Below are 111735 nucleotides of genomic sequence, written 5' to 3' on the forward strand. Positions count from 1 at the left end.
GGCGACAAATAGGTCTTTCCGAAAGGAGCAGCTACGCGACCGCCTGCAAACCCTTGCGCTGGATGATCGACAGAAGGCGCAGGGCAGGTCCACCGGGCCGCTTCACACCGCGTTCCCAATCCGAAACAAGATTACGCGAGACGTTGAGATAGGCGGCGAACACCGGCTGCGAGACATGCTCACGCTCGCGGATCGCCCGGATTTCGTCGCCTGCCAGTGCAGGGGCGGGGGCAAGGCACGTTTCATCGAATGTACGCAGCGTCGCGCGCGACACCACGCCCGCGTCGTGGGCGTCGCTCATCATTTCATGGATCGCGCCCGCAATCTCGCTGCGATAGCCCTTATCCTTCATCACGGTTCCCATCGTCTATCTCCACCAGCGTTCCCAACGTTACCAAACGGTCCAGTTCCCCAGCGCTCCATTCCAGTGCCTCGCTCGCCGCGTCGCGGAGCAAGGCCAGGTCCGCCTTTGATATGTTCGCCTGCGCACTCTTGGCGAACCCGAAAGCGAATATCGCCTTGTCACCCTGCCGGAACAGGATCAACGTGCGATAGCCGCCCGACTTACCTTGCCCAGTGCGCGCGACCCGCTGCTTGATGACGCCGCCGCCAAGATCGGCATCCATCAGACCGCTTTCTGCGCGCTCCACGGCTTCACGAAGCGAGGCGTCGGCAATCCGCTCTTTTCGCGCGAAGCGCTCGAACCAACCATTTTTGAAGATGCGCGCGATGGCGGTTCTCCTGCTCTCTGAGGTTGCATATAACACTTAGCGTTATATTTCAACCTGGATGGGAAGGAACGACACGGTATCGGCCTTCTTGACAGCGCATAGGGTGCGGGAGAACATGAGTTTGCTTCATGACGCTTTCGACGGTGGTCCTTTCAAAGGAGCCTCCCATGAACGACTCGACCTAACGCCTGCTGGCTGTCCCCTGAGACGGGGCGGATGAGAAGGCTTGGCGTGAAACTTTGGTACAGGCTGGGAAAAAATCTTCGCTGATCGCTATCAGTGAGAAGCCTACGCCAAATTCCGCTGTCTTCCGCCGCTGACCGCCAATTTCCGCCAGCGTTCTCCGACCCATGAAAGCGTAGCTGCCTGCGCGCCCGGAACACTCTTGTCCGGGACGGCAAGGCATCCAATGCTCGTGGCCGGGGGCGCGTGCAACATCCCGATTTGAAGAGACTGCCCCATGAACAACCCTGATCGTATCATTCGCCTGAAAACCGTCCTCGCCCGCACAGGGCTTTCCCGCACGACGCTTTATCGCAAAATGGGCGAAGGCACTTTCCCGCGCCAAGTGAAGATCAGCGTCCACGGCGCTGGCTGGCGCGAGTCCGCCATCAACCGCTGGATTGCCGATCCGGTAAGCTATCGGGAGGAGTTGGGCGTTTGATCATGTTGCCGTGCCCAACCTGTTGCAGGCGTGGGCACGGCAACATCTACGGCTTGCGATCAGGCGGCTTGGCTCTTCGCCTTACCGAACTTGCCGGTTAAGACCTTATGCCCGTCGCGCAGCAAGTCGAGATGGTCGGACCAGTGCTGCATCATGCGGACCCGCTCGTCCCAATATTCGCCCCGCGTGTATGCGCGACGCACGGCGTTGTTGTCGCAATGGGCAAGCTGCCGCTCGATCGCGTCGGGATGCCATAGTCCCATTTCGTTGAGCAGTGTCGCCGCCATCGCCCGGAAGCCGTGGCCGGTCATTTCATCCTGTGCGAAGCCCATGCGCCGCAACGCGGCGTTGATGGTGTTCTCTGACATGGGCCGGTCCACCGAGCGGAGCGACGGGAACAGGTAGCGGCTATAGTCGGCATCATGTTCGATGGTGCCAAGGATCGCCAATGCCTGCCGGGAGAGTGGGATAGGATGGGCGCGGCGCATTTTGGTCTTGTGCGCCGGGATGGTCCACAGCGCCTTGTCGAAATCGAAGTCGGCCCATTCGGCATGGCGTAGCTCGCCTGGGCGCACGAACACGTGCGGAAGCAGTTGCAGCGCTGCTTTGGTGTTTGCAAAACCCTCGAACGCCTCAATGGCGCGCAACAGTCCGCCCGCATTGTCCGCGCTGGTGATGGCGGCCCTGTGGACGGGCTTGGGCGCGATGAGAGCGCCGCGCAGGTCGGCTGCCACGTCACGCTCCGCGCGCGCCGTGGCGATGGCGTAGCGGAATATCTGGCTGCACGTGCTGCGCAGGCGCTTAGCCGTCTCGTAGCGGCCCTTGCCCTCCATTTTACGCAGCATGGTCAAGACCTCCTGCGCGGTGATGGCGGTGACAGGGCGCTTGCCAAGCGACGCATTGATTAAGGTCAGTAGCCAGCGCAGCTTCTTCATTGTTACGGCGGAACGGCCTTCGCGTTCGACTTTCACCAGCCATTCGTCGGCAACCGCCTCGAAGCTGTTGGACGCGGCCACGGTCGCGGCAATCCGATCCAGCCTGATCTTCTCGGCAGGATCATTCCCCTTCGCCAGCATTTTGCGGGCGGCGTCGCGCTGCTCGCGGGCATCGGCAAGGCCGATGTCGGGATAAATCCCGAAGGCCAACGTCTTTTGTTTGCCAAGGTGGCGATAATTCATCCGCCAGTAGCGCCCACCATTGGGTGCCACATAGAGGAAAAGGCCATCGCTATCGGTGAGTTTATAGGGCTTGTCTTTGCCCTTGGCGTTTTTGATCGCAGCGGCGGTGAGCGCCATGATGGTATCTCCTTTTCGAGGAGGGCCGCGCTACCATCAGACATACCATCAAGTTGCTGGTATCCGGTGGTCCGAGACCGCTCCGTATGGGATACCTATACCATGAAAAACCGCAGAAATCCGCCGTTCCCGGCACATTCTGATACTCTCTGGGAGAGTATTTTGGTGACCCCTACGGGAATCGAACCCGTGTTTCAGCCGTGAGAGGGCCGCGTCCTAACCGCTAGACGAAGGGGCCATGGACCGCGTTAGGCGGTCGGCAGGGGGTGGCCTTTAGGCATGGCTGCCGGCTGCGTCAAGCGAAACTGGCGTGTCTGCGCCGGGGCCTGTAAAAACCATTTCATGCAGAACATGCGCCGGTTTCCCACATAAAAAACCACCCCATGCGATGCATGGGGTGGCCAAGGTTCAGGGAGGAGACGCCTCCAAAGGGGGAGGCGCCCATACGACACACCCGAAAGGGGGGCAGGTGCATCGCATGATTGATAGATAGGGCAGGTCGCATCGCCTTACAAGGGGGATGCGATGCCCTTTCCATCAATTTTTCAAACCCTTTCGGGTTAATTTCTCGTTCAGGCGCCGGCCACTTCCGATGCCGGCTCGGCCGCGGCGGCGGGAAGGGCTATCGGACCTTTGCCCTGGCCGACCTGCGCCTCGAAGATGTCGCGCATCAACTGCAGCGAGAAAAGATGCGCGTGGATCAAAGGCAGCATACCGTTCTGGTTGATCTTGCGCAGTTGGTCGCCGCGCAGGTCGCGCAGCTTTTCCTCGTTGATCATGCGGAAGCCGCGATAGACGAAGGGCTGTTCGGCGACCGGGGTCTGGATCGCGACTTCACCGTCCATCAGCAGGTCCATGTCCTGCAGGTCGCGGACGAACTGGCCGGTGCGCGCCGCGGCCTGCTCGAAATCCTCGCAGAACTTCATCACCCCCTGCGTCAGTTCGCTGGGCTTGCCATCGTCGAACAGCGGCTGGCCGTCGTCGAACGCGCCGATCGCCGGGCTGGTGGGGTCGAAGCAGAGCGACAGATCCTCGCTGTCGGGGCGCAGCTTGGCCAGCATCCAAGGATAGCGGCGGACATAGGCCGGGACATAGGCCGGGCCGCGCAGCTTGCCTTCGTCATCGACGAACGTGTTGACGCCTTCGTTGAGGCCCATCAGCAGCAGCGGCACGGGATCGCCACCGGCCGAAAAAATGATCGGGGCGAAGCGCTGGGCCGGGACGAATTCGTCGATCGTCAGCGGAATGGCGTGCTGCGTCGTCAGGAACGGCGCCGATTCGACCTGACGGGTGCGATAATCGACATGGTCCACGCTGCTCAGCGGAAGGAGATCATTGTAGAAGATCGGCAGGTTGTTGGCGGGCGCGCTGGCCATGGTCCGGGTCCATTCTGTCAATTTGCGGCCGCCTTTACCTGCGCGCCGCGGGCTGAATATTGGGGCAGGGCGATAATGGCCTTGTCGGTCGGAGGCAATCGGTTTGTCGGCGGGCGGTCTTCAGCCTGAAGTCCTCAACCTTCGTCGGGCAGCGGAATGAGCTTGTCCGGATTGAAAAGCCCGCGGGGATCGAACGCCGCCTTGATCGCGCGCAACGCGCCGATCCGCGCCGGGCTGGCGAGGCGCCCCAGTTCAGCGCGCTTCATCTGGCCGATGCCATGTTCGGCGGAGATGGAGCCGCCCGCAGCGACCACCGCATCATGGACGAAGCCGTTGATCGCCTGGCCCTGCGCGGCAATCCAGGCCGGCCCGTCGCTGGTCCCCTTGGGCGCGCGCACGTGGAAATGGACGTTGCCATCGCCCAGATGGCCGAAGGAAGAGGCGGTGGTGCCGGGGAAGCGCGCTTCGGCCGCCGCCGCCGCGTCGATCATGAAGGCGGGCATCTTCGCCACCGGCACGCTGATGTCATATTGCAGCGCCGGACCCTGCGCCTTTTCCGATTCCGACAGCGACTCGCGGATGCGCCAGAAGGCGTCGGCCTGTGCTTCGTTGGTGGCGAGCGCCGCGTCGATCGCAATGCCCCGCTCGAACGCCTCGGCCAGCGCAGCCTCAAGCCGCTCGGACGGTCCCGGTTCGGACAGGTCGGCATGATCGACCTCGATCAGCACATGCCAGGGCGTGCGCGTCTCGATCGGCGATCGGGTGCCGGGGATATGCCCCAGCACGAAGCCCAGCGTCTCGTCGGCGATCACCTCGAACCCCTCCACGCTGTCGCCCAGCATGGTTTCGGCCAGCCGCAGCAGCGCCAGCGCGTCCGCGGGCGTCTGCACCCCGACCCAGCCCACCGCCCGCGCGGCGATGGCGGGCGCCAGCCGCAGCGCTGCGGCGGTGACGACGCCCAGCGTCCCTTCCGCGCCGATCAGCAACTGTTTGATGTCGTAGCCGCGATTGTCCTTCTTGAGCGCGTCGAGTCCCTCGAATATGCTGCCGTCGGGCAGCACCGCCTCGATCCCTTCGACCAGCGCGCGCATCGTCCCATGGCGCAAGACCTGCGTGCCGCCGGCATTGGTGGACACCAGCCCGCCTATCGTCGCGGACCCCTTCGCGCCCAAACTCAGCGGAAAACGCCTGCCCTGTTCCTCGGCTGCATCGTGCAGCACGCTCAGGATAACGCCTGCCTCGCATACTGCCAGATTATCGTCCGGCGACAGGCTGCGGATTCGGTTCATCCGCCGCAGCGACAGGATCAGCGCCGACCCGTCCGCCGGCGGGGTCGCGCCGCCCACCATCGACGTATTGCCGCCCTGTGGCACCAGCGCCACGCCCAGTTCCGCGGCCAGCGCTACGGTCGCGGCGACCTCCTGCGTGGAGGCGGGCGACAGGATGGCGGCGGCCGCGCCATGATAACGGCCGCGCCAGTCGCTCACCCAGGGAGTGATATCGTCGGGATCGGTGACGACCCCCTTGGGGCCGAGCAGGGCGATGAAGCGGTCGATGCCATCTTGTCCAATCATGGGACGGGCTTATGCCCCGGAATTCATCGACGGTTCAACCATCGCTCGATAGCATCCGCATCCCATAAAGGGGTCCGTCTTGGTTCATTCCATTTTGCTGCTGCTTTCCGCATCGACCGGCGATCCGGTCCAATGGGCGCAATTGTCTATCCAGCAGCGCGTCATCATTCGCGTGCCGATGGTGCGCAAGGGGCGCGCGCCCGCCCGGATCGCGCCCGATGGGCGCGATGCCTGGCAGGAAAAGAAGGGGCCGCGCTGTGTCGCCTTGCGCTCGATACGCGGTGCCAACATCGTTGTGGACAATGGCGTTGACCTGATTCTCGCCGACAATCATCGCTATCGGGCGCGGCTGGAAAAGGGCTGCGACTCAATCGGCTTCTATTCCGGTTTCTATGTCGAACCGGACGAGGATGGATCGCTATGTTCGGGCCGCGACGAATTGCAGGCGCGCAGCGGCCTGAGCTGCGCAATCGACAGTTTTCGTCGCCTGATCCCGGTCGAAGAAGAAGATTGATCGGTCGCCACAGCCCGGCAACCGCGCGATTTTCTTGACAAGAGGCCGATATTTCCGCAATGCGCGGCCGATTTCCGTCTCGCATCCGCGCAGGACGGATAAGCCTCCTGTTCCCGGACCATTGAATGACTTTTGCCGATCTCGGCCTTTCCGACGAATTGCTCAGGGCCGTAACCGAATCCGGTTACGACACGCCCACCCCCATTCAGGCGCAGGCGATTCCCTCCGTCCTGATGATGCGCGACATTATCGGTATCGCCCAGACGGGGACGGGAAAGACCGCCAGCTTCGTGCTGCCGATGATCGACATCCTCGCCCATGGCCGCAGCCGCGCGCGGATGCCGCGTTCGCTGATCCTGGAGCCAACGCGCGAACTTGCCGCGCAGGTCGCGGAAAATTTCGAGAAATACGGCAAATATCACAAGCTCTCGATGGCGCTGCTGATCGGCGGCGTGTCGATGGGGGACCAGTTGGCCGCGCTCGAAAAGGGCGTCGACGTGTTGATCGCGACGCCGGGCCGCCTGATGGACCTGTTCGGTCGCGGCAAGATCATGCTCAACGGCTGTTCGCTACTGGTGATCGACGAGGCCGACCGGATGCTCGACATGGGCTTCATCCCGGATATCGAGGAAATCTGCACCAAGCTGCCCGCGCAGCGCCAGACTTTGCTCTTTTCCGCAACCATGCCGCCGGTCATCAAGAAGCTGGCCGACAAATTCCTGTCCAACCCCAAGTCGATCGAAGTGGCGCGCCCAGCCACCGCATCGACCAACATCACCCAGCGGCTGGTGAAGGTCGATTCGCGCAAGAAGCGCGATGCGCTGCGCGACATGCTGGAAGCCGAGGACGTGACCAGCGCGGTCATCTTCTGCAATCGCAAGACGACCGTGCGCGACCTGAACAAGAGCCTGCAGCGTGCGGGCTTCAAGTCGGGCGAGATTCATGGCGATATCGACCAGGGCTCGCGCATCGCTGAACTGGAGCGGTTCCGCGACGGCACCGTGAACATCCTCGTCGCGTCGGATGTCGCTGCGCGCGGACTGGACATCAAGGGCGTCAGTCACGTCTTCAACTATGACGCCCCCTGGCACCCGGACGATTATGTGCATCGCATCGGCCGCACCGGCCGTGCGGGCGCGACCGGCACCGCCTATACCTTCGTCACGGCGGAGGATGCCGAGGCGATCGACAATATCCAGAAGCTGATCGGCACGAAGATCGAATATATCAACGCGCCGACCGTCGAAGAGCGCCCCGAACCTGCGCGCGAAGAGAAGCGCAGCGAAGGTCGCGGCGCCCGTTCGGAGCGCAAACCGCGCGAAGACAGGCAGCGCGAAGATAGGCCAAACGAAAAGAGGCCCCTGCAGGATCGCGCCGGCGAAGAGCGCCCCCGCGACGAAGCGCCGCGGGAGGAAAGGCCTCGTGATGATCGTTCGCGAGGTGCGCGGCCCGATCGCACCGCATCCGCCCCGCCGCCGCGCCGCCGCAACGAACAGGCCGATGACGGCCCGGACGACGGCTGGAACGGCCCGGTTCCGGAATTCCTCAATTTTGGCTTCGACGGCTGAGGGCGTCTGGAATGGGACGGACATCAAAGTCTGTCCTATTCTCCTGCGTCATGGCATGATGTGCCTGTCATTCGCTGGGCGCATGGCTTTCCGATAGGATCGCGATCGCGCAACGAAATGACAAGATGAGCGGGAAATGTGCGAAGTTAAGCAGCGGAAATCCTATTTCCGCTGCTGCCTGCTTGGTTGAGCCGCTTGGCTAAATACGCGCTCTATAACAAGCCTTGCGCCCGCAGGCTGGCATGCCCGTTCGCCGCCATGATGATATGATCATGCACCGCAATGCCCAGCCGCTTGCCCGCCTCCACGATCTGCCGGGTGATGTCGATATCCTGTCGGCTGGGCGACGGATCGCCCGACGGGTGGTTATGCACCAGGATCAGCGCCGCCGATCCCAGTTCCATCGCCCGCTTGATGACTTCGCGCACATAAATGGCCGCCTGGTCGATCGATCCGTCGCCCATATGATCGTCGCGGATCAGCATGTTGCGGCTGTTGAGGTGCAATACCCGCACCCGCTCGACACGCAGATGCGCCATGTCGGCGCGCAGATAGTCGAGCAGCGCCTGCCAGCTTGCCAGTACCGGCCGCGCCGCCACGTCGTTGCGCAGCATCCGCAGCGCGCTCGCCTGCACGATCTTGATTGCGGCGACGCTGGTGTCGCCCATGCCGGGCACGCGGGCGATCGCCTGCCAATCGGCGCTCATCAGCCCGCTGATCCCGCCAAATTCGCGCAACAGCGCCTTGGCCAACGGTTTGGTGTCGCGCCGGGGAATCGCCAGCGCCAGCAGATATTCGATCAGCTCGTGATCGTGCAGCGCGTCGCCGCCGCTCTCCGCCAGCTTCTGCCGCAACCGGGCGCGATGGCCGGCGCCGTCATGCGGGGCTTTTTCGTCCTGTTCCGACAAACATTCGTCCCCTTCACCGGCTTTGCGACGCTATGCGTTGCGGAATCGTGGAGCAAGGATATTTAAGAGGCTGAAGACGTTATGGTCCCGTTACGGACCATCAGTGTCGCAGCAAGCCGGGGTTGGCCATAAGCATGGAAGAACAGAACGGCGAAGAGACGGTTCGCCGGGCATGGCTGCGCTGGCTCGGCGTCGGCACCGGGTCGCTGGCGCTGGTGCTGGTGGCGCTGTGGACGCAGCGCGCGCCGATTGCGGAGAATTTCGTCAGTCGCGAACTCAACCGGCGCGGGGTGCAGGCCAATTATGATCTGGTCGACGTGGGCCTGCGCACCCAGCGGATCGAAAATATCGTGCTGGGCAATCCGGCCAAGCCGGATCTGACGGCACGCTGGGTGGAGGTCGACATCGCCTTTGTCGGCCTGACGCCGCAGGTCGCGGCGGTGCGGGCAGGGGGCGTGCGGATGCGCGGCTCCCTGCATGACGGCGTCCTGCGTCTGGGCGAACTCGACAAGTTCCGCGACCCCGATTCGACTGCGCCCTTCAGTCTGCCCGACATCATCGTGGCGCTCGCCGACGCGCGACTGACGCTGGATACCGACGCTGGGCGCGTGGGTATGCAGATTGACGGCAACGGCAATCTCCAGTCGGGCTTCCGCGGGAAGCTGGCCGCGGCGATGCCCCGCGCGTCGCTGGCGGGCTGTGGCCTGACGCAGGCGACGGCCATGCTCGATGTCGCGATGCGGCAGGGGCAGCCCCGTCTGTCCGGTCCGCTGCGCGCCGACGCCGTTGCGTGTCGCGACGCGGGGGCGGCGATCGCCCGGCCCGTCGCGGCCATCGACCTCAGCCTTGGGCAGGCGCTCGACCGCTGGAGCGGTCATGTCGACCTTTCGGGCGAAGCGTTCAAGGGCAATGGCCTCGTCCTGGCGTCGCCCGATGGCTGCATCGATTTCAACGGCACCGCCGCACGCACGGGCGGCAAGGTTCGTCTGGGCGCGAAGGCGGTCACGGGACGCGGGACATTGCTGCGCGACGCGTTGTTGACCGGCGATTGGGTCGTCGGCGCGGAAGGAACGAGCCTGAAGGGCGCGCTGTCGGGGCAGGATATCCATCTCGCCGGGCGCGATCCCCTGGCCGGTTTGCGCGCCGCTGCCGTCGGAACGCCGTTGGGTCCGCTCGCTGCGCGTCTGGCTGACGCGGTCGAACAGGCCGGCGTCGCCAATCGCCTCCACACCCGTTTTGCGCTGGTGCAGAAACAGGGCAGGGGCAGCGTCGTCATTACCGATGCCGGTTTCGACGCGCGTAGCGGCGCACGCGTCGGCCTCGCATCGGGGGCACTCGCCACTTTGGCCTGGCCGGGCAAGATGGGCGGGCTCGACTGGTCGCTGGACGGCGCGCTGACCACGGATGGCGGCGGCCTGCCCAGGGGTGCGCTGCGCCTGAAGCGGCGACCGGGCGGCGGGTTCGGCGGCGAATTGTTCGTCGATCCCTATGCAGCGGGCGACGCGCGCCTGGCGCTCGACCGGGTGCGCTTCACCGCAGACGCCAGTGGCGCGACCCGCTTTTCCACCGCAATCCGGCTCGACGGTCCCTTGCCCGACGGACGCCTGCGCGGCCTCAGCCTGCCGGTCGAAGGGCGCATGGCCGCTAATGGCGCGCTGACCGTCAACTCCGCTTGCGTCCCTGTTTCGCTGGTCGAGGCGCGTTACGGCAATTTCGCGCTGGGCCAGACCCGCCAGACCCTCTGTCCGGTCGGCGGCGGCGCGATGTTCGCGACTGGGTCGGGCGGCGCCAGTGGCGGCGCGGAAATCCGCAACCTCGACTTGAACGGCCGCAGCGGGGACAGCCCGATGCGCCTGACCGCCGATCAGGCGCGGGTCGTGCTGGGCCGCACCGGATTCGCGCTCGCCAATCCGGCCCTCACGATCGGACCGCAGGACGCGCCGGTGCGCCTGTCCGCCGCGGCTCTGGACGGCGCGCTGACCAAAGACGGTTTCGGCGGCAAGGTGACGGGCGCGGGCGGCCAGATCGGCAGCGTGCCGTTGATCCTCGAACAGGGTGCGGGCGACTGGAGTTTTGCCAAGGGCGTGCTGGCTTTCAGCGCCGCCATGACCGTGCGCGATTCGCAGGCGCCTGCGCGCTTCACCCCGCTCTCGGTCCCCGACTTCACGCTCAGCCTCAAGGACGGCCGCATCGCCGCCAACGGCACGCTCCATGCGCCGCGCAATGACGCGACAGTCGCCCGCGCCGATATCGCGCACGACCTGTCGAGCGGGAAGGGCCATGCCGACCTGATCGTCTCCAACCTTGTCTTCGGTCCCGGCTTACAGCCAGAGGATGTGACCCCACTCGCGCTCGGCGTCGTCGCCAATGTGAACGCGACCGTGGCGGGGCAGGGGCGTATCGACTGGACCGGGTCGGCCGTGACATCGACCGGCACCTTCCGCACCGACAATGCCAATCTCGCCGCCGCCTTCGGCCCGGTGGAGGGGTTGTCGGGCGAAATCCATTTCACCGACCTGATCGGCCTGGTCACTGCGCCGGGGCAGGAAGTGCGGATCAAGTCGGTCAATCCGGGCGTCGAAGTGCGCGACGGCGTCGTGCGCTATCGGCTGGAGGCCGGGCAGAAGGTGCGGATAGAGGGCGGCGGCTGGCCCTTCTCCGGCGGCGAACTCACGCTGCTGCCCACCACCATGGATTTCAGCGCCAATGTCGACCGCTACCTGACTTTCCGGGTGGTCGGGCTGGACGCGGGCGCCTTCATCCAGGCGATGGAGTTGGATAATATCTCCGCCACCGGCACGTTCGACGGCATCATGCCGCTGATCTTCAACGCGCAGGGCGGGCGCGTGGCCGGCGGCGTGCTGGTCGCCCGGCAACAGGGTATGCCGCCGCTCATCATGCCCGAAGGCGTGCTGCCGACCATCCCCTGCGACCCCACGCGCCAGTCCGGCGTGCTGTCCTATGTCGGCCCGGTGTCCAACGAACAGCTTGGCGTCATGGGCAAGATGGCGTTCGACGCGCTCAAGGATCTCCAGTATAAATGCCTGACGATCCTGATGGACGGCGCATTGGACGGCGAAATGGTCACCAACGTCGTATTCAACGGCGTCAATCGCGGCAAGTTGGGCGATGCGCCGTCGGGCATCAGCCGCAGCTTCATCGGCCTGCCCTTCATCTTCAACGTTCGCGTGTCGGCGCCCTTCCGCGGCTTGCTCGGCACCGCCCAATCCTTCATCGACCCGTCGCAGCTCATTCAGAACAGCATCGGCGACAAGGTGCAGCAGGAGATGAAGGCGAACAGCAACAACGGCCTTGCGGTTCAGCCTGCGGAAAGCGAAACTGTGCCAAACGGGGAGCAGAAATGAAGATACAGGCAATCATGACAGCGGCTTTGACCGCTTCCGCGCTGGGGGGCTGCATTCAGGTGAAGGCGCCCGACAAGCCGATCGAAATCAACCTGAACGTCAAGGTGCAGCAGGAGGTCGTGGTCAAGCTGCAACGCGACGCGCAGGATCTTATCCAGAATAATCCGGAGTTGTTCCCGCAATGACACGCAAGCTACTGATCTTGGCCGCCGGCGCCGCAGTTGCGCTGGCCAGCGGTTTCATCATGACCGCCCCCGCACGCGCCCAGTCCGGCGCCGTGGCCGCCGCCATGTCGGCCGGCACGGTCGGTGAGCAGGCCGACGGCTATCTCGGCATTGCCGGGACGGTCGGCGCCGATGTCCGTTCCGAAGTGGAAGCGATCAACATCAAGCGCCGCGCCGCCTACACCCAACTGGCCGGCCAGCGCGGCGTGACGGTACAGGATGTCGCCGCCGCCACCGGCTGCCAGACGCTCAGCAGCCGGGTGAAGCAGGGCCAGGTCTACCGCATCGGCGCCGGCGCCTGGCAGACCAAGGGCGCGGGTGCGATCGCTCTGCCGCCTTATTGCGCGACGGCTGGCTGATCGCAGCGGGATAGAGAAGGCAGAAAAGGCGCGGTGGTTCGGCTACCGCGCCTTTTTCCTTACTAAATTCCTCCCCTGAAAGGGGAGGTGGGGCGCGAAGCGCCTCGGAGGGGTAGGGTGCCCCCACGCCGGCCATCTCATACCGCGAACTACTCCTCCGTCAGGCCTTCGGCCTGCCACCTCCCCTTTCAGGGGAGGAGTGATCGTTGTTGTTGACGACCGCTTGTGAACGTTCTGACGTCCGTGCATGACCCTTAATTATGTGGGAGCTTTCAATTGAAAGACGAAAAACTCAGCCGAGTGATCGCAATGACGTTGGGCGCTTTGGAGCGTGATGGCGAACTTGTCGTTACATGCCCAAGCATTGAACCCATCGCCGATCGCATCGCTGAGGCTGCACTCGACGTTGTACCGAACACATCGCTGTCATTTCTTGAACTCGTTGGCGTGCGTGGCCTCATTTTGCACGCGATCTCAGACAAGCGATTCTTCGATTGGGAAATGCCTACTCTGACTGGATTCTCGGCATCAGAATTTGAACGTATCGCAGAGAAACTGCCTCGCGGCTGACGCTTAGAGCGCTACATACCTAACGCCGCCGCCTAACCTAACGTCATCCCGGCCTTAAGCCGGGATCCCGCTTTTTCTTCCGCGTATAAACAGCGGGATGCCGGTCTGCCCCTGCATAACGAAAAGACACGTTCCTCTTCCCATCAATCTCGCCCACGCCGCTTCGGCCTAGCCTCCAAAATCCTTTGCGCATCCCCGCAATAAGGCGCCAGAAACCCGTACAACTGCCCCGTCAGCGCCTCGACCACCAGTGTATAGAGCACATATTGCCCGCGCTTCTGTTCGCGCACCACGCCAGCCTCTTTCAGCACCGCCAGATGCCGCGAAATGGACGGCATCGCCATCTCGAAATTGTCGGCGATCTCGCCCACGGTCATCGGCTCGACCGCCAGATATTCCAGGATGCGGCGGCGCGGTTCGGACGCCAGGGCCTTGAAGATCTTGTCCATTCTTATTTAGCTAAATAGGAAAATGACTAAATGCAAGGCTGTCGCCCGTCATAGTCCGAAAGGCTGATTTCCCGGCTTTTGCGCGGGGTTGACACTCCTGCCAACCCTTTCTAGAGGGGCCTCGCCTTGACGGGTGCAGCCGCAATCGCCATGCCGAACGCCACGGGCTGACAATGCCTGATGGAGACGATGCATGGCTGCGGAAACACCCGGACAGGACCCGGCGGGCGAGGACTCGCGGATCGCTTCCCTGGAGGAGCGGATCGCGCAGGCCGAGCAGGTCGAAAAGGTCAGGCAAGGAGCCACTGTGCAGGCGGCGGACGATGGTTCGCGGCTGGGCAACAGGGTTCTGGCGGAACTGATCGGCGGTCTTGTCGGTGGTGCGTTGATCGGCTGGGTTCTCGACCGGCTGCTTGGCACGACACCCTGGCTCCTGCTCATCTTCCTCGGTCTCGGGATCGTGGCGGCGTTCAGGAACATCATCAGATTGACGACGACGAAGCCGCCCAAAGAATAAGGCAGTTTCGTCCTGGTCCGAAGACATTAGGCGTTACAGGGGTCAACGTGGCAGAATCCGGCAAGATCGATCCGATGCACCAATTCGCTATCGAACCCCTGTTCGGTACGGATCATTGGTCGCTGGGCGGCTACAACATCGCCTTCACCAACAGCGCGCTCTATATGGTGCTCGCCGCTGTGGTGCTGTGGATCTTCGTGATCGGCGGGATGAAGCGCGAACTGGTCCCCGGTCGCTGGCAGATGGCGGTCGAATATATGACCGGCTTCATCAAGAACCTGCTGATCTCCAACGTGGGTGAAGGCGGCAAGAAATATATCCCCTACGTCTTCTCGCTGTTCATGTTCATCCTGCTGGCGAACCTGCTGGGCCTGCTGCCGCTGGGCCTGATCGGGATGCATCCCTTCACCTTCACCAGCCACTTCACAGCGACCGGCGTGCTCGCGATCATGAGCTTCTCGATCGTGCTGATTGTCGGCTTCTGGAAGCATGGCTTCCACTTCTTCTCGCTGTTCGTGCCGCACGGCACGCCGATCGCGATGGTGGTGCCGCTCTTCTTCATCGAACTCGTCTCCTTCATGGTGCGTCCCTTCAGCCTGGGCCTGCGACTGTTCGTCGCGATGACCGCTGGCCACGTGCTGCTGAAGGTGCTGGCGGGTTTCGTCATCAACAGCGCCAACGCCTCGCCGGCTTTGGGTCTGACCGTCGGCACCGCCAGCTTCATCCTGATGATCGGCATCAGCGCGCTGGAAATGCTCGTCGCGGTCATCCAGGCCTATGTGTTCGCGCTGCTGACCTCGGTCTATCTCAATGACGCCGAGAATCTGCACTAAGTTTCACCTGGAATTTTCCTCAACTTTTTAGTGATTTAACAAGGGAGTTTACGATATGGACGCAGAAGCCGCAAAGCTGCTCGGTGCTGGCCTGGCCGCAATCGGTGCGGGCATCGCCGCCCTCGGTGTGGGCAACGTGTTCAGCGCATTCCTGGAAGGCGCGCTGCGCAATCCGGGCGCTGCTGATGGCCAGCAGGGTCGTCTGTTCATCGGTTTCGCCGCGGCGGAACTTCTGGGTCTGCTGGCGTTCGTTATCGCCATGATCCTGGTGTTCGTGGCCTGACACACGAAATTAGGAGCGGGCAGGGCGGCTTCGTGCCATATCCTGCCCGCTTCCCTTATTGACCGCCCTCTGATCGGACGGACCGTAAAAATGCCTCAAATCGCGCAAATTGCCGATACCTACTCCAGCCAGATTTTCTGGTTGCTGCTGACCTTCGGCCTCGTCTTCTTCGTCATTGGCCTCGGCATGGTGCCCAAGGTGCAGGGTACGGCGGACGCGCGCGACGCGAAGATCAGTGGCGACCTGGATGCCGCCAAGGCCGCCTTCGCGCGCGCCGACGAAGCGGAAGCGGACTATCGCGTTCGTGACGCCGGCAACCGCACCGCGGCCCAGGCGACTCTGGCCAAGGCCAAGAGCGAAGCCGCCAAGGCTTCGGAAGTCCGTCTCGCCGCCGCCGATGCGGACGTCGCGACGAAGATCGCCGCCGCCGAAGCCCGGATCAAGGGCGCCAGCGAAGCCGCGATGGCAGAAATCGAAACCGTCGCGGCCGATGCGGCGCGCGACATGGTGGCGCGTATTTCCGGCGTGGAAGCGTCGGACGAAGCGGCCCGCAACGCAGTAAAGGCGGCACTGGCCCATGGCTGAGGCAGCATCCCATAGCGCATCGGAGGTTCCGCACTTGAACCAGGCGATCCACAGCGAAGGCATGGAACCGGTCGGCACCGTCGCCCATGAAGGCGTCGCACCCCATACCGATCCCAAGGCGGTCGGCATGGATGCCACGGCCTGGGTCAGCCTGGCGATGGCGGCCTTCATCGTCATCCTGCTGGTCAAGAAGGTGCCCGCCCTGATCGGCGGCGCGCTGGACGGTCGGATCGCCCAGATCAAGGAACAACTGGCGGAAGCCTCGCGCCTGCGCGCTGAAGCCGAAGCGCTCAAGGGCGAATATGAAGCCAAGCTGGCCGCCGCGGCTGGCGAAGCCGACGCCATGCGCAAGGCGGCCGAGCATGAGGCCGAAGGGCTGATCGCCGACGCGAAGGTCAGCGCGGAGGATCTGGTCGCCCGTCGTCAGAAGATGGCGGAAGACAAGATCGGCGCAGCCGAACGCGCCGCGATCACCGCCATCCGCGCCAAGGCCGTGAACGCGGCAACCGCCGCCGCCGCGGTGCTGATCGCCCAGGGCCATGACGCCAAGGCGGACAAGGCGCTGGTGGATAGCGCCATCGGCGGGCTCGGCACGATCAACTGATCGGTTCGAACGGACTGAACGAAAAGGGCCGGTGCGGTAACGCGCCGGCCCTTTTCGTTTCCAACTATCCCGTCTTGCGATGTGAATCGCCGACTGGGTGGATTGTTGGGACATGGCGACCGTACCTCGGATGTTGCCAAAGTCCGTCTAAGGTCACCAGGCCTTGAGCAGGCGGCTCAGTCGGAACCGCCTGCTGCCCGTCACCTCGCCAGCGTGGCGTTGTCGATCACGAAGCGATATTTGACGTCGCTCTTCTGCATCCGCGCATAAGCCGCTTCGATATCCTGGATCGCGATCATCTCGATCTCGGACGTGATGCCCTTCTCCGCGCAGAAGTCGAGCATCTCCTGCGTTTCGGCGATGCCGCCGATCAGCGATCCCGCGATCGCCCGTCGCCTGAAGATCAGCGCCGCGACATTGGGCGAGGGGTGGGCATGTTCGGGGACGCCGACCAGCGTCAGCGTGCCGTCCCGCTTCAACAGCGCGGTGAAGGCATCCAGATCGTGGCTGGCCGCCACCGTATTCAGGATGAAGTCGAAGCTGCCTGCATGCGCTGCCATCTCGTCCGCGTTGCGCGAGACGATCACTTCGTGCGCGCCCAGCGCCAACGCGTCCTGCCGTTTGCTCTCTGATGTCGTGAAGGCGACGACATGCGCGCCCAGCGCATGGGCCAGCTTCACGCCCATATGGCCCAGGCCGCCTATCCCGACGATGCCGACCTTCTTGCCGGGGCCGGCCTTCCAGTGGCGCAGCGGCGACCAGGTGGTGATGCCCGCGCACAGCAGCGGCGCGACCGCCGCCAGTTGCTCCGGCGCATGGCTGATCTTCAGGACGAAATCGTCTTTTACCGTGATGCTCTGCGAATAGCCGCCCAGCGTATGGCCGGGGGCATCGGCGGTCGGGCCGTTATAGGTGCCGGTGAAGCCGGTCTCGCAATATTGCTCCAGCCCTTCGTCGCAGGCGGCGCAACTCTGGCAACTGTCGACCATGCAGCCGACGCCGACCGCGTCGCCGACCTTGAACGTGGAGACATGGTCGCCGACCGCGGTTACATGGCCGACGATTTCATGCCCGGGAACGCAGGGGTACAGCGTGCCGTCCCATTCGGACCGAACCTGATGCAGGTCGGAATGGCACACGCCGCAATAGGCGATGGCGATCTGCACGTCATGCGCGCCGACCGGGCGGCGCTCGATATCGATGGCTTCCAACGGCTTGTCGGCCGCATAAGCGCCATAGGCTTTTACGCTCATTGGGTGGTCCCTCTGATGCTGGTGGTTGTTGATCTGTGGATAGGCCGCAGTCTTTTGTACGGTGCGGTATAGATAGAACGCCTTCGCCTCCTATCAACCCTGCCATTGCGAAAGACGCGGGGGGCGCTATCTCTGCCCGCATGTCCGGCCCACAATCTCCCGACCGTTTCAACGAAGACAAGGCAAGCTTCACCGTCACCGGCAGCCAGCCGGACATCGACACGGGGGTGGAGGCGATCCGCACCACGCTCAAGACGCTGCCGATCCGGCCAGGCGTCTACCGGATGCATGATGCGCGCGGCGACGTCCTCTATGTGGGCAAGGCCCGCGCGCTCAAGAACCGCGTCGCCAATTACACCCAGGTCGATCGCCTGCCGCGCCGGCTCCAGCGCATGGTCGCTCAGACGCGCAGCATGACCATCGTCACCACCAACAGCGAAGCCGAAGCGCTGCTGCTGGAAGCGCAACTCATCAAGCGCTACCGCCCGCCCTACAACGTCCTGCTGCGCGACGACAAAAGCTTCCCTTTCATCCTGCTGCGCGAGGACCACGCCTTCCCCCGCGTCCAGAAGCATCGCGGCGCACGCAAATATAAGGGTCGCTATTATGGCCCCTTCGCCAGCGCCGGATCGGTCACGCGCACCATCAACGCGCTGCAAAAGCTGTTCCTGCTCCGCTCCTGCACCGACAGCTTCTTCGCCAACCGCTCGCGCCCCTGCCTCCTCTATCAAATTAAGCGCTGCTCCGCGCCTTGCGTCGATCGGATCGACGCGGCGGGCTATGCCGAACTCGTCAACGACGCGCAGGACTTCCTCGGCGGCAAATCGACCGCGGTGCAGAAGAAGCTCGGCGTCGCGATGGAGCAGGCGGCGGAATCGCTCGATTTCGAGCAGGCGGCGGTCATCCGTGACCGGCTGAAGGCGCTGACCTTCATTCAAGGGTCGCAGGCGATCAATGCCGAAGGGCTGGGCGATGCCGACATCTTCGCGCTGGCGGCAAAGGGCGGGGCGATGTGCATCCAGGCTTTCTTCATCCGAGGCGGCCAGAATTGGGGCCATCGCAGCTTCTTCCCCGTCCACACCGCGGACGTGGCGGAGGATGAGGTGTTGGAAAGCTTCATGGCGCAATTTTACGAGGAAGTACCGCCACCGCGCCTGATACTGGCCGATCGTCAGCCCGCCGAATGCGAACTGATGGCGCTGGCGCTCAGCGAACGAGCCGGGGGCAAGGTTCGCATCGAAGTGCCACAGCGCGGCGACCGCACCCGCCTCATCAAACAGGCGCAGCGCAACGCCGTGGAGGCGCTCGACCGCCGCCTTGCCGAAACGACCAGCCAGGGCAAGATCCTGGACGAACTGGTCGAGGCGTTCGGGCTGGAGGGCGTGCCCGACCGCATCGAAATCTACGATAACAGCCATATTCAGGGCGCACATGCGCTGGGCGCGATGGTCGTCGCGGGGCCAGAGGGGTTCCGCAAGAACGCCTATCGCAAGTTCAACATGAAGAACCCCGAAACCAGCAACGACGATTTCGCGATGATGCGCGAGATGTTCGAACGGCGTTTCGGCCGCGCGCAAAAGGAAGACCCGGATCGCGACAGCGGCGAATGGCCCGACCTCGTCCTGATCGACGGCGGCAAGGGCCAGCTATCGGCCGCCCGCAATATGCTGGAGGAAATGGGCATCGAGGATGTCTGCATGATCGGCGTCGCCAAGGGGCCGCATCATGGCCGCGACGGGCGCGAAATCTTCCACATGCTCGACGGCCGGGAAATCAATTTCCCCGTCAACCATCCCGTCCTCTTCTACCTGCAAAGGCTCCGCGACGAAGCGCATCGCTTCGCCATCGGCGCGCACCGGGCCAAGCGCAGCAAGGCGATCACCGTGTCGTCGCTGGACGAGGTGCCCGGCATCGGTCCCGCGCGCAAGAAGGCCCTGCTGATGCATTTCGGCACCGCCCGCGCCGTCCGCGACGCCGCGCTGGACGACCTCGCCAAGGCGCCCGGCGTATCGAAGGCGGTGGCGCAGCAGGTCTATGACTATTTTCATGGGTGATGGGGGCGGGCGGAGTGGTCGGGAGTGGCTAAAAGGGGTAGGTTCCAGACGCGCCATTCTCATATCGTCATCCCCGCGTAGGCGGGGATCCATCTCCGGCGGTTGCACCGTGTCGAAAGGTTGGGAGATGGGTTCCCGCCTACGCGGGAATGACGGAAAGGGTGGATTGCGGACATAAGAAATCCGTTCGGGCTGAGCGAAGTCGAAGCCCTCTGCCGAGCGGAGCGAGGTCAAATGCTTCGCCTCCGCTCAGCAATGCCCTTCGACTTCGCTCAGGGCCAACGGATTGCCAGGGTCGGCCAATGTCCACCTCTGGTCGATTGCAGTTGCTCCCCTTTCGTCATGCCGGGCTTGACCCGGCATCCCGCTGTCTTCCCCGTGCGCGCTCAAACATACCCTCTACCAATGTAGGATTTTCTCTGATCTATCCTGTCGGATGATCCGTACGCTCCTCTCGCTCTGCCCCTTGACTACCGCCGCCTGCATCGAAAATAGTTGTGACCCACCCGGCGCGTCGGGGGCGCGTGACCATGACCTACATGGCGCGTAGGCGGCGCGCGCCAGTCGCGCGGCGATTGCGTCGCCGTTACAATTCGCCCCATTTTCTCGCGTTTTCCATATCCAGAACGGTGTGAACTTCGGCACCATGACCGCGTTGTGACCCTGCAAAGGCGGCCCGCATCGCCTTCCCCCACCCGAATCACCCCGGAGCCGATCATGAAAAGCATCAACCCCGCCACCGGAGAAGAGATCGCCACTCACGAACAATTCACCGAAGCGCAGATCGACGCCGCGCTCGACCAAGCGACCGCGACCTTCGCGACATGGCGGACCACCCCCATCGCAGACCGCGTCGCGCTTCTCACCGCATTGGCCGACGCCTATCACGATAACCGTGATCGCCTCGCCCGCATGGCGACTCTGGAAATGGGCAAGACGCTGAAATCCGCGCTGGCGGAGGTCGACAAATGCGTCGCCGCCTTCCGCCATTATGCGCAGGCCGGCCCGGCCATGCTGGACGGCGGCAGCATCCCGCTCGCCGCCGGGGGGAAAGCCGATTATGTCTGGCTGCCGATCGGCCCGGTGCTTGCGGTGATGCCGTGGAATTTCCCCTATTGGCAGGTCGTCCGCTTCCTCGCGCCCTGCATTCTTGCGGGCAATGTCGGCCTGCTCAAGCACGCCAGCAACGTGCAGGGCGTCGCCGCGCTGATGCAGGAGATGATGGGCGTGGCTGGCGCGCCGGAAGGCCTGTTCCAGAACCTGCCGATCCGATCGGACGCGGTGGCGGCGATCATCGCCGACGATCGCGTCGCCGCCGTCACCCTGACCGGCAGCGAAGGCGCGGGCCGCGCCGTGGCGGAACAGGCGGGCAGGGCGCTCAAGAAGGTGGTGCTGGAACTGGGCGGCGCGGACCCGTTCATTGTCATGCCCTCGGCCGATCTCGACGCGGCCGTCAAGCAGGCGGTAACGGCGCGGGTCCAGAATAGCGGCCAGTCCTGCATCTGCGGCAAGCGGATGATCGTCCATACCGATATCTATGACGCATTTCTGGACCGCTTCTCGGCCGCGATGGCGGCGGTGAAGGCCGGCGATCCTTTCGACCCGGACAGCGACATGGGTCCACTGTCCAGCGAAGAACAGCGCCGCACCGTGCAGGAGCAGGTCTGGAAGATGCAGGCCGCCGGCGCGACCCTGATCGGTGGCGAAACGCTGCCTGGTCCCGGCGCCTACATGACCGCCGGCATATTGACCGACATGCCCACCGACCCCGCCTTGATGGGGGAAGAGATTTTCGGCCCCATCGCCATGCTCTTCAGGGCAGCCGACATCGACGACGCGATCGCCATCGCCAATGGTATCCCCTTCGGCCTCGGTTCGTCGGTCTGGACCACGGACGCGACGGAAGAGGCGCGCTTCATCCGCGACATCCAGGCCGGCATGACGGCGGTGAACCAGATGCTTGCCTCCGCCCCCGAAGCCCCTTTCGGCGGCGTCAAACGCTCGGGCCATGGCCGCGAACTCGGCCCGTTCGGGCTGCACGAATTCATGAATTTGAAGAGCGTCTATCGGAGCGGATGATCGGCGAACCGCTTTCCTATCGGGATGCTAGAACGTACAGACAGGCGCCATGCCCAGCCTCAGCACCACCGCGATCGTTTGCGCCGTGCGCCATCATGGCGAACATGGTGCGATCGTGCGGTTGCTGACGCCCGATCATGGCCTGCTGCCGGGCTATGTCCGTGGCGGTCGGTCGCGGGCTTTGCGCCCGGTGCTGCTTCCCGGCAATATCGTGAAGGCCGATTTCCGCGCCCGCACCGAGGATCAACTGGCTGGCCTGACTGTCGAACTGGCGCAGAGCCGCGCGCCGCTGCTGGCTGAACCGCTGCCGGCGGTGGCGATCGACTGGAGCTGCGCCCTGACTGCCGCGGCGCTGCCGGAAGGTACGCCCTATCCGGCGTTGCATCAGGCGCTCGACGGCGTGCTGGGCGCGGTGGAGGCGGCCCCGGCGGCGCGCGGCTGGGCGGTGGCGCTGGTGCGCTACGAATTGCTGCTGCTGGCCGAACTGGGCTTCGGACTCGACCTGACGCGCTGCGCTGTCGGGGGCGACGTGCACGACCTGGCCTATGTCAGCCCGCGCAGCGCCGCAGCGGTCAGCCGCGCGGCGGCGGTCGGCTATGAAGCCCGGTTGCTGCCGCTGCCCCCCTTCCTGATCGAAGGCGGGATGGGCGACTGGACGCAGATATTGGACGGACTGCGCCTCACCGGCTTCTTCCTCGAACGCTCCATCCTGATCGATCGGCGAGCCGACATCCTCGCTGCGCGCGAAAGACTGGTCGACCGGCTGAAAAGGGCGGTTGCGTGAAACCTCCTGTCTCCATAAGGGGCAGCCACGCAATATAAGGAGTCTCGCCATGTTGATCGCCCTGTTCCCCGGAGACGGCATCGGTCCCGAAATCGTCGCACAGGCGACCCGCGTGCTCGATGCGCTGGCGATCGATGGCCTGACCTATGAGGACGGACTGGTCGGTGGCGCGGCCTATAAGGCGGTCGGCCATCCGCTACCCCCCGAAACGCTGGAGATCGCCAGGCGCGCAGACGCCATATTGTTCGGCGCGGTCGGCGATCCCGACTGCGATTCGCTGGAGCGCCACCTGCGCCCCGAACAGGCGATATTGGGCTTGCGCAAGGAATTGGGCCTCTTCTCCAACCTGCGCCCGGCCAAGGTCTTCCCCGAACTGGCCGACGAATCCGCGCTACGCCCCGAAGTCGCCAGCGCCATCGACCTGCTGATCGTCCGCGAAACCAATGGCGACGTCTATTTCGGCGAAAAGGGCTTCCGCACCACCGCCGATGGCCTGCGCGAGGGCTATGACGTCATGTCGTACAACGAAGCCGAAGTGCGCCGCATCGCCATTGCGGGCTTCGAAGCGGCCCGCGCCCGTCGCGGCAAGCTCTGCTCGGTGGACAAGGCCAATGTACTGGAAACCAGCCAGCTCTGGCGCGACGTGGTGATCGCCGTGTCGGCCGACTATCCCGACGTGGCGCTGAGCCACATGTATGTGGACAATGCCGCGATGCAGCTGGTCCGCAACCCCGGCCAGTTCGACGTCATCGTCACCGGCAATCTGTTCGGCGATATCCTCTCCGACCAGGCCAGCATGTGCGTCGGCTCCATCGGGATGCTGGCCTCGGCCACGCTGAACGGCGGCGGCCAGGGCCTTTACGAGCCGATCCATGGCTCCGCCCCCGATATCGCCGGCACCGGCAAGGCCAATCCGCTCGCGACGATCCTGTCGGCGGCGATGATGCTGCGCTATTCGCTGAACCTGCCCGAACAGGCCGACCGGATCGAAACCGCTGTGGCCAAGGCGCTGGCCGACGGCGCGCGCTCGCCCGATCTGGGCGGGACCATGTCGACCGTGGAGATGGGCGACGCGGTTCTGGCTGTGCTCTGACCGCTCGGTTCGTCGCATAAGTCTCGGATGGACTTAATCTTTGCGTCCCCGGTCCGATCTAATCGGAAAATGGGGACGCATAATGCCGACGGAATTGAGACAGGATCATGATGCCTTGCGGGGCATGATGCGGGAATTTGCGCATGTCATGCGCACGCAGGGGCCCGAGGCGCTGCCGGACATCACCCGCAGACGCATCGCCTTTTCCCAGCTGTTCCGCGATCATATGGGCCGCGAGGACGCCTTGGTCGTCGCCTTGCGCACCGGGCGGACGGCGGTGCAGTCCGATCCGGTCGCGCGCGACCATAGCCGCGCCATGGTCGCGCTGTTCCTGCGCTACAGCGACCATATCAAGAACTGGACACCCGCCCGGATCGAACGGGACTGGTCGGGCTATCGTGACTCCGTGCTGGAATTGCAGCAGGGCCTGCTCGACAGGATGGCGTGGGAAGAGCAGCATCTGCACCCGCTGATGGCCGAGGCGCCGCGCCGGGCCGCTTAACAGGACTGGTCAGGAAGGGCCAGTTACAGGGCCAATTGCGCAGCATCGGTCCTGTCGTCGCGCCTGCGCGATCGATAGGGCGTTGCGATGACCGATTTTCCCCTGTCCAGCCTCCGCGCCGCCGCCCAGATGGTACATGCGCAAGTGCCGCCCACCCCTCAATACGCCTGGCCGCTGCTGGGCCAGCGATCCGGCTGCGACCTGTGGGTCAAACATGAGAATCACACCCCCACCGGCGCGTTCAAGGCGCGGGGTGCTATAACCTATATCGACTGGCTGCGGCGTACCCATCCAGAGGTGAAGGGCATCATCACCGCGACCCGCGGCAATCACGGACAGGCGCAGGTGCGAGCCGCCACCGCCGCCGGCATCTCGGCCACCATCGTCGTGCCGCACGGCAATGCGCTTGAAAAGAACGCGGCGATGCGCGCATTCGGCGCGACATTGATCGAACATGGCCATGATTTCGACAGCGCCAAGGCCGAGGCGATCCGTCTGTCGGCTCAGCAGGGCCTGTTCATGGTCCCGGCCTATCATGACGAACTGGTGCGCGGCGTCGCCAGCTACGGGCTGGAACTGTTCGACGCGGTGCCCGACCTCGACACCGTCTATGTCCCGGTCGGTTGCGGATCGGGCCTGTGCGGCACGATCGCTGCGCGCGACGCATTGGGCCTCAAGACTAGGGTCGTCGGCGTGGTGTCCGCCCATGTCGATGCGGCCAAGCGTAGCTTCGAAGCCGGACGGCTGATCTCCAGCCCAACCGCCTATACCTTTGCCGACGGCGTCGCGGTCTGCACCCCCGTCCAGGCGGCGCTTGACTATTTCGGGTCGCGCGCCGACCGTTTCGTGGGCGTCACCGACGATGAGGTGGCGCAGGCGATCCGTATCTACTGGCAGGATACGCATAACCTCGCCGAAGGGGCGGGTGCTGTCGCTTTGGCCGCGCTTTTGCAGGAAAAGGACCGAATGCGCGGCAAGAAGGTTGCGGTTATCCTCTCGGGCGGTAATGGCGACATGAGCCAGATGGCCGAGATATTGGGCGGCGCCACGCCGCAAGTGAATCAGGACATGCGGAAAGCGATATGAAGCGCAAGAGCGGACAAAATCCCGACATCACCAGGAACTGGAAGCCCGCGACGCTGGCGATCCGCGGCGGCACGGCGCGCAGCGAATATGGCGAAACGTCCGAAGCCCTGTTCCTGACCAGCGGCTACAGCTACGACCGGGCGGAAGACGCCGCCGCGCGGTTCGCCGGCGAACAGGTCGGCATGACCTATAGCCGCCTCCAGAACCCGACCGTGGAGATGCTGGAACAGCGTATCGCCCTGCTCGAAGGGGCAGAAGCCTGCCGCGCCACCGCCACCGGCATGGCAGCGATGACCGCGGCTTTGCTGTGCCAATTGTCCGCGGGGGACCATGTCGTCGGCGCCAAGGCCGCTTTCGGCTCGTGTCGCTGGCTGACCGATACGCTGCTGCCCAAGTTCGGGATTGAAACGACGACGATTGATGGCAGCGACACCGCGGCCTGGGAAGCGGCGATCCGACCCAATACCAAGGTCTTCTTCTTCGAAACCCCGGCCAATCCGACGATGGACGTGGTCGATCTGGCGGCGGTCTGCGCCATCGCCAAGGCGCATGGCATCACCAGTGTTGTGGACAATGCCTTCGCCACGCCCGCGTTGCAGCGGCCGATGGAATTCGGCGCTGACGTCGTCGCCTATAGCGCGACCAAGATGATGGACGGTCAGGGCCGCGTCCTCGCCGGCGCCATTTGCGGCACGCGGGACTGGATCGACAATGTGCTGTTGCCCTTCCACCGCAACACCGGCCCCACGCTGGCCGCGTTCAACGCCTGGGTGGTGCTCAAGGGGTTGGAAACGCTCGACCTGCGCATCCGTCGCCAGAGCGAAAACGCGCTCAAGGTCGCCGCCTTCCTGGAAGGGCGCGTCGCCAAGGTTCTATATCCCGGCCTGCAAAGCCATCCCCAGCACGCGCTCGCGATGAGTCAGATGGCCATGGCCGGCCCGATCTTCTCGCTTTATGTCGGCGGTGGCCGGGCGGAGGCGCATGGCCTGCTCAATGGCCTGGAACTGGTCGATATCAGCAACAATATCGGCGATTCGCGTTCGCTGATGACTCATCCGGCATCGACCACCCATTTCGGCATGGCCGAAGCGGCGCGGCTGGAAGTCGGCATCACCGAAGACATGCTGCGCCTTAATGTCGGGCTGGAGGATGCAGACGACGTCATCGCCGACCTCGATCAGGCGCTGCGGTCGATAGGGCGTTGACGAATGAGGGGGTTAGGGCGCATTTCTGAGACGTGAACGCGCTCTTCCCCTTCCACGCCACCACGCGGGACATCATCGTCCATGTCGCGGTCACCTTCCTGCCCGAACAGTCGGAGCCGGACCGGGGCCGCTGGTTCTGGGCCTATCATATCCGTATCGAAAATCAGGGTGACCAGCCGGTACAGCTCCTGACCCGCCACTGGATCATCACCGACGGGCGCGGCGCGCAGCATATGGTCGATGGCGATGGTGTGGTCGGTGAACAGCCGGTGGTGCAGCCGGGGAAAAGTTATGACTATGTATCGGGTTGCCCTCTCAATACGCCGACCGGGTCGATGAAGGGCAGCTATCGGATGATCGGCGTGGGTGGCGAGACGTTTGATGTCGCGATCCCCCATTTCGCCCTCATTGCGCCGGCGGTGGCCGAATGAAGCGGACCCATTTGCCGCTCAACGGCCTGCGCGTGCTGGATGCCGCCGCGCGGCACCTGTCCTTCACCCGCGCCGCGGACGAACTGGCGGTAACGCCGGCAGCGGTGGGGCAGCAGATTCGCGCGCTGGAGGACATGCTGGGCGTCGTTCTGTTCCGGCGCACACCTAAGGGACTGGAACTGACGCCGGAGACGGAAGCGGGCCTCGACGCGCTGCGCGCGGGCTTTCTGGAGTTTGAGGAAGCGGTGCGGGCGATGCAGGCGGGCCAGTCCAGCCATGCGCTGACCATCGCCGCGCCGCGCGACATCACCGGAAAATGGCTCCAGCCGCGGCTGGCCGCCTATGCCGCAGGCCAGTCCGACCTGACTTTCCAATTGATCGCGGCGGACGAGGCGCTCGATTTTACCGAGGCCAATCTGGACATCGCGATACGGCTGGCCGACGGTGCAGGCGAGCATGAAGGCGTCAAGATCGGCGAAGCTGCCTATGTCACGGTCGAGGCGGCGGCCGGTGGCCCCGACCATCGCATCGACTGGCCCGGTTGCCCGGCGGGCGACAAGCCCGCGATCATCCGCGTTGCCGACGGCGGCCTGGCGATCGAGGCGGCGGTCAGCGGCTTTGGCCGGGCGCGGGTGCCGCTGTTGCTGGCGCAGGCGGACCTGGCGGCCGGCCGGGTGCGGCAGGTGGGCGATACGACGCCGACCTTGCTCGCTTACTGGCTGATCGCGCCGCTGCCGCAGTGGCGGCAGAAGAAGGTCAGGGCGCTGGTCGAGGCGCTGACGAGCTAAGTCGCTCCATTGGGCGATGATGATTGGCAATGTCCGTGAAAAGCGGCCATGGACCAATATGTTACGGCTTTTAAGATCGTACCTGGCCACAGACCGAGGCGCCGATGTTTCATGTAGAATATGACCCCCGCGCCAATTGCCTGATGATGAAGGTCGAAGGCTTCTGGACGCCGGACAATGTCGTCGCTCTTGCAAAGGAAGTGGGATCGAAGGCCAATCACGCCAAGGCGATCCGTGACGATTTCAACGTTATCGTCGAATCCTTCGACTTCCCGGTGCAGGCGAACGACGTCGTCGATCTGCTCGCCGGCATCATGCGCAGCGGCATGACGCTTACCAGCGGACGGACGGCGGTGGTCGTCGGCAGCCAGTTGAACAGGGCGCAAGCGGAACGCACCCTAGTCCATCCCAGGGTGCGTGTGTTCCTGACCATGGAGGAGGCGCAGGGCTGGTTGGCGAATGGCGCCGGTCCCGCGCCGAGCGACCAGCCAAACCCTATTCCGCCAGCAGGTTAAGCGCCCTCGTCATCAACGCCACCAGCTTTGGTTCGTCCAGCCGCGCGGCGGGGTTGTTCCAACTGGCGCTGACCGCATACCAGCGGCCATTGCGCGCCTGCGCCAGCATGTTCATCGCCATCACGCCGGGTTCGCTGCCGCCCTTATAGCCCAGATAACGCCAGCGTTTCGCATCGGCGGGCGCGATGCCGGGGTTGACGGCCAGGACCGGCAGCGCGTCACCGCCATGCAGGCGCAGCCAGTCGAGCAGGCCGATCATGTCCTTTGACGAGGCGAACCATTCGATGCTGTCGATCGCCGTGGGAATTTCGGCGACGCTGCCCACATCCACTTTGGCGGCGGACAGGCGTGGGGCTGCGTCCTGCAACAGCGCGCGACGTTCGGCGACCGAGCCCGTTGCGTAGCGGCGGCGCAGATCGGCATTGGCCGGCATTTTGAGCGCGAAGGCTTCGGCGGTGCTCAGGATCGGCAGCACCTTGGCCGCATCGGCATGGCCGGTCGTGGCCAGCATGGCGTCTACCCGATCCCGCCCCAGCGCGCGCAGCAGCGTATCGCTCGCGCTATTGTCGCTTTCGGCGATCATCGCTGTGGCGAGGCTGTGCAGCGTCATCGGCGCGCGGTCGGGCCAGTTCATCAGCCGCCCGGAGAAGCTTTTCGGGCCGAGCGGAATGACGTCGCTCCAGCGCCGCTCGCCTGCCGCCGCGCGCGCCAGTTCGGCGAGAATATAGAGTTTGAAGCTGGAGCCTGTCGCCATCTGCGCGTCGGCGCGATGGGTGCGCAGCCACTGCGGACCCATATCGGTCAGTTGCGCGATCGCGAAGCCGGTGGTGCCGGGCAGGGCGGCGATGTCCGCCATCACCTTGTCCGGGCTGTCATTGGCGGTACGGGCGCCGACGATATGCAGGCCGACGACCAGATTGGGCGCTTGCGGCGCGACGACCAGGGTGAAGCCCACGGTCGCGCGCTCAAAACGGATTTCGACCTGACCCGCGGTGGCACTGTCGGTCCGCACCGCGCCCAGCGCCAGCGGCTTGCCATGCTGGGCGCGCAGATCGGCGGCGATGGCGCGCCAGCGGTCGACCGGCACGGCTTCCAGAAAGAGCGTGGAGAAATAGGCCTCCTCGCCGCCCGGGGCGCCGAGGATGGCGAGCAACTGTTCCGCGCGAGCCTGATAGGCCGGGGAGGGGGCCGCCTGTGCAGGGGACACGAACATGGCGATCAGCATCCATAAGCCAGCGATAAGGCGATGCAGCATGGCCAGGCGCACCGACTTCAGGGCAGAGGTGCGCCCGTCCTTCAAGCGTCGATCGCTTCCTCGTCCACCGCCGCGGCATTTTCCTGGATGAAGGCGAAGCGATGCGCGGGGTTGGTGCCCATCAGCCGGTCGACCAGATCGCGCACCTGCTGCCGATCCTCGATATCGTCGGGCAGGGTGATGCGGATCAGCATTCGGGTCTTGGGGTCCATGGTGGTTTCGCGCAACTGCATCGGGTTCATTTCGCCCAGCCCCTTGAAGCGGCTGACCTCCACCTTCTTGCCCTTGAACTCCTTGGCCATGAGCTGTTCGCGATGGGCGTCGTCCTTGGCGTAGAGGCTCTTGCCGCCCGCCACCAGCCGATAGAGCGGCGGCTGGGCGAGATAGAGATGGCCGCGCCGTACCAGTTCAGGCATTTCCTGGAAGAAGAAGGTCATCAGGAGCGTCGCGATATGCGCGCCGTCCACGTCAGCGTCGGTCATGATGACGATGCGCTCGTAGCGCAGATTGTCCGGGTTGCAGTCCTTGCGCGTGCCGCAGCCCAGCGCCAGGATCATGTCGGCGATTTCCTGATTGGCCAAGATCTTGGCGTTATTGGCGGACGCGACGTTCAATATCTTGCCGCGCAGGGGCAGGATCGCCTGGGTCTTGCGATCGCGCGCCTGCTTGGCGGAACCGCCGGCGCTATCGCCTTCGACCAAAAAGATTTCAGCGCCTTCCGGGTCATCGTTCGAACAATCCGTCAGCTTGCCGGGTAGGCGGAGCTTGCGGCTATTGGTCGCGGTCTTGCGCTTGACCTCTTTCTCCTGCTTGCGCTTGAGGCGCTCGTCCATGCGGTCGAGCACATAGGCGAGCAGCGCCTTGCCCCGATCCATATGGTCGGTCAGATAATGGTCGAAATGGTCGCGCACCGCATTTTCTACCAGTCGCGCGGCGTCGGGGCTGGTCAGCCGATCCTTGGTCTGACTCTGAAACTGCGGATCGCGGATGAAGACGGACAGCATGATTTCCGATGACGTCATGATGTCGTCGGCGGTGATGTCCTTGCCCTTCTTCTGTCCGATCAGTTCGGCAAAGGCGCGGATGCCCTTGACCAGCGCGGCGCGCAGTCCCGCTTCGTGGGTGCCGCCGTCGGGTGTCGGAATGGTGTTGCAATACCAGCTATAGCTGCCGTCCGACCAGAGCGGCCAGGCGACCGCCCATTCGACCCGGCCCGCGGTGCCGGGGAAATCCTGATTGCCCGAAAAGAAGACACTGGTCGCGCAATCGCGGTCGCCCACCTGTTCCTTCAGATGATCGGCCAGGCCGCCGGGAAACTGGAACACCGCTTCGGCCGGCGTATCGTCGCTGATCAGCGACGGATCGCATTTCCAGCGGATTTCGACGCCCGCGAACAGATAGGCCTTGGACCGGGCAAGCCGATGCAGCCGGGCCGGCTTGAACTTCTGTTCGCCGAAAATCTCGGTGTCCGGCACGAAACTGACCAGCGTGCCGCGCCGGTTGGGCGCCGCGCCGACCTTTTCCAGCGTTGTGACGGGCAAGCCTCGCGCAAATTTCTGGCGGAACAATTCCTTGTTGCGCGCCACTTCGACTACCGTATCGGTCGACAGCGCATTGACCACGGAAATGCCCACGCCATGCAGGCCGCCTGAGGTGGCATAGGCCTTGCCCTCGAATTTGCCGCCCGAATGGAGCGTGGTCAGGATCACCTCCAGCGCCGATTTGCCGGGAAATTTGGGATGCGCGTCCACCGGGATGCCGCGGCCATTGTCGGTGATGGTCAGCTTGTTGCCGGCCTCCAGCGTCACCTCGATCCGCGTGGCGTGACCGGCCACCGCTTCGTCCATGCTGTTGTCCAGCACTTCGGACGCCAGATGGTGCAGCGCACGCTCGTCGGTGCCGCCGATATACATGCCGGGGCGGCGACGCACCGGCTCCAGCCCCTCCAGCACCTCGATGGTGGAAGCGTCATATTGCGGCGTGGCGGGAGTGTTGGCGGCGAACAGGTCTTCTGACATGCGACAAGCTATAAGCGGGCGCGCGGCGGGCGCAAGCGTCGAGCCATGCCGGGCAGAAACGATATGTCACAAAGGGAATTGAAACAAAAGGGATGGCGGGTTCGTTAGCGGGGGGAAGACGGGCAGAAAACGGCCGGTCCGGCGAGGAGACTAATATATGAAGATCAACTTTATTGCGCCGCTTGGCGCCACCCTGGCGCTCGTCCTGGCGATGCCTGCGGTTGCCCAGGACAGCGCACCGGTGGACTGGACGGGGCCGTATGTCGGTGGCTCTTTCGGTTATAACTGGCAGAAGAAGGATGGCGCCGAACATCTGCGCTTCGATTCCGATGCTGACGGCGATTATGACGACGTCATCAGAACCGGCACGGGCGCCAACGCCTTCTCGCCCGGCACATGCGGCGGCGCGGCGCGGGGGTCGACTCCGGCCAGCGGTTGCTCCAGCGACAAGGACGCAATCGGCTGGATGGGCCATGTCGGTTATGACCGACAGTTCGGCAGCATCGTTGCGGGCGTCGTTGCCGAAGCCGGCAAGGCTTATATCAGCGACAGCGTGACCGAATATTCGACCACGCCGGCCTTCTACACCATGACCCGCCGGATCGACTATAACGCCAATCTGCGCGCCCGTCTGGGTTACACGACTCCCGGCGGCATCATGCCCTATATCACCGGCGGTCTTGCCTATGCGAAGGTGAAGAACAGCTTCAGCACCAGCAACGGCGCCAACAGCTTCACTGAAGTCGATCGCAAGGAAGATGGCTGGGGCTACACCATGGGTGGTGGTATCGAGGCCAAGGTGTCGAACAACTTCTCCATCGGCGCGCGTTATCTGTGGACCCGCTACAATGTCGGCGACTATCGCGTAGATGTCGGCGCGGGCACGGCCCCAGCTACCAATCCGTTCCGCATCACCCCGTCGGGCGGCGCCAGCATCAATCGTGGCGACAAGTTCGACACGCAGAGCGTGATGGTGACCACCAGCTTCCGCTTCTGAACATAGTCAATAAAGAAAGGCCCGGTTTCCAGATGGAAGCCGGGCCTTTCTTGTGTCTGGCGTGAAAGATCAGCGCACCCGCGGACCGCCGAAGGGCAGGGGTGGAGGCGGGCGGCGCGTGCCGCGCGGCAGTTGCGCCTGATAGGCGCGGCCGCAATGTTCGACGCAATAGGGAAATCCGGGATTCACCTGCTCGCCGCAGAAATGGAAATCGGGTTCACCCGGATGCCCCATCGGCCATTTGCAGATCCGTTCGGTCAGGTCGAGCAGCGTCGTCTTGTCCGCAATCTCGGCGCTCGGCTTGGCCGGCACCAGCCGGCGCGGCGGCGCGGGCGGAATCGGCGCCTGCTGGTCGCCCGGACCCTGACGCAGGAAGCCGCCGGGCCCGACCGAAATGATGCGGGGCTGCGGCGGCGGGGGCGGCGCGTCCGTGGCGGCGGCCGCCGCGGGGGCCGGTGTCGCAGGCGCTGGCGGCGGGGCGACCGGCGCACGCACGGGAGACGGGGGCGAGGCGACCGGCGCCGCGGCGCGGGGCGCTTCCACGTCCGGGGCGGCGGCGGGCTTGCGCTGGGCAGGGGCGGCCGCTTTCTTGGGCGTCTCGTTCGCCTTCACCGGCGAAGGACGGGATTGCAGGCCCAGGCGATGCGCCTTGCCGATCACCGCATTGCGGCTGACCCCGCCGAGTTCATCGGCGATCTGGCTGGCGGTCAGGCCGCGCTCCCACATCCCCTTGAGCTGGTCGATACGCTCGTCGGTCCAGGACAATGAAAAAACTCCTCACAAATCTTCTATGGCACCCTATATGGGAAGCCACGCCGCAGGTTCAAATCCTTGGACCTTCCCCCTTGCGGCATAACGGACCAGCCGATAGTCGATCCCACCATGAACGACCAGCCCAAAATTCACGCCGCGCCTGCGGCCCAGCCGCCTTTCCCCGAGCCTGGCGTCCCGCAGATCCGCAACATCAACTGGGCGGGCACCTGGGCGCTCTACGCCAAGGAAGTGCGCCGCTTCCTGAAGGTGCAACTCCAGACCGTCTGGGCGCCGGCGATCACGACGCTGATGTTCCTGGTGATCTTCATCGTGGCTTTGGGCGGCAGCGGGCGAACCGTGCTGCTGCGCGGCGAAGCGGTGCCCTTCGCCGATTTCATCGCGCCGGGCCTCATCATCATGGGTATGATCAACGCCTGTTTCGCCAATGCCAGCTTCGCGCTGATGGTGGGCAAGGTGCAGGGCACGCTGGTCGATTATCTGATGCCGCCGATCGCGGTGGGTGAATTGCTGTTCGCGCTGGTCGCATCCTCGGTGACGCGCGCGATGTTCGTCGGCTTCGCCCTGTGGCTGGCCATGGCCTTGTGGCCCGGCGTCCATGTCACGCCCGCGCATCTGTGGGCGGTCGCCTGGTTTGGCCTGCTCGGCACCAGCTTCATTGCCTTTCTGGGCGTACTGACATCGATCTGGGCGGAAAAATTCGATCATGGCGCGGCGATCACCAATTTCGTGATCGGCCCGCTCGCCCTGTTGTCGGGCACCTTCTATTCAATCGACCGGTTGCCGCCCGTCTTCCAGGCGATCAGCCACGCCAATCCGTTCTTCTATATCATTTCCGGCTTCCGCTACGGCTTCGTAGCGGCGGCGGACACCAATGTCGTGGTCGGCAGCAGCGTGTTGCTGGCGCTCAATCTGGTGCTGGGCGGACTATGCTACGCGCTGCTCAAGCGCGGCTGGAAGATCAAGGCCTGACCCACCAGCGCCGCTTCAGATGAAGGCGGCGAAGAGTGGTACGGCGATGCCCATCGCGAACAGCATCGCCGTCGCGATCAGCCAGTGATGCAGGCGGGGCCATGGGTGCAGAGAAGGCGGGGCGTCACCGGGACGCCCCGCCTTCTGCTTATCCACCGACGCGGGAGAGCGCGAGTCCGGCAGCGGCGATCTCGTTGGCGGGATAGATGTTGCGCAGGTCGATGAGCGCCTTGCCGGTCATGGTGTCGGCGAGGCGCTTCAAATCGAGTGCGCGGAAAATGTCCCATTCGGTGACGAGCACGACGGCGTCGGCGCCATCGGCTGCTTCATAGGCGTCCTTGGCCATGGTCACGGTGGGCATCATCGGCGCGGCGACATCCATGCCTTCGGGATCATAGGCGACGATCTTCGCACCGGCATCCTCCAGAGCCTGGACGATGGCGAGGCTGGGCGCGTCGCGCATGTCGTCGGTATTGGGCTTGAAGGTCAGGCCCAGCAGCGCGACCGTCTTGCCGCGGGCGTCGCCGCCCATCGCCTTGACGATCTTGCGGCCCATCGCCCGCTTGCGCAGGTCGTTGACCTGCACCACCGTTTCGACGATGCGGATCGGGGCGTCATGATCCTGCCCCGTCTTGACCAGCGCCAGTGTGTCCTTGGGGAAGCAGGAGCCGCCATAGCCCGGCCCGGCGTGCAGGAATTTGGAGCCGATACGGTTGTCCAGCCCGATGCCGCGCGACACGTCCTGCACCTCGGCGCCGACCGCTTCGCACAGATCGGCCATTTCGTTGATGAAGGTGATCTTGGTCGCCAGGAAGGCGTTAGCGGCATATTTGATGAGTTCGGCGGTGCGGCGACCGGTGAACATCAAAGGCGCCTGGTTGAGGTTGAGCGGGCGATAGACCTGGCTCATCACCGCGATTGCACGCTCCGATCCGGTGGTGCCCACGACGACGCGGTCGGGCCGCTTGAAGTCGCCGATAGCCGCGCCTTCGCGCAGGAATTCGGGGTTGGACACGACCTGAATATCAAGGTCGGGCTTGAGTTCGCGGGCGATCCGCTCGACTTCATCGCCGGTGCCGACCGGTACGGTTGACTTGGTCACGATCACCGCGGGCGCATCGAGCGCCGCCACGATTTCCCGCGCCGCAGCATAGACATAGCTGAGATCCGCATGGCCATCGCCCCGGCGCGACGGCGTGCCCACCGCGATGAAGATCGCGTCCGCGCCCTTGACGCCGGCGGCCAGGTCGGTGGTGAAGGTCAGCCGGCCCGATGCGGCGTTGTCCCCCACGAGCTTGTCCAGCCCCGGTTCGAAAATCGGCATCCGGCCGGACTCGATCGCCGCGATCTTTCCCGCGTCCTTGTCCACGCACACCACGTCATGACCGAAATCCGCAAAACAGGCTCCTGACACAAGTCCAACATAACCCGTGCCGATCATCGTGATTTTCATGGACTATTCAGCTCCGTATGACGTGGTGACTAGGCGCGGCTCTATCATAGTCCGCGTATATTTCAATTCGCTGCGTTGCAGCGGTGAATTTGGCGATGGCGTTCAGCCGCTGGTTACCAATTTCTGCGACAGGCTGAACGGAGCGGCAGGCAAAGGAGTTGATGTGAAGGTAGCGCTGGTGTTCGGGACGCGACCCGAAGCGATCAAGATGTTCCCGGTGATCCATGCGCTGCGCGCGCAGCCGGGCGTGACGACACGCGTTATCGTGACCGCGCAGCATCGCGGCCTGCTGGACCAGGTGCTGGAGATTGCCGGGATCGTACCCGATATCGATCTGGACGTCATGGTGCCAAACCAGACGCTGGACGGCCTGACCGCAAAGCTGATCGTCGAACTGGGCAGGGCCTTCGATGCGGAAAAGCCCGACCGCGTCGTCGTCCATGGCGACACGCTCACTACGATGGTCGCAAGTCTGGCCGCCTATTATCGCAAGATTCCGGTCGCCCATGTGGAGGCCGGGCTGCGCAGTGGCGACATCCACCATCCCTGGCCGGAAGAAGTGAATCGCCGGGTCGTAGCCTGTATCGCCGACATGAATTTCGCGCCGACCCAAGCGGCGGCCGATGCGCTGCTGCGTGAAAGCCGCGACGCTGCCAGCATCCACATTACCGGCAACACCGTGATCGACGCGCTGCTCGCGACCCGCGATCGCCTCTTGGAGGAACCGGCGCTGGCCAGTGGCCTGGATGGTCTGGCGGCACGCTTCGCGGGCAAGCGGATCGTCGCCGTCACCAGCCATCGGCGCGAGAATTTCGGCGGCGGCATGGAAGCGATCGCTCGCTCTATCGCGGACATCGCTGCGCGACCCGATGTGGCGGTGATCTTTCCTGTCCACCCCAATCCCAATGTCCGGCCGGTGATGGATGCGGTGCTGGGTGACCTGCCCAATGTCGCGATGATCGAGCCGCTCGACTATCCGCATTTCGTGCGATTGCTCGACCTGTGCCATCTCGTGCTGACCGACAGCGGCGGCGTGCAGGAGGAGGCGCCGTCGCTCGGCAAGCCGGTGCTGGTGATGCGCGAGACGACCGAGCGGCCCGAAGGCGTCGATGCAGGGACGGCCAAGCTGGTCGGCGCGGATCGCGCCCGCATCGTGCGCGAGGTGCTGGCGCTGCTGGATGATGAGGACGCCTATCAGGCGATGGCACGGGCGCACAATCCCTTCGGCGACGGTCGGGCGGCGGCGCGAATCGCTGCGCTGATCGGCGCGGATGCCGCAGCGCCGGAATAAAAGCGGCGACGCTGCGGGCGCTATCTGCTACCGGACGGCATCGCCGCGAAACCTGCCCGCAAGCATTCGCCACGACCGAGAGACAGATCGCGCTCCCGCTTGCCACGCAAGGAGCCTGCCTCATGATCTTATCGATTCATCTCAACCCGACCGTCGGTACGATGGATATGTCCGCATGAGCCGCGCCATCAATCTCAACGCGCCGCTGGACGATGTCACGGCGCTGTGCGCTCGCCATGCCATCGCCATCTCGACCATCGAGCCGCTGACGTCGGGCGGCACGCGCGTGGTCCTGCTCAATCCCGACGGCGCGGATCGTATCCGCACGCTGATGAAGACCAAGATCATCACCACGCCGGTCGTTCGCTCGCCCATGCATATGGCGCGCCAGCCTCTGCCGCGTTATCGCTGAAAGCTGACCAGTACGTGAGCTGACGAATCGCCAGCGTTACCGAAATCTTCAGCATTTTCGGGCAGAAAAGCAGGCAAATTCACCGTTTGAAGGATTGTCCGCCTCATGCCCGTCGACGCAAAACAGAAGGTTTCCGTCATTGGCCTTGGCTATATCGGCCTGCCGACCGCCGCGTTGATCGCGCGTGGCGGCGCGCAGGTGGTGGGTGTCGACGTCAGCGCCCATGTGGTCGAAACGGTCAATAGCGGCCGCGTCCATATCGAAGAAGTCGACCTGGACGGCCTGGTGCAGGGCGTCGTCGCACGCGGCAAGCTCCGTGCAAGCCTGGAGGTGGAAGAAAGCGACGTCTTCATCATCGCCGTGCCGACCCCGGTGTCGGAAGATCGGGCGCCGGACATCTCCTATGTCCTGAACGCCGCGCGCACGATCGCTCCGGTACTCAAGGCCGGCGACACCGTGATCCTCGAATCCACATCTCCCGTCGGCACGACCGAATCGATGCGCGACGTGATCGGCACCATCCGTCCCGACCTCAAGATGCCCGGCACCGGCGTGGCCGGCGACATCGCCATCGCCTATTGCCCGGAACGCGTGCTGCCTGGCCGCATTCTGGTCGAACTGATCGACAACGACCGCTGTATCGGCGGCATCACGCCGCGTTGCGCGCGCAAGGCGCTGGGCTTCTATCGCCAGTTCGTCCGCGGCGCCTGCATCACCACCACCGCCCGCGCGGCCGAAATGGTCAAACTGGTCGAAAACAGCTTCCGCGACGTCAATATCGCCTTCGCCAATGAATTGTCGGTGATCGCGGAGAATATGGACATCGACGTGTGGGAAGTGATCCGCCTCGCCAACCGCCATCCGCGCGTCAATATCCTCTCGCCCGGTCCTGGCGTCGGCGGTCATTGCATCGCCGTCGATCCCTGGTTCATCGTCCATGGCGACCCGGAAAATGCCCGCATCATCCGTACTGCGCGCGAAGTGAATGACGGCAAGACCGACTATGTTGTGGCGAAGGCGTCCGACATGATCGACGTCTTCGCGTGCGAAGACGTCGCCTGCCTCGGCCTCGCCTTCAAGGCGAATATCGACGATTTCCGCGAAAGCCCCGCGGTGAAGGTCGCGGCGCGGCTGGCGCGTCGCTATGGTCGCCGCGTCAAGCTGGTCGAACCCTATGCGCAGGCGCTGCCGATGGAATTTGCCGGGACGGGGGCCGAACTGATCGATCTCGATACGGCACTGGAACAATGTGGCGTTTTCGTCATTCTTGTCGATCATGACATGTTCAAATCTGTCCCCGTCGATGAACGCGCCGGCAAGGCTGTTTATGACACCAGAGGAATCTGGCCCGATCAGCCGCGCCGCCTGGCGGAACCGGCGCCCGACCGTCTCGCCGTCTGACGGTCATCGGGTTCGTTCGACCCGTCCCGTCCGTGGTTGCCATCGCGGTGCCGCGCCGTTAACCCCCGGCCTCATCTGGGTTAAGACGGGGCGGGAGCGCGGATGAAGCGCGGAAACAGCATCAACCGATCGATTGCAGCGCTGATCGCGTGCGGGTTGCTGGGTGCGTGTGCGACCGTAGAGGGTGCGCCGCGCGGGGAGGCCGCCTATGCCGCAATTCCACCGCCGCCGGCGATCGGTATGGATTATCGCATTGCGCCGGACGATGTGCTGCGCATTCAGGTCTATCACGAGCCGGGTCTGTCATTGGAAGACGCGCAGGTTACGGCGGGGGGCATGATCCGCATGCCGCTGATCGGCGACGTGTCGGTCGCGGGACTGACCGCCGGCGAAGCGGGCGACGTCATCGCCGGGCGGCTGGGCGAACGCTATCTGGTCTCGCCGCAGGTCACTTTGTTCGTGAAGAAGGCCGTGGGTCGCCGCATCACGCTGGATGGCGAGGTGCGCGAACCCGGCCTCTATCCGGTCGAAGGGCGGCTGACCCTGTTGCAGGCCGTCGCCCTGGCGAAGGGGCCGACCCGGCTGGCGGGGCTCAACCAGGTCGTCGTCGTGCGCCAGCTGGACGGCCAGCGGCAGGCCGCTCTGTTCGATCTGGCCGCCATTCGCAAGGGGCGTGCGCCCGATCCTGAAATCCTGCCGGGCGACATGGTCATCGTCGGCCTGTCGCGCGCCAAGGCGATAGTGGGCGGCGCACTGCTGGCCGTGCCCGCGCTCGCCACCGGCTTCATCGCGCTGGACGGAAATCGCTGATGGGTCTTCCTGCTTTCCCGACGCGTGACGATGCGGATGGCCGCGGCGAGGGTTTCAATGCCCGCCTGTCGGTCGCCGCCGCGCGCTGCTGGCTGGTCTTGCGCCGGCACCGCATCATCCTGTTCGTCACCATGGCGCTCTGCCTGCTGGCCGGCGCGATCTTCATCCTGACATCGACGCCCGACTATCGCGCGACCGCCTCGGTCGAGGTGGAGGATGTGCCGGCCGGCGCGGCCGGTTCCGCCGCCGCCCAGCGCGCCGGCACGGCCAACGACACCGAAACGCTGATGCAGACCGAATTGGAAGTCTTGCGCAGCCGGGCGCTTGCTGAGGAGGTGGCGCGCGATCTGGCGCTGGTCGGCACGCCGACCTTCTTCAAGGGCATGGACGAGGTCCGGCCGGCCGAGGGCGTCGGGACGTTGTCGCAGCGCCAGGTGGAGCAGGACATGGTCGTACGGCTGCTGCGCGACAATCTGGAGGTCGAACTGCCCGGCAAGTCGCGGGTGCTGCGGATCAGCTTCGTCAGCGCCGATCCGGTGCTGTCGGCGCGCGTGGCCAACAGCTATGCCGACAGCCTGATCCGCGCCGACCTGAAGCGCGGCTTCGAATCCGGCGTGCAGGCGCGCCGCTTCCTGCTGGGAGAACTGGACGGTGCGCGCAACGATCTGGCGCGGGCGGAGCGCGACATGGCTGTCTATGCCGCGCGCACGGGTACGCCGGTCCAGCCGGGCGAGGAGAGCAAGCCGGTCAAACCTGCCGCGCCCGACGGATCGGTCGCGACGCGCCTGGCCCAACTTAACGCCTTTCGTGCTCAGGCCGCGGCCGATCGCATCGCGGCGCAGAAACGCTGGGAAAGTGCGCGGCGCGCCAGCGCCGATACGCTGCCTGAAGTGTTGGGCAACGGGGCGATGCAGCAGATCATGGCCGATCGCGCCCAGGCCCGCGCGGCGGTCGCCGAAGAACGGCAGTTCCGCAAGGACGCGCACCCCGAAATGCGGGAAGCGCGGGCGAAGCTGGCGGCGCTGGACGAGCAGGCCGATTCCATGGCCAACACCATCCGCGCGTCGCTGCGCGAACAATATGACGTGGCGGTGCGCGGCGAGGATCAGATCGCCAGGGAAATCGCGCAGCTCGAACAACAGGCGCAGGTTGAGCAGGGCCGCGATGTCCAGATGGGCATCATGGAACGCTCGGTCGATACCTATCGTATGCTGCACGACAGCCTGCTCCAGCGCTATCGCGACATGGCGTCGCAGGCGGGCTTCCAGGCTGGTCGCATCCAGCCGCTCGATCGCGCGGCGGTGCCGGCGCGGCCCTTTTCGCCGCGCATTGGCGTGATCCTTCTGTTGGCATCGCTCGGCGGGCTGGCGCTCGGGCTGCTGCTGGTGGCGGCGCGCCACATGTTCGACGACGCCGTGACCTCCGCCGACACGCTGGCGGAACGGGTCGGCCTGCCCTTGCTGGGCGCGGTGCCGGTGACCGGCGACAATCCCCAGCCGGCGGAGATATTCACCCCGATCGCGGCGTCTTTGCTGCTCGCGTCGGCCGATGGCCTGCCGCGATCGATCCTCGTCACCAGCGCGCAGGAGGGGGAGGGCAAGTCGCTGACCCTCCATGCGCTGGCGCTGGCGCTGGCGGGCCTCGGTAAGTCGGTGCTGGTAATCGACGGCGACATGCGCCGTCCGGTGCAGCATCGCCTGTTCCGCCTGTCCCCCGCGCGCGGCATCAGCGAAGTGCTGACCGGTCAGGCCATGGCGCAGGATGTGATCGTGGACACCGGCGTCGTGGGCGTGGCGCTGCTGCCTTGCGGCACCCTGCCGCCCAATCCGTCGGAACTGCTGTCGACCCCGGCGCTGGACGGCCTGCTCACGGCGGTGCGCGACCGTTATGATACGGTGCTGATCGATGCCCCGCCGATCCTCGGTATCGGTGATGCTCCCTTGCTGGCGGCCAAGGCGCAAGCCAGCCTGCTGGTGGTCGAATGGGGCCGCAACCATCATGGCGGCTTGCGCGCAGCGGTGGAGCGTTTGCGGCGCAGCGGCGGCGCGATCGTCGGCGCCATCCTGACCAAGCAGCAGGGCCGCGCCATGGATTACGACTATCACCGCGGGGGGTGACGGCCATTCTCACCATCCGTTCGGCCTGATCCTGTCGAAGGCTCTTAAAAACAGCGCCATCCCCGAGGAAGGCGCTGTTTCATATCGTCAACAGGGAGGAAGCGCTCAGGCCCGCGCCATCAGCCCTTCGACCAGCCCCTGGAACAGGCGCTTGCCGTCGGTCGCGCCATGCGCCGGTTCGATCACGCGTTCGGGATGCGGCATCATGCCCAGCACATTGCCGGCATCGTTCAGGATACCGGCGATGTTGCGGGCCGACCCGTTCACGCTCTCCGCATAGCGCAGCGCCACGCGGCCTTCGCCTTCCAGCCGGTCGAGCGTCGCATCGTCGGCGAAATAATTGCCGTCATGATGCGCCACCGGATAGCGGATCGCTTCGCCCGCCGCATAGCGGCTGGTGAAGGCGCTCTGTGCATTCTCGACCGTCAGGGCTACGTCGCGGCACACGAAATGGCCGCCGGCGTTGCGCAGCAGCGCGCCGGGCAGCAGACCGCTTTCGGTCAGCACCTGGAAGCCATTGCAGATGCCCAGCACGAAAGCGCCACGCTCTGCGGCCTTCGCCACCGCCTGCATCACCGGCGAACGGGCCGCCATCGCGCCGGACCGCAGATAATCGCCATAGGAAAAGCCGCCCGGCACGCCGATCAGGTCGATGTCGTCGGGCAGGTCCGTGTCGCGGTGCCACACCATGGCGGGCTTGCTGCCGGTCGCAGCCTCGAACGCCACCGCCAGGTCGCGGTCGCAATTGCTGCCCGGAAAGACGATGACGGCGCTTTTCATACTTCAGGCCACCTTTTCGATGCGATAATTTTCGATCACCGTATTGGCCAGCAGCTTGCGGCACATGGCGTCGATATCCTCGTCGCTGGTGTCGTCGGCCAGGTCCAGTTCGATCAGCTTGCCCGCGCGGACGTCGTTGACGCCGCCAAAGCCCAGTCCGTCGAGCGCATGATGGATGGCCCGGCCCTGGGGATCGAGGACGCCGCCCTTGAGAGTGACGAAGATGCGGGCTTTCATGGGACGCGGACTCCTTGGAATCGACTGGCGCCGCGCGATTCCGCACGGCCGAACTTTGCCGCACCCCCTAGGCGCGGCGGCGCGCAGAGGCAAGCCATTATGACTTTGTTAGCGACCATTGCGCTAGTGTGACTATGGGATTTTGGGGGACGTGCGGGGCGATGTCCGGACTGGCGCTGGCGATGTTTGTCGGGCTGTTCGCATGGGGACAGCAGATCGTGGGATATGACGATCCGCACGGCAAGGTCCAACTCGCCCTGCTGGCGACCTTCAGCTTCGGCCTGCTGATCGGCTATCGCGCCAATCGGTGAGGCGTGCGGGCTGGTTCCCTTCTCATGCGCGGTCATGTCGACGCGACAGTCCGAAGTTCACACCGTTGTCGGCTTTTTTCGAGCATTGCGCCTCCAAAGCGCTCGCAACGCGCTCGCGAAGCGTCACGCACGCGCCACCCGCCTGACCGGGGCGCGTCATCATGGTCACGCCCACGCGCCGCCAACGCGTCAGGGACATCGGCTTTACCCTGCGCGTCGAGCGGTCGACCGGGTGGATTGTCGGAAAAAGGCTTCATCCCCGAGGATAAGCCAGAGAAAATCCTACATTGGAAGGATCGAATGTCGTGGGCGGCGATGGTTGGGGGCGAGCATTTGTTGCCGTTCGTGACAATGTTCACGCTGCCTGTTTGCGGACGTTCCAGTAGCGGCCATCGCCAGGGGCCGCTATGCTGCAAAAATGGGAAACGACAGACTGGCGATCTTAGAAGGGCCGACGGGCGCCTTACGTCTTGACGTGGAGGGCTACCAATTTCCAGATATCCCGAATGACGAGTGGGATTCTAACTGGCTTATAATCACTGGGGATGCCGTTCTCGATGGCAGATCGTGGCGCTTCCGCGACCCATGCCTTACTACATTCGAAATGCAACGTCTGGCTGATTGGCTCGATCTGGTTGCGGCGGGAACCGCAGAACAAAATTTCTGCGGTTTTACTGAACTGAACCTAGACTTTGAGCGGGTGTCAGACGTGTCAATCCGAATTGGGCTTTCATTGGAAGTATTGCCCCCTTGGGCGAACCGAGACAGTGACTTAGGCGATGTTGGGTTCGAAGTTTCGATTGGAAGCCAGCTTAACGCTGCCGCTACCAGACTTCGTCGGTTCCTATCGCAATTTCCTGTGCGAGCGACTGGCGGCTGCTAACGACCATAATTTGCCGTTCTTGAACCTCTTGTCTGGTCTCCATAGCGGACATCGCAAATCATGCTAGGTAACGAGCATGGCCCGTTTCTCAGATGCTTTATCCCGCGCTCCGGCACACATGATCGCAGCACGCCTAGGCGGCTGGGCGGTTGTCGCTGCCACCGCGCTACTGGCGGCGTGTTCCTATGTTTACACAGTTGAGGCCCTGTTTATCGATGGTAAGCTATCTTTTGTCAGCGAGGACGTTAATGAAACAGGTTCGCCATACTGCCTAATCTCGTTCAAAGTGAGCGACGCTGCTGGCTCGGCAGTCTGGGAATTCGACGCATACGATCGTTATAAGAACGTCAGCAAATGCGGTCCGAACTTCCCCCTTCGATACGGTCAGGCACCAAAGGGTGCAGTTACCGTGACGCCAGCTAAGCCGCTCAAAGCTGGCGAACTCTATACTATCGAAGGCAATGCCGGGAATGCCCTTCAAGGTAGCTTTCGCTATCAAGTGAAGCGGATCACTACTGTTGAAAATCTCGACATGAAATTGCCAGAGGTAAAGGCTGCTCAGCAGCGCGGCTGGGATCGGCAAAGGTCTGATCGTTAACCATCCGATCTCACGTTTTTGAGCCGGTAAGCTGACAGTCCGCTGACCACCCCTGCAAGCCATTCCCACTGGCCCATCTATCCCCTAAGCGGGCGGCATGAACCCGGATACGCTCTATTATATATGCGCCATCATCGCCGTCATCCTCGCGGGCCTCGCCAAGGGCGGCTTTGCCGGGATCGGCGCACTGGCCATGCCGGTGATGGCGCTGGCCGTCGATCCGGTGCGCGGCGCGGCGATCCTGTTGCCGATCCTGATCCTGCAGGACGTCGTCAGCGTCTGGGTCTATCGCCATAGTTGGGACGGGTCGATCCTCAAGGTCATGCTGCCGGGCGCTGCGGTCGGCATCGGACTTGGCTATCTGTTCGCGGCGCAGGTGTCGGAAACCGCGGTGCTGGGCGTGCTCGGCGCCATTTCGGTACTGTTCGGGCTGCAACGTTTGTGGATCGAACGCGGCAAGGCCGTCGTGCTGCCGTCGGATTCGCCCGGCTGGGTGGGCTTCCTGTTCGGCATCGGCAGCGGCTTCACCAGCCATATCGCCCATGCCGGGTCGCCGCCCTTCCAGATGTGGGTGCTGCCCAAGCGGTTGCCTCGCGACATGCTGGTGGGGACTACCGCACTCGCCTTCGCCGCGATGAACTGGATGAAGCTGCCCGCCTATGCCGCGCTGGGTCAGTTCACCCACGCCAATCTGATGGCGACGGCGATGCTGGCGCCGGTGGCGATCCTATCGACCTTCGCCGGCGTGGCGTTGGTACGACGGGTCGATCCGGCGCGTTTCTACACGCTCATCTACGCGCTGATGGTGCTGCTGGGCATCAAGCTGATGGCCGACGCACTGATCTGACTCTGCGCGTACGAAAAAGCCGGCGAAAACAGTATGTTTCCGCCGGCTTTTACAATGTCATGCGATGGACTGTCAGTCCTTTTCGCGCTTCTTGCGATGGGTGTCGAGGTCGAGGACGGTTGTGTCCAGCCCTTCGGGCAGCAGGCCAAGACGGCGCGCAACCTCCTGATAAGCCTCGACTTCGCCGCCCAGGTCGCGGCGGAAGCGATCCTTGTCCAGTTTCTCGTTGGTCGCCATGTCCCACAGGCGGCAGCCGTCCGGGCTGATCTCGTCGGCCAGGATGACGCGGCTATATTCGCCGTCATAGAGGCGACCGAATTCCAGTTTGAAATCGACCAGGCGGATGCCGATGCCCGCGAACAGGCCGCACATGAAGTCGTTGATACGGATCGCCATGTCGGCGATGTCGTGCATCTCGTCCTGCGTCGCCCAGCCGAAGCAGGCGATATGCTCTTCGGAGATCAGCGGGTCGCCCAGCGCATCGTCCTTGTAGCAATATTCGATCAGCGTGCGGGGGAGTTGCGTGCCTTCCTCAATGCCCAGCTTCTTGCTGAGCGACCCGGCGGCGACGTTGCGCACCACGACCTCGATCGGCACGATCTCGACCTGACGGACCAGTTGTTCGCGCATGTTGAGGCGGCGGATGAAATGGGTCGGCACGCCGATCTGGCCGAGCAGGGTGAAGATATGCTCGGAAATCCGGTTGTTCAGCACGCCCTTGCCCGAAATCGTGCCCTTTTTCTGGGCATTGAAGGCAGTGGCGTCATCCTTGAAATATTGGATGATCGTGCCGGGCTCGGGGCCTTCGTAAAGGATCTTTGCCTTGCCTTCGTAAATCTGGCGGCGACGGGCCATGCGCGTTCCTGACTTATCTTAGAGCGATTTCTAATCAGATGGACTCATCTGATGGCTCGGAAATCGCATAAAACCAACACCCCAGATCGGCCGATCCGATGCCATCGGATCGAAAACCGATCTAGAAAAGATTGCGCCCCGGCAAACGCGAATCGGAAAGGATCAGCGGGTGCCGGGGCTGCTAGGCCGGCCCATAGAGCAAAGTGGATGGGCGTGCAATTGGTGCGCCCCTTACAGCACATCCCCGAACATGAACCAGATCATCGCGCACCAGCCGACCAGGCCGATTACGCCCAAGATCAGGCCGGATCGGGCTCGAATGGCGGGCCAGAAGCCGCGGGGTTCGTCTTCATCGTCGCTGTGCATGACACGGGCCTTAGCGAGGGAAGCCGCTCCGCTCAACCGGCAGGCGCCGCTTCCAGCAAGGCTTTGAGCGTGCGCAGGTCCGCCGTCACGGCCTGCGCATCGGCCTCGAACGCCGCATCGTCCATGTCCGGCTGGCGGAGCAAGGTGAAGATTACCTCGGTCCCGGCGCCATGTTCGATCATCCGCAGCGGGATATAGATGTCCGGCCTGCCCGCCAGCCGCACGCGATGGTCGAGGATACCGAAATCATTGGCCGGTGTGAACAGCACCAGCGCTTCGCCCGCGGGCGTATCCGCGACCCAGCCATCATCGCTTTCATGCAGGGGTCGCGGACAGGCCGGCGGCCCAGCGCGGAAAATTTTCCGGTCGCCGTGCGAAGGCATAGGCCCGCGCCAGAGGCACGGCGATGCCGATGCTCAGGTGGCGGACCTGTGCCGTCATCCCGCCATGTCTTCCGTCAGCGGCGGCGCTTCGGCGCGTTCAACCGCCATCAGCCGGCCGGTGAAACATTGCCGCCACCAGCTGATATCCTGTTGCTCCACGCTGTCCATCATCGCGCGCCAGCGCCGCTTGCGCTCGTCCAGCGGCATGGCCAGCGCCCGCAGGATCGCGTCGGACATCTCCTCCGGGCTGTAGGGATTTATCAACAATGCATCCTTGAGCTGCATCGCCGCCCCGGCGAAGCGGGACAGGATCAGCACGCCCGGATCTTCGGGGTCCTGGGCCGCGACATATTCCTTCGCGACCAGGTTCATGCCGTCGCGCAGCGGTGTCACCAGCCCGATCTTTGCGGCGCGATAGATGCCGGCCAGCTTGTCGCGCGGATAACCCTGGTTGACGTAGCGGATCGGGGTCCAGTCGACGTCGCTATATTCGCCGTTGATCCGTCCTGCGAGGGAATCGAGCGTCGCACGGATCTGCTGGTAGCTTTCCACTTCCCCGCGCGAGGGCGGGGCGATCTGGGTCAGCAGCAGCTTGCGGTGGTGTTCGGGATGATCCTTCAGGAAACGGGCATAGCCGTTGAATCGCTCCTCCAGCCCCTTGCTGTAATCCAGCCGATCGACCCCGACGATCATCGACCGGTCCTGCAACGACGCGCGAACCAGGCTCAACATATCCTGCGCCTCGTCGCTCTCGGCGGCCTCGGCAAATTCCTTTGCGTTGATTCCGATCGGACAGGCGACCGCCTGGATCGTGCGATCGCCGACGGTGACGAAGTCGCCATTGACGCTGCCGCCCATCTCGCGCTCGACATAATGGCGGAAGGATTCGAGCCATTCCTCGGTATGGAAACCGATGACGTCATAGGCGAACAGCGTGCTGACCAGCTTGCTGTGATGGGGCAGCGACACCAGCAGCCGGGTCGGGGGCCAGGGAATGTGGAGGAAGAAGCCCATGCGGTTCTTCAGCCCCTTGTCGCGCAGCATCTGGCCCAGCGGGATCATATGATAGTCATGGACCCAGATGACGTCTTCGGGTTCGATCAGCGGGCTGGCTGTCTCCGCGAAGCGCTTGTTGACGCGATTATAGCCACCCTCGAAATCGCGGGCATATTCGGCCAGGTCGATGCGGAAATGGAACAGCGGCCACAGCGTCTTGTTGGCGTAGCCATTATAATATTCGTCGACATCCTGTTCTTCCAGGTCGATCGTCGCGGTCTTGACCCCCTCATCCTCTGCAAAGCCGATATGGCCGGTGAAATTGTCGGTGACGTCGCCCGACCAGCCGACCCAGATGCCCCGGCTTTCCCGCAAGGCTTGCGACAGGGCGACGGCCAGCCCGCCCTGGTTGCCCGACTTGCTGGGCCGACTGACCCGGTTCGATATGACGATAAGGCGGCTCATCGCATCGCGCTCCACGGTTTGCTCAGCAAGACGGCGCAATTGATGATGCCGACCAATGAGTAGGTCTGGGGATAATTGCCCCACAATTCCCCGCTAATGGGGTCGATATCTTCGGACAGCAGCCCTGCGGCGGTGCGGCGGGACAGCATCTCCTCGAACAGGGCGCGGGCCTCGTCGGTCCGGCCGGTGCGATGCAGCGCCTCGATCAGCCAGAATGTGCAGACGTTGAACGCCGTCACCGGCTCGCCGAAATCGTCGGGCGCGCTGTAGCGCAGCATGTCGTTGCCGCGCCGCAGGTCGGTTTCCAGCGCCGCCAGCGTGCCGATGAACATCGGATCGTCGGCAGTCAGGAAGCGCAGGTCGAGCAGTTGCAGCAGCGACGCATCGCGCGAATCATCCTCGAAATTGGCGGAGATCGCCTTGCTGTCGGTGCGCCAGGCGGCCTCCAGGATGCGCGCCTTCATCGTGTCGGCGCGGTTCTGCCAATGACCGGCGCGCACCGGTAGGTCGAGCGCGGTGGCGGCATGGGCCAGCCGATCGCACGCCGCCCAGCACATGACCGCGCTATAGCTGTGGACATGGGCGCGGGTGCGGAGTTCCCACAGGCCGGCGTCGGGCTGGTCGTACACCGCCCAGGCGCGTTCGCCGACTGCCTCCAGCGCCTCGAAATCGGCATGGCCCGCCATGCGCAGCAGCCGCTGGTCGATGAAGCCCTGCACCGAAGACAGCACGATCTGGCCATAGGCGTCATGCTGTATCTGTTCATAGGCGGCGTTGCCCACGCGCACCGGCCCCATGCCGCGATAGCCGGGCAGTTGCTCTGCCTCCCATTCCGTCAGCGTGGCGTTGCCGCGCACGTCATAGAGCGGCTGAATATGCCCGCCCTTGGCGCCATCGACGATGTTGCGCAGGTAGACGAGATAGGATTCCAGCACGTCGAGCGCGCCCAGCCGGTTCAACGCCTCGACCGTATAATAGGCGTCGCGCACCCAGCAGTAGCGATAGTCCCAGTTACGCCCGCTGTTCGCATGTTCGGGGATGGAGGTGGTGAGCGCGGCGACGATCGCGCCGGTTTCCTCATGCTGACAGAGCTTGAGCGTAATGGCGGACCGGATCACCGCCTCCTGCCATTCGGCCGGGATGGCGAGGCCGCGGACCCAGAGCTGCCATTCATGGATGGTGTCGTCCAGCATCCGTTCGATCGCCGGGCGCAGCGCATCGGAAAAGCCCTCGTCCGGCCCCATGAAGAAATGCGCGTCCTGCTCCAGCCGGAACCAGCTTTCCTGTGCGATCAGCCCGATAGGCGCATTGGTCGATATCCGCATCGCCATGTAGGACAGGACCATGCGGATATGGTTGGAGCCATAGCTGACCGGCACCTTTTCCGCGTTCCAGGCGGTAGTGGGGCGCAGCTTGACGCATATGCGGGGGGAACCGGCGACCGGCCGCACGATCCGGATGAAGGCGACCGGGCGGTAGATACGGCCCTTATGCTTGTGCCGCGGGCAAAAATCGATGATCTCGATCGCATTGCCCTGCGCGTCGCTCTGGCGGGTCACCAATATCGGGGTGTTGCGGATATAATGCTGCTCGACCGCGACGCAATTTTCCAGTTCGATCGCCCAAAAGCCGCGCGCCTGCGCATCATCCCATGCCTCATCGTCCAGCAGGGCGGAAAAAACCGGGTCGCCATCGACGCGCGGCACACAGGCCCAAACCATGCGGCCCATGCGGTCGATCAGCGCGGAGGCCTGGCAATTGCCGATGGGCCAGAGGTCGAGCGTTCGCTCGCTGCCAGCCAGGATGGAATCATTCGGTGCTTGGATCGGTCTGCCCCTTTCGTTGCTCACGACAAGGGACGCCGAAAATATTATCCGGCGACCCCCTCGGCCAGATAATGCCTGACGGCGGCAACCTGTTCCAAAGAGAATGCGGCCAATGTCGCGCGCGGCGCCCCGACCAATATTCCTGCGCCGCCCAATTCGGCGGCGGCGGCGAAGCCTTCTTCATCGGTGACGTCGTCGCCGATGAAGACCGGTACGCCGCCCGCCATCGGCGCGCTCTGCATCAGGGCCAGGAGGGCGCTGCCCTTGTCCGCGCCGCCGGGACGCAATTCATACAGCATCTTGCCATGTTGCAACGCCAGGCCATGCGCGTCCGCCAGGGCCGTCGCCAGCCGGCCCGCTTCCTCGCCCCATATCGGCGCGCCGCGGAAATGCAGCCCGACGCTGATCGACTTGCGTTCGACCAGCAGGCCGGGCTTGCCCTCGACAAAGGCGTTGAAGGCGGCCTCCACCGCATCGATGGCGGGCAGGCGGGGCGGGGCGTCCACCGCCGCGCCGGGCCGGGCGAACTCCAGCCCATGGGTGCCCGACAGCAGGAAATCGCCAAAGCCCAGTGCGCGCAGGGTCGCGATCGATCGACCGCTGACGATCGCCAGCCGCCCGTCCAGTTGGTCGCGCAACCGGGCCAGCAGCGACAGCAGGTCGTCGCCGACATCCACCGCGTCGGGCGTGTCGGCCAGCGGCGCCAGCGTTCCGTCGAAATCGAGGAACAGCGCCGCGCCGTTCAGCAACGCGGTCGGGGGAGGGGGAAGGGCGGAAAGGGCGGGGGGAGCGGATTCGGACACGGCCGCAAAGTGGCGCTCCTGCCCGAAACCGCAACCCCCGATCTGGTGGCGATGGTCGATTTTGCCGCCGTCCGGCTCAGTTCCGGCATTGGCGTTCAGCGGCCGCCCAGGGCGAGGACCAATGGATCATATGCAGGACACGAAACGCCTGCATGATCCTGGCCAGCAGCCGGTCGATCCCGTCGTTGATCTGTTCGCGGCCGTCATGCCGCAGCCGGTCGTCATATTCGTCACGCATGATGCCGTCCTTTCCAAGTGGCGGGGGCGGATCGGAAAGATCGTCCGCGCCTGCGCTTCTGCCCGATCGCCGTGACGGTCGCCAACAAAAGGCTGGACGCTTTAGATAAGCTCAGCTTATTGATGATGGCATGTCGACGCTGCCGCCCCTCTCCGCAATCCGCGTGTTCGAAGCAGCCGCCCGCCTCGAAAATTTCACCGCCGCCGCGCAGGAACTGGGGATGACCCAGGCCGCGGTCAGCTATCAGGTGAAGTTGTTGGAGGAACGGCTGGGGCTGAGCCTGTTCCAGCGCATCGGGCGCAAGGTCGCGTTGACCGACAAGGGGCGGGACATCGCGCCCGTCCTGACCCGCGCCTTCGACCAGATGCGCCAGGGCTTTACCGCGCTGACGCAGGATCATTCGGCCGTGCTGACGATCAGTTGCACCAACAGCTTCGCCCATCTCTGGCTCGCGCCCAAAATCGGGGCCTTTCAGATGCGTCATCCGCACCTCGCCGTGCGCATCCAGGCGGAGGACAGCGTCGTCGATCTCGCGCGCGACGGCGTGGATCTGGCGATCCGGGGCGGGAAGGGGCAATGGCCGGGGCTGGAGGCGACATTGCTGACCCACAACCGCCTCGTACCGATGTGCAGCCCTGCATGGCTGGACCGGCACGGCCCAATCGCCGATGCGCAGGCGCTCCATGCCCTGCCGCGCCTGTCGCCTGATGACATGTGGTGGCATGAATGGTTCGCGGCGATGGCGGTTGAGGCCGATCCCGCCGCCGGCCCGCCCGGCATCGCCCTCGACAGCCAGGTCATGGAGGGGCGCGCCGCGATCGGCGGGCAGGGCGTCGCCATCCTCAACCATTTCCTGTGGAAGATGGAGATCGAGTCGGGCCTGCTGGTCGAAGCCGTGCCCTCCTATGTCCGGGAAATCGCCAGCTATTGGGTGGTCTATCCGCCTCACGCCCGCAACACGCCCAAGGTGAAGGCCTTCCGCGACTGGATCGTGGCGGAATTTGCGGCCGAGATCGCCGCCGATCCCGAAGGGCGATACTTGCCGCATTGATAGCCCATGCGTATATTCATGCGCACATGAGATGCAGGAGTCGATCATGACCAAGCATGAACGGATCGCCACGCGCAAGGCGACGAACCTTTCACTGGACGTTGATCTGGTAGCCGATGCGAAAGCACTGGGCATCAACCTGTCCCGCACGTGCGAAGATGCTTTGCGCAGCGAGATTGCGTCGGCGCGCGGACGGCAATGGAAAGAAGACAACGCGGCCGGCATTGCCGCCTCCAACGCCTATGTCGAACAACATGGATTGCCGCTCGAAAAATATCGGCGGTTCTAATGGCGCGTTTTTGTGTCCATCGCCTGCCTGATGGTGCCTATGTTCTGGACTGCCAAACCGACCTGCTGGACCATCTGACGACCCGCTTCGTAGTGCCGCTGGTCCCGCTCGAGGATGTGGGAACGCCGATGGCGCGCCTCAATCCGCAATTTGATGTCGATGGGCATCGACTGGTTATGATGACGCAATTTTCCGGCGCGGTGCCTGCGCGGTCGCTGGGCAACGTTGTGCTGTCGCTCCGGAATCAGGATTATGACATTTCCAAAGCTCTCGATATGCTGATCGCCGGCTTCTGACCAAATCCGTTTCCGTTTCGTGCCCGTCCTGCTATCCGACCTGCGATGACTGATTTTCGCGACCCGTTCGACGCCATCAAGGATCACCCGTTCGACGATGCGCTTTCGCAGCGCTATCTCGTCTATGCGTTGTCGACCATCACCGCCCGGTCGTTGCCGGACCTGCGCGATGGCCTGAAACCGGTGCATCGCCGCCTGCTCTGGGCGATGCGCCTGCTCAAGATGGAGCCGGGCGGCGCGTCCCCGGACGTGCTGGTCGCCAACCCGGCACGGAACACCACAAGTTACAAGAAATGCGCCCGCGTCGTCGGCGACGTCATCGGCAAATATCACCCCCATGGCGACCAGTCGGTCTATGACGCCATGGTACGGCTGGCGCAGGAATTCTCGCTGCGCACGCCGCTGGTCGACGGGCAGGGCAATTTCGGCAACATCGACGGCGATAACGCTGCGGCGATGCGCTACACCGAAGCGCGCCTGACCCAGGCCGCCGCCGATCTGATGGCGGGACTGGACGAAGGCACGGTCGATTATCGACCCACCTATAATGGCGAGGATGAGGAGCCGGAGGTCTTTCCCGGCCTGTTCCCCAATCTGCTCGCCAATGGCGCGACCGGCATCGCGGTCGGCATGGCGACCAGCATCCCGCCGCATAATGTCACCGAACTGATCGACGCGGCTGGCCTGCTGATCGACGATCCCGACACCGATCATGCCGCCTTGATGGCGGTGGTGAAGGGGCCGGATTTTCCGACCGGCGGTGTCCTGGTGGACAGCCCGTCGATCATCTCCGAAGCCTATGTCACCGGGCGCGGCGCTTTCCGCACGCGGGCGCGCTGGCATAAGGAAGAGGGGGGACGCGGCACGTGGATCGCGGTTGTCACCGAAATTCCCTATCAGGTGCAGAAATCCAAGCTGATCGAACAGATTGCGGCGCTCATCAACGATCGCAAGCTGCCGATCCTGGCGGACGTTCGGGACGAGAGCGACGCGGAAATCCGCATCGTCATCGAACCGCGCGCGCGCACCGTCGATCCGCAGATGCTGATGGACAGCCTGTTCCGGCTGACCGATCTGGAAAATCGTTTCCCGCTGAACCTCAACGTCCTCGACGCCACCCGGACGCCGCGCGTGCTGGGCCTGCGCCCGCTGCTGATAGAATGGCTCAAGCACCAGATCGACGTACTGGTCCGCCGCGCCCAGCATCGGCTGGAAAAGATCGCCGGCAGGCTGGAACTGCTCGACGGCTATATCATCGCCTATCTCAACCTCGACCGGGTGATCGAGATCATCCGCACCGAGGATGAGCCGAAGGCGGTGATGATGGACGAATTCGCCCTCAACGACCGCCAGGTGGAAGCCATCCTCAACATGCGGCTGCGCTCGCTGCGCAAGCTGGAAGAGATGGAGTTGCGGCGCGAACATGCGGAACTGGTCAAGGAGAAGGAGGAGCTGGAGAAGCTGGTCGAAAGCCCGGCCCGGCAGCGCACCCGCCTGAAGCGCGATCTGGCCGCACTGCGCAAGCGCTACGGCCCCGAAACCGATCTCGGCCGCCGCCGCACCCTGGTCGAGGAAGCCGCCCCGGCGCGCGAAATCCCACTGGAGGCGATGATCGAGCGCGAACCCATCACCGTGATCCTGTCCGAACGCGGCTGGATCAGGGCGATGAGCGGCCATCGTGACCTTGCCGCCGCCGACACGCTCAAATTCAAGGAAGGCGACGGCCCGTATTATGCGTTCCACGCCTACACCACGGACAAGCTGCTGCTGGCGACCTCGACCGGCCGCATCTACACGCTGGCGTCGGACAAGCTGCCGGGTGGTCGCGGCTTTGGCGACCCGGTCCGTTCTCTGGTCGATATGGACAATGAAGGCGCGATCGTCGCCTTCATGCCGGCGCGCAGCGGGACCGAATTGCTGCTCGCTTCGTCGGATGGCCGTGGCTTCGTGGCGGCAACGGCGGACCTGATGGCGGAAACGCGCAAGGGCAAGCAGGTGGTCAACGTCCGGGCCGGCGCGAAGCTCAGCGTCATCCGACCGATCCCGGCCGAGGCGGACAGCATCGCCGTGATCGGCGAAAACCGTAAGCTGTTGGTGTTCCCGATCACCGAAATGCCGAAAATGACGCGTGGGCAGGGCGTGCAGATGCAACGCTATCGCGACGGCGGCCTGTCCGACGCAATCGCCTTCCGCCTGTCCGATGGCCTGAGCTGGACGATGGGCGGCGAGTCGGGGCGTACCCGGACGGAAAGCGACATGATGCCGTGGAAGGTCGCGCGCGGCGCCGCCGGGCGTATGCCGCCGACGGGGTTCCCGCGCGACAATCGCTTCTGATTTCAGGCATTTCGCCTTTGGTCTAAGTTCCTCCCATTCGGCGGTTAGCGTTTCCCGAAAATTTACTCCTTCTCGATACAGCGGGCGTATGGAATCGACGTCGGTGCGCAATTTGCCGGTCAAACAGGCCAGCGGCACCCCCTTGCCGGGGGGCGATGACGCGCATCCTGTGCCGGGCATCAGCGTGCCTGACTGGCTATCGGCCCTGCCACAGCTTGCGGCCATATTTTCCTGCGAAAACAACGAAATAACGTTGGTTCACGGCAATGCGCGCTTCGCCGCCGCCTTTCAGGCGCAGTCCGAACGGGCCGACGCCGCGGCGAAGATGGCGGCGGCATGGCGTGACCGGGTCATGGGCTTCATCCGATCCGGACGCGATTCGGACAGTTTCGAATTGCGCCGCGACGGCAAGCTGGGGCCGGAATATTTCATGTGCACCATCGGCCGCCTGCCCGCAGCCCAAGGACGCCCGGAACAATATCTCTTCACCGCCACCGACCGCACCGGCGAGCGCACGATCGAAAAGAATCTCCGCCGGGAATTGCTGTCGGACGGCCTGACCGCGCTGCCCAATCGCACGGGATTCGGCGAAGAGATTGACGACCGTCTCGCCAATTCGGCCTGGCCCGACAAGGCCCAGTTCGGCATCATCGCGATCGACCTCAGCCGCTTCAGCCGGGTCAATGAATCGCTCGGTCCCATGGCGGGCGACGAACTGCTCATCACCGTCGCCAAGCGCCTGAAGTCCAGTCTGCGCCAGGGCGATGTGCTGGCCCGCATCGGCGGCAATGATTTTGCTATTTTTGCACGTTTGAACAACGGCTTGTCAGACGCTCTTCATATCGTGCAGCGGATCAAGGAGGCGCTCAGTTCGCCGATCCGCTTGAGCGACCTGCAAATCCGCGTCGACTGCGCCATCGGCTGCGCGCTTTCGCTCAACCTGGACGATGATCCCGACGACGTCGTGCGCAAGGCCCAGGCCGCGGTGAAGATCGCCAAGCGCAGCGGCAAGGTCGAAATCTATCGCAATGGCGTGCTCAAGGAAGCGCAGCGGCGCTTCTCGATCGAAAGCCGCCTGCGCGACGCGCTGGCTCAGGGCGGCCTGACGCTCGCCTACCAGCCGCTGATCCATCTCCAGACCGGTGAGATCACCGGGTTCGAGGCGCTGGCTCGCTGGAATGACGAGGAACTGGGCCATGTGCCCCCTGTCGAGTTCATCGCCGTCGCCGAAGAAAGTGGCCTCATCACGCCGCTGGGTCGGTGGGCCGCCTATGAGGCCGCGCAGGCGCTGTCGCGCTGGGATGCGAAATTCGGCCAGCCTCTGCCCGTGGGCGTCAACGTCAACCTCTCGCCGATCCAGATGGCGCGCGACGATGTCGCCTCGATGTTCGAGGAAGCCTTGCGCTATTCGGGCATTGGCGGGCATCGGCTGACGGCGGAATTGACGGAAAGCGCGATCATCGCCGATCCCGACAAGGCGCGGAAACTGCTCGTCGCGCTCAAGGGGTTGCAGATGCCGATCGCGATGGACGATTTCGGCACCGGCTTCTCCAACCTCGCCAGCCTGCACAGCCTGCCGATCGACATATTGAAGATCGATCGCAGCTTCGTGTCCACGATGCTGGAGGATCATGACAAGGCGGTCATCGTCCGCACCATCCTGTCACTCGCCGAATCGCTGAACTTGCGGGTCACCGCCGAAGGGATCGAGACGCAGGCGCTGGCCCTCGCGCTCCAGCAGATGGGCTGCTGGCAGGGGCAGGGCTATCATTTCGCCAAGCCGATGCCCGAAGCGGAAGCGTTCGACTATTGGCGCGCGCGCTGGAATTTCGAGACGATCTGATCCGCGATTGCCGCGACGCGTGTCGCGTCGGGGAAATCTTCCGCCACCCATTCATCCTGCACCGCACGCAACGCCTTGGCTACATCCGGGCCGGGCGTCAGACCGCGTGCGATCAACGCCCCGCCGCCGATCGGCAGGGCAGGCGGGGTCCAGTCCCGCAACGGGGTCAACACCGCCAGCGGCCTGTCCAAATCGAGCAGCAGCCTGTCGATCGCGCCTTCCAGCCCGACCCGATAGGCCAGCGCGCGCGGACTTTCCACCGCCGCCGCCGGCTCCAACGCGACGACCAGCCGCTTGCGCGCCTTGTTCGACAGCTTCAGCCGCGCGCCAACCCCATCCGCCAATGTCGCATCGGGCGGCAGCAGGGCAGCCAGCCGCCGCAGTGCCGATGATGCGATCCCGGCCTCCGCCTCGCGCGAGATCAACTGATGGACCCGCCCGATCCCGGCCGCATCCACTTCCGGCAGCACCGGCCGCAATATGCCGCCCTCGACCATCAGCCGCAGCGCATGGACCGGCGCCGCAACGCCCAGCAATTTCAGCAGTTCGTCGGCGATCCGCTCGCGCGACAGCGCCATCAGGCTGTTGGCCGCGGCTACGCACGCATCATAGGCGATACTGTCCAACTCATTGTCGCCATAGCGCGCCAGGAAACGGAAATAGCGCAGGATGCGCAGATGATCCTCGGCGATCCGCGCTGACGCATCGCCGATGAAGCGCAGCCGACGCGCCTCAAGATCCGCGATCCCGCCGAAATAATCGCTGATCGCGCCGGTCAGCGGATCGGCATAAAGGGCGTTGATCGTGAAGTCCCGCCGCGCCGCATCCTCGCGCCAGTCGTCCGTATAGGCGATGGTGGCGCGCCGCCCATCCGTGCTGACGTCGCGGCGCAGCGTGGTGATTTCGACCGGCCCGTCGGGCAGGACGGCGGTGATGGTGCCATGGTCGATCCCGGTCAGCACCGCCTTGATCCCCGCGCGCTTCAGCCGATCGACCACGTCCTGCGGGCCCAGCGTCGTGGCGATGTCCAGATCATTGACCGGCAGGCCCAGCAGCCCGTCGCGCACGGCGCCGCCGACGAAACGCGCCTTGCCCTCCGCCGCCTCCAGCGCGGCGAACAGGCCGTCCAGGCCGGAGCGATGGCGCCATTCGGCATCAGGCAGGTATATGGTCATGGCCCAGCCTGCGCGAGAGGTTGGCGAGAATGGCGGCGGTAATCCCCCAGATGCGGCGGCCTTCCCAATATATCTCGTAATAATGACGCTGCCTGCCCTCATATTCCACCGCATGGCGCACCCTGCGCGCGGGATCGAGCGCGTAAGCGAGCGGCAGTTCGAACCAGTCGGCGACCTCGCTTTCCTGCGCGCGCAGCGGCAGGTCGGGCGGAATGACGCCCAGCACCGGGATAATGTCGAAGCCGGTAAAGGTGTGGTAGCGATCGGACGTCCCGATCACCTGCACCCGGTCGGGCGGCAACGCGATTTCCTCCTGCGCCTCGCGCAGGGCCCCGGCGATCTCGTCGGCGTCGCCCGCATCCACCCGGCCGCCCGGAAAGGCGATCTGGCCCGCATGTTTGCGCAGGCGCGACGATCGCTCGGTCAGGATCAGGCCGGGTTCCGCTCGGTCGGTGATCGCCACCAGCACGGCCGCGGGCGCCAGCGCAATCTCTCCGTCGATCCGCGGATCGCGCATATCGTCGGGCGCCAGATCTTCGCGCCTGTGCCCTTCTTCCAGCGCGGCGCGCAACCGCTGCGCCAGCGTCATGCCGCCCCGTCCAGCGGGAAGAAGGCGCCGTCGCTCCACAGGCCGATGCGCTCGGCGTCTTCTTCCAGCGCCAAGTTCATCAACTCATAATAGACGCTGCGCGCCACCAGCGCCTCCATTCCGCCACGCACATGCAGATAGGGATGCGGCCCATCCGGCGTCTCGCGCAGGCACAGCTTGTGGTCCGGCCCGGCGGTCACGATGTCGCCATTCTTGATCTGGAAGGCGATGGTGCGGCCCCGGCCTTCACCTTCGCTCTTCAGCTCGACGGCGACGAAGGGCGCATCCTCCACCGCGATGTCCAGCTTCTCGACCGGCGTCACCAGCACATGGCTGCCGTCCGGCTCGCGCCGCAATATGGAGGAGAAGAGCCGCACCATCGTTTCCCGGCCGATCGGCGATCCCTGGTGAAACCAGGTGCCGTCGCGCGCGATCCGCATCTCGCTGTCGCCGCAATGATCGGGATTCCACTTCTCGACCGGCGGCAGGCGCTTTTCGGCAGCCAGCCGCGCGATATCGGCGAGCGAGAGGGTGGACAGGTCGGGCAGGGGCTCCATCGGCATGGGGCGGAGATAGGAGCCTCTCGCCCGAAGGCAAAGGGTAAATCAGGCCGCGACGGCGATTCTGGGACCGAGCATCCCGCTTCCGCCGACGGGACGACCATCGACCGACAGTGCCAGCAACCGGCGCGGCTCGAACGGGCCGGGCGCGTCCCAGCCTGCCGTGCCGTCCGCGACAAAGCCCCAGAAACGGCCATAATATTCGGGATCGCCGATCATCATCAGCGGCTCGCTGCCCTGCGCGCACGCGGCGGCGACCACCGCGTCCATCATCGCCCGGCCATGGCCGCCAAACTGATGCGCCGGATCGACCGCCACCGGCCCCACCATGATCAGCGGGATTTGCGCGCCATCCTCACCCGTCAGCGCCACGGGCCAGCTTTGCAGCGACCCGATCAGCGCACCTTGGGCATCGACGGTGGCGAAGGAGAGTTCGGGCAACCAGGGCATCCCATCACGGATGCGATAGGCCGTGCGTCCGTGCCGGTCGGCGCCGAACGCCGCATCGAGCAGTTGCTCGATTGCCGCTTCGGGCTGGCTGTCCAGGGGAACAATGTGAGACACGTCTTGCCGATCCGCCATCAATGGCGCATGGGGCAGCGCCGGAAGCGGGGCTTTAGCGCCCGCTTTGCAAAATGAAAGATTAAATTGGCCCGCCCGCACGGCACGGCATGGGTCTGAGTTGGCGAGTTATGCAGACTGGATTTGACGATTTTCTGACGCTGGAGGTCAACAACCTCCATGTCGACGTGCTGACCGGCATTTATTCGGAGGAGACGCATCTCCCCCAGCCGCTGCGCATCTCCATCCGCGCCCGCCTGCGAATCGCCGATCATTACGAGCCGGACACGGCGCTTGGCCAATCCAAAAACTATATGGACCTCAAGCACGCCGCCTCGACCGCGCTGCCCCAAGGCGTGCACTTCACCCTGATCGAAGCGGTGGCAGACCATATCATCGACACCATCTTTCTACAGGACGACAAGGTCAGCCATGTCGAGGTGAAGATCGTGAAGCTCGCTTTGTCCGAACGCGGCGAGGAAATCGGCATCACCCTGGGCCGCGGCCGGAAGTAACGCACCAACCTTCGTTCGTTTCGAGCCTGTCGAGAAACGGGAAGCGCTCCGTTACCTGCTTCTCGACTGTGTTCGAAGCGAACGACGTCAGCCTTTCTTGATCAGCCCGATCTCGATCAGCCGCTCGGTCAGATAATCATGCGCGCTGATCGGCGGATCGCGGCGTGGATTCTCCTCGTTCACGCATTGCGGCAGCGCGTCGATCATGAAATCGGGGCGCAGGTGCAGGAAGAAGGGCATGGAATAGCGCGAATGGCCGCGCCGTTCCGGTGGCGGATTGACGACCCGATGGCTGGTCGACGGCAGAATATGGTTGGTCAGCCGTTGCAGCATGTCGCCGACATTGATCGCCAGCGCGCCGGGCGGCGGCACCACCGGCAGCCAGTTGCCGCCGCGATCCTTTAGCTCCAGCCCGCCTTCTTCCGCGCCCAGCAGCAGGGTGATGAGGTTGATGTCTTCATGCGCGCCCGCGCGAATGCCCGGCGCCTGCGGCGACACTGGCGGATAATGGAGCAGCCGCAGGATCGAATTGCCATTGTCGATCGGTACGTCGAACCAGCGTTCGGGCAGGCCGAGATAGAGCGCGATCGCCGACAGCAATTCCGCGCCGACCCGATCGAACTCGCGATAGAGCCTGGCGAAGACCGGCTCGAACTCCGGCATTTCCTCCGGCCATATATTGGGCGGCATCCTAGCGGCCAGCGGATCGCCTTCGGGCAGGTCGCGGCCGACATGCCAGAATTCCTTCAGGTCGTTCTCGCTCGCGCCCTTGGCGATCTCGGTGCCGAACGCGGTATAGCCCCGCTGTCCGCCATTGACCCTGGCGTTGTAGCGCTGCTTCACATCCTCCGGCAGCGCGAAGAAGCGCCGGGCCAGCGCCCAGCCGTCATCGACCAGCGCCTGGTCCATGCCATGGTCCTTCACCATGGCGAAGCCGAACTGCTGGAAGGATCGGCCGAACGCCGCGGCGAAATCCGCCTTGCTCATTTCCGCCATGGACAGGACAGGCACCTGATCCAGTACCGCTTGCGACACGTCTTATCTCCAAATATCATTTGTCGGGGTCATGCCCTGCATATGGGGCGGCCCGTGCATGACGCCATCCTTGATCGCGCCGGGACGCTGTTGCAAGGAGGCAAAATGAACTACTGGCTGATGAAATCGGAACCCGATGTCTTTTCCTATGACGATCTCGTCAGGAAAGGGAAGGCCGAATGGGACGGGGTGCGCAACCATGCCGCACAGGGTCATATGAAGGCGATGCGCAAGGGCGATCTGGCCTTCTTCTACCATAGCAATATCGGACTTGAGGCGGTCGGTATCATGACGATCGTCGAAGAAGCCGCGCCCGACAGCACCGACGACAGCGGGAAGTGGATCGCCGTCCATGTCGCGCCGTATGAAAAACTCGCGCGGCCAGTGTCGCTCAAGGCGATGAAGGCGGATTCAGCCCTGTCCGACATGGTGATGCTGCGCCAATCGCGCCTTTCCGTTGCCCCTCTGACCAAAGAGCAATTCGACCATATCGTCGCAATGTCAAAGGCTTGATCCACAGCGTGTCGCGCGGTTGCACAGGATGCAACTGGCGCGCCGTTTTTTGCGATTGTGGCTCTGCCGCGCTGCAACATAGAAGCGCCCGCAACAGAATAAGAAAAAACAAGAGGTGTTTGATCGGCATTCACAAGGAGTTTACCCATGCGAATGCTGTCCAAGTTCATTGTCACCGGCGCCCTGAGCGCCATCGTCGCCATTGCCTCTCCCGCCCAGGCTGAAGAAGCCGGCAAGCAGCGTTTTACTCACGAAGGCTATACCTACGTGTATCAGGTGAAGGACACCAAGACCGGCAAGGTCATTTCCGGCCGTCGCTTCCCCGATGCCGTCGCGTTCAACCTGGCCGTCAAGAATGGCAAGGTTTCGGGCGTATCGGGTGGTCAGCCGGTCGCCTTCAAGGTTGAAGACGCGCGCGGCGCCGCCGCGGAATAAGCCTTCAGGCTGGCAAAAAGTTAGGGACGGCATCCGACGGGATGCCGTCCCTTTTTTGTCGCGCTACAAAGCTGTTGGAAAGAGACGGCTGTTTCCAGCCGGCTCCGACACCTCAGCGACAGGTGCGCTTGCTGTCGATCGACTTGCCCAGCAGGGCGCCGCCGGCAGCGCCGAGAATCGTGCCGGTCGCACGGTCGCCGCGGGTATCGATCGCCCGGCCGACCAGCGCGCCACCCACGCCGCCGACGATCAGGCCGGTGGTGCCGTTCGACTTGCGGCAATAGGTCCGGCCGTCGCGGCCACGCCATTCCTTATAGCGATAATGTTTGCGCGCCTGCGCGCCGTCGGTCGGCACCGCCATGGACATGGGAATGGCCAGCGAAACGGCGGCCAGGGCGAGTAGAGCTTTACGCATGAGTATCTCCTCCGATAGCGTGATTTGTCGCTTCAACCCGCTTACCTTGATCGAGGTTGCATGAACGTCAGGCAACAATCTAAGTAACTGTTTCCAATGCAATAAATTTTGAGGTGAATGGATGCGGGCGGACGACGAACGGGATGGACGGGCGCTGATCGACCGGCTCGGCCTCGCCCCGCATCCCGAAGGCGGCTGGTATTTGGAGACGTGGCGTGCGGCGGAATCGCCCGGCGAGCGTGCTGCCGGCACGGCGATCCTGTTCCTGCTGGAGGCGCATCAGCGTTCCCACTGGCATCGTGTCGATGCCGACGAACATTGGTTCTGGCACGCTGGCGCGCCGCTGGTCCTGTCGATCGCGCCGCCGGGCGCGCCGGCCCGCGATCTACTGCTGGGGCCGGACATTCTGGGCGGTCAGAGGCCGCAAGGCTGGGTGCCGGCGCATCATTGGCAGGCATCGACACCGCAAGGAGGATGGGTGTTGGTCAGTTGCACCGTCACGCCGGGCTTTGATTTTGCTGGCTTTTCCCTGGCGCCGCCGGACTGGTCGCCGCCCGGCTGAAACTTATCCACAGTTATCCACAGCTTTGCGAACCGGTCCGTCACAAATTCGTCCGATTTCGCTTGGAGCGACTCGCCGATGGTGAGACCATCCAGTTATCGAGACAGCGGAAACGGAGTGATCCAGATCCAAAATCCCCGAGAAATCTGGGATTATGCTGTGGAGATAGTTCGCTAGCAGGCAATGTCCGCAAGGACGGCGCCGGGCAGACGGACGGGATGTTTGGGACCATTGCCGGGTACGCGCGAAAGTGAACGTCGGGCATCGGAAGCAAGCAGCCAGCATCGGAAAGGCGGCCCTTGGCCTAGAATCCGAAGCACAGCCTGTATGGCCATCTTCGCCCGAAGATGACGTTCAGGATACGCCGGGCCGATGATCGCATCCTGCGAGGGACGCGGATCGCATGACCCGACGGAAGTGGGGACCGGCAGCAATGCCGGCCCCCATTTTGCGTTTGGGCGGCGGCAGCGTCTTGATGGTCAGGAACGATTTTAAAATGGTGCCGGCTACAGGATTCGAACCCGTGGCCCCCTGATTACAAATCAGGTGCTCTACCAACTGAGCTAAGCCGGCGTGCCTTTCGGACGCACGCCTTTACTATCAGATGACGCCGAACGTCCAGCCCTCAGTATGCGCAATCTGCGCCGTCAGCATCGCGGGCTTCCACATGGCCGGTTCAGCCGCGGCCCGGCGCATCCAGGCGGCGGTGACGATCGCGTCCGCGCCATGGTCGTCGGGCATCGGGCCGTCATGCGCGGCCGATCCCAACGCCGCCAGGGCCACGTTCAGCGCGGCCGCATCGCGCATCTTGCTGCGCCCCTTGGGCCGCCCCGCCGCGCGCGCGGCGATGCTGGTATAGATTTCCACCACTACCGACCCGGTATCGGGCAATGGATCGAATGGCCAGACCGGCAGCCTGCCGCGCAGGTGATGCAGCATCCGCATCCCGGCAAAGCTGGCCTTGGCCACCTGCGCCGCGCCGATCGCGTCATAGACGGTCGATGGCTTGCCCCCGCCGCCCGCCTTATACCGCGCCTCGCAGACACGATTATGCATGAAAGCGGCCTTCACCCCGTCCGCCTTGCCGAAATAGAAATGGCGGCGATGCGCGACTTCCAGCAGGCTCGCCGCGCCCAGGTCCGCATCCTCGCAGATCGCATCGACATAGGCCCAGAAACCGGGGCCGTCTTCCGGCACCCGATCGCCCGGCAGATAGCCGCCCCGCGCGACGAAGGGCGGCGCGAAGCTGAAATCGAAGCCGAACAGGGTAGGGGCCTGCCGCCCGACCCCGACCAGCCAGTCGGCCACCGCCTGCCGCGACCAGATACCACCCGGCGCCGCCACCAGCCGCGGCACGGCATCGCCCGCCTCGCACAACGCCACTGCAATCCCCTTGTGCCGCGCGCCCTTGGCGCCCGACCAGTCGATCGCGGCGAACCGCCCGAACCGCGTCACCCGCCCCCGCGTTCCGCCCGCAACCGGTCCCAATGGGCGATGCGCTCGGCGATCCGCGCCTCGAACCCGCGATCGGTCGGCGCATAGAAAATCTGCGGCGTCATCTCGTCCGGCCAGTAATTGGCCCCGGAAAAGCCCTCCGCCGCGTCATGGTCATATTGATAGCCCTTGCCGTAACCGACCTGCTTCATCAGCTTGGTGGGGGCGTTGACGATGTTCATCGGCGGCATCAGCGACCCGGTGTCGCGCGCCGATTTGAACGACGCCTTCATCGCCGCATAGGCTGCGTTCGACTTGGGCGCGGTCGCGCAATAGAGGCACGCCTGTACGATCGCCAGCTCGCCCTCGGGCGATCCCAGGAAATCATAGGCGTCCTTGGCGGCCAGGCACTGCACCACCGCCTGCGGATCGGCGAGGCCGATATCCTCCGTCGCGAAGCGCACCAGCCGGCGCAGTACATAAAGCGGCTCTTCCCCCGCCGTCAGCATCCGCGCCAGATAATAGAGCGCCGCCTGCGGGTCCGACCCGCGCAGCGACTTATGCAGCGCGGAGATGAGATTATAATGCCCCTCCCGGTCCTTGTCATACACCGCGACCCGGCGGTGGAGCAGGGCGGACAGGCCGGCCGGATCGAGCGGCTGCGGCAAATCGATCGCATAGAGCGTCTCGACCTGGTTGAGCAGGAAGCGCCCGTCGCCATCCGCGCTCGCCACCAGCGCCTCGCGCGCGGCGGCGTCGATCGGCACCGGCCGCCCCGTCAGCGCCTCGGCCCGGTCGAGCAACTGCTCCAGCGCGGCCGCGTCCAGCCGCCGCAGGATCAGCACCTGCGCCCGCGACAGCAGGGCCGCGTTCAGCTCGAAACTCGGATTTTCGGTCGTCGCCCCGACCAAAGTCACCGTACCGTCCTCGACGAAGGGCAGGAAACCGTCCTGTTGCGCCCGGTTGAAGCGGTGGATCTCGTCCACGAACAATAATGTCTTCTCGCCGCGCCGGGCATGGTCCCTGGCGTTCGCGAAAAGTTTCTTGAGGTCGGCCACGCCCGAAAATACCGCCGATATCGGGGCAAAGCGCATCCCCACCGCATCGGCCAGCAGCCGCGCCGTGGTCGTCTTGCCGGTGCCGGGCGGCCCCCATAATATGATCGATGACAGCCGCCCGGCCGCCACCATCCGGCCGATCGCGCCGTCCGGCCCGGTCAGATGTTCCTGTCCCACCACATCGGCCAGCGTGCGCGGGCGCAGCCGATCGGCGAGGGGGGCGGTGTCCGCCGGTCCATCGGCAGGAAGATCATCGGAAGCGAAAAGGTCGGCCATCGCTACCGTGTATAGGGTGCGTCGCGCATTATGGAACCGGGCTGGATCGCGGCGCCAGCCCCTGGGCGCGCTGGCGGATGACGCGCAGATAGGTGTCGACCAGCGCCTGGTTGACCTGGTCCCATCCATTGCGCTCCGCCCGTTGCTGCGCCGCCGCGCCCGCCACCTGCCGCGCGCCGTCATCGATGCAATAGGCCTGCAATGCGTCGGCGAAGGCGCCGATCGCGCCGGGGCGGATCAGCCGCCCGGTGACGCCGTCCGTGACCAGGCTCTCGCTGCCGGTGGCCCGCGCCGCGACGGTGGGGAGGCCGCACGCCATCGCCTCCAGCGTGACATTGCCGAACGTCTCGGTCACCGACGGGTTGAACAGCACGTCCATGCTGGCGACTGCACGGCCCAGCTCCGCCCCCTTCTGGAAGCCGGTAAAAACCGCATCTGGCAGCCGGTTCTGGAACCATTCGCGCGCCGGGCCTTCGCCCACCACCAGCACCTTGTGCTGCACCTGCCGGGCGGCGAGCTGGTCGATTGCGTCGGAAAAGACGTCCAGCCCCTTTTCCATCACCAGCCGGCCGATGAAGCCGATGGCGGGCGCGTCGTCGGCGATGCCCAGCGACCGCCGCCAGTCCAGGTCGCGGCGGCCGGGATGGAAAATCTCCCGGTCGATGCCGCGTGTCCAGATGCCGACATCATAGTTCATCCGCTGATCGCGCAGCAGTTGCGCCATCGATTCGGATGGCGCGACGATCGCGTCGCAGCGGCGATAGAAGCGGCGCAGGATGGATTCGATCAGCGGCTCCAGAAAGGCCAGCCCATAATAGCGCGGATAGGTTTCGAACCGCGTATGCACCGACGCCACGGTCGGCAGCCCGCGTGTGCGCGCCCAGCTCAATGCCCGATGCCCCAGCGGATCGGGGCTCGACAGATGCACGACATTGGGCGCGAACGCCTTGAGATCGCGGCGAACCTGCGCCGACATGCGATAGGGGACTCGATATTCCTTGCGCCCCGGCACCGGGAAGGACGGCGTGCTGACCAGATCCCCGGCCGGATCGAAGGCCGGGGTGGGGGTGGTGGGCGAATAGACGCGCACGGCCGCCCCCTGCCGCAGCAAATAGGTCACGAAGCGGTTGAGCGCCTGGTTCGCGCCATCGCGCACATAATTATAATTGCCGCTGAACAGGGCGACGCGCAGGCCGGTAGCATCCATCGCCGCCCCTTAACGCAACCGGCGAAAAAACCCAAGGGAACCAGTCAGCGCGTCGGGAATTTTGCTTTTCGCAGGGGCTTGGAACGGCCGGCGCAGCTTGCGCCCGAATTGGAGAGAATGCCCATGACCGAGACTTTCCGTAAAGGAACGCGGGTCAAATGGAATTGGGGGCAGGGCGTCGGCCGAGGACGTATCGCGGAACGGTTCGATCGCCATGTCGAGCGCACCATCGAAGGATCGCTGATCCGCCGCAACGGCTCGCCGCGCGACCCCGCCTATCTCATTCAGGCAGATAGCGGCGGTGAGGTGCTCAAGCTGCGGTCCGAACTCAGCAGCGGCTGAAGCCTTTGTTCGTCAACCGGCCATCGCGCCGCGCGTGCGATCATGGCATATCGTTCCGATGACGACGCCCTTCATGACCATCGACGCGCTGCTGGTCGGCACGCTCGCACCCTTTCGCGACGGCGACTATAGCGCCATCGCCAAGCGACCCGTTGATGGCGTCGTGCGCATCACATGGGACGGGTTCGAACAAGATGCGGTAGCCGACCCCATCCATCATGGTGGCTGGGACAAGGCGATCCATCTCTACCCGCAGGATCATTATGGCTGGTGGCGGGGCCGCAAGCCCGACCAGCCCTTGCTCGACGCGCCCGGCGCCTTTGGCGAGAATATCGCCTCGCGCGGGATGACGGAGGCGGACATCTGCCTGGGCGATCGCTTCTCGCTTGGCAGCGCGGTGGTGGAGGTCAGCCACGGCCGCCAGCCCTGCTGGAAGCTCGACCATCGCTTCGGCGCACGCGACGTCATGACGACGATCATCAAGACCGCGCGTAGCGGCCTCTATTTCCGCGTCATCCGGCAGGGCGAGGCGGAATCCGGCACGCGCATGGACCTGCTGGACCGTCCCTTGCCCGACTGGAGCATCGCGCGAATATTCCAGTTGCTGATCGCCGGTGGCCACAAACGCGATCCCGACGCCGTTTGCGCGCTGGCGGACATGCCGCTCCTGGCCGAAGCCTGGCGGGAGAGGGCGCGCAAACTGGCGGCATAGGTCGGCGGGAGATGGGAGCGGAGCAAATTCCGGTCCGTCATCGGCCCGCCGATCCTGCGGCGTTCCCGGGCGCCGAAGCCGCCGCCATATCGCTGGCATCGGACGGGACGCCTGCCTATAGCTGGTCCATGGCATCGACCCCCAAGAACAAAGCATCCGCCCCCGCGCGCACCAAAGTCCGGCCCGCCGGCTTTCCGACCCGCGACGCGGTGATGGACTTCATCACCAGTTCCGACCAGCCCGCCGGCAAGCGCGAGATCGCCAAGGCGTTCGGCCTCAAGGGGCAGGAAAAGATCGCGCTCAAGGCCTTGCTCAAGGATATGGCGGACGAGGGGCTGATCGACCTCGGCCCCGCCCGCGCCTTCCACAAGATGGGTGGCGTGCCCAAGGTCACGGTGCTGCGCATCGTCGATGTCGACGACACGACCCTGATCGCCACCCCCGAACGGTGGGAAGCCGAAGGCCAGCCTGCGCCCCGCCTGCGCGTGCTGGAACGCGGCAAACGCGGCGCCTTGACCATCGGCGACCGCATCCTCGCCCGCACCGAGGAAGCCGGGCGCGGCTATGTCGCGCACGTCATGAAGAAGCTCGCCAAGGCCAGCGAGGAATTGCTGGGCGTGGTGGAGGTGATGGCCGACGGCAAGCTGTGGCTGCGCCCGGTCGACAAGCGCATCCGCAAGGATACGCCGATCAGCGACGTCGGCAACGCCAAGCCCGGCGACCTGGTGCTGGCCGAACCCCATGGCCGCCCGCCGCGCATTGCCGCCCGCGTCACCGACATTCTCGGCGACCCCTTCGCCCCGCGCAGCTTCAGCCTGATCGCGATCCACAAGCATGGCATCCCCCATGTCTTCCCGGAGCGTGTGGAGGAGGAAGCGATCACGGCCGCCGCCCTGCCATTGCATGCGGACAAGCGCGAAGATCTGCGCCACCTGCCGATCGTCGCGATCGATCCGTCCGACGCCCGCGATCATGACGATGCCGTCTGGGCGACCCCGGACGAGGATGAGGGCAATGCCGGCGGCTATAAGGCGATCGTCGCCATCGCCGACGTCAGCTACTATGTCCGGCCCGGCAGCGCGCTGGACAAGGAAGCGCGCAAGCGCGGCAACAGCGTCTATTTCCCCGACCAGGTCGTGCCGATGCTGCCCCATGACCTCTCGTCCGACATGTGTTCGCTCCGCGCCGGGCAGGACCGGGCGGCGATGGCCTGCCACCTCACCATCAACGCCCAGGGCAAGGTGACGGGCTGGCGCTTCACCCGCGCCGTGATCCGCGTCGCGGCGGTCCTGGCCTATGAAGATGCGCAGGCCGCGATCGACGGCGCGGAGGCCGACGCTGCGCCGACAGCGTCGCGCAAGCAGGCGGACGAATTGCTCGACGTCGCCCTCAAGCCCCTCTGGGCCTGCTGGGCGCTGCTGCGCAAGGCGCGGGATGCGCGTGATCCGCTGGCGCTCGACCTGCCAGAACGCCGCGTGGTGCTGGACGAGCATGGCAAGATCGTCAGCGTCGCGGTGCGCGAACGGCTCGACGCCCATATGCTGATCGAGGATTATATGATCGCGGCCAACGTCGCGGCGGCCAAGGCGCTGGAGGCGAAGAAGGCCCCCGTCATGTACCGCGTGCATGAAGCGCCGGGCCGCGAAAAACTGGTCGCGCTCAAGGACTATCTCGCCACCTTCGACATGGATTTCGCGCTCGGCCAGGTGATCCGCCCATCGACCTTCAACGCGCTGATCCGCAAAATCGCGGAGTCGGAGGAGAAGGAGCAGATCATGGTCCAGATCCTGCGCAGCCAGACCCAGGCCTATTACAGCCCGCAAAATATGGGCCATTTCGGCCTCGCGCTGGGCAGCTACGCCCATTTTACCTCGCCCATCCGCCGCTATGCGGACCTGCTGGTCCATCGCGCCCTGGTCGGCGCCTACAGCCTGGAACTGCCCGCGCCCAAGGACGGTGCGATCCCGGACCGTTCGTCGCTCAGCCAGGATGATTACGAGAATATGGGCCGGGTCGGCGAACTCATCTCCGGCCACGAACGCCGCGCGATGGAGGCGGAGCGCGAGACCGTCGATCGCTATGTCGCCGCTTTCCTGTCCGCCCATGTCGGCGAAATCGTCAAGGCGCGCATCACCGGGGTCCAGAATTTCGGCTTCTTCGCCACGGTCGACGGGCTGGGCGGCGACGGACTGGTGCCGGTGTCCACCATGGGCGCCGAACATTTCTTCTATGACGAAGCGGGCAAGGCCTTGCAGGGCGTCGAAAGCGGCGATCGCTACACGGTCGGCCAGCGGCTGGAACTGCGATTGGCGGAAGCCGATCCGATCAACGGCTCGCTACGCTTTGAACTGCCCGACAATCCCGCGCCCCGCGGCGGCCCGTTGAAGCGCGATCGCACCCGTCCCGGCATCAAGCGCGGCCGACCGACCAATATCCGGCATATGGGGGCGAAGCGCGGCAAGCATAAGCGGTAAAGTCGCAGATCAACTCAGCCGGTCGATCGCCTCGCTATCCAGCCCGCCCGGAATGATCATGAGCGGGCAGGGCAGCTTGCCCGCGTCAGCGCCCGCGAAATGCGTAACGAGCTTGCCCGGATTGCCGCTTGCCGCAGCGCCCAGAACGAGTGCCGCGACATCGTCCATTTCCTCCAGCGTGCCGCGCACGACAGCGACCGCCTCACCCTGTCTCACGGTAATGCTGGGACGGATGCCCGATTCATCGGTCAGCGTGCCCGCTGCGCTGGTCACCAGCGCCTCTGCGCGTTGCAGCGCTTCGTCCTCCATGGTGGCCTGGACGCCGCCCCATTGTACGAACTCGGCCGGCGGGATCAGCGCCAGGATGCGGACCGCGCCCCCGGTTTTGGCTGCGCGCCGCGCGGCGAAGCGTAAAGCGGTTTCCGCTTCCGGCGATTCGTCCACGACAACCAGATATGTCCGCACTTCTTATCGCCCCCGCGTTCAATTAATGGCGTCGGACGTTGGCAAAACGCCTCAACGAACCATAGAGGTGAAATGTGCGGCATAAAAGCGCGTCTGGCAAGCCGTCCCTTGACCGATCCGGCGAATGGGTGAAAACGGGCAGCCAACGGTCAAAGCCGTAAAGCCAAGAAGAGGCCCGAAAGCATGAGCAAGACGATCCAGATGCCCGCTTTGTCCCCGACGATGGAGGAAGGGACGCTGGCCAAATGGCTGGTCAAGGAGGGCGACACGGTATCGTCCGGCGATCTGCTGGCGGAGATCGAGACCGACAAGGCGACGATGGAATTCGAAGCGGTCGATGAAGGCGTGATCGCCAAGATACTGATCGCCGAAGGCGCCGAGGGCGTGAAGGTCGGCACCGTCATCGCCATCATCGCCGAAGAGGGGGAAGATGCCGCGACCGTCGCCGCTGGCGGTGCCAAGGCGGACGCCGCTCCCGCGCCAAAGGCCGATCCCGTCCCCGCCAAGGCCGAAACACCCGCCCCGAAAGCGGACGCCGCGCCCAAGGCTGAGGCCGCTGCGGCCAAGCCTGCGGTGGCTTCGGACGACCGTGTGAAAGCCAGCCCGCTGGCGCGCCGCCTGGCGGAGGCCAAGGGGGTCGATCTGGCCAGCATCACCGGCACCGGCACCAACGGCCGCATCGTCAAGGCTGATATCGAAGGCGCACAGCCCGGCGCCGCCGCGCCGACCGCTGCCCCCGCCAGTGCGCCGGTCGCTGCGACGCCCGCGCCGGTCGCTGCCGCCGCGCAGGATTTCGGCATCCCGCACGACGTCATCAAGCTCAGCGGTATGCGCAAGACGATCGCGCGCCGCCTGACCGAATCCAAGCAGCAGGTGCCGCACATCTACCTGACCGTCGACATTCAGCTCGACAAGCTGCTCAAGCTGCGCGGCGAACTCAATGCCGGTCTCGCCAGCCGCAAGGTCAAGCTGTCGGTCAACGACCTGCTCATCAAGGCGCTGGGCGTCGCGCTGATCCAGGTGCCCGAATGCAACGTGCAGTTTGCCGGCGACCAGATGCTGCAGTTCAAGCGCGCCGACATCAGCGTCGCCGTGTCGATCCCCGGCGGTCTCATCACGCCGATCGTCAGCGATGCGGGCAGCAAGGGCGTCGCCGCCATTTCCGAAGCGATGAAGGATCTGGCTGCCCGTGCCAAGGACGGCAAGCTCAAGCCCGAGGAATATCAGGGCGGCACCGCCTCGCTGTCCAACATGGGCATGTTCGGCATCAAGCAGTTCGAAGCGGTCATCAACCCGCCCCAGGCCATGATCATGGCGATCGGCGCGGGCGAGAAGCGGCCCTATATCGTCGATGACTCGGTCCAGATCGCGACCGTCATGTCGGCGACCGGCAGCTTCGACCATCGCGCCATCGATGGAGCCGATGGCGCCCGCCTGATGAAGGCGTTCAAGGAACTGGTCGAAAACCCGATCGGTATGCTGGCCTGATGGCCTATGTCGACGAAACCCCGCCGGATATCAGTCCGGCGGTGCGGGTCATCGCCATGCCGACCGATACCAATCCCTATGGGGATATCTTCGGCGGCTGGTTGATGAGTCTGATGGATTCGGCGGCGGGTTCCGTCGCCGCCCGGCACAGCCATGGTCGCGCCGTGACGATCGCGGTGGAAGGGATGACCTTCCTGCGCCCGGTCGTGGTCGGGGATGAGGTGTCGGTATTCGCCACGCTCAAATCCGTCGGGCGTACGTCGATGAAAATCTATGTCGAAGCCTGGCGGCGTGCCCGGCATGACGACCGGTCCTACCGCGTGACCCACGCGACCTTCAGCTTCGTGGCGATCGGTGAGGATCGCCAGCCCCGTTCCGTGCCGCCCCTGCCGGGCGAGTGAAATGATCAAGACAATAAGCGAGACTGACCATGGCTGAGAATTACGATGTCATCGTTCTGGGCTCCGGCCCCGGCGGCTATGTCGCCGCGATCCGTTCCGCCCAGCTGGGCCTCAAGACCGCGATCGTCGAGCGCGAAAATCTGGGCGGCATCTGTCTCAATTGGGGCTGTATCCCGACCAAGGCGCTGCTGCGCTCCGCCGAAATTTTCCATTATATGCAGCATGCCAAGGATTATGGCCTGGCTGCAGAGAAGATCAGCGCGGACATCGAAGCCGTCGTAAAGCGGTCGCGCGGCGTCGCCAAGCAGCTTAATCAGGGCGTCACGCACCTGATGAAGAAGAACAAGATCACCGTCCATATGGGCGACGGCAAGCTGACCGGAAAAGGCAAGCTCAGCGTCACCAAGGACGGCAAGAGCGAAGAGCTGACGGCCAGGAACATCATCGTCGCGACCGGCGCGCGCGCCCGCCACCTGCCCTTCGCCAAGGCGGACGGCAAGCGCGTGTGGACCTATCGCCACGCCATGACGCCTTCGGAAATGCCGACCAAGCTGCTGGTCATCGGATCGGGCGCGATCGGCATCGAGTTCGCCAGCTTCTATAACGATATGGGCGCGGACGTGACCGTGGTCGAAATGATGGACCGCGTCGTCCCGGTCGAGGATGCAGATGTGTCCGCCTTCCTCGAAAAGGCGCTCAAGAAGCAGGGCATGACGATCATGACCGGCGCGGGCGTCGAAAAGCTGGAAGTCGGTGCGAACGGCGTGAAGGCCGCGATCAAGGGCAAGGACGGCAAGGTGGTGAATGGCGACTTCAGCCATGTCATCGTCGCCGTCGGCATCGTCCCCAACACCGAAAATATCGGTCTGGAAGAACTCGGCATCAAGTCCGAACGCGGCCATATCGTCACCGACCCGACCTGCAAGACCAATGTCGATGGCATCTGGGCCATCGGTGACGTCACCGCGCCGCCATGGCTGGCGCACAAGGCGAGCCATGAAGGCGTGATCGTGGCCGAAGCGATTGCGGGGAAGCATCCCCACGCCATGGACGTCCGCAACATTCCGGGCTGTACCTACTGCCACCCGCAGATCGCCAGCGTCGGCCTGACCGAAGCCAAGGCGAAGGAAGCCGGTTACGAGGTGAAGGTCGGCATGTTCCCCTTCATCGGCAATGGCAAGGCGATCGCGCTGGGCGAGGTGGAAGGCTTCACCAAGACGGTGTTCGACGCCAAGACCGGCGAACTGCTGGGCGCGCACATGATCGGCGCGGAAGTCACGGAAATGATCCAGGGCTATACCATCGGCAAAACGCTGGAAACGACCGAGGCGGAACTGATGCACACCGTCTTCCCGCATCCGACGATTTCGGAATCGATGCATGAAAGCGTACTCGCGGCATATGGCCGTGCGCTCCATATCTGATTGGCGCATATCGCCGGTGAAAGGCGCGGGAGCTTTGGCTCTCGCGCTTTTTTGCGTATTGGCGATCGCATTGATGCAACGGGCCGGGTGGCTCGACGGCCTGAATGTCCGGCTGATGGAAGGGGCAGGACAGGCACGCGACAGCGCCATCGGCCGCGATGTGACGCTGTTGATGCGATCGGCTTCCGCGGTCGGCGGTACCGCGGGTCGGTTGCTCCTGCTCGCCATGGCTTTCGGCTGGCTGCTCCTGCGCGGACGGCGGCAGGGCGCCTTGTGGCTGGCGCTGACGATGGCGGGTGGCACCTTGCTCAACCTTGGCTTGAAACAGGTTTTTGCCGCGCCGCGCCCGGATCTGCTGTCCCATCTCGACATCGTCCACAGTTACAGCTTCCCCAGCGGCCATGCGGCGGGGAACATGATCTTCTTCGGCGCGCTGGCGCTGCTCGCCGGTCGGCGCGGCGGCTATCATGCGGCGGCGGCTATGATCGCCTTGATCGGCATCAGCCGGGTCTGGCTCGGCGTCCATTGGCCCAGCGATGTTACCGCGGGCTGGATCGAAGGGCTGGGCTGGCTCGCTTTATGCCGCGTCTGGCTACCACCGCGGGGATGGGAGCAGCAGGGCGCGGCCCATGCTGCTGTGCGGCGGCATCCCGTCGCTGGTGATGAAGCCATGCACCCAGAAACTGTCGAAGACCGTAGCCGCGGCGATCAGCAATAGCATGATCGCCGTGACGGCGAATATCCGTTGCGCACCGCGCACGGCGCTATCGGGCGACAGGGCGATCAGCACCAGCGGCAGCAGCGGCAGGAAATAGCGCCCCTGCGTCCCCTGGATATAGTCGGCGCCCAGCGGCGTTCCCGTCAGGTACATGGCTGTTTCGATCAACAGTGCAACGCCCGCCGCGACCGCCAGCCACCAGAGCCGCTGGCCGATGCCGAAGCGCGCACCGCTGCCGTTGGCGACGCCCGCACCCAGCATCAGCAGCGCCAGTGGATAGGCGACCAGCGGCAACAGGATCGCGTTCCAGCCGAAACGCCCGACAATCTGCAACGCATAGACCGGCGCACGTTCGACTACGCTGCCGACGAGAATGCGGACATAACCCATTGGATCATGCAGCAGGATGGCAAGCTGGTCGCGCAGCGGCGCGGTCATCATCGTCTCGCCCGTCTTGCGCGACTGGATATGATAGAGCGCCTGACTTCCGCCCGAATAGTGCATCCAGCCGATGAAGGCGATTGCGCCCAGGCCCATCGCCCCCAGGATCAGTCCTGTCCGCAGGTTGCGGCGATCCTGCGGCCAGCGCAGTCCCGCGGCCATGATCGGCAGATAGACGCCCTTGCATAGCGCCAGCAGCGGCCCCGTCACCAGCAAGGCCATCGATCGTGCCGGCGTCGCCCCCATGAACCCGGTACGCAGCGCCAGCGCCAGGCCCAGAAAGCCAAGCCCGTTGATGACGGCATCGGGCGACAGCGATCCGGTCTGATAGGCGAAGGTCGGCAGCAGGGCGGTCGCCAGCAGCGCATTGCGGCCGAAGGGCAACAGGCGCAGCGCCGCGATCAGCAGCGCCAGTCCGATCAGCGCGTTGACGAGCCGCCCGACATAGAAGGTGTCGATCCACGGCAGGCCCAGCATCCGCCCCAACGTCAGCCCCACTGCGCCCGGCGCATAAAGGCTGGGCGCATAGCTGGCGACATTGGGAAAATCGGCAAAGGCCGTGCCCGCACGGCCCGCGTCGGCGGCCGCGCTGCGGGCGATCTGCGCGCGATCGAAGCTGCGCAATATGGGCGGCACATCGGTCGGGAAATCCACGCCATGGATAGCCAGTGCCGCTCGCGGCAGTTCCACGCCGATCGCTTCGCCGCGCTGTTCGGTCAGCACATGCCCCTGCGCCAGCGCCAGCGCCTTCATATGATGCTGGTTTTCGTCCGGCGCCTGAAAGGGCGGGGTGACGATGGCGAAGAAGAGCGTGGCGACACAGACGGCCGCGAGCAGCAGCCTCTCGATTGGGGTCCATGGCCCAGCAAACAGCATGTCACCATTGGCCGCGCCGGTAAATCTGCTCCGCTCGTTCCGCATGGCCGCATCCTATCCGGCGCGGCTTAACATTTCGCGACCGTAATCCTTTATTGCTGGCAAGATGGCGTTGGAGCGAAAGGCTTTTACGCCTCCGCTTCTTCCCGCTCGACCGGCGGATGCAGTCGCAGGCGGGTCACGCGGCGACCGTCGCTCGCGACGATCTCCAGCTTCCAGCCGCTGGGGCCGTGATCCAGTATCTCACCCGGTTCCGGCACGCGTCCGGCAAGGACGAAGGCCAGGCCGCCCAGCGTGTCGACATCTTCCTCGACCTCGCCCAGCTTCTCGTCGATCTCCTCGGCGACATCGTCCAGTTCGGCGCGCGCATCGGCTTCCCACAGGCCGCCGTCGAGCGGGACCAGCATCGCCTCGGGCGCATCGTCATGCTCGTCCTCGACATCGCCGACGATTTCCTCGACCAGATCCTCGAACGTCAGCAGCCCTTCGGTCCCAGAATATTCGTCCAGCACGATGGCCAGATGGGTCCGCTTGGCCCGCATTTCGGCGAGCAGGTCGAGCGCGCCCATGCTTTCGGGCACATAGAGCGGCTGTCGGATCAGCGGCTCCAGCGTCTCGGGCACAGGCGACTTGCCGGCCAGGATCGCGAAAGCGTCGCGGATATGAATCATGCCGACGATCGTATCGAGCGTGCCGCGATAGACCGGCACACGACTATGCCCCGCCTCGGCGAACAGCGCGGCGAGGTCGGCAAAGCTGGCTTTCTCCTCGATCGCGATGATGTCCGCGCGCGGCACGGCGACATCGTCCACGGTATGTTCGGAAAAATGGAGCAGGTTGCGCACCATCTGGCGTTCGATCGCCGACAGGTCGCCCTTGGCCGGCGGCCCGCCATTCTCGTCCTGCTCGTCCTCGTCATATTCGTCGAGCGCTTCTTCCAGCTCCTTGCGCAGGCTGGTTTCTTCCCCCTCGCCGAACAGGAGCGACTTGATGCCGCTCCATAATCCGCCCTCGTTGCTACTGTCCCCTTCTTTCGAAGCGGTGCCGTCCTTCGGACTGCCGTCAGCCATGATCGTTCTTATTCCCCAGTTGCGCGATCCCCATAGGGATCGGAAAGACCCATGCTCAGCAGCGCTGCAATCTCCAGCGCTTCCATCGCTTCGGCCTCATTGTCGTCCATATGGTCATATCCAAGCAAATGAAAAGTCCCGTGGACGATCAGATGCGTGGCATGATCGGCCACCGATATGCCTTTTTCCGCCGCTTCGGCGACGCAGACGCCTTCCGCCAGCACGATATCGCCCAGCAGCACTTCGCCGTCGTCGGTATTGGCGGTCACTTCCAGCAGGTCGTCCTGCACCATCGGAAAGGACAGGACGTTGGTCGGCTTGTCCTTGTCGCGATAGGCGCGGTTGAGCTGATGCACCTCCGCGTCGCTGGTCAGCTTGACCGCGATTTCATACAGCGCCTCGTCGGTCGCGAAGGCGGCATAGGGGCTATGCGCAATGGCCGCCGCCACGGCGCGCTGGGCCACAAAGTCCCAATCGACACCCGGCCAGCCTTCGTCATGAAGAACAGCGACTTCAATCATTTAACATTCTTTCCGTTCGGTTCGCGCTGGTCGAGAACCGGTTGCACGCGGCGCTTCGCCACAAACGCGAAGCGAACGGACGTGGCCGTCAGGCATCCGGCCCCTCATAGGCCTCCACGATCCGGCCGACCACGGGATGCCGGACGACGTCGGCGATGCCGAACGGCACCATCGCGATGCCTTCCACGCCCTGCAATCGCGCGACCGCATCGGCCAGCCCGGATATGCCCGGCTGCGGCAGATCGACCTGCTTGGGGTCGCCGCAAATGACCATGCGGCTGCCTTCGCCGAAGCGGGTCAGGAACATCTTCATCTGGGCGATGGTCGTGTTCTGCGCCTCGTCCAGCACGATGAAGGCATTGGCCAGCGTCCGTCCGCGCATGAAGGCGAGGGGAGCGATCTCGATTTCCCCGCTCGCGATCCGGCGCTCGACCTGCTCGGCCGGCAGCGTGTCGTGCAGCGCGTCGTAGATCGGGCGGAGATAGGGATCGACCTTCTCCTTCATATCGCCGGGCAGGAAGCCAAGCTTCTCGCCCGCTTCCACTGCGGGGCGGGACAGGATCAGCCGATCGACGCTGCCGGTGATAAGCTGGCTGACCGCCTGCGCCACCGCCAGATAGGTCTTGCCGGTGCCTGCCGGGCCAAGCGCAAAGATGATGTCGTTACGGTTCAGCGCCTCCATATAGGTAACCTGCGTCGCGGAGCGCGGCACGATCGTCTTCTTGCGCGTGCGGATCATCACCTTGGGCGGTTCGGCGACATCGTGGCGGATGATGCCGTCCAGCATCGGTTCGGACGACATGGCGATCACCGCCTCGACCGCGCCGGCGTCGATCTCCTGACCTGCGACGATGCGGTTGTAGAGGCCGGTCATCACGTCGCGCGCACGGGCGGCGGCCTGCGCCTCGCCCTCGATCTGCAACTTGTTGCCGCGGGCGGCGATATAGACGCCCAGCCGATTTTCGATCGCCACCAGATTGCGGTCATATTGACCGAACAAGGTGCCGAGCAGATGCGGCTTTTCGAAGGTGACTTCCAGCCGGGCCTTTTCAGCCACGGGCTCGCGATGATGTTGGTTCGGTTTCTTGCCCATGCTCAGCCCCTTTTCCCATCCGTCATGCTCGCAAAGGCGAGTATCCATCTTCCGCCGTTCGATCCTGGTGGACACGGTCGGAGAGGGGTTCCTGCATATGCCGGAACGACGGTTTTTTGGTTCAAGCGGCCTGCCTCCTGCTGGGTTCGCCGGCCAGACTATTCGGGCCGGCGCTGATGATGTCGACTTCGACCATGTCGCCGATGGAAAGGTCGGGCACGGTGACATGGACGGACTGGAGCCAGGGCGTCTTCCCGATCAGTTGGCCGGGATAACGCCCCTTGCGCTCCAGAAGAATGTCGGTGCTGCGGCCGATCGTAGCGGCGTTGAAATCCACCTGATGCCGGTTGATCGCCGCCTGCAACCGCGCAAGTCGCTCGTCCATGACCGCCGCGGAGATCTGATGATCCATGTCGGCGGCGGGGGTGCCGGGGCGGGGGCTATATTTGAAGCTGTAGCATTGGGCGTAGCGCACCTGCTCCACGATCCTGAGCGTATCTTCGAACTCGGCGTCGGTTTCGCCGGGGAAGCCGACGATGAAGTCGCCCGACACCGCGATATCGGGGCGCACCGCGCGCACGCGATCGATGATGCGCAGATAGCTGTCGACGCTATGGCTGCGGTTCATGACCTTGAGGATGCGGTCATTGCCCGACTGCACCGGCAGATGGAGGAAAGGCATAAGCTTCTCCACCTCGCCATGCGCGGCGATCAGGCCGTCGCTCATGTCGTTGGGATGGCTGGTGGTATAGCGGATGCGCTTGAGGTCGGCGATCTTCGCCAGAGCGCGGACCAGCCCGTCCATGCCCTGCGTCCGACCCTTGTCGTCCTCGCCGGTCCAGGCGTTCACATTCTGGCCCAGCAGCGTGATCTCGCGCACGCCGCCATCGACCAGCGCCTTCGCCTCGTCCAGTATCGCGTCCCATGATCGGCTGATTTCCGCGCCGCGCGTATAGGGCACCACGCAATAGGTGCAGAATTTGTCGCACCCTTCCATGATCGTCAGGAAGGCGGTCGGCCGGGCCTGCTTGGTGCGGGCGGGAAGGGCGCCGAATTTGGACGCCAGCGGCATGTCGGTGTCGACAGCCTCCTCGCCGCGACCGACCTTGTCGATCAGGTCGGGCAGGCGGTGATAGGCCTGCGGGCCGACGACGATATCGACATTGCGCGCGCGGCGCTGGATTTCGCCGCCTTCGGCCTGCGCGACGCAGCCGGCGACGGCGATCATCGGGCGGCTGCCATCCTCGCGCACCATCCGGCCGATATCGGAATAAACCTTGTCCACCGCCTTTTCGCGAATATGGCAGGTGTTGAGGATGACGAGGTCGGCGTCGGCCCCCTCCGCCGCGGCAGTCATGCCGCGCGTGCCCAGCATTTCTGCCATGCGCTCGCCATCATAGACGTTCATCTGGCAGCCGAAGGATTTGACGTGGAAAGTCGCTAGGGCAGTCTTGGCGAGGGTTTTGGGGGCGTCGTTACGATTCATCGCACCAGCTATACAGGCGGCAGGGGCGAAGCGGAAGGGCGCTGATGCGCCTTGGAACGTTGCTCTATACTAAGTGCGATACGCTCGCGCGCCTTGGCTGCGATGACCTTGCGATCGGCGCATTGCGCCGGGTCGAACGGCTCCAGGAAGCGCAGCGTGACCGGCAGCGTTCCCTTGCGTCCCAATATGCGCATGGCGTTGGTTCCTGCCGGCTCCTCGCCGTGCCAAGCGATCTCCGCCGTCGCCGGTCCATAATCGATATGCACCGGCTGGATCATCACCGCGCGCGGCGGGGGCAGTAACACTGCCAGCAAGGACGGTTTGAACGGCAGCAGCCCGCTGCCGTCGCTCGTCGTGCCTTCGGGAAAGAGCGCCACCGGCTGATGCCCCATCAGCGCCGCGCGCAGGGCGTCGATCTGGCCCGACAGCGCGCCGCGCCGCTCGCGCGCGACGAACAGCGTGTTGTTCTGCGCCGCCAGCCAGCCGATCACCGGCCAGCGGGCGATACCGTCATGCGCGACGAAGGCTGCGCCGGTCGCGCCGGCCAGCGCCAATATGTCGAGCCAGCTAACATGATTGGCGAGCAGGAAGATGTCGCCGTCATGGGGGTGCCCGTCCTTCCGCACGCGCGCGCCGACCGATCGCGCGGCCATCGCCAGGAAGCGTCGCGGCCACGGTGAAGGGCGGCGCGCCATGCGCCAGAGCAGATGCGGGATCAGGCAGACGAGCAGGCTGGCGATCAATGCCGCGATGCGGATCGTCCGGCGCAGCGCGCTCAACCGGTCAGTTCTTCCGTTCCAGCGCGACGCCGTATAATTCCATGCGATGATCTACCAGCCGGAAGCCCAGCTTCTCGGCGATCAGCTTCTGCAACTGTTCCAGTTCCGGGTCGACGAACTCGATGACATTGCCGGTTTCGACGTCGATCAGATGGTCGTGATGCGATTCCGGCGCGGCTTCGTACCGGGCGCGGCCATCGCCGAAATCATGCCGGTCCAATATGCCCGCTTCCTCGAACAGGCGCACCGTGCGGTACACCGTGGCGATGGAAATGCCCGGATCGATCGCCGCGGACCGGCGATGCAGTTCCTCGACATCGGGATGATCGGTGGCATCGCTCAATACCTGGGCGATCACCCGGCGCTGTTCGGTGATCCGCAGTCCCTTCTCGTGGCATAGGGCTTCGACGTCGATTTTGCGGTTCATGCAGGCTCGCTTAATGGCTTGGTGCGACAGGTTGGATCGAACCTAGCGACTTTTCTGAATGCAGGAAAGGGGCGCATCGGCGATGCGCCCCTTTCTTTGACAGCGTCTCGATCGATCTGGCAGATCGATCGCGCGAATTATTTGCCGCGTGTGGCGGGGGTCCGGCGGCGCTTGGTGCCCAGGCCGATCTTCTTCGCCAGGTTACGGCGCTGTTCGGCATAATTGGGGGCGACCATCGGATAATCGGCAGGCAGGCCCCATTTGGCGCGATAATCGTCCGGCGTCATCTGATAATGGGTCATCAGGTGGCGCTTGAGCATCTTCAGCTTCTTGCCGTCTTCCAGGCAGATAATATAGTCGGGCTTGATCGACGAACGGACCGAAACGGCCGGCTCAGGCTTGACTTCAGGCACCGGCGCAGGCTGGCTCAGGCCCGACAGCGCAGCGTGAACATTCTGAATCAGCGTAGATACGTCGGAGACGGCGACACTGTTGTTCGAGACATGGGCAGCCACGATGTCCGACGTCAAAGTAATGAGCAGTTCGCTCTGGGCCGATTCGGTTTCCATTTTCCTGTTTCCTACAAGGCTATATTGTTGTGCGACCCGCCCAAGGAATGCATTTCAGGAGCGGTATATGGTCGCTAGACCTTGGCGGACGATTTCGCAAGACCCTATTGGGTCATGCCAGCATGTCGATGCGAAAGCTCAGTGCATCGTGAAGTTGACCATCATTGCCGCGATAGTAACCGGGGCGACGATGTACATATTCGAAGCCGCTTTTCTCGTATAGTTTGACGGCCTTATTTGTGGAACGCACTTCCAGGTTCATGGACGTGATGCCGCGCTGGCGCGCGGTGCGGAGGCTGTGGCGCAGCAATGTCTCGCCGATGCCGCGTCCGCGCCAGATCGGATCGACCGCCAGCAGCAGCAATTCGCATTCGTCCAGCACCGACCGCACCAGCGCAAAGCCCAGCGGCGCGGCGTCCACGCGCGCTATGGTCAGCCAGGTGCCCGGCATCATCAGCACGCCCGCCAGTTGCGGCATCGTCCAGGCCTCGCCGAACACGGGGTCGAAGGCGCGCGCCATGACCTCCATCGCGTCCGCCAGCGCATTGCGCTCGCCCTCGTCATAAACGCTCAGATGAAGGTCGGGGATCATGATGCGGCGCGCTCCGCCATGGTCATCGCATCCGCGCCACGGCCATAGATCGGACTAGGGGGTAGCGGCGCAAGCCCGGCGATCAGCGGATAGTCGGTCGCATCGGGATAGAGGGTGGCCGCTGCGCCATCACCGCGCGCCGTCACCAGCGCTTCGGCGCCCGTGCCATAGAGGATCGGCGCGTCGAGCAGTCCCGCCAGTTGCGCGATCGGCGTGGAGGCGATCGCGCTCGTCGCGCGCATGCCGTCGGCGGTGAAGCATTGCCAGAACAGCTCGCCATGGCCGCCGGTGATGGTGACGGCGATCGGGCCGCCGGCATGATCCTGCGCCGCCTTCGCCGCGATCAGCGACGGCGCGCTATAGCCATGCAGCGGGATATTCCAGGCCAGGGCCAGTGCGCGGGCGGCGGCAATGCCGATCCGAACGCCGGTGAAGCTGCCCGGTCCCACATCCACCACGATCGCGTCGGCGCGCCCGCCATCGGGCAAGGCGGCGATGGCGGGCAACAGCGCCTCGGCATGGCCGCGCCCGACGACTTCGTGGAAACGGCCGATCGGCGTCCCGTCCTCCAGAAGTGCGACGGACAGGGCCTGGGTGGCGGTGTCGATCACCAGAAGACGCAAGCAAACCCCCTCAAGCATCCGCCCCAAGCATTGATGCTTTGCGGATTCGTCTTGCGGTTAGTCGATCCTTCGGGATTTGCCAAATGTCGCGAACAGGCCTCAGACCGCGCGGACCTCGGTGACTTCGGGCACATAATGTTTCAGCAACTGCTCGATGCCGTTCTTGAGCGTGGCGGTGGAGGACGGGCAACCCGAACAGGCGCCCTGCATCTTCAAATAGACGGTGCCCTTGTCGAAGCCGCGATAGATGATGTCGCCGCCATCATTGGCCACCGCCGGGCGCACCCGCGTATCGATCAGGTCGCGGATCTGCTCGACGATCTCGGCGTCTTCCGGGGCGTCGGCAAAGCTCTCCTCGTCGGCCGGCACGCTGATCCCCGCAGCGGAGCCGGGCGTGAACAGCGGCATGTTCGCTGAGAAATGCTCCAGCAGCGTTGCCAGAACATCCGGCTTCACGTCGGACCATTCCGATCCCGGCGCAATCGTGACCGAGATGAAATGCCCGCCGAAAAACACGCCGGTCACATCGCCCAGACGGAACAGCGCATCGGCCAGCGGCGACGCTTCCGCTTCCTCCGGCGTCGCGAAATCGCGCGTGCCGACGCCCATGACTTCGCGTCCGGGCAGAAATTTGATGGTCGCCGGGTTGGGCGTCAGTTCGGTCTCGATCAGCATGATGCTCATGTGGCGATTGCCGCGGTCAAGATCAAGCGTTTCGGGAACTTCGCTGCATCCCGGCCATTGAAGGAGGCGACGCAACAAGGAGACAGGATCATGGGCGACACCACCGATATTCGAGATCGTTTCTGGACGGAACTGTCGAGCAGCCCCTTCCTGATGCTGGGCTTGCAAAACAGCACGGAGCATAGCGCGCCGATGACCGCGCAACTCGATCCGAATGCCAATCACTGCTTCTGGTTCTACACATCGCGCGACAATCGGCTTGCGCCGGGCGGCCCGGCGATGGCGCAATATGCGGCCAAGGACCATAATCTCTTCGCTTGTATCGAAGGAACGCTGACGCCCGAAGCCGATGCGGCGATTATCGATCGCTATTGGTCGAAAGAGGTCGAGGCCTGGTATCCGGGCGGTCGCAACGATCCCAATCTACTGATGCTGCGCTTCGATCTGGGGAACGCGGAAATCTGGCGGTCGGACATGTCGATCAAGGGCGTCTTCAAGATGCTGTTCGGCGGCGACGTGCGCGACGAAATGAAGGGCAAGCACGCCGAAGTGGCGCTCTGACGTCCTTTCCTTCACCGGAAAATCGGTGGCCGCGGTGCAAATCCGCGGCCGCTTGCTATTTGCCTGCAACTTCGCCATATGCGTTGCAGCGCAGCAGACGGGCCGTTTCCGGTCCCCCAGCGATTGGCAGCGTGATCGTCCGCAATCCCAATTGACCTCCAGGGGTCAGGTGAGGACCACGGACCGGCCAATGAGAGTCTGCGCCAAGCTTGAGGCTTCCCTTTTCACGCGGGTCGTTTCGTAACCCGCCTCGCGCCCTTCCTGCGTCCGCAGAGCAAGTTGGCGTCCTGGCCACTTGTGAGTTTTCTTTAATGCAATTCAACGACCTTGGTCTCGCCGAGCCCATCATGAAGGCGCTCGCCTCCAAAAACTACGTCACCCCGACCCCGATCCAGCAAAAGGCGATCCCCGTCCTGCTGGAAGGCAAGGATCTGTGCGGCATCGCCCAGACCGGCACCGGCAAGACCGCGGCCTTCGCGCTGCCCAGTCTCGATTATTTCGCCCGCAACCCCAGGCCGACGCCGGTCAAGGGCTGCCGGATGCTCGTGCTGGCGCCGACCCGCGAACTCGCCGCGCAGATCGCGCAGAGCTTTCGCGATTATGGCCGTTTCCTCAAGCTGTCGGTCGAAACCGTCTTTGGCGGCGTGCCGATCGGCAAGCAGATCCGTGCGCTCAGCGTCGGCGTCGATGTCGTCGTCGCGACCCCCGGCCGCCTGCTCGACCTGATCGACCAGCGCGCCCTCACCATCAAGGACACGGAAATCTTCGTTCTCGACGAAGCCGACCAGATGATGGACATGGGCTTCATCCACCCGTTGAAGCGCGTCGCCAAGATGCTGCCCGCCGACCGTCAGAACCTCTTCTTCTCGGCCACCATGCCCAAGGAAATCGAGGCGCTCGCCGCACAGTTCCTCAACAATCCGGTCAAGGTCAGCGTCGCCCCGCAATCGACCACGGCCGAACGCGTCCGCCAGCAGATGTATTTCGTGAACCAGGGTGAGAAGCAGGCGCTCCTCCATCTGGTGCTCAAGAGCGAAGAGATCGACCGCGCGCTGATCTTCACCCGCACCAAACATGGCGCCGATCGCGTCGTGCGCTTCCTGGAAGGCGCGGGCATCGACGCCTTCGCCATCCATGGCAACAAGAGCCAGGGCCAGCGCACCACCGCGCTGCAGGCGTTCCGTCAGGGCAAGGTGAAGCTGCTGGTCGCGACCGACATCGCCGCGCGCGGCATCGACGTGTCGGGCGTCAGCCACGTCATCAACTTCGAAATCCCCAATGTGGCCGAACAATATGTCCACCGCATCGGACGAACGGCGCGCGCGGGAGCCGACGGCATCGCGATCAGCTTCGTGGCGGATGACGAGCGCCCCTATCTGAAGGCGATCGAGAAGGCGACCCGCGTGAAGCTGGAAGTCGTCGCGCTGCCGGAGAATTTCATGGACGCGGTGCGGGCTTTGCCCAAGCCGGCGGCGCCCAAGAAGGGGCCGAGCCAGACCCCGCAGCAGCAGGCGCGCCGCGCCGACGGCCAGCGGAAATATCAGGATGGTCAGCGTCAGCAGCGCGGCGCCCCCGATCGCGCGCATCGCACCGATGCCGAGGGCGGCGAGAAGAAGCCCTTCCGTGGTCGCGGCCGCGGTCGCGGCGGCGTCGGCACGCACAAGGGCGCCGTCCAGCGCACCGGCGCACCGCGCTAAATCCATAGACGCCATTCGTTTCGGGCGAGGTCGGGAAACGCTTCTCCACCCGCTCGAAGCGAACGGTGCGCATATCGGGCTTAAGCCCCATGCATGACCGCTTTGTCAGTGGTCATTCAGGAAAATGGCGCTAGGCTCCCATGCCTATGCGCTTTTCCCCCCGCCGTTCGGCCGCTTCGCTCTCCGTCCTCGCCCTGCTTCTGTCGGGATCGCCCCTGGCGGCCCGGACCGACACCGTTCCTGCATCCGGCGGGCAGGGGCCGATCAGCGGGCAGGCGCAGGTACGGCCATGGCTCTATGAAAACAGCGATGTGCCGATCGATCCGGCCTGGCGATTCGGCACGCTGTCCAACGGCCTGCGCTATGCCATCCGGCGCAATGGCGTTCCGCCGGGGCAGGTATCCGTCCGCCTGCGGATCGATGCCGGCTCGCTGATGGAGCGGCCCGAGGAACTGGGTTACGCTCATTTCATCGAACATCTCTCGATGCGAGGCTCGCGCCATGTTCCCGATGGCGAATCCAAGCGCATCTGGCAGCGTCTGGGCGTCACTTTCGGCAGCGACAGCAACGCGCAAACGACGCCGACCGGCACCACCTATGCGCTCGACCTGCCGCAGGCGACCCCAGCCAGCCTGACCGAGAGCATGAAGATTCTCGCCGGGATGATGACCGATCCCAATATCGTGGACAGCGCGGTCGACGCCGAACGCGCCGTGGTGCTCGCCGAACGGCGCGAGAGCGACGGACCGCAGATGCGCATGTCCGACGCCAGCCGGCTGCACTTCTTCGCCGGCCAGCCGCTTGCCGACCATGCGCCGATCGGCACCGTGGCGACGCTGACCGCCGCGACCGCGGCCAAGGTGGAGGCCTTCCACCAGCGCTGGTATCGCCCCGAAAACGCCGTCATCGCGATCGCAGGCGATATCGATCCGGCGCAGGCCGAACAACTCATCAAGGATAATTTCGCCAGTTGGACGGTGCCCGGCAAGGGCGCACCCTTGCCCGATTTCGGCGCGCCGGACGCCAAGCGGCCCGCGACCCGTGTGGTGGTGGAGCCGGGCGTGCCGCTCGGCCTGACTTTGGCCTGGCTGCGTCCCTGGACACCCCATGCCGACACCATCGTCTACAACCAGGACAAGCTGACCGACATGCTCGCGCTGCAGATCATCAGCCGCCGGCTGGAGCAGGCGGCGCGCGCTGGCGGCAGCTTCCTGCAAGCGGGCGTGGAGCAACAGGATGTCAGCCGCTCGGTCGACGGCACCTTCATGACCATCATTCCGACGGGCGAGAATTGGGAGAAGGCGCTGGCCGACGTGCGCGCCGTGGTGGAGGATGCGAAGGCCGCGCCACCCAGCCAGGCCGAGATCGAGCGCGAATATGCGCAGATGGATACCGCGCTCAATATCCAGGTCGAGAATGCGGATACGGAACCGGGCGCCAAGCAGGCCAGCGATCTCGTCAGCGCCGTCGACATCCGGGAGACCACCGTCAGTCCGCAGGCCGCTGTCGACATCTTTCGCGCCGGCAAGTCCGCAATGACGCCGGAAAAAATCCTCGATTCCACGCGGCGCCTCTTCTCCGCCGGCGTGTTCCGCGCGCTGATGATGACGGGTAAGGTGCAACCCGGCCTTGACGCGAAACTCGCCGCCGCGCTCGCCGCGCCGGTAAAGGCGGCGACCAACGCCCGTCTCGCCGACAAGGCGGTGACCATGGACGACCTGCCCAAGCTCGGACCGCCCGGAACGGTGGTGTCGCGCACCCCGGTCGGCCTCCAGGGCATGGAAAGCATCGCCTTCTCCAACGGCGTCAAGCTGACCCTTTTCGCCAATGACGCGGAAACCGAAAAGGTGCGGATCAACGTCCGCTTCGGCCATGGCCAGCAGGCCTTTTCGCCGACCAGGCCCGTCGCAAGCTGGGCCGCCGACTATGCGCTGGTGGCGAGCGGTATTGGCAAGCTCGGCCAGCGCGAACTGGATGACCTGACCAACGGCCGCCGCATGGGCATGGATTTCTCGACCGACGATGATGCTTTCGAAATGCAGGTCGTGACCCGTCCCGCCGATTATCGCGACCAGTTGCGCCTGTTCGCGACCAAGCTGGCGCAACCCGGCTGGGATCCCGCGCCGATCGCGCGGGTGAAGACAGGCGCGATCGTCGCCTATGACGCCATGTCGCGTGCGCCGGACTCGGTGCTGGGCCGCGATCTCAACTGGCTATTGCATGACAAGGACGTCCGCTTCCGCACCCCGTCCCGCGCCGAGATCGAGGCGCTGACGCCGCAGGCATTCCGCGCCACCTGGGAGCCGATCCTCGCCTCCGGCCCGATCGAGGTGCAGATTTTCGGTCAGGTCAAGGCGGATGAGGCGATCCAGGCGGTCGCCGCGACCTTCGGCGCACTGCCGGCCCGCCCGGATGTGCCGGTGCCCGCGATCAACCGGGCGATGCGCTTCCCGGCCCATGTCGATACGCCGGTCATCTTGCGACACAAGGGCGACAAGGAACAGGCGGCGGCGGTCATGGCCTGGCCGACCGCCGGCGGCTTCGAGCTGCAGAAGGAGGCGCGCCAGCTGGAGATATTGACCCAGATCTTCAACGACCGCCTGTTCGACAAGCTGCGCTCGACGGAGGGCGCTGCCTATTCGCCCAGCGTCCAGAATAACTGGCCCTTCTCCTACGAAAGCGGCGGCTATATCCTGGTCACCAGCCAGGTCCGGCCCGACAAGATCGCCTATTTCTACAGCGTGGTGAAGGACACGGCCGCAGACCTCGCCAAGACCCCCGTCAGCGATGACGAGTTGCAGCGCGCGGTTGCGCCGATGCGGCAGTTGCTGATGCGGGCCAGCACCGGCAATGCTTTCTGGATGAACCAGATGGAGGGTGCGACCCATGACGCCCGCTATGTCGAGGCGATGAAGAATATGTCGCAGGACATGCTCTCGGTCACACCGGCGCAGTTGCAGGCGCTTGCGGCCAAATATCTGGTGCCGGGGAAGAGCTGGTCGACGGTCGTCCTGCCCGAAGGGGTGGCGGCGCGCTGATCGCGTCGCCCGGCATGAGGCGCCTGCGCGTCACGCCGGCTGGGGCTGCTCCATCAATTGTTCGTAGAGGCGGACATATTCCAGATGCAGTTCGCGAATGACCGGATTATGCGACTGGGCCGCCAGTTGGCGGTTCCTTTCCAGTCGCGCGGTAAAATAGGCGCGGTCGAAAGCGGACGTCATATGCATGGAATGCCTCCCGAAAAGTTCGAAAGGTAAAGTCGTGGGGTATCAGTAAGTTGCTGCACGGCGACACGCGCGATGCGTCAATGCGGCAAAACGTGGAGCAGATGCGGCGACCGGCTCTCCCGATTATCGGGCGACCCGGTCGCGGAATTAACGGACGCCGCCCAGCGCGGTGACGATCATCTCCGCAGTGAGGCGGGCGGCGCTGCTTGCCGACAGGCGGGGGCGCGAGATGCTACGGTGCCCCAGGCCGAACAGGCAGGCCAGGATCATTTCCTCCGCCGCGTCCAGCGCTTCGCCGGACAGCTTGTCATTGGCTGCGCAGGCAAAATAGCGGATATAGGTACGGAACCGCTGGCACATGGCGCCGATCGTGTCGGCGACTGCGGGGTTGCGGAAGCTTTCGGCCAATATGTCGAACGAGAGAGCCTCGTCCTTCTCGTCGATCGTATGCAGCAGCAATAGCTCGAATGTATCGACTATCGTCAGTTCGCCCGCATCCATCCGCATCTGGATTTCTGCCATTTCGCCGCACCATTGATCGGCGTCGTCATGGACCAGCGCCTCAATAATATCTTCCTTGCTCTTGAAAAGGCGATATATCTGTCCGACCGAGACTTGGGCGGCGACCGCCAGTTCGGCCATCGCGGTCTGATGAAATCCATGGCTGTCGAACAATGTCCGTGCTGCCGCCAAAATGCGAACCCGACCATTTTTTTCTTGCTGCACTGCAACCATGTCCACCCCTTAGGCCTTTTTTGCCTCTTGAAATCGCACTGCCATGATCGTACCTGCTCGGCAAGCGGAATGAACGTTCATTCCATCTCTTCGATCCCTATTTCAAAGACGGATATTCAAACGATGCAAAAGGGGACAATCATCGGGCTGCTGGCGTGTGCGTCGGCACTGGCGTTAAGTGGATGCGGCGAAAGCCCCCCGCCTGCGTCGCCGCCGCCCGCCGTCGGCGTAATCACGCTCAAGCGCGAATCGGCGACGCTGGTGAACGAGCTGCCCGGCCGGATCGTGGCCTTTGAAACTGCGGAAGTGCGTCCCCAGATCAGCGGCGTGATCCGTCGCCGCCTGTTCCAGGAGGGCGGCAATGTCCGCGCCGGCCAGCTTCTCTACGAAATTGACGACGCGCCGTATCGCGCCGCCCTGGCGCAGGCGCAGGGTTCGCTCGCCCGCGCCAATGCCGCGATCCGCTCGACCGGGCTGCAGGCCCAGCGCTACAAGGATCTGGTCGGGATCAATGCCGTCAGCCGCCAGGAATATGACGATGCCGACGCCGCCGCGCAGCAGGCGCGTGCCGATGTTGCGGCGCAGCGTGGCGCCATGCAGGCGGCGCAGGTGAATCAGAATTTCACGCGCATCCGCGCGCCCATCTCCGGCCGGATCAGCCGCTCGCTCTTCACCCCCGGCGCACTGGTGCAGGCGGGGCAGGCGGACGCGCTCACCACGATCCAGCGTACCGATACTGTCTATGTCGATGTCTCGCAGTCGGCGGCGCAGATCATCGATCTCAAACAGGCGATGAAGAGCGGCGGTGTCAGCGAAGCCGCTGGCGCGCGCATCCAGTTGCTTCTGCCCAATGGCAGCGTCTATCCGATCGAGGGGCGCCTGCAATTTTCCGAAGTCACGGTCGATCCGACATCGGGTGCCGTGACCTTGCGCGCCACCTTCCCCAATCCCGACGGCCTGTTGCTGCCCGGCATGTATGTCCGTGCCAAGCTGGTCGAAGGACAGCGCGCCCAGGCGATCCTGGCGCCGCAGCAAGGCATCAGCCGCGATCCGCGCGGTCGTGCGACCGCCATGGTGGTGGGCAAGGACAACAAGGTCGAGGTGCGCCAGGTCACGGTCGACCGCGCCGTTGACGACAAGTGGATCGTCACCGATGGGCTCAAGCCCGGCGACAGGCTGATCGTCGAAGGGCTGGTGAATCTGCGCCCCGGCACGGTCGTCAAGCCCGGTGCGCCGCAGCAGGTGACCGCTGCTCAGCCTGGCCCGAAAAATGGCCCGCAAAATGCTGCGTCATCGGTTCAGGGCGGGGCGCACTAAATCATGGCCCGCTATTTTATCGACCGGCCCATCTTCGCATGGGTCATCGCCATCGTCATCATGCTGGCCGGCCTGCTGGCGATCCGTTCTCTGCCGGTCGCGCAGTTTCCTGAGATCGCGCCGCCTGCGGTGACGATCCAGACCAGCTATCCTGGCGCCAATGCCCAGACGCTGGAAAGCACGACCACGCAGATCATCGAACAACAGCTCAAGGGCATCGACAATCTGCGCTATTTCTCCTCGACCAGCGACGGGTCGGGCAATCTCAATATCACCCTGACCTTCGAACAGGGCACCGATCCCGACATCGCGCAGGTCCAGGTGCAGAACAAGCTGTCGCAGGCAACGCCGCTGCTGCCGCAGGAAGTGCAGCAGCAGGGCTTGCGCGTTGGCAAGTCGACCTCCAGCTTCCTGCTCATCATGGCCGCCTATTCGGACGACGGCATTCATGACCAGGAGGATGCCGCCGACTTTATCGCGTCGAGCTTGCAGGATCCGATCAGCCGCGTGACCGGCGTGGGCGATACGCAGTTGTTCGGTTCGCAATATGCGATGCGGATCTGGCTCGATCCCTACAAGATGGCCAATCTCGGCGTCACCACCGGGGACGTCAAATCGGCGATCGTCGCGCAGAACGCGCAGGTGTCCGCCGGGCAGATCGGCGGATCGCCGTCGCCCAAGGGGCAGGCGCTCAACGCGACGGTCACGGCCCAGTCGCGCCTGCGCACCCCCGAAGAGTTCGGCAATATCCGCCTGCGCAGCAACGGCGACGGTTCGGTCGTGCTGATGTCGGATGTCGCCCGGATCGAACTGGGTGCGGAAACCTATGGGTTCGGCGTCAAGTTCAACGGCTATCCGGCCTCGGGCTTCGGCGTCAAGCTGGCGCCGGGCGCGAACGCGCTCGACACGGTGGAGGCGGTCAAGAGCCGCGTCGACCAATTGTCGAAGAACTTCCCAAGCTGGGTGAAATATGACTTCCCGGTCGATAACTCGACCTTCGTCAAGCTGTCGGTCGAACAGGTCATCCATACCCTGTTCGAAGCGGTCCTGCTGGTCTTCGTCGTCATGTTCCTGTTCCTGCAGAACTGGCGCGCGACCCTGATTCCGACCATTGCGGTGCCAGTGGTGCTGCTGGGCGCGTTGGCGATCCTCAGCGCGGCCGGTTTCACCATCAACACGCTGACCCTGTTCGGCATGGTGCTGGCAATCGGCCTGCTGGTCGACGATGCGATCGTCGTGGTCGAAAATGTCGAGCGCCTGATTCAGGATGAGGGCCTCAGTCCCAAGGAAGCGGCCAAGAAGTCGATGGACGAAATCAGCGGCGCGCTGATCGGCATCGGCCTGGTCCTGTCGGCGGTGTTCCTGCCCATGGCTTTCTTCGGCGGGTCCACGGGCGTCATCTTCCGGCAATTCTCCATCACGATCGTCTCTTCGATGATCCTGTCGGTCATGGTCGCTTTGATCCTGACGCCGGCGCTGTGCGCCACCATCCTGAAACCCGCTTCGCACGGTCATAGCTGGAACGGACCGATCGGCTCGATCTTCGGCCGTTTCTTCGACTGGTTCAATCGCACCTTCGACAAGGGCGTGGTCCGCTATGGCCGGGGCGTGGAGAAGGTGGAGCGTCGTTGGGTTCGCACGATGCTGGCCTATGGCCTCATCGTGATCGGCATGGCCTTCATCTTCCTGCGCCTGCCGAGCGGCTTCCTGCCCGAAGAAGACCAGGGCATCATCATCAACCAGGTTTCGCTTCCCGCCGGCACCACGCTGGAGGAGACCGAACGGGCTCTGACCCGGATGCGCAACCATTATCTGGTGGACGAAAAGAAGAATGTCTCCGCCGTCTTCACCATCGGTGGCTTCGGCTTCGTGGGACAGGGGCAGAATGTGGGCATCGTCTTTGCCCGTATGAAGGACTGGAAGGAGCGGAAGGGCGCCGACAATCAGGTGCCTGCCATCGCATTGCGTGCCAACAAGGCGTTCCATAAGATTTCGGCGGGCATGGCCTTCGCCTTCGTCCCGCCGGCGGTGCAGGAACTGGGCAATGCGTCCGGCTTCGACTTCCAATTGCTCGATCAGGGCAATCTGGGCCATGAAAAGCTGCTCGCCGCGCGCAACCAGTTGCTCGGCATGGCGATGGGCGACAAGCGCCTGGCGCAGGTCCGTCCCAACGGTCTGGAAGATACGCCACAGCTCAAGCTGAACGTCGATCAGGCGGCCGCGGGCGCGTTGGGGGTGGCCCAGGCTGACGTCAATGACACGATCAGCACCAATCTGGGCGGCTCCTACGTCAACGACTTCATCGACCGCGATCGCGTGAAGCGCGTCTTTGTCCAGGCCGACGCGCCCTTCCGCACGTCGCCAGACGCCATCAACGCCTTCCACGTTCGCGGCAGCAGCGGCACGATGGCCCCACTGTCGGCCTTCGCCACGACCGAGTGGGTGCAGGGTCCGGCCCGTCTGGAACGGTTCAACGGCGTCCCGTCGATGAACATCCAGGGCGCGCCGGCCCCGGGCGTGTCGAGCGGCACGGCAATGCAGGCGATGGAGGAATTCGCCGCCAAGCTGCCGGCGGGCGTCGGCTATAGCTGGAACGGCATTTCCTATGAGGAGCGGACCTCCGGTGGCCAGGCGCCCTACGTCTATGCGCTCTCGATGCTGATCGTCTTCCTCTGCCTTGCGGCGCTGTATGAAAGCTGGTCGGTCCCGATCGCGGTGATGCTGGTGGTGCCGCTGGGCGTGCTGGGCGCGGTGATCGGCGCCACCCTGGCGGGGCTCAACAACGACATCTATCTTCAGGTCGGCCTCATCACCACCATCGGCGTGTCGGCGAAGAACGCGATCCTGATCGTGGAGTTCGCCGAAGAGAAGATGCGCGAAGGGTTGTCGCCGGCCAAGGCGGCGCTGGAAGCCGGCAAGCTGCGCCTGCGGCCGATCCTGATGACCAGCTTCGCCTTCATCTTCGGCGTGTTGCCTCTTGCCCTGTCCAAGGGCGCGGGGGCGGGCGGTCAGAATGCGATCGGCTGGGCCGTGGTTGGCGGCATGTTGTCGGCCACCATGCTGGCGATCTTCTTCGTCCCGGTCTTCTTCACTGTCGTGAAGCGGCTGTTCCGCGAACATCATAATCACGAGGCGGACGGCGACCGGGCGACCCCCGATGCCCCGCAGGAGGCTTGAAGACCATGCGCAACATGAAAGCGCTGGGCGCCGTCACTCTCTCGCTGGCGCTGGCCGCCTGCGACATGGCGCCCAAATATGTGCGGCCGGAACTGCCGGTGCCCGCCACGAGTCCGCAAGGGCCGGCCTATGGCGTCGATGGCGGGCAGGGCATGGCGGTAACCGCGGACACCGGCTGGCGCGATTTCTTCACCGATGCTCGTCTGGCGCGCGTGATCGAAACCGCGCTCGCCAATAACCGCGACTTGCGGCTGGCCGTGGCCAATGTCGAACAGGCGCGCGCGCAATATAGGGTGCAGCGGGCGGACCTGCTGCCGACCGTGGCGGGGACGGGGACGGCCACCTTCTCGTCACAGCCGCTCGTCCAGTTCGGCCAAAGCGATCGGTTGCGGCAGGACGTCTATCAGGCGCAGGTCGGCATTTCGGCCTGGGAGATCGACCTGTTCGGGCGGGTGCGCAATCTGACCAAATCGGCGCAGGAACAATATTTCGCCAGCGTCGAAAATCGCAACGCCGCGCAGGTTACGCTGATCGCCGAAACCGCTAACGCCTGGCTGACAATGGCGGCGGATCAGGAACGGCTGCGCATCGCCCGCGATCTGGAAAGCGCATTCGGCAAGACGCTTGAGTTGAATAAAGCCCGCTTCGCCAAAGGCGTCGCGTCGGAACTGGAAGTGCGCCAGGCGCAGACCAGCTATGACAGCGCGCGGTCGGACATCGCCCAGGCGACGACGCTGGTGGCGCAGGACCAGAATGCGCTGAACCTGCTGGCCGGCACCACCGTCCCGGCGACGGACCTGCCCGACGCCCTGCCGCAATCCGACGCGACGTTGGACAATCTGCCGTCTGGCGTGGGATCGGACATCCTGCTGCGCCGTCCCGACATCGCGTCGGCGGAACATCAATTGCGCAGCGCCAACGCGGATATCGGCGCGGCGCGGGCGGCCTTCTTCCCCCGCATTTCCTTGACCGCCGCGCTTGGCACCGTCAGCACCGGCCTGTCGGGTCTGTTCGCCGCAGGCAGCGAAACCTGGTCGGTGGCGCCGACAGCCAACCTGCCGATCTTCGACTTCGGCAAGAACAAGGCCAATCTGCGCTACGCCCGGGCGACCTATGACGCGATGCTCGCCACTTATGAAAAGAGCGTGCAGACGAGCTTCCGCGAAGTCGCCGACGCGCTCGCCCGGCGCGGCACGATGAGCCAGCAACTCGAGGCGCAAACGTCGCTGCGCGATTCGGCCAAGATTGCCTACACCCTGTCGGACGCGCGCTTCCGGGCCGGGGTAGACAGTTTCCTCACCACACTGGATTCGCAACGCTCGCTTTACAATGCGGAACAGAGCCTGCTCGCCACCCGCCTGACCCGCGCCAGCAACATGGTCGAACTCTATCGTTCCATGGGCGGCGGCCTCAAATAGGCTTTGGCAGCAAGCGGCGGGAAGCATCGCCGATCGATCTCCGCTATCTAGTTGGCAGCATAGCGGAGACGATCGATGGCCCTGGCCCACATAATTTTCCCCTCGCCGGTCGGCGAACTGACACTGGTGGCGAGCGACGCCGGCCTGGTCGCGATATTGTGGGAGGATGATGATCCTGCCCGCGTCCGGTTGGGCGCGCGCACGACCCGCAGCGATCATCCGATACTGGCAGCGGCGAGGGCGCAGCTGACGGACTATTTCGCTGGCCGGTTGCAGACGTTCACGGTGCCGCTGGACTTTCGCGGCACGGCCTTTCAGCGGACGATCTGGGCGGCGCTGCTTGCGATCCCCTTCGGCGAGACGCGCAGCTATGGCGACATCGCCCGCGCCGTCGGCCGCCCCACCGCATCGCGTGCCGTGGGCGCCGCCAACGGCCGCAATCCCATCTCGATCATTGCCCCCTGCCACCGGGTGGTCGGCGCGAACGGCGCACTGACCGGCTTTGCCGGCGGCGTCGAAACCAAGCGCTGGCTGCTCGATTTCGAGCGCAAGGCTTTAGAAAATCCGGAATAATGGTGCACCCAACTGGATTCGAACCAGTGGCCTTTGCCTTCGGAGGGCAACGCTCTATCCAGCTGAGCTATGGGTGCATGACGCTGGTCAGGAGGGGCGGGTAGCAAAGTCCACCGCGCTGCGCCAGCGTCAAAATCGCCTCAACCGATCTTATTTCGGCGCCTTCTCCATCGGCTGGAACTTGCCCAGCCCGCAACTTGGCCCCTGCTGCAATCCGGGGCCGGCATTGTAGAGCACGGTGATGATGTCGACCGAGCAAAGCTGCGACAGGCTCGTCTTGTAGAGGAAGCGCTTTTCGAAGCCCAGGCTGGGGCAGCTATTGGGCAGGCTGTTACGATACACCTTGTTGCCGTTCATGATGAAGTCGATCGTGCTGTCATCGCGCACATCGGTCGACCGGATCGACTGGATCTGGACGCAATCGATCGGCTCGCCCTTGGCCACATAGGGGTCGGGCTTGTCCTTGGCGATGGCGGGCAGGGCGGCGCAGGCGAGCACCAGGCCCAGCGCGAGCCGGGCAGGGGCAACAATGGACATCGCTTCTCTCCTCATATCATGCCGAATCGACGGCGCGGCGCGCGCATTTCCGTCATGATCCTAGCGCGCCATGGCTGAACAGGAGGAGAATGGATGCGCGCTCAGGCCGCCTTGGCCGCCGCTGTCTTGGGTGCGGGCGTCTTGGGCTTGAACCGGCACAGGTCGGCGACGATGCAGCGCCAGCATTCGGGCTTGCGCGCCTTGCAGACATAGCGGCCATGCAGGATCAGCCAGTGGTGCGCATCCCGGCGAAACGGGCCGGGGACTTTCTTGTCCATTTGCTGCTCGACCGCCAGCACGGTCTTCCCCGGCGCCAGCCCCGTGCGATTGCCGACGCGGAAAATATGGGTGTCGACCGCGAATGTCTCCTGCCCGAAGGCGGTGTTGACCACGACATTGGCGGTCTTGCGCCCGACGCCGGGCAGGGTGGTCAGCGTGTCGCGATCCTCCGGCACCTCGCCGCCGAAATCGCGCACCAGTATCTCCGACAGGCCGATGACATTTTTCGCCTTGGTATTGAACAGGCCGATGGTCTTGATATGCGCCTTCAATCCCTCCTCGCCCAGCTCGACCATCTGCTGGGGCGTCTGGACCGCGCGAAACAGCGCGCGGGTCGCCTTGTTGACGCCAACATCGGTCGCCTGCGCCGACAGCGTCACCGCCACCAGCAGCTGATAGGGATTGCCATATTCCAGCTCCGTCACCGGCGCGGGATTGGCCTCTGCCAGCCGGCTGAAGAAATCGAAGATCTGCGCCTTGTTCACGACCTCAGAGTCCCAATACGCCCTTCATATCATAACGCCCCGCCGGCTGCCCCACCAGCCAGCGCGCCGCCTTCACTGCACCGCGTGCGAAGATGGTGCGGTTCTCCGCGCGATGACCGATCTCGATCCGCTCGCCCTCGGCTGCGAAGATCACCTGATGATCGCCCGCGACCGACCCGCCACGCAGCGCGGCAAAGCCGATCGCGCCCTGCGCTCGGGCGCCGGTAATCCCGTCGCGCCCGCGCTCGCTATGCTCGGCCAGTGCGATCCCGCGCCCGCGCGCCGCCGCCTCGCCCAGCAGCAGCGCCGTGCCGGATGGCGCGTCGACCTTGTGCCGATGATGCATCTCGACGATCTCGATATCCCAATCGTCGCCCAGCCCCGCCGCCGCCTGCTCGACCAGCGCGGCGATCAGGTTGACGCCCAGCGACGTATTGCCCGTCTGCAGCACCGCGATATGCGCCGCGGCTTCATCGATCAGGGCGTGATGCACCGCCTCCAGTCCAGTGGTGCCGATCAGCAGCGGCTTGCGCGCCGCAATGCAGGCGTCCAGATGCGCGCTGAGGGCACCCGGCACCGAAAAATCGATCAGCACCTCGCTCGCCTCCGCCAGCGCCAGCGGGTCGGCGGTCATGGCGATGCCCGGCGCGATTTCGCCGGCCGGTTCGCGATCGGTGCCGCCGGCAATACCCAGGCCTGCATCGGCCGCCGCCTGCGCAATCGCCCGGCCCATGCGTCCCGCCGCCCCGAAAATCCCGATCGTCGTCATGATGGTCCGTTCCATTATCCATAGTCGGCCCGCCGATGCCAGAGCAGCGCGACTTTGTCATCCCTCGGCCTTGGCGCGGATGGGTCATATCACTAGAAGTCGGGCCATGAACGCCGACATCCACAACATCGTCATCCTCACCGGCGCGGGCATTTCCGCCGAGAGCGGCCTCGCCACCTTCCGCGGCCCGGACGGCCTGTGGGAAGGTCATCGCGTAGAGGACGTTTGCACCCCCGAAGCGCTGGCCCGTGACGAAGCGCTCGTACACCGCTTTTATGACGAACGCCGCGCCAAACTGGCCGAGGTGCGCCCCAATGCCGCGCATCGGGCGCTGGCCGCGCTGGACGCGGAGTGGCCAGGCGACCTGCTGATCGTCACCCAGAATGTCGATGACCTGCACGAACGGGCAGGGGCCAGGCGCCTCATCCACATGCATGGCGAACTGCAATCGGCGCTCTGTGCCGCCTGCGGCAAGGCGGTCCGCTGGTCCGATCCGCTGCCACCGGGCACGGCCTGTGACGGTTGCCGCAAGCCAGCCCTGCGCCCTGACATCGTCTTCTTCGGCGAAATGCCCTACGATATGGACCGCATCGACGCCGCCGTGCGCGATGCGGACCTGTTCGTGTCGATCGGCACATCGGGCGCGGTCTATCCGGCGGCGGGTTTCGTCCAGACCGCCCGCCATGTCGGCGCGCGCACGCTGGAACTCAATCTCGATCCGTCGGCCGGCAGCGTCTATTTCCACGAAACCCGGCTGGGGCCGGCCAGCATGTTGGTGCCCGATCTGGTGCGCGAACTGCTGGCCTGATCGGGCCGGAACCCGAAACCCCCTCGCATTGCCCGGCGCTTATAGTATAGCGCGGCCTTTCCCCATGACGGCGCGGAGCGATCGGTGATTACTGTCCAGCGGGTGGCCAAAGCCGCCGGCAAGCATCTGACGAAGACGGCGCTGCAACTGCGCAAGGCGCTGGGGGCGCGCGCGACGCGCAGTTGCCCGGCCTGCGGCGCGGCCGTGGTCGGCTTCTTCCGGTATGGCGACAATGGGCAGTGGGGGTGCCCGGAATGCGGCGCATCCCCCCGCGAGCGGCTGATGAACTGGCTGATCCAGCAAGGCGCGCTCAAGGTGCCGACGGACGGCGCGATCCTGCACATGGCGCCCAATGAAGCCAGTCTGGTGCGGCGCTTCTCGGCTGCTGCCGACTACACCCCCGCCGATCTCGACCCGTCGCGCTATGGCGTCGCCAACATGACCCGCGTCGACTTGATGGACCTGTCCGACAGCGATCGCTACGATCTGTTCTACGCCAGCCATGTGATGGAGCATGTGCCTGATGACATGGCTGTGCTGCATAACATCCACCGGGCGTTGAAGCCCGGCGGCGAAGCCTGGCTGATCGTGCCATTATGGGACAAGCCGACCGAGGACGGCAGCTTCGACATCCCGCCGCGCGAACGCGAACGGCGCTTTGGCCAATGGGATCATGTCCGCCAGTACGGCCCCGATTTCGCCGACCGCATCCGCGCCGCCGGTTTCGATCTGGAAGAAATCGACGCCGCGACGATCGACGTCGCCACGCGCCATTTCCACGGCCTGGACGACCGTCTGTTCCGCGCGCGCAAGCCGGGCGGAGAGTCCGCACGGTGAGCCGCCTCGCGCGGCTGGAAGGGTCAGCCCGCTTCCTGGCGCTGGTGAAGCTCGCCAATGTCGGGCTGGTGCTGATCTGGGGCTTCGCCGTCACCTTCGTCTTCGTGCGCGTCCTGCCGATCGCGGAGTTCCAGGCGTTCCTGCTGCTCGTCGCCTTCGGCAATTTCACCATCTCGGCCGAATTCGGCCTCACCAGCATCATCTATGCGCGTCTCCGCCGCCATTGGCTCGGCGGCGGCGTGGGCGGCGACGATGGCGGCTTCCGGCTGGAGGAGATGGGCGTTCTTTTCCTCTTCCTCGGCCTGCTGGTCGCGGGCGCCAGCCTGATCCTGCTTGCGGCGTTGGCGGGGGGATGGCTGGCGACGGGCCTGCCGCTGCTCTTCTTCCTCTTCTTCCTCTCGGCCTGCCTTAACCTGCCGGCCCTGCTCGCCAAGCGGGCGTTGGCGGCGGTGGACGGCAATTTTCTGTGGGAAGGGCTGGATTGCGCACGGCGCATGGTGACGATCGGGCTGTTGCTGGCGATGCTGGCGGGCATGGACCCGCGCCTGTCAGTAGCGCTGCAACTGGTCGTCAGCATCCTCGTGATCGCCTACGCCATCGGCCATGTCCATCGACGCCTGGACATGAACCGCCGGCACTGGCTCGCCTTCCGCGTCGGCGGCGGCCATGTCCGTGCCCATTATCTGCGTGACATCGGCGCATCGGCCGCCTTTACCGTGTCCGACATCGTCGCCTACAACGCGCCCTATTTCACCATCGCGCTGGCGACCAGCGACCCCCGGCCGATGCTCGTCTTCGACTTCTTCTTCAAGATGTCGCGGTCGCTGTCCATGCTGGTCCGCGCGACGGTGGAGGCCGCGCTGCCGCGCATCACCCGCGCCTATCATGCCGGCGACCGCGTCCGCCTGCGCCAGTTGCTCGGCCGTGCGCTCGGCGCGGCGATGGTCTTCGCGTTCGGCCTGTCCGCCGTGCTGCTGCTCGCGGGCGATCGCCTGTTCGCGATCCTGTTCGACGGCCGCGCAACGATCGACCGGGCGGACATCACCCTCATCATCCTCGCGTTGTTCGCGCTGACCCTGCTCTGCGTCTCGGTCTATGTGCAGGCGGCGCTCGGGCGGTTCGGCGCCTTGCTCGCCCGCTCGCTCCCGTTTCTTGCCGGATCGCTGGCCAGCGCGCCGCTGGCGCTGCTGCTCTGGCCGGACCGCTTCGATCTCGCCTTCCTCGGCCTCTATGCGCTCACCCTGCTGACTGTGGCCGGGCTGCACCTCGTCTCGCTGCGCAGGCTGGTGCGCGCATGAAGATCGCGATGCTCGATCCCTCGCTCTTCACCGGGCGCTATGACGACAGCCTGTGCGCGGCGCTGGCGGGGGAGGGTGCCGACGTCACCCTGCTCGGCCGCCCGATGCGTTCCACCGACGCGATCATGCCGCAGGGCTATATGTACAAGCCGCATTTCTTCCCCCGCAGCGAAGCCTTGCGCGCGCGGCAGGGCGAAGGCCCCGCCTTTCGCATCGCCAAGGCGGCGGAATATGGCGTCGCCTGCGCGCTGGGCGACATCCGTCCCCTGACCCAGGCCGCCATCGTCCATGTCCAGTGGCTCCCGCTCGCCCCCGCCGACGCGCTGCTGCTCAACCGCCTCAAGGGCCGCACGGCACTGGTTCATACCGTCCACAACGCCGATGCCTATCATGCCGATGCCGGCGTGCAGGGACGCGGCTATCGCACGCTGCTCGACCGGTTCGACGCGCTCATCGTGCATGGCGACACCACCCGCGCCGCGCTGTTGGGGCAGGGCATCGATCCCGCCCGCATCCATGTCACCCCACACCCGCCGATGCGCCTCGCTCCCGCCACCTCCGCCGACCTTGCCGCCATCCCCGCGCCCTCGGTCCCGCGCCTGCTCTTCTTCGGCACGATCCGTCCCTATAAGGGCGTCGATATCCTCGTCGACGCCTGTCTCCAGCTCTGGCGCGCCGGCCATGTCTTCGAACTGGCGCTGGCGGGCAAGCCCTTCATGGACGTCGCCCCCTTGCTCGATGCGGTGACACAGGCGGGATTCGCCGACCGCCTCGTCACCGATTTCGGCTTCCTCACCGAATCCCGGCTCGACGCCCATATGGTCCGCGCCGACATGATCGCCTTCCCCTACCGTCATATCGATTCGAGCGGCGCCTTCCTCTCCGCGCTCCACCATGGCAAGGCGATGGTGACGTCGGACGCCGGCATGTTCGGCCAGTTGCCCGAAGGCGTCGCCGTCCGATCCGAAGCGGGAAATGCGCCGGCGCTGGCCCAAGCCCTCTTGCCGCTGATCGAAAGCGCGGCCATCAGGCAAAGCCATGGCGCACGGGCGCGCGACTACGGGAATGAGATGGGAAGCTGGAAAGACATGGCCGTTGCGACGATCGGCATCTATCGCACCATTTTGGCTGCGCGCTCAGGGCTGGCCGCGCGCGCATGAACCGCTATCTGCGCGAACTGGGCGATCGCGCCCTGGCCCTGCGCCTCGCCGCGGCCGGGCGGGTCCATCAATATCCCGAAATCCAGGCCTTGAAGCGCTTCCTGTCGGCCTTCGCGGTCGACTGCCTGTTCGACGTCGGCGCCAATCGCGGCCAATATGCAACCATGGCGCGCAAGGATGCGAGCTATAAGGGCCTGATCCTGTCGTTCGAACCGAACCCGGACGTCTTCGCCGAACTGCAAAAACAGGCTGCGTCCGACCGTAACTGGCATGTCTTCAATATCGCGCTGTCCGATTTCGACGGCACGGCCAGCTTCAACATCATGGCCGCCGACCAGTTCAGCTCGCTCAAAAAACCCTCGGACGGGCAGGACGCGATCTTCGCCGAACGCAACAGGGTGACCAAGACGGTGGAGATGCAGTGCCGCCGCCTCGACACGCTGCTACCCGAACTGATCGCGCAGCACGGCTTCGCGCGCCCCTTCCTGAAAATGGATACGCAGGGCCACGACCTCTCTGTCTGCGAAGGCGCGGGCGATGCCCTGACCACGATGCTGGGCGTTCAGACCGAACTGGGCGTGCGGCCCATCTATGAAGGCGGCGCCGGCTATCGCGCGATGATCGACTGGCTGGAGGCGCGCGGCTTCGTCCCTTCCGCCTTCTTCGCCAATAATAAGGGCCATTTCCCACGGCTGGTCGAAATGGACGGCATTTTCGTCAACCGGACCCTGGTTCAGGCCTGACCATGGGGCAGGGGAGCCGCATCGTCAGCGCGCGCCGCCTGTTTCTGGCGGGCGCGATCGGGCTGGCGCTCTGGCTGGGCGCGACCTTCCTGTGGCACGTCACCTATCGGCAGGGGATCAGCCTGGCCGTCATCCTGCTGCTGGACCAGGATTTTCCCGCGCTGCTCGGATCGCTGCTGTTGCTGGCCCTGGCCGCGCCCTGGGCGGAGGGGAAGGGGATCGCGCTCCCCCGGCCCACCGCCCGGATCGTCGTGCCGCTGATCGTCCTGCTCGGCATGGCGGCGTGGGCCGGCCATTATGCGCTGTTTCAGGATTATGCGATCAGCCGGGACGAGGAAGTCGCCCGCTTCGCCGCCGCCTATATGCGCGAAGGACTGTTCGCCCGGCCGATCCCGGTCGAATGGGAGCCCTATCGCCGGGCGATCATGCCCGAATTCTTCTCCCCCTTCGGCGCGGCGGATTATTGGACGGCGGCCTATCTGCCGGTGAACAGCGCGATCCAGGCGCTGTTCTGGCAGTTGGGCGATCCCAACCTGGCCGGTCCGGCGCTGCTGATGGCGGGCCTGTTCGCGCTGTGGCGGGTGGCGCTGCACCTGATGCCCGATCGCCCGGACGCGGTCTGGGTCACGGTGCTGCTCGGTTTCTCGTCCAGCCAGCTCTGGGTCACGGCGATGACCCCCTATGCCATGACCGGGCATTTCGCGCTCAACATGGTCTGGCTGGCGCTTGTGCTGCGCGGCGGCGTGGTCGGCCACATCACCGCGGGCCTCGTCGCGCTGATCGCGGCCGGGCTGCACCAATGGCATTTCCCGCCGATCTTCATCGCGCCCTTCATCCTGTGGATGCTGCTCGCCCGCCGCTGGACGGTCGCAGCCTTCCACGCGCTGACCTTGGTGGCGATCGTCGTCATCTGGGCGAAACTCTGGCCCGGCTTCCTGATGCACGCATTGGGCGCCCCCGCCGACGTCCGCCCCTCCGCCGGGGTCGCAGACAAGGTCGGCAGCCTGTTCCAGCGGCTGGGCGATCGCTGGCAACCACTCGTCAACCTGACCCGTTACGTCGCCTGGAACAACATATTGATGGTCCCCCTGGCCATGCTCGGCATCGCCGCCATGCGCTGGCGCGCGATGATCCGGGGGCAGGAAATCGCGCTGCCGCTGGCGCTGGGATGCCTCGCCGGCAGCCTGCTGGCGCTGGCGCAGGGCTATGGCTGGGGCTTTCGCTATGCCCATGGCTTCATCGGCCCCTTCTGCCTGCTCGCGGGTCTTGGCTGGGCGCGCTTCCGGCCGCAGAGCGCGTTGCGGCCTTTGCTGATCGGCCTCGTCATCACCGGCCTCGCCAGCAGCTTCCTCGTATGGCGCACCCATGTCTTCGTCGAACCCTATGCGGCCAGCCACCGGCTGATCGATTCGAGCGAGGCCGATGTCGTTCTGGTCGATCCCCGCGGCGGCCTTTACGTCACGGATCTGGTGCGGGGGCGCAACGGCGTGCCGGGCAAGCCGATGGTGATGAACCTGGGCATGCTCACGCTGGAGCAGGTGGACATGTTGTGCCAATCCTATGTCGTCGAACTGTTCGACCGCGCCGAATTTCGCCCCCTGGGCGTGCCGCTCGCCCGCTGGAACCTCGGCCGGATGGATGCGCTGCGCGTGCATATGAAGGAGGAAGGCTGCGATCGCCCGGTCCAGCCGCCGCTCCCCGAAACATTCGAAGACGCCCTGAACGCCGCCGACAACGCGATGTAAGGCCTACAGCGCCGCGCTATTGTCCGCCGGCGCCGGGTCTTCATCGCGATAGAGCAGCATCACCGATCCGTCCTCGCCATGGACGGCGCGGATCGGCAGGCTCAGTTGCAGCGCCGACAGGAACTCCCGGCTGTCGCTGGTGCGGAACCGTCCGCCGATCCGCAGCGATGACACGCGCGTATCGCCGATCAATATGGGTGCGGCGCGATAGCGGTTGAACTCGCCCGTCGCCTGCTCGATCGTCTCGCCGTCCAGTTCGACCATTTGTTCGCGCCAGGCGGTGCGCTGATCGATCAGCTTGGGGCCGAGATGCGTCAGCGCGATCGTGCGCGGCTGGATCACCGCGCCGCTCCCGGCCGGCACCTTCTGCGCCGTGCCGCCGCCCGAATGCACCGTCACCGTACCCTGCGTCACCGTCAGTTCGACGATGGACGGACGCATCCGCACGTTGAAGGCCGTGCCGACCGCGCGAATCACCGCGGACCGGGCTTCGACATCGAACGGGCGTTTGCGGTCATGGGCGACGTCGAACGACGCCTCGCCCTTGATGATACGCACCTTGCGTCCGTTCGATGTGAAGCGGACCTCGGCTTCGCTGTCGCTGTTGAGGTGAAGGGTGGACCCATCGTCCAGCGCGATGTCGCGATATTCGCCGATGCCGGTCTGATAGCGATCCATGCCGCTGAAGGTCCGGACCGTGACGATGGCGGCGACCAGGAAGAACAGGACCGCGACGGCGGCTGCGATCATGATGTTGCGCGACAGGCGGCGCTGCTGTTCCTCGCTGACGATCGCGGCGAGCGGGGGCAGGGTGATGTCGGCAGCGGCGCTCTTCAGCCGCTCGGCGGCCCCCCATGCCGCTTCGGCGCGGGCGAAGGCAACGGCGTGGCGCGGATCGCTTTCGATCCAGGCGCAAATCTCGGCTTCGTCCTCCGATGTGGGGGCGTTATTAAGCCTGGCCAGCAGGCGCGCGGCTTGCGCCTCCATCGCGTCCCTGCCGCCGTTGCTCGAACCTGGTTCCGACGCCTGCACGCTCGAAGTCCGTTTCCTCACGTTCCGCCCAGGCCCGCATAACTATCGCGATGGCTTTGGCCAGATGTTTTTCAACAGTAGAAACGGACAGGGACATCTCCTCCGCTATTTCCAGCATCGATTTTTCGTGGATGCGGCGAAGAATGAAGACGCGGCGGCATTGGGTAGGCAGCGACTCGACGATCGCCTCGACCTGGCGCAGCGCTTCGCGGGCGTGGAGCTGCGCTTCGATATTATTCTCGCCGCCCAGCAGTTCGAGGTCGGCGATGGTCTCGAAGCTGACGACCTTGTTGCGCCGGGCGGTGTCGATGACGAGATTGCGGGCGATGGTGAACAGATAGGCGCGCCCTGTCGTCACATTCTCCCAATTTTCCGTGGCATAGGCGCGGGTCATGACCTCGGCGACCATGTCTTCCAGTTCATGGGTGGAGGGCAGGATCCTGCGGAGGCGGCCACGAAGGGCGGCTTCCTGAGGCAGGATCACCGTCTTGAACCATTCCAGTTTAGCGCGAACCCGTTGCACGACGACCCCCTGTTTTTTCAGCCGGGCCTCTCCGCTTTTCTTTTCTATGTCATATTTCAATCATGGATGCAGGGGGCTGTCCAGACGCCGGATCGTCATAATCCGGACGATCGACCAAAAAAGTTCCGGCCATGGCAAATTAATTGTGGATATGTGGCCGCGAGCGCACACTTATGTCCCGCGGCGCCTTGCCGGCAACGCCGCCGCTCAATCGGGCGGTGGCGGCAGCTCCGTCGGCGCGCTGTCCGGCTGGTCATAGTCGGGGCCGACCGGGGTGATCTCATCCGGCTCGGTCATCGGCGTTTCCTCCGGCGTGACGGGGGCCGGCATCTCGTCGGGGGACTGGGGGTCGATGCGGTCGGGTGGCGGAACGCCATCGGGTCCGGTATCGGGGCGGGTGGCCATCGCTGTCTCTCCTGTGTAACGCATGACCCCTACGTTCGGGCAGCATCGGCGGTTCCGCGCAGGCGTTCCACTATAGCTTGCCTCTTCTCGCGCTTTTCTCTATGCCGCGCCGACCGGCGACCGATGCGGGCGTGGCGAAACTGGTAGACGCGCCAGATTTAGGTTCTGGTATCGCAAGATGTGGGGGTTCGAGTCCCTTCGCCCGCACCAGGATGCCGACCGCGGCAGCGCCACCGAAATTCAGCTGAAGAAAGCGTTTGAGAGAAGAGATGCAGACTGTCGAGACGTTGAACGAGGGCCTTAAGCGCGCCTACACCGTAACCATCACGTCGAAGGATATCGACGCCCGTGTCGACAAGGAAGTGAAGGCGATCGCACCGCAGGTGCGGATGCCCGGCTTCCGCGCCGGCAAGGTGCCTGCGAACCTCGTCAAGAAGATGCATGGTGAATCGCTGCAGCGTGACGCCCTCAACAATTCGATCCAGGAAAGCATCCAGAAGCTGATCGCCGATCAGAAGCTGCGTCCTGCCATGCAGCCGTCGGTCGAACTCGACGAAGGCTTCGAATTCGGCAAGGATGCCGAGATCAAGGTCGCGCTGGAAGTGCTGCCCGATATCGCGGCGCCCAGCGTCGAAGGTCTGAAGCTGGAGCGCCTGACCGTCGAAGTCGCCGATGCGCAGATCGATGAGGCCGCCGGCCGCATCGCGACCCAGCAGGGTGCGCTCGAAGAACATGCCGCCAGCCACAAGGCGAAGGACGGCGACACGCTCAAGATCGATTTCGTCGGCAAGGTCGACGGCGAAGCGTTCGAAGGCGGTTCGGCCGAGGGCGTCAATCTCAAGATCGGCGCGGGCCAGTTCATCCCCGGCTTCGAAGAGCAGCTCACCGGCGTCAAGAAGGGCGAAGAAAAGACCATCGAGGTCACCTTCCCGGAAGATTATGGCGCAGAGCATCTGGCCGGCAAGGCCGCGACCTTCGACATCACCGTCCAGGCGATCCTGAACGGCGACAAGCCCAAGCTGGACGACGAGTTCGCCAAGTCGCTGGGCCTGGAAGGCCTCGACAAGCTCAAGGAACTGCTCAAGGGGCAGATCGAGCAGGAACATAACGGCCTGACCCGCACCCATATGAAGCGCAAGCTGCTCGACCAGCTCGCCGCTGCCCATGATTTCGACGTGCCGCCCAGCATGGTGGAAGCCGAATTCAACCAGATCTGGCAGCAGCTTCAGCATGAAGCCACCCATGAGGAAGATCCGGCCGCCGCGATCGCCGAAATGGAAGCAGAAAAGGAAGACTATCGCGCGATCGCCGTGCGCCGCGTCCGCCTGGGCCTGCTCCTCTCGGAAATCGGTCAGGCCAATGGCGTCATCGTCAACGACCAGGAAATGAACCGCCTCATCATGCAGGCCGCGCAACAGTACGGCCCGCAGGACCGGGAGCGTTTCGTGCAATATGTCCGTCAGGATCCGATGGCCGCCGCCCAGCTTCGCGCGCCGCTCTATGAGGACAAGGTCGTCGACTTCCTGTTCGACAAGGCCGAAGTGACCGACCGCGCCGTCAGCCGCGAGGAACTGGAAGCCGCGATCGAAGCCGAGGATGGCGACGTCAAGCCGCACGTCCACGGCCCGAACTGCGGCCACGACCATCACGACGAAAAGCCGAAGGCCAAGAAGGCTGCGACCAAGAAGGCCGCTGAACCGGCCGCCGACGCCGAAGCGGTAGCCGAGGAAGCCCCCGCCAAGCCGAAGAAGGCTGCCGCCAAGAAGGCCGCTCCTGCCGAAGCAGAGGCCGAAGCGCCCGCCGCTGAGGAAGCGGCCGCCGAGGAGAAGCCCAAGAAAAAGGCCGCTCCCAAGAAGGCTGCCGCCAAGGCCGAATAAGCCTGTCGACCCGATAGAATGCGCGCCCGCCTTCCCTGGGAAGTGCGGGCGCTTTTCATTTCGGGGCCGGCATGGCAGACGAAATATTAAGGATGATGTCCGATGCAGGCGACATGGGACAGGGGCAGATGGCGACGATGAAGGAATATCCCCCAGTGAATGGCGCGGTGAACGGCGACACGGCCATGGCGACCCCGCGCGTCGCCGTGATCCTGCCCTGCTATAATGAAGCCGGCGCGATCGTGCAGACGGTGGAGGACTTCCACCGCGCGCTGCCCGCCGCCGACATCTATGTCTTCGACAATAACAGCAGTGACGGCAGCCGCGAACTGGCGGCCGGGGCGGGGGCGATCGTCCGCCGCGTCGGCCAGCAGGGCAAGGGCCATGTCGTGCGCCGCATGTTCGCCGACGTGGACGCCGACATCTATATCATGGCCGATGGCGATGCGACCTATGAGGCCGCCGCCGCCCCGGCAATGATCGCCGCCATGCTGGCGGACAATCTCGACATGGTGGTCGGCTGTCGCCGCGAAGAGGCCGACGCCGCCTATCGTCGCGGCCACCGTTTCGGCAACTGGGCGCTGACCAGCCTGCTCAAGCAGCTTTTCGGTCGCAGTTTCACCGACATTCTGTCGGGCTATCGCGTCTTTTCCCGTCGCTTCGTCAAGAGCTTCCCGGTCCTGTCGGCAGGGTTCGAGATCGAGACGGAAATCAGCGTCCATGCGCTCGAACTCGCCATGCCGGTCGCCGAAGTGATGACCGCCTATGGCGCCCGTCCCGAAGGATCGGTCAGCAAGCTCAGCACTTATCGCGACGGCTTCCGCATCCTGCGCACCATCATCACCCTCTACCGGATCGAGCGGCCGGTCCTCTTTTTCGGCATCATCGCGGCCTTCCTGGCGGCGCTGGGCCTGGGTCTCGCCGCCCCGCTGATCCTCACCTATCTCCATACCGGCCTCGTCCCCCGTTTCCCGACCGCGATCCTGGTGACCGGCCTCATGATTCTGGCGACCCTGTCGGCCATGTGCGGCCTCATCCTCGACACGGTAGTACGTGGCCGCCGGGAAGTGCGGCGGCTGGCCTATCTCGCTTTCCGCGCGCCGTCCGACTTCGCCCGGCGCGACTGACGCCAAGACCCCCTTGAACCATTCGCCTTTTGTGCCGATGTAGGGGCTGGGCAAAAGCACCTGACTGAAAGAGTATAATGACCAACATCATGCATGATCCCATGGCCGCGCTGGTCCCCATCGTCATCGAACAGTCGAACCGCGGCGAGCGCAGCTTCGACATCTATTCGCGGCTTCTGCGTGAGCGGATCATCTTCGTCACCGGCCAGGTCGAGGATCATATGGCCTCGCTGATCGTCGCCCAGCTCCTGTTCCTCGAATCGGAAAATCCGAAAAAGGACATCTGGATGTACATCAACTCGCCCGGCGGCGTGGTGACGGCCGGCATGGCGATCCACGACACGATGAAATATATCCGTCCCCAGGTCGGCACCGTCTGCATCGGCCAGGCCGCTTCAATGGGCAGCTTCCTGCTCGCCGCGGGCGAACCGGGCAAGCGCATCGCGCTGGGCAATGCGCGCATCATGGTCCATCAGCCGTCCGGCGGCGCGCAGGGCATGGCGTCGGATATCGAGATCCAGGCCAAGGAAATCCTGCGGATTCGCCGTCGCCTGAACGATCTCTATGTCAAATATACCGGCCAGACGCTGGAAGCGGTGGAAAAGGCCATGGATCGCGACACTTTCCTCGAAGCGGACGAGGCGAAGGCCTTCGGTCTGGTCGACGAGGTGTTCGACCGCCGCCCTGCCGCGCCGGAATCTGCCGACGCTTAAAGACTATCTTTACCGGGTCGCGCCACTTTCTTCCCTTGTGGAACGCGCGCGGCCCGGTCTAATAT

General features: G+C 64.6%; 114 protein-coding genes, 4 tRNA genes and 1 pseudogene. 65 read left to right on the forward strand and 54 right to left on the reverse strand.

All coding sequences use genetic code 11. The annotated features are described in order from the left end of the window. Positions 1 to 31 precede the first annotated feature (31 nt). Together K9B33_RS14535 and K9B33_RS14540 are read right to left on the reverse strand one after the other, a co-directional pair. Complete coding sequence (locus K9B33_RS14535) at positions 32 to 352, reverse strand: helix-turn-helix domain-containing protein (protein ID WP_224549927.1); 321 nt, start codon at positions 350 to 352, stop codon at positions 32 to 34. Further along, positions 342 to 767, reverse strand: a complete 426-nt coding sequence (locus K9B33_RS14540; RefSeq protein WP_224549766.1) for a type II toxin-antitoxin system RelE/ParE family toxin — start codon at positions 765 to 767, stop codon at positions 342 to 344. Before K9B33_RS14540 ends, K9B33_RS14535 begins: the two co-directional genes overlap by 11 nt. 424 nt (positions 768 to 1191) lie before the next feature. Between K9B33_RS14540 and K9B33_RS14545 the strand changes: the two genes are divergently transcribed. After that, on the forward strand, positions 1192 to 1395 hold the full coding sequence (locus K9B33_RS14545) for a helix-turn-helix transcriptional regulator (RefSeq protein WP_009820702.1): 204 nt from the start codon (positions 1192 to 1194) through the stop codon (positions 1393 to 1395). Positions 1396 to 1454: 59 nt separating this feature from the next. Here K9B33_RS14545 and K9B33_RS14550 read toward each other — a convergent pair whose 3' ends face one another. The 4 genes from K9B33_RS14550 to K9B33_RS14565 all read right to left on the reverse strand — a co-directional run bounded on the left by K9B33_RS14550 (position 1455) and on the right by K9B33_RS14565 (position 5640). Beyond that, positions 1455 to 2690 (reverse strand): tyrosine-type recombinase/integrase, encoded by a 1236-nt coding sequence (locus tag K9B33_RS14550; RefSeq protein WP_224549767.1) that lies wholly within the window; start codon positions 2688 to 2690, stop codon positions 1455 to 1457. A gap of 163 nt (positions 2691 to 2853) precedes the next feature. Then, positions 2854 to 2928: transfer RNA gene (locus K9B33_RS14555), tRNA-Glu, on the reverse strand. Positions 2929 to 3262: 334 nt separating this feature from the next. Then, positions 3263 to 4066, reverse strand: a complete 804-nt coding sequence (locus K9B33_RS14560) for a SapC family protein (protein ID WP_224549768.1) — start codon at positions 4064 to 4066, stop codon at positions 3263 to 3265. Between the two features lie 134 nt (positions 4067 to 4200). Continuing rightward, positions 4201 to 5640 carry an FAD-binding oxidoreductase gene (locus K9B33_RS14565; protein WP_224549769.1) on the reverse strand — a complete coding sequence of 480 codons (1440 nt, stop codon included), beginning with the start codon at positions 5638 to 5640 and terminating at the stop codon, positions 4201 to 4203. A gap of 79 nt (positions 5641 to 5719) precedes the next feature. On the opposite strand from K9B33_RS14565, the gene K9B33_RS14570 reads away from it, so the two are divergent. Further along, the gene (locus tag K9B33_RS14570; RefSeq protein WP_224549770.1) at positions 5720 to 6154 is read left to right on the forward strand and encodes a hypothetical protein; all 435 of its coding nucleotides are present in this window, start codon (positions 5720 to 5722) and stop codon (positions 6152 to 6154) included. Between the two features lie 125 nt (positions 6155 to 6279). After that, entirely contained in the window at positions 6280 to 7722 is a 1443-nt protein-coding gene (locus K9B33_RS14575; protein WP_224549772.1) for a DEAD/DEAH box helicase, read from the forward strand. Between the two features lie 212 nt (positions 7723 to 7934). Here K9B33_RS14575 and radC read toward each other — a convergent pair whose 3' ends face one another. Next, positions 7935 to 8630 carry a RadC family protein gene (gene radC / locus K9B33_RS14580; RefSeq protein WP_224549774.1) on the reverse strand — a complete coding sequence of 232 codons (696 nt, stop codon included), beginning with the start codon at positions 8628 to 8630 and terminating at the stop codon, positions 7935 to 7937. Between the two features lie 134 nt (positions 8631 to 8764). Between radC and K9B33_RS14585 the strand changes: the two genes are divergently transcribed. From K9B33_RS14585 to K9B33_RS14600, 4 genes are all read left to right on the forward strand, one after another. Next, positions 8765 to 11995, forward strand: a complete 3231-nt coding sequence (locus tag K9B33_RS14585; protein ID WP_224549776.1) for a YdbH domain-containing protein — start codon at positions 8765 to 8767, stop codon at positions 11993 to 11995. Next, positions 11992 to 12180 (forward strand): YnbE family lipoprotein, encoded by a 189-nt coding sequence (locus K9B33_RS14590; RefSeq protein WP_066601632.1) that lies wholly within the window; start codon positions 11992 to 11994, stop codon positions 12178 to 12180. The genes K9B33_RS14585 and K9B33_RS14590 overlap by 4 nt, the downstream gene beginning before the upstream one ends. Further along, a complete protein-coding gene (locus K9B33_RS14595) occupies positions 12177 to 12578 on the forward strand; it encodes a YdbL family protein (RefSeq protein ID WP_224549778.1) in 402 nt (133 codons plus the stop codon). The genes K9B33_RS14590 and K9B33_RS14595 overlap by 4 nt, the downstream gene beginning before the upstream one ends. A gap of 276 nt (positions 12579 to 12854) precedes the next feature. After that, complete coding sequence (locus K9B33_RS14600; RefSeq protein WP_224549780.1) at positions 12855 to 13148, forward strand: hypothetical protein; 294 nt, start codon at positions 12855 to 12857, stop codon at positions 13146 to 13148. 143 nt (positions 13149 to 13291) lie between these two features. Here K9B33_RS14600 and K9B33_RS14605 read toward each other — a convergent pair whose 3' ends face one another. Next, positions 13292 to 13597 carry a metalloregulator ArsR/SmtB family transcription factor gene (locus K9B33_RS14605; RefSeq protein WP_224549782.1) on the reverse strand — a complete coding sequence of 102 codons (306 nt, stop codon included), beginning with the start codon at positions 13595 to 13597 and terminating at the stop codon, positions 13292 to 13294. A 193-nt stretch (positions 13598 to 13790) separates the two neighbouring features. Here K9B33_RS14605 and K9B33_RS14610 point away from each other — a divergent pair, with 193 nt between their 5' ends. From K9B33_RS14610 to K9B33_RS14630, 5 genes are all read left to right on the forward strand, one after another. Beyond that, positions 13791 to 14114, forward strand: coding sequence for an AtpZ/AtpI family protein (locus K9B33_RS14610; protein ID WP_224549784.1), 324 nt, complete (start codon positions 13791 to 13793; stop codon positions 14112 to 14114). Between the two features lie 47 nt (positions 14115 to 14161). Beyond that, positions 14162 to 14947 carry a F0F1 ATP synthase subunit A gene (locus K9B33_RS14615; protein ID WP_224549786.1) on the forward strand — a complete coding sequence of 262 codons (786 nt, stop codon included), beginning with the start codon at positions 14162 to 14164 and terminating at the stop codon, positions 14945 to 14947. Positions 14948 to 15002: 55 nt separating this feature from the next. Continuing rightward, on the forward strand, positions 15003 to 15230 hold the full coding sequence (locus K9B33_RS14620; protein WP_006961951.1) for a F0F1 ATP synthase subunit C: 228 nt from the start codon (positions 15003 to 15005) through the stop codon (positions 15228 to 15230). 90 nt (positions 15231 to 15320) lie between these two features. Then, positions 15321 to 15815: an ATPase gene (locus tag K9B33_RS14625; protein ID WP_224549788.1), complete on the forward strand. Its 495-nt coding sequence runs from the start codon at positions 15321 to 15323 to the stop codon at positions 15813 to 15815. Continuing rightward, a complete protein-coding gene (locus K9B33_RS14630) occupies positions 15808 to 16419 on the forward strand; it encodes a F0F1 ATP synthase subunit B (protein WP_224549790.1) in 612 nt (203 codons plus the stop codon). The genes K9B33_RS14625 and K9B33_RS14630 overlap by 8 nt, the downstream gene beginning before the upstream one ends. Before the next feature lie 200 nt (positions 16420 to 16619). Here K9B33_RS14630 and K9B33_RS14635 read toward each other — a convergent pair whose 3' ends face one another. Further along, positions 16620 to 17672: an NAD(P)-dependent alcohol dehydrogenase gene (locus K9B33_RS14635; protein ID WP_224549791.1), complete on the reverse strand. Its 1053-nt coding sequence runs from the start codon at positions 17670 to 17672 to the stop codon at positions 16620 to 16622. Between the two features lie 140 nt (positions 17673 to 17812). Between K9B33_RS14635 and uvrC the strand changes: the two genes are divergently transcribed. From uvrC to K9B33_RS14685, 10 genes are all read left to right on the forward strand, one after another. After that, positions 17813 to 19726, forward strand: a complete 1914-nt coding sequence (uvrC, locus tag K9B33_RS14640) for an excinuclease ABC subunit UvrC (protein WP_224549793.1) — start codon at positions 17813 to 17815, stop codon at positions 19724 to 19726. A gap of 714 nt (positions 19727 to 20440) precedes the next feature. Next, complete coding sequence (locus tag K9B33_RS14645; protein ID WP_224549928.1) at positions 20441 to 21805, forward strand: NAD-dependent succinate-semialdehyde dehydrogenase; 1365 nt, start codon at positions 20441 to 20443, stop codon at positions 21803 to 21805. Between the two features lie 49 nt (positions 21806 to 21854). Next, complete coding sequence (gene recO, locus K9B33_RS14650; protein ID WP_224549795.1) at positions 21855 to 22589, forward strand: DNA repair protein RecO; 735 nt, start codon at positions 21855 to 21857, stop codon at positions 22587 to 22589. A 49-nt stretch (positions 22590 to 22638) separates the two neighbouring features. Beyond that, positions 22639 to 23682, forward strand: coding sequence for a 3-isopropylmalate dehydrogenase (gene leuB, locus K9B33_RS14655; protein ID WP_224549797.1), 1044 nt, complete (start codon positions 22639 to 22641; stop codon positions 23680 to 23682). 82 nt (positions 23683 to 23764) lie between these two features. Continuing rightward, positions 23765 to 24184 (forward strand): hemerythrin domain-containing protein, encoded by a 420-nt coding sequence (locus K9B33_RS14660; RefSeq protein WP_224549799.1) that lies wholly within the window; start codon positions 23765 to 23767, stop codon positions 24182 to 24184. Between the two features lie 87 nt (positions 24185 to 24271). Next, positions 24272 to 25270 carry a threonine dehydratase gene (locus K9B33_RS14665; RefSeq protein ID WP_224549801.1) on the forward strand — a complete coding sequence of 333 codons (999 nt, stop codon included), beginning with the start codon at positions 24272 to 24274 and terminating at the stop codon, positions 25268 to 25270. Then, positions 25267 to 26475 (forward strand): trans-sulfuration enzyme family protein, encoded by a 1209-nt coding sequence (locus K9B33_RS14670; protein WP_224549803.1) that lies wholly within the window; start codon positions 25267 to 25269, stop codon positions 26473 to 26475. The genes K9B33_RS14665 and K9B33_RS14670 overlap by 4 nt, the downstream gene beginning before the upstream one ends. A 32-nt stretch (positions 26476 to 26507) precedes the next feature. Next, on the forward strand, positions 26508 to 26906 hold the full coding sequence (apaG, locus tag K9B33_RS14675) for a Co2+/Mg2+ efflux protein ApaG (protein WP_088182769.1): 399 nt from the start codon (positions 26508 to 26510) through the stop codon (positions 26904 to 26906). Continuing rightward, positions 26903 to 27694, forward strand: a complete 792-nt coding sequence (locus K9B33_RS14680; protein ID WP_224549805.1) for a LysR family transcriptional regulator — start codon at positions 26903 to 26905, stop codon at positions 27692 to 27694. Before apaG ends, K9B33_RS14680 begins: the two co-directional genes overlap by 4 nt. Positions 27695 to 27798: 104 nt before the next feature. After that, positions 27799 to 28209, forward strand: a complete 411-nt coding sequence (locus K9B33_RS14685) for a hypothetical protein (protein ID WP_224549807.1) — start codon at positions 27799 to 27801, stop codon at positions 28207 to 28209. On the opposite strand, the gene K9B33_RS14690 is transcribed toward K9B33_RS14685, so the two are convergent. Both K9B33_RS14690 and parE read right to left on the reverse strand, forming a co-directional pair. Further along, entirely contained in the window at positions 28190 to 29509 is a 1320-nt protein-coding gene (locus K9B33_RS14690) for a serine hydrolase (RefSeq protein WP_224549809.1), read from the reverse strand. The genes K9B33_RS14685 and K9B33_RS14690 overlap by 20 nt on opposite strands. Then, positions 29506 to 31482 carry a DNA topoisomerase IV subunit B gene (gene parE / locus K9B33_RS14695; RefSeq protein WP_224549811.1) on the reverse strand — a complete coding sequence of 659 codons (1977 nt, stop codon included), beginning with the start codon at positions 31480 to 31482 and terminating at the stop codon, positions 29506 to 29508. The genes K9B33_RS14690 and parE overlap by 4 nt, the downstream gene beginning before the upstream one ends. A 157-nt stretch (positions 31483 to 31639) precedes the next feature. Here parE and K9B33_RS14700 point away from each other — a divergent pair, with 157 nt between their 5' ends. Beyond that, positions 31640 to 32479 (forward strand): outer membrane protein, encoded by an 840-nt coding sequence (locus K9B33_RS14700; protein WP_224549813.1) that lies wholly within the window; start codon positions 31640 to 31642, stop codon positions 32477 to 32479. 69 nt (positions 32480 to 32548) lie between these two features. Here K9B33_RS14700 and K9B33_RS14705 read toward each other — a convergent pair whose 3' ends face one another. Continuing rightward, positions 32549 to 33244 (reverse strand): GcrA family cell cycle regulator, encoded by a 696-nt coding sequence (locus K9B33_RS14705; protein ID WP_224549815.1) that lies wholly within the window; start codon positions 33242 to 33244, stop codon positions 32549 to 32551. 117 nt (positions 33245 to 33361) lie between these two features. Here K9B33_RS14705 and K9B33_RS14710 point away from each other — a divergent pair, with 117 nt between their 5' ends. Then, positions 33362 to 34222 carry an ABC transporter permease gene (locus K9B33_RS14710; protein WP_224549816.1) on the forward strand — a complete coding sequence of 287 codons (861 nt, stop codon included), beginning with the start codon at positions 33362 to 33364 and terminating at the stop codon, positions 34220 to 34222. Between the two features lie 15 nt (positions 34223 to 34237). Here K9B33_RS14710 and K9B33_RS14715 read toward each other — a convergent pair whose 3' ends face one another. Further along, the gene (locus K9B33_RS14715; protein ID WP_224549817.1) at positions 34238 to 34378 is read right to left on the reverse strand and encodes a hypothetical protein; all 141 of its coding nucleotides are present in this window, start codon (positions 34376 to 34378) and stop codon (positions 34238 to 34240) included. Next, complete coding sequence (locus K9B33_RS14720; protein WP_224549818.1) at positions 34371 to 35675, reverse strand: UDP-glucose dehydrogenase family protein; 1305 nt, start codon at positions 35673 to 35675, stop codon at positions 34371 to 34373. The genes K9B33_RS14715 and K9B33_RS14720 overlap by 8 nt, the downstream gene beginning before the upstream one ends. A 163-nt stretch (positions 35676 to 35838) precedes the next feature. On the opposite strand from K9B33_RS14720, the gene wecB reads away from it, so the two are divergent. The 5 genes from wecB to K9B33_RS14745 all read left to right on the forward strand — a co-directional run bounded on the left by wecB (position 35839) and on the right by K9B33_RS14745 (position 41706). Continuing rightward, entirely contained in the window at positions 35839 to 36966 is a 1128-nt protein-coding gene (gene wecB, locus K9B33_RS14725) for a non-hydrolyzing UDP-N-acetylglucosamine 2-epimerase (protein ID WP_224549819.1), read from the forward strand. 175 nt (positions 36967 to 37141) lie between these two features. After that, entirely contained in the window at positions 37142 to 37378 is a 237-nt protein-coding gene (locus K9B33_RS14730) for a hypothetical protein (protein ID WP_129926133.1), read from the forward strand. Between the two features lie 105 nt (positions 37379 to 37483). After that, complete coding sequence (wecC, locus tag K9B33_RS14735) at positions 37484 to 38779, forward strand: UDP-N-acetyl-D-mannosamine dehydrogenase (RefSeq protein ID WP_224549820.1); 1296 nt, start codon at positions 37484 to 37486, stop codon at positions 38777 to 38779. 102 nt (positions 38780 to 38881) lie between these two features. Then, on the forward strand, positions 38882 to 39589 hold the full coding sequence (locus tag K9B33_RS14740) for a polysaccharide biosynthesis/export family protein (RefSeq protein ID WP_224549821.1): 708 nt from the start codon (positions 38882 to 38884) through the stop codon (positions 39587 to 39589). Next, positions 39589 to 41706, forward strand: coding sequence for a GumC family protein (locus K9B33_RS14745; RefSeq protein WP_224549822.1), 2118 nt, complete (start codon positions 39589 to 39591; stop codon positions 41704 to 41706). Before K9B33_RS14740 ends, K9B33_RS14745 begins: the two co-directional genes overlap by 1 nt. Before the next feature lie 105 nt (positions 41707 to 41811). Here K9B33_RS14745 and purQ read toward each other — a convergent pair whose 3' ends face one another. After that, positions 41812 to 42486: a phosphoribosylformylglycinamidine synthase subunit PurQ gene (purQ, locus tag K9B33_RS14750; protein ID WP_224549823.1), complete on the reverse strand. Its 675-nt coding sequence runs from the start codon at positions 42484 to 42486 to the stop codon at positions 41812 to 41814. 3 nt (positions 42487 to 42489) lie between these two features. Beyond that, positions 42490 to 42723, reverse strand: coding sequence for a phosphoribosylformylglycinamidine synthase subunit PurS (purS, locus tag K9B33_RS14755; protein WP_088182756.1), 234 nt, complete (start codon positions 42721 to 42723; stop codon positions 42490 to 42492). Between the two features lie 161 nt (positions 42724 to 42884). Here purS and K9B33_RS14760 point away from each other — a divergent pair, with 161 nt between their 5' ends. The 3 genes from K9B33_RS14760 (at position 42885) to K9B33_RS14770 (ending at position 45362) form a co-directional block, all read left to right on the forward strand. Then, complete coding sequence (locus K9B33_RS14760) at positions 42885 to 43034, forward strand: hypothetical protein (protein WP_224549824.1); 150 nt, start codon at positions 42885 to 42887, stop codon at positions 43032 to 43034. A gap of 959 nt (positions 43035 to 43993) precedes the next feature. Beyond that, positions 43994 to 44515, forward strand: a complete 522-nt coding sequence (locus K9B33_RS14765) for a hypothetical protein (RefSeq protein ID WP_224549825.1) — start codon at positions 43994 to 43996, stop codon at positions 44513 to 44515. A gap of 97 nt (positions 44516 to 44612) precedes the next feature. Continuing rightward, a complete protein-coding gene (locus K9B33_RS14770) occupies positions 44613 to 45362 on the forward strand; it encodes a sulfite exporter TauE/SafE family protein (protein ID WP_224549827.1) in 750 nt (249 codons plus the stop codon). A 72-nt stretch (positions 45363 to 45434) separates the two neighbouring features. Here the strand turns inward: K9B33_RS14770 and purC are convergent, their stop codons facing one another. The 7 genes from purC to K9B33_RS14800 form a co-directional block, all read right to left on the reverse strand. Next, positions 45435 to 46217 (reverse strand): phosphoribosylaminoimidazolesuccinocarboxamide synthase, encoded by a 783-nt coding sequence (gene purC / locus K9B33_RS14775; protein WP_224549829.1) that lies wholly within the window; start codon positions 46215 to 46217, stop codon positions 45435 to 45437. Positions 46218 to 46448: 231 nt separating this feature from the next. Continuing rightward, the gene (locus K9B33_RS23080) at positions 46449 to 46583 is read right to left on the reverse strand and encodes a hypothetical protein (protein ID WP_261934795.1); all 135 of its coding nucleotides are present in this window, start codon (positions 46581 to 46583) and stop codon (positions 46449 to 46451) included. 32 nt (positions 46584 to 46615) lie between these two features. Further along, positions 46616 to 46966: a polyketide cyclase gene (locus tag K9B33_RS14780; RefSeq protein ID WP_224549831.1), complete on the reverse strand. Its 351-nt coding sequence runs from the start codon at positions 46964 to 46966 to the stop codon at positions 46616 to 46618. 54 nt (positions 46967 to 47020) lie between these two features. Continuing rightward, on the reverse strand, positions 47021 to 48427 hold the full coding sequence (otsA, locus tag K9B33_RS14785; protein WP_224549833.1) for an alpha,alpha-trehalose-phosphate synthase (UDP-forming): 1407 nt from the start codon (positions 48425 to 48427) through the stop codon (positions 47021 to 47023). Then, entirely contained in the window at positions 48424 to 50193 is a 1770-nt protein-coding gene (locus K9B33_RS14790) for a glycoside hydrolase family 15 protein (protein WP_318011140.1), read from the reverse strand. Before K9B33_RS14790 ends, otsA begins: the two co-directional genes overlap by 4 nt. Positions 50194 to 50297: 104 nt before the next feature. Beyond that, positions 50298 to 51056 (reverse strand): trehalose-phosphatase, encoded by a 759-nt coding sequence (gene otsB / locus K9B33_RS14795; protein ID WP_224549835.1) that lies wholly within the window; start codon positions 51054 to 51056, stop codon positions 50298 to 50300. Between the two features lie 76 nt (positions 51057 to 51132). Then, positions 51133 to 51294: a hypothetical protein gene (locus K9B33_RS14800; RefSeq protein WP_224549837.1), complete on the reverse strand. Its 162-nt coding sequence runs from the start codon at positions 51292 to 51294 to the stop codon at positions 51133 to 51135. 130 nt (positions 51295 to 51424) lie between these two features. Between K9B33_RS14800 and K9B33_RS14805 the strand changes: the two genes are divergently transcribed. The 5 genes from K9B33_RS14805 to K9B33_RS14825 all read left to right on the forward strand — a co-directional run bounded on the left by K9B33_RS14805 (position 51425) and on the right by K9B33_RS14825 (position 57107). Then, positions 51425 to 52345 (forward strand): LysR substrate-binding domain-containing protein, encoded by a 921-nt coding sequence (locus K9B33_RS14805; protein WP_224549839.1) that lies wholly within the window; start codon positions 51425 to 51427, stop codon positions 52343 to 52345. Positions 52346 to 52391: 46 nt separating this feature from the next. Then, entirely contained in the window at positions 52392 to 52634 is a 243-nt protein-coding gene (locus tag K9B33_RS14810; protein ID WP_224549841.1) for a type II toxin-antitoxin system CcdA family antitoxin, read from the forward strand. Next, positions 52634 to 52930, forward strand: a complete 297-nt coding sequence (locus K9B33_RS14815; protein ID WP_224549843.1) for a CcdB family protein — start codon at positions 52634 to 52636, stop codon at positions 52928 to 52930. Before K9B33_RS14810 ends, K9B33_RS14815 begins: the two co-directional genes overlap by 1 nt. 45 nt (positions 52931 to 52975) lie before the next feature. Next, positions 52976 to 55264 carry a DNA topoisomerase IV subunit A gene (gene parC / locus K9B33_RS14820; RefSeq protein WP_224549845.1) on the forward strand — a complete coding sequence of 763 codons (2289 nt, stop codon included), beginning with the start codon at positions 52976 to 52978 and terminating at the stop codon, positions 55262 to 55264. A gap of 88 nt (positions 55265 to 55352) precedes the next feature. Continuing rightward, complete coding sequence (locus K9B33_RS14825) at positions 55353 to 57107, forward strand: putative bifunctional diguanylate cyclase/phosphodiesterase (RefSeq protein ID WP_224549847.1); 1755 nt, start codon at positions 55353 to 55355, stop codon at positions 57105 to 57107. Here the strand turns inward: K9B33_RS14825 and K9B33_RS14830 are convergent. Genes K9B33_RS14830 through K9B33_RS14845 form a run of 4 tightly spaced genes read right to left on the reverse strand, consistent with a single transcriptional unit; the run spans position 57071 to position 60013 of the window. Further along, entirely contained in the window at positions 57071 to 58282 is a 1212-nt protein-coding gene (locus K9B33_RS14830; protein WP_224549848.1) for a CCA tRNA nucleotidyltransferase, read from the reverse strand. The genes K9B33_RS14825 and K9B33_RS14830 overlap by 37 nt on opposite strands. After that, positions 58263 to 58871, reverse strand: coding sequence for a CoA pyrophosphatase (locus tag K9B33_RS14835; RefSeq protein WP_224549850.1), 609 nt, complete (start codon positions 58869 to 58871; stop codon positions 58263 to 58265). Before K9B33_RS14835 ends, K9B33_RS14830 begins: the two co-directional genes overlap by 20 nt. Beyond that, positions 58868 to 59434, reverse strand: coding sequence for a DUF1285 domain-containing protein (locus K9B33_RS14840; RefSeq protein WP_224549852.1), 567 nt, complete (start codon positions 59432 to 59434; stop codon positions 58868 to 58870). Before K9B33_RS14840 ends, K9B33_RS14835 begins: the two co-directional genes overlap by 4 nt. Before the next feature lie 42 nt (positions 59435 to 59476). Then, complete coding sequence (locus K9B33_RS14845) at positions 59477 to 60013, reverse strand: GNAT family N-acetyltransferase (RefSeq protein ID WP_224549854.1); 537 nt, start codon at positions 60011 to 60013, stop codon at positions 59477 to 59479. 110 nt (positions 60014 to 60123) lie between these two features. Here K9B33_RS14845 and K9B33_RS14850 point away from each other — a divergent pair, with 110 nt between their 5' ends. Further along, on the forward strand, positions 60124 to 60507 hold the full coding sequence (locus K9B33_RS14850) for a dihydroneopterin aldolase (protein WP_224549856.1): 384 nt from the start codon (positions 60124 to 60126) through the stop codon (positions 60505 to 60507). Positions 60508 to 60594: 87 nt separating this feature from the next. Here the strand turns inward: K9B33_RS14850 and K9B33_RS14855 are convergent, their stop codons facing one another. Further along, positions 60595 to 61542, reverse strand: a complete 948-nt coding sequence (locus tag K9B33_RS14855; protein WP_224549858.1) for an isopenicillin N synthase family dioxygenase — start codon at positions 61540 to 61542, stop codon at positions 60595 to 60597. A gap of 105 nt (positions 61543 to 61647) precedes the next feature. Between K9B33_RS14855 and K9B33_RS14860 the strand changes: the two genes are divergently transcribed. Both K9B33_RS14860 and K9B33_RS14865 read left to right on the forward strand, forming a co-directional pair. After that, entirely contained in the window at positions 61648 to 62055 is a 408-nt protein-coding gene (locus K9B33_RS14860) for an EVE domain-containing protein (RefSeq protein ID WP_224549860.1), read from the forward strand. A 153-nt stretch (positions 62056 to 62208) separates the two neighbouring features. Then, a complete protein-coding gene (locus tag K9B33_RS14865) occupies positions 62209 to 62490 on the forward strand; it encodes a hypothetical protein (RefSeq protein ID WP_224549930.1) in 282 nt (93 codons plus the stop codon). A 112-nt stretch (positions 62491 to 62602) separates the two neighbouring features. Here K9B33_RS14865 and K9B33_RS14870 read toward each other — a convergent pair whose 3' ends face one another. Next, positions 62603 to 62905, reverse strand: a complete 303-nt coding sequence (locus K9B33_RS14870) for a glycine zipper 2TM domain-containing protein (RefSeq protein WP_224549862.1) — start codon at positions 62903 to 62905, stop codon at positions 62603 to 62605. Positions 62906 to 63026: 121 nt separating this feature from the next. Here K9B33_RS14870 and K9B33_RS14875 point away from each other — a divergent pair, with 121 nt between their 5' ends. Further along, positions 63027 to 63467, forward strand: a complete 441-nt coding sequence (locus K9B33_RS14875) for a cupin domain-containing protein (protein ID WP_224549863.1) — start codon at positions 63027 to 63029, stop codon at positions 63465 to 63467. Between the two features lie 497 nt (positions 63468 to 63964). Here K9B33_RS14875 and K9B33_RS14880 read toward each other — a convergent pair. The 4 genes from K9B33_RS14880 to K9B33_RS14895 all read right to left on the reverse strand — a co-directional run bounded on the left by K9B33_RS14880 (position 63965) and on the right by K9B33_RS14895 (position 67442). After that, positions 63965 to 64040: transfer RNA gene (locus K9B33_RS14880), tRNA-Thr, on the reverse strand. 27 nt (positions 64041 to 64067) lie between these two features. Then, positions 64068 to 64922, reverse strand: coding sequence for a hypothetical protein (locus K9B33_RS14885; protein ID WP_224549864.1), 855 nt, complete (start codon positions 64920 to 64922; stop codon positions 64068 to 64070). Beyond that, positions 64919 to 66235: a replication-associated recombination protein A gene (locus K9B33_RS14890; protein WP_224549865.1), complete on the reverse strand. Its 1317-nt coding sequence runs from the start codon at positions 66233 to 66235 to the stop codon at positions 64919 to 64921. The genes K9B33_RS14885 and K9B33_RS14890 overlap by 4 nt, the downstream gene beginning before the upstream one ends. Before the next feature lie 28 nt (positions 66236 to 66263). Next, entirely contained in the window at positions 66264 to 67442 is a 1179-nt protein-coding gene (locus K9B33_RS14895; RefSeq protein WP_224549866.1) for a glycosyltransferase family 4 protein, read from the reverse strand. Between the two features lie 123 nt (positions 67443 to 67565). Here K9B33_RS14895 and K9B33_RS14900 point away from each other — a divergent pair, with 123 nt between their 5' ends. The 3 genes from K9B33_RS14900 to rnr all read left to right on the forward strand — a co-directional run bounded on the left by K9B33_RS14900 (position 67566) and on the right by rnr (position 70970). Then, entirely contained in the window at positions 67566 to 67784 is a 219-nt protein-coding gene (locus K9B33_RS14900; protein WP_224549867.1) for a DUF2945 domain-containing protein, read from the forward strand. 58 nt (positions 67785 to 67842) lie between these two features. Beyond that, positions 67843 to 68496: an MOSC domain-containing protein gene (locus tag K9B33_RS14905; protein ID WP_224549868.1), complete on the forward strand. Its 654-nt coding sequence runs from the start codon at positions 67843 to 67845 to the stop codon at positions 68494 to 68496. Positions 68497 to 68624: 128 nt separating this feature from the next. After that, positions 68625 to 70970: a ribonuclease R gene (gene rnr / locus K9B33_RS14910; protein ID WP_224549931.1), complete on the forward strand. Its 2346-nt coding sequence runs from the start codon at positions 68625 to 68627 to the stop codon at positions 70968 to 70970. Positions 70971 to 70979: 9 nt separating this feature from the next. Here the strand turns inward: rnr and K9B33_RS14915 are convergent, their stop codons facing one another. Then, positions 70980 to 71435, reverse strand: coding sequence for a universal stress protein (locus tag K9B33_RS14915; RefSeq protein WP_224549869.1), 456 nt, complete (start codon positions 71433 to 71435; stop codon positions 70980 to 70982). Positions 71436 to 71618: 183 nt separating this feature from the next. Here K9B33_RS14915 and K9B33_RS14920 point away from each other — a divergent pair, with 183 nt between their 5' ends. From K9B33_RS14920 to K9B33_RS23270, 4 genes and pseudogenes are all read left to right on the forward strand, one after another. Continuing rightward, complete coding sequence (locus K9B33_RS14920; protein ID WP_224549870.1) at positions 71619 to 72923, forward strand: pyruvate dehydrogenase complex dihydrolipoamide acetyltransferase; 1305 nt, start codon at positions 71619 to 71621, stop codon at positions 72921 to 72923. Beyond that, positions 72923 to 73324: an acyl-CoA thioesterase gene (locus K9B33_RS14925; RefSeq protein WP_224549871.1), complete on the forward strand. Its 402-nt coding sequence runs from the start codon at positions 72923 to 72925 to the stop codon at positions 73322 to 73324. The genes K9B33_RS14920 and K9B33_RS14925 overlap by 1 nt, the downstream gene beginning before the upstream one ends. Before the next feature lie 29 nt (positions 73325 to 73353). Further along, positions 73354 to 74748 (forward strand): dihydrolipoyl dehydrogenase, encoded by a 1395-nt coding sequence (lpdA, locus tag K9B33_RS14930; protein ID WP_224549873.1) that lies wholly within the window; start codon positions 73354 to 73356, stop codon positions 74746 to 74748. A 289-nt stretch (positions 74749 to 75037) separates the two neighbouring features. Continuing rightward, positions 75038 to 75292 (forward strand): annotated as a pseudogene (locus K9B33_RS23270) (phosphatase PAP2 family protein); the annotation flags it as partial. Between the two features lie 48 nt (positions 75293 to 75340). On the opposite strand, the gene K9B33_RS14940 reads toward K9B33_RS23270, so the two are convergent. The 11 genes from K9B33_RS14940 to K9B33_RS14990 form a co-directional block, all read right to left on the reverse strand. Then, entirely contained in the window at positions 75341 to 76828 is a 1488-nt protein-coding gene (locus tag K9B33_RS14940) for a DUF2142 domain-containing protein (RefSeq protein WP_318011139.1), read from the reverse strand. Between the two features lie 83 nt (positions 76829 to 76911). After that, positions 76912 to 77853, reverse strand: coding sequence for a hemolysin family protein (locus K9B33_RS14945; protein ID WP_224549876.1), 942 nt, complete (start codon positions 77851 to 77853; stop codon positions 76912 to 76914). An 8-nt stretch (positions 77854 to 77861) separates the two neighbouring features. Beyond that, on the reverse strand, positions 77862 to 78374 hold the full coding sequence (gene ybeY, locus K9B33_RS14950; protein ID WP_224549878.1) for an rRNA maturation RNase YbeY: 513 nt from the start codon (positions 78372 to 78374) through the stop codon (positions 77862 to 77864). Positions 78375 to 78462: 88 nt separating this feature from the next. After that, complete coding sequence (locus tag K9B33_RS14955) at positions 78463 to 79467, reverse strand: PhoH family protein (RefSeq protein ID WP_224549932.1); 1005 nt, start codon at positions 79465 to 79467, stop codon at positions 78463 to 78465. A 121-nt stretch (positions 79468 to 79588) separates the two neighbouring features. Further along, positions 79589 to 80953, reverse strand: coding sequence for a tRNA (N6-isopentenyl adenosine(37)-C2)-methylthiotransferase MiaB (gene miaB / locus K9B33_RS14960; RefSeq protein WP_224549880.1), 1365 nt, complete (start codon positions 80951 to 80953; stop codon positions 79589 to 79591). A gap of 8 nt (positions 80954 to 80961) precedes the next feature. Then, complete coding sequence (locus tag K9B33_RS14965) at positions 80962 to 81732, reverse strand: lysophospholipid acyltransferase family protein (RefSeq protein ID WP_224549881.1); 771 nt, start codon at positions 81730 to 81732, stop codon at positions 80962 to 80964. 4 nt (positions 81733 to 81736) lie between these two features. Beyond that, complete coding sequence (locus K9B33_RS14970; RefSeq protein ID WP_169572327.1) at positions 81737 to 82159, reverse strand: Fur family transcriptional regulator; 423 nt, start codon at positions 82157 to 82159, stop codon at positions 81737 to 81739. Between the two features lie 137 nt (positions 82160 to 82296). Beyond that, complete coding sequence (locus K9B33_RS14975; protein WP_224549882.1) at positions 82297 to 82728, reverse strand: MucR family transcriptional regulator; 432 nt, start codon at positions 82726 to 82728, stop codon at positions 82297 to 82299. A 112-nt stretch (positions 82729 to 82840) separates the two neighbouring features. Beyond that, positions 82841 to 83320 (reverse strand): ribosomal protein S18-alanine N-acetyltransferase, encoded by a 480-nt coding sequence (gene rimI, locus K9B33_RS14980; protein ID WP_224549883.1) that lies wholly within the window; start codon positions 83318 to 83320, stop codon positions 82841 to 82843. Continuing rightward, on the reverse strand, positions 83317 to 83943 hold the full coding sequence (tsaB, locus tag K9B33_RS14985) for a tRNA (adenosine(37)-N6)-threonylcarbamoyltransferase complex dimerization subunit type 1 TsaB (RefSeq protein ID WP_224549884.1): 627 nt from the start codon (positions 83941 to 83943) through the stop codon (positions 83317 to 83319). The genes rimI and tsaB overlap by 4 nt, the downstream gene beginning before the upstream one ends. A gap of 99 nt (positions 83944 to 84042) precedes the next feature. Continuing rightward, a complete protein-coding gene (locus K9B33_RS14990; protein WP_224549933.1) occupies positions 84043 to 84618 on the reverse strand; it encodes a NifU family protein in 576 nt (191 codons plus the stop codon). Positions 84619 to 84717: 99 nt separating this feature from the next. Here K9B33_RS14990 and K9B33_RS14995 point away from each other — a divergent pair, with 99 nt between their 5' ends. The 3 genes from K9B33_RS14995 (at position 84718) to K9B33_RS15005 (ending at position 89923) form a co-directional block, all read left to right on the forward strand. Beyond that, on the forward strand, positions 84718 to 85188 hold the full coding sequence (locus tag K9B33_RS14995) for a pyridoxamine 5'-phosphate oxidase family protein (RefSeq protein WP_224549885.1): 471 nt from the start codon (positions 84718 to 84720) through the stop codon (positions 85186 to 85188). 311 nt (positions 85189 to 85499) lie between these two features. Next, entirely contained in the window at positions 85500 to 86885 is a 1386-nt protein-coding gene (locus tag K9B33_RS15000) for a DEAD/DEAH box helicase (RefSeq protein ID WP_224549886.1), read from the forward strand. Between the two features lie 146 nt (positions 86886 to 87031). Then, positions 87032 to 89923, forward strand: coding sequence for a M16 family metallopeptidase (locus K9B33_RS15005; RefSeq protein ID WP_224549934.1), 2892 nt, complete (start codon positions 87032 to 87034; stop codon positions 89921 to 89923). 30 nt (positions 89924 to 89953) lie between these two features. On the opposite strand, the gene K9B33_RS15010 is transcribed toward K9B33_RS15005, so the two are convergent. Together K9B33_RS15010 and K9B33_RS15015 are read right to left on the reverse strand one after the other, a co-directional pair. Further along, positions 89954 to 90112, reverse strand: a complete 159-nt coding sequence (locus tag K9B33_RS15010; RefSeq protein WP_224549887.1) for a hypothetical protein — start codon at positions 90110 to 90112, stop codon at positions 89954 to 89956. 147 nt (positions 90113 to 90259) lie between these two features. Beyond that, on the reverse strand, positions 90260 to 90847 hold the full coding sequence (locus K9B33_RS15015; protein ID WP_224549888.1) for a TetR/AcrR family transcriptional regulator: 588 nt from the start codon (positions 90845 to 90847) through the stop codon (positions 90260 to 90262). Positions 90848 to 90970: 123 nt separating this feature from the next. On the opposite strand from K9B33_RS15015, the gene K9B33_RS15020 reads away from it, so the two are divergent. The 4 genes from K9B33_RS15020 to K9B33_RS15035 all read left to right on the forward strand — a co-directional run bounded on the left by K9B33_RS15020 (position 90971) and on the right by K9B33_RS15035 (position 97332). Further along, positions 90971 to 92164, forward strand: coding sequence for an efflux RND transporter periplasmic adaptor subunit (locus tag K9B33_RS15020; protein ID WP_224549890.1), 1194 nt, complete (start codon positions 90971 to 90973; stop codon positions 92162 to 92164). Between the two features lie 3 nt (positions 92165 to 92167). Next, positions 92168 to 95341: an efflux RND transporter permease subunit gene (locus K9B33_RS15025; protein WP_224549892.1), complete on the forward strand. Its 3174-nt coding sequence runs from the start codon at positions 92168 to 92170 to the stop codon at positions 95339 to 95341. Positions 95342 to 95346: 5 nt separating this feature from the next. Continuing rightward, entirely contained in the window at positions 95347 to 96759 is a 1413-nt protein-coding gene (locus K9B33_RS15030) for an efflux transporter outer membrane subunit (RefSeq protein WP_224549893.1), read from the forward strand. A gap of 75 nt (positions 96760 to 96834) precedes the next feature. Beyond that, positions 96835 to 97332, forward strand: a complete 498-nt coding sequence (locus K9B33_RS15035) for a methylated-DNA--[protein]-cysteine S-methyltransferase (protein ID WP_224549896.1) — start codon at positions 96835 to 96837, stop codon at positions 97330 to 97332. Here K9B33_RS15035 and K9B33_RS15040 read toward each other — a convergent pair. From K9B33_RS15040 to dapB, 4 genes are all read right to left on the reverse strand, one after another. Beyond that, a tRNA-Arg gene (locus tag K9B33_RS15040) sits at positions 97333 to 97409 on the reverse strand. A gap of 73 nt (positions 97410 to 97482) precedes the next feature. Next, positions 97483 to 97869, reverse strand: coding sequence for a hypothetical protein (locus K9B33_RS15045; protein WP_224549897.1), 387 nt, complete (start codon positions 97867 to 97869; stop codon positions 97483 to 97485). Positions 97870 to 97970: 101 nt separating this feature from the next. After that, positions 97971 to 98633: an endonuclease III gene (gene nth, locus K9B33_RS15050; RefSeq protein ID WP_224549898.1), complete on the reverse strand. Its 663-nt coding sequence runs from the start codon at positions 98631 to 98633 to the stop codon at positions 97971 to 97973. A gap of 4 nt (positions 98634 to 98637) precedes the next feature. Continuing rightward, positions 98638 to 99402 carry a 4-hydroxy-tetrahydrodipicolinate reductase gene (gene dapB / locus K9B33_RS15055; protein ID WP_224549899.1) on the reverse strand — a complete coding sequence of 255 codons (765 nt, stop codon included), beginning with the start codon at positions 99400 to 99402 and terminating at the stop codon, positions 98638 to 98640. Between the two features lie 106 nt (positions 99403 to 99508). Between dapB and K9B33_RS15060 the strand changes: the two genes are divergently transcribed. From K9B33_RS15060 to K9B33_RS15085, 6 genes are all read left to right on the forward strand, one after another. Then, a complete protein-coding gene (locus K9B33_RS15060; protein ID WP_224549900.1) occupies positions 99509 to 100210 on the forward strand; it encodes an NAD-dependent deacylase in 702 nt (233 codons plus the stop codon). A gap of 84 nt (positions 100211 to 100294) precedes the next feature. After that, the gene (locus tag K9B33_RS15065; RefSeq protein WP_224549901.1) at positions 100295 to 101047 is read left to right on the forward strand and encodes a class I SAM-dependent methyltransferase; all 753 of its coding nucleotides are present in this window, start codon (positions 100295 to 100297) and stop codon (positions 101045 to 101047) included. Continuing rightward, a complete protein-coding gene (locus tag K9B33_RS15070; RefSeq protein ID WP_224549902.1) occupies positions 101044 to 102345 on the forward strand; it encodes a hypothetical protein in 1302 nt (433 codons plus the stop codon). The genes K9B33_RS15065 and K9B33_RS15070 overlap by 4 nt, the downstream gene beginning before the upstream one ends. After that, entirely contained in the window at positions 102342 to 103505 is a 1164-nt protein-coding gene (locus tag K9B33_RS15075) for a glycosyltransferase family 4 protein (protein WP_224549903.1), read from the forward strand. Before K9B33_RS15070 ends, K9B33_RS15075 begins: the two co-directional genes overlap by 4 nt. Further along, the gene (locus K9B33_RS15080; protein WP_224549904.1) at positions 103502 to 104248 is read left to right on the forward strand and encodes an FkbM family methyltransferase; all 747 of its coding nucleotides are present in this window, start codon (positions 103502 to 103504) and stop codon (positions 104246 to 104248) included. Before K9B33_RS15075 ends, K9B33_RS15080 begins: the two co-directional genes overlap by 4 nt. 2 nt (positions 104249 to 104250) lie before the next feature. Beyond that, on the forward strand, positions 104251 to 105993 hold the full coding sequence (locus tag K9B33_RS15085) for an MFS transporter (protein WP_224549906.1): 1743 nt from the start codon (positions 104251 to 104253) through the stop codon (positions 105991 to 105993). A gap of 3 nt (positions 105994 to 105996) precedes the next feature. Here the strand turns inward: K9B33_RS15085 and K9B33_RS15090 are convergent, their stop codons facing one another. The 3 genes from K9B33_RS15090 to K9B33_RS15100 all read right to left on the reverse strand — a co-directional run bounded on the left by K9B33_RS15090 (position 105997) and on the right by K9B33_RS15100 (position 107953). Beyond that, positions 105997 to 107025, reverse strand: coding sequence for a FecR family protein (locus K9B33_RS15090; RefSeq protein WP_411974027.1), 1029 nt, complete (start codon positions 107023 to 107025; stop codon positions 105997 to 105999). After that, positions 106943 to 107548 (reverse strand): sigma-70 family RNA polymerase sigma factor, encoded by a 606-nt coding sequence (locus K9B33_RS15095; RefSeq protein ID WP_224549909.1) that lies wholly within the window; start codon positions 107546 to 107548, stop codon positions 106943 to 106945. The genes K9B33_RS15090 and K9B33_RS15095 overlap by 83 nt, the downstream gene beginning before the upstream one ends. A 207-nt stretch (positions 107549 to 107755) precedes the next feature. After that, positions 107756 to 107953, reverse strand: coding sequence for a hypothetical protein (locus K9B33_RS15100; protein WP_224549910.1), 198 nt, complete (start codon positions 107951 to 107953; stop codon positions 107756 to 107758). A gap of 125 nt (positions 107954 to 108078) precedes the next feature. On the opposite strand from K9B33_RS15100, the gene K9B33_RS15105 reads away from it, so the two are divergent. The 4 genes from K9B33_RS15105 (at position 108079) to clpP (ending at position 111670) form a co-directional block, all read left to right on the forward strand. After that, positions 108079 to 108163, forward strand: a tRNA-Leu gene (locus K9B33_RS15105). Between the two features lie 59 nt (positions 108164 to 108222). Next, the gene (tig, locus tag K9B33_RS15110) at positions 108223 to 109830 is read left to right on the forward strand and encodes a trigger factor (RefSeq protein ID WP_224549911.1); all 1608 of its coding nucleotides are present in this window, start codon (positions 108223 to 108225) and stop codon (positions 109828 to 109830) included. A gap of 137 nt (positions 109831 to 109967) precedes the next feature. Then, a complete protein-coding gene (locus K9B33_RS15115; RefSeq protein WP_224549935.1) occupies positions 109968 to 110957 on the forward strand; it encodes a glycosyltransferase family 2 protein in 990 nt (329 codons plus the stop codon). Between the two features lie 77 nt (positions 110958 to 111034). Further along, the gene (gene clpP, locus K9B33_RS15120) at positions 111035 to 111670 is read left to right on the forward strand and encodes an ATP-dependent Clp endopeptidase proteolytic subunit ClpP (protein WP_129926099.1); all 636 of its coding nucleotides are present in this window, start codon (positions 111035 to 111037) and stop codon (positions 111668 to 111670) included. Positions 111671 to 111735: the final 65 nt, after the last annotated feature.

It is taken from the genome of Sphingobium sp. 3R8 (assembly GCF_020166615.1).
In the GTDB taxonomy this organism is placed as follows: Bacteria; Pseudomonadota; Alphaproteobacteria; order Sphingomonadales; family Sphingomonadaceae; genus Sphingobium; species Sphingobium bisphenolicum.

Excerpts from the sequence above, each read along its gene's own strand:
- K9B33_RS14535 (WP_224549927.1), bottom strand. The coding sequence starts at position 352 with ATGAAGGATAAGGGCTATCGCAGCGAGATTGCGGGCGCGATCCATGAA.
- K9B33_RS14545 (WP_009820702.1), top strand. The coding sequence starts at position 1,192 with ATGAACAACCCTGATCGTATCATTCGCCTGAAAACCGTCCTCGCCCGC.
- K9B33_RS14550 (WP_224549767.1), bottom strand. The coding sequence starts at position 2,690 with ATGGCGCTCACCGCCGCTGCGATCAAAAACGCCAAGGGCAAAGACAAG.
- K9B33_RS14560 (WP_224549768.1), bottom strand. The coding sequence starts at position 4,066 with ATGGCCAGCGCGCCCGCCAACAACCTGCCGATCTTCTACAATGATCTC.
- K9B33_RS14565 (WP_224549769.1), bottom strand. The coding sequence starts at position 5,640 with ATGATTGGACAAGATGGCATCGACCGCTTCATCGCCCTGCTCGGCCCC.
- K9B33_RS14575 (WP_224549772.1), top strand. The coding sequence starts at position 6,280 with ATGACTTTTGCCGATCTCGGCCTTTCCGACGAATTGCTCAGGGCCGTA.
- K9B33_RS14585 (WP_224549776.1), top strand. The coding sequence starts at position 8,765 with ATGGAAGAACAGAACGGCGAAGAGACGGTTCGCCGGGCATGGCTGCGC.
- K9B33_RS14590 (WP_066601632.1), top strand. The coding sequence starts at position 11,992 with ATGAAGATACAGGCAATCATGACAGCGGCTTTGACCGCTTCCGCGCTG.
- K9B33_RS14595 (WP_224549778.1), top strand. The coding sequence starts at position 12,177 with ATGACACGCAAGCTACTGATCTTGGCCGCCGGCGCCGCAGTTGCGCTG.
- K9B33_RS14605 (WP_224549782.1), bottom strand. The coding sequence starts at position 13,597 with ATGGACAAGATCTTCAAGGCCCTGGCGTCCGAACCGCGCCGCCGCATC.
- K9B33_RS14610 (WP_224549784.1), top strand. The coding sequence starts at position 13,791 with ATGGCTGCGGAAACACCCGGACAGGACCCGGCGGGCGAGGACTCGCGG.
- K9B33_RS14620 (WP_006961951.1), top strand. The coding sequence starts at position 15,003 with ATGGACGCAGAAGCCGCAAAGCTGCTCGGTGCTGGCCTGGCCGCAATC.
- K9B33_RS14625 (WP_224549788.1), top strand. The coding sequence starts at position 15,321 with ATGCCTCAAATCGCGCAAATTGCCGATACCTACTCCAGCCAGATTTTC.
- K9B33_RS14630 (WP_224549790.1), top strand. The coding sequence starts at position 15,808 with ATGGCTGAGGCAGCATCCCATAGCGCATCGGAGGTTCCGCACTTGAAC.
- K9B33_RS14635 (WP_224549791.1), bottom strand. The coding sequence starts at position 17,672 with ATGAGCGTAAAAGCCTATGGCGCTTATGCGGCCGACAAGCCGTTGGAA.
- uvrC (WP_224549793.1), top strand. The coding sequence starts at position 17,813 with ATGTCCGGCCCACAATCTCCCGACCGTTTCAACGAAGACAAGGCAAGC.
- recO (WP_224549795.1), top strand. The coding sequence starts at position 21,855 with ATGCCCAGCCTCAGCACCACCGCGATCGTTTGCGCCGTGCGCCATCAT.
- leuB (WP_224549797.1), top strand. The coding sequence starts at position 22,639 with ATGTTGATCGCCCTGTTCCCCGGAGACGGCATCGGTCCCGAAATCGTC.
- K9B33_RS14660 (WP_224549799.1), top strand. The coding sequence starts at position 23,765 with ATGCCGACGGAATTGAGACAGGATCATGATGCCTTGCGGGGCATGATG.
- K9B33_RS14665 (WP_224549801.1), top strand. The coding sequence starts at position 24,272 with ATGACCGATTTTCCCCTGTCCAGCCTCCGCGCCGCCGCCCAGATGGTA.
- K9B33_RS14670 (WP_224549803.1), top strand. The coding sequence starts at position 25,267 with ATGAAGCGCAAGAGCGGACAAAATCCCGACATCACCAGGAACTGGAAG.
- K9B33_RS14680 (WP_224549805.1), top strand. The coding sequence starts at position 26,903 with ATGAAGCGGACCCATTTGCCGCTCAACGGCCTGCGCGTGCTGGATGCC.
- K9B33_RS14685 (WP_224549807.1), top strand. The coding sequence starts at position 27,799 with ATGTTTCATGTAGAATATGACCCCCGCGCCAATTGCCTGATGATGAAG.
- parE (WP_224549811.1), bottom strand. The coding sequence starts at position 31,482 with ATGTCAGAAGACCTGTTCGCCGCCAACACTCCCGCCACGCCGCAATAT.
- K9B33_RS14700 (WP_224549813.1), top strand. The coding sequence starts at position 31,640 with ATGAAGATCAACTTTATTGCGCCGCTTGGCGCCACCCTGGCGCTCGTC.
- K9B33_RS14710 (WP_224549816.1), top strand. The coding sequence starts at position 33,362 with ATGAACGACCAGCCCAAAATTCACGCCGCGCCTGCGGCCCAGCCGCCT.
- K9B33_RS14720 (WP_224549818.1), bottom strand. The coding sequence starts at position 35,675 with ATGAAAATCACGATGATCGGCACGGGTTATGTTGGACTTGTGTCAGGA.
- K9B33_RS14730 (WP_129926133.1), top strand. The coding sequence starts at position 37,142 with ATGAGCCGCGCCATCAATCTCAACGCGCCGCTGGACGATGTCACGGCG.
- wecC (WP_224549820.1), top strand. The coding sequence starts at position 37,484 with ATGCCCGTCGACGCAAAACAGAAGGTTTCCGTCATTGGCCTTGGCTAT.
- K9B33_RS14740 (WP_224549821.1), top strand. The coding sequence starts at position 38,882 with ATGAAGCGCGGAAACAGCATCAACCGATCGATTGCAGCGCTGATCGCG.
- K9B33_RS14745 (WP_224549822.1), top strand. The coding sequence starts at position 39,589 with ATGGGTCTTCCTGCTTTCCCGACGCGTGACGATGCGGATGGCCGCGGC.
- purQ (WP_224549823.1), bottom strand. The coding sequence starts at position 42,486 with ATGAAAAGCGCCGTCATCGTCTTTCCGGGCAGCAATTGCGACCGCGAC.
- purS (WP_088182756.1), bottom strand. The coding sequence starts at position 42,723 with ATGAAAGCCCGCATCTTCGTCACTCTCAAGGGCGGCGTCCTCGATCCC.
- K9B33_RS14760 (WP_224549824.1), top strand. The coding sequence starts at position 42,885 with ATGTCCGGACTGGCGCTGGCGATGTTTGTCGGGCTGTTCGCATGGGGA.
- K9B33_RS14765 (WP_224549825.1), top strand. The coding sequence starts at position 43,994 with ATGGCCCGTTTCTCAGATGCTTTATCCCGCGCTCCGGCACACATGATC.
- K9B33_RS14770 (WP_224549827.1), top strand. The coding sequence starts at position 44,613 with ATGAACCCGGATACGCTCTATTATATATGCGCCATCATCGCCGTCATC.
- purC (WP_224549829.1), bottom strand. The coding sequence starts at position 46,217 with ATGGCCCGTCGCCGCCAGATTTACGAAGGCAAGGCAAAGATCCTTTAC.
- K9B33_RS23080 (WP_261934795.1), bottom strand. The coding sequence starts at position 46,583 with ATGCACAGCGACGATGAAGACGAACCCCGCGGCTTCTGGCCCGCCATT.
- K9B33_RS14780 (WP_224549831.1), bottom strand. The coding sequence starts at position 46,966 with ATGCCTTCGCACGGCGACCGGAAAATTTTCCGCGCTGGGCCGCCGGCC.
- otsA (WP_224549833.1), bottom strand. The coding sequence starts at position 48,427 with ATGAGCCGCCTTATCGTCATATCGAACCGGGTCAGTCGGCCCAGCAAG.
- K9B33_RS14800 (WP_224549837.1), bottom strand. The coding sequence starts at position 51,294 with ATGCGTGACGAATATGACGACCGGCTGCGGCATGACGGCCGCGAACAG.
- K9B33_RS14805 (WP_224549839.1), top strand. The coding sequence starts at position 51,425 with ATGTCGACGCTGCCGCCCCTCTCCGCAATCCGCGTGTTCGAAGCAGCC.
- K9B33_RS14810 (WP_224549841.1), top strand. The coding sequence starts at position 52,392 with ATGACCAAGCATGAACGGATCGCCACGCGCAAGGCGACGAACCTTTCA.
- K9B33_RS14815 (WP_224549843.1), top strand. The coding sequence starts at position 52,634 with ATGGCGCGTTTTTGTGTCCATCGCCTGCCTGATGGTGCCTATGTTCTG.
- parC (WP_224549845.1), top strand. The coding sequence starts at position 52,976 with ATGACTGATTTTCGCGACCCGTTCGACGCCATCAAGGATCACCCGTTC.
- K9B33_RS14825 (WP_224549847.1), top strand. The coding sequence starts at position 55,353 with ATGGAATCGACGTCGGTGCGCAATTTGCCGGTCAAACAGGCCAGCGGC.
- K9B33_RS14830 (WP_224549848.1), bottom strand. The coding sequence starts at position 58,282 with ATGACCATATACCTGCCTGATGCCGAATGGCGCCATCGCTCCGGCCTG.
- K9B33_RS14835 (WP_224549850.1), bottom strand. The coding sequence starts at position 58,871 with ATGACGCTGGCGCAGCGGTTGCGCGCCGCGCTGGAAGAAGGGCACAGG.
- K9B33_RS14840 (WP_224549852.1), bottom strand. The coding sequence starts at position 59,434 with ATGCCGATGGAGCCCCTGCCCGACCTGTCCACCCTCTCGCTCGCCGAT.
- K9B33_RS14845 (WP_224549854.1), bottom strand. The coding sequence starts at position 60,013 with ATGGCGGATCGGCAAGACGTGTCTCACATTGTTCCCCTGGACAGCCAG.
- K9B33_RS14850 (WP_224549856.1), top strand. The coding sequence starts at position 60,124 with ATGCAGACTGGATTTGACGATTTTCTGACGCTGGAGGTCAACAACCTC.
- K9B33_RS14860 (WP_224549860.1), top strand. The coding sequence starts at position 61,648 with ATGAACTACTGGCTGATGAAATCGGAACCCGATGTCTTTTCCTATGAC.
- K9B33_RS14865 (WP_224549930.1), top strand. The coding sequence starts at position 62,209 with ATGCTGTCCAAGTTCATTGTCACCGGCGCCCTGAGCGCCATCGTCGCC.
- K9B33_RS14870 (WP_224549862.1), bottom strand. The coding sequence starts at position 62,905 with ATGCGTAAAGCTCTACTCGCCCTGGCCGCCGTTTCGCTGGCCATTCCC.
- K9B33_RS14875 (WP_224549863.1), top strand. The coding sequence starts at position 63,027 with ATGCGGGCGGACGACGAACGGGATGGACGGGCGCTGATCGACCGGCTC.
- K9B33_RS14890 (WP_224549865.1), bottom strand. The coding sequence starts at position 66,235 with ATGGCCGACCTTTTCGCTTCCGATGATCTTCCTGCCGATGGACCGGCG.
- K9B33_RS14895 (WP_224549866.1), bottom strand. The coding sequence starts at position 67,442 with ATGGATGCTACCGGCCTGCGCGTCGCCCTGTTCAGCGGCAATTATAAT.
- K9B33_RS14900 (WP_224549867.1), top strand. The coding sequence starts at position 67,566 with ATGACCGAGACTTTCCGTAAAGGAACGCGGGTCAAATGGAATTGGGGG.
- K9B33_RS14905 (WP_224549868.1), top strand. The coding sequence starts at position 67,843 with ATGACGACGCCCTTCATGACCATCGACGCGCTGCTGGTCGGCACGCTC.
- rnr (WP_224549931.1), top strand. The coding sequence starts at position 68,625 with ATGGCATCGACCCCCAAGAACAAAGCATCCGCCCCCGCGCGCACCAAA.
- K9B33_RS14920 (WP_224549870.1), top strand. The coding sequence starts at position 71,619 with ATGAGCAAGACGATCCAGATGCCCGCTTTGTCCCCGACGATGGAGGAA.
- K9B33_RS14925 (WP_224549871.1), top strand. The coding sequence starts at position 72,923 with ATGGCCTATGTCGACGAAACCCCGCCGGATATCAGTCCGGCGGTGCGG.
- lpdA (WP_224549873.1), top strand. The coding sequence starts at position 73,354 with ATGGCTGAGAATTACGATGTCATCGTTCTGGGCTCCGGCCCCGGCGGC.
- K9B33_RS14940 (WP_318011139.1), bottom strand. The coding sequence starts at position 76,828 with ATGCGGAACGAGCGGAGCAGATTTACCGGCGCGGCCAATGGTGACATG.
- K9B33_RS14945 (WP_224549876.1), bottom strand. The coding sequence starts at position 77,853 with ATGGCTGACGGCAGTCCGAAGGACGGCACCGCTTCGAAAGAAGGGGAC.
- ybeY (WP_224549878.1), bottom strand. The coding sequence starts at position 78,374 with ATGATTGAAGTCGCTGTTCTTCATGACGAAGGCTGGCCGGGTGTCGAT.
- K9B33_RS14955 (WP_224549932.1), bottom strand. The coding sequence starts at position 79,467 with ATGGGCAAGAAACCGAACCAACATCATCGCGAGCCCGTGGCTGAAAAG.
- miaB (WP_224549880.1), bottom strand. The coding sequence starts at position 80,953 with ATGAATCGTAACGACGCCCCCAAAACCCTCGCCAAGACTGCCCTAGCG.
- K9B33_RS14970 (WP_169572327.1), bottom strand. The coding sequence starts at position 82,159 with ATGAACCGCAAAATCGACGTCGAAGCCCTATGCCACGAGAAGGGACTG.
- K9B33_RS14975 (WP_224549882.1), bottom strand. The coding sequence starts at position 82,728 with ATGGAAACCGAATCGGCCCAGAGCGAACTGCTCATTACTTTGACGTCG.
- rimI (WP_224549883.1), bottom strand. The coding sequence starts at position 83,320 with ATGATCCCCGACCTTCATCTGAGCGTTTATGACGAGGGCGAGCGCAAT.
- K9B33_RS14990 (WP_224549933.1), bottom strand. The coding sequence starts at position 84,618 with ATGCTGATCGAGACCGAACTGACGCCCAACCCGGCGACCATCAAATTT.
- K9B33_RS14995 (WP_224549885.1), top strand. The coding sequence starts at position 84,718 with ATGGGCGACACCACCGATATTCGAGATCGTTTCTGGACGGAACTGTCG.
- K9B33_RS15000 (WP_224549886.1), top strand. The coding sequence starts at position 85,500 with ATGCAATTCAACGACCTTGGTCTCGCCGAGCCCATCATGAAGGCGCTC.
- K9B33_RS15005 (WP_224549934.1), top strand. The coding sequence starts at position 87,032 with ATGCGCTTTTCCCCCCGCCGTTCGGCCGCTTCGCTCTCCGTCCTCGCC.
- K9B33_RS15010 (WP_224549887.1), bottom strand. The coding sequence starts at position 90,112 with ATGCATATGACGTCCGCTTTCGACCGCGCCTATTTTACCGCGCGACTG.
- K9B33_RS15015 (WP_224549888.1), bottom strand. The coding sequence starts at position 90,847 with ATGGTTGCAGTGCAGCAAGAAAAAAATGGTCGGGTTCGCATTTTGGCG.
- K9B33_RS15020 (WP_224549890.1), top strand. The coding sequence starts at position 90,971 with ATGCAAAAGGGGACAATCATCGGGCTGCTGGCGTGTGCGTCGGCACTG.
- K9B33_RS15025 (WP_224549892.1), top strand. The coding sequence starts at position 92,168 with ATGGCCCGCTATTTTATCGACCGGCCCATCTTCGCATGGGTCATCGCC.
- K9B33_RS15030 (WP_224549893.1), top strand. The coding sequence starts at position 95,347 with ATGCGCAACATGAAAGCGCTGGGCGCCGTCACTCTCTCGCTGGCGCTG.
- K9B33_RS15035 (WP_224549896.1), top strand. The coding sequence starts at position 96,835 with ATGGCCCTGGCCCACATAATTTTCCCCTCGCCGGTCGGCGAACTGACA.
- K9B33_RS15045 (WP_224549897.1), bottom strand. The coding sequence starts at position 97,869 with ATGTCCATTGTTGCCCCTGCCCGGCTCGCGCTGGGCCTGGTGCTCGCC.
- dapB (WP_224549899.1), bottom strand. The coding sequence starts at position 99,402 with ATGACGACGATCGGGATTTTCGGGGCGGCGGGACGCATGGGCCGGGCG.
- K9B33_RS15060 (WP_224549900.1), top strand. The coding sequence starts at position 99,509 with ATGAACGCCGACATCCACAACATCGTCATCCTCACCGGCGCGGGCATT.
- K9B33_RS15075 (WP_224549903.1), top strand. The coding sequence starts at position 102,342 with ATGAAGATCGCGATGCTCGATCCCTCGCTCTTCACCGGGCGCTATGAC.
- K9B33_RS15080 (WP_224549904.1), top strand. The coding sequence starts at position 103,502 with ATGAACCGCTATCTGCGCGAACTGGGCGATCGCGCCCTGGCCCTGCGC.
- K9B33_RS15085 (WP_224549906.1), top strand. The coding sequence starts at position 104,251 with ATGGGGCAGGGGAGCCGCATCGTCAGCGCGCGCCGCCTGTTTCTGGCG.
- K9B33_RS15100 (WP_224549910.1), bottom strand. The coding sequence starts at position 107,953 with ATGGCCACCCGCCCCGATACCGGACCCGATGGCGTTCCGCCACCCGAC.
- tig (WP_224549911.1), top strand. The coding sequence starts at position 108,223 with ATGCAGACTGTCGAGACGTTGAACGAGGGCCTTAAGCGCGCCTACACC.
- K9B33_RS15115 (WP_224549935.1), top strand. The coding sequence starts at position 109,968 with ATGAAGGAATATCCCCCAGTGAATGGCGCGGTGAACGGCGACACGGCC.
- clpP (WP_129926099.1), top strand. The coding sequence starts at position 111,035 with ATGACCAACATCATGCATGATCCCATGGCCGCGCTGGTCCCCATCGTC.